Genomic DNA, 103,078 nt, shown 5'->3' on the forward strand with positions numbered 1-103,078 from the left:
GACCCGCGTGCCGCCCCGGCCGGGGTTCAGAACGCGTTGCGCCGGCGCAGCCGGAGCGGGCGGCCGTCCGGGTCCACCAGGAGCCGGTACACGGGCATGGCCAGCGTCCGCACCGGTGCGGACATCTCCGGCGGGTGGTACGCCCGCAGCCGCCCCGGCGGCCGCGGCCCGCGCCGGCCGCCCTCGTGCCAGGCGTCCAGCGCGGCCGCACACTGCGCGAACGCGTCGAACGCCGCCACCGGATCGCACAGGTCCTCCGGCGCGAACGGCGAACCCGGCAGCCCCGCGTCCAGGTGCTCGCAGGACAGCCCGAGCCGCAGTTCCCGGGCGAACCGGCGGGCACCGTCGCCCAGTCCGCCCGGATCGCGCGGCTCCCGCGCGTCGGCGGCTTCGTCCAGCACGGCGCAGTTCAGCTCCGAATCGTGCGTCCACGAGCGGAGGTTGATGTTGTCGGAGCCCACGGTCGCCCACACGTCGTCGATCACGCACACCTTGGCGTGCACGTAGACCGGCGTACCGGCACGGTTCTCCACCGCGTACACCGCCACCCGGTCCCCGCCCGCCCGGCGCAGCCGCTCCAGCGCCGTGACCCGCCCCACCAGGTTCATGGGCAGCATCAGTCGGCCGTCCTGGTCGGGGTGGAAGGGGATGACGGCGATCAGGCGGAGGTCCGCGTGCTCGTGCAGGGCCCGGGCGAAGGACTCCACCACGTTCGGGGACCACAGGTACTGGTCCTCCAGGTAGATCAGCGCCCGTGCCCGGCGCAGCGCCTTGAGGTAGCTGCGGGCGATGCTGCGCTCGCCGTCGGGCGCGAAGGGGTAGCCGCGCAGCAGCCGGTTGGGGTACGTGCGGAGCACCTGCACGGTGTGGGTGCCGCACGGCGGCGGATCGGGCAGCTGCGGCGGGATCGGGTCCGCCTCGGTGTCCTCGTGGTGCACGAGTTCGCGCAGCCGGACCAGCGGGCTGCGGCTCAGCGGCGACGGGTCCTCCCAGCGCTCCCGGAAGACCGCCTCGACGTCCCCCACGGCGGGACCGCGCACGGCCAGCTGCACGTCGTGCCACGCCGGCCGCGGCCCGTACGCGGACGCGAAGGGCAGCGTCTGCGGGTCGCCGCGGTGGGAGGCGTCGTCCCTGCGGCCGTGGCACAGGTCGATGCCGCCGACGTACGCGACGTCGCACTCGGGGCGCCCCGGGTGGCGCAGCACGACGAGCTTCTGGTGGTGCGATCCGCCGGGGCGCACCCGCATGTCGAGCAGGCACTCGGCACCGGCCTCCTCCAGCTGCTCCACGAGACGGCGGTTCTCCCGCTCGCTGAACCGGAAGCCATCGAGGTGGGAGCGCCAGAGGAGCCCTTTCACCACCACCCCGCGGCCGGCCGCCCCGCCGAAGACCCGGCCGACTTCGGTCCCCGGCCCGTCCAGCCGCTCGTCCGGATCCCCGCGCCAGTCGGTGAACATCAGCAGGTCCCCGGCGCGCTGCGCGCGCACCGCCCGCAGCAGCTCGGTGAAGTACGCCGCCCCGTGCACCAGCGGCCGGACGTCGTTGCCCCCGGTCCAAGCCGCACCGCCCGGGTGGCGCCGCCGGAGCCGGGTCGCGTCGTTCCCCCGTTCACCGGCAGTGAGCATCCAGTCGCTGTTCTCCACGGTGTTCTCCATGGTCCGGGCCTCCGTGCGGCGGCTACCCGCCGAGCCCGGCCCCGACACACACCTCCCGGACGAGCCGTGCCGGGGCGCGCCGGTGCGCCGCGTCGACGCCGCTGCCGTGCCGCCGTCACCCGTTGGGCGGCGCCTCCGGATCGCGGTCGGATGAGGGCCAGACGTACGGCAGGTCCCCGGGTACGCCGGGGAAGCGGGGCCGGTAGAAGTCCGGGTCCTTGCGCACCAGCGCCGACTGGTGGCTGCGGTGGAACTCCGGGAGGCCCAGCCACGGCGGCAACGCCTCCGCGCCGGCCAGTTCCTCCTGTGTGCGCACCGCCCCGGTGCCGTCCGCGCGCCAGGACCGGTAGTCCGCCACCAGGGAGGCGGCGCAGGTGTCCGCGCGTCCGGCGTCCGTCCACACCCGGCAGACCTCCAGCCCGTACCGCACGAGCGCCTCCTCGTACCCCGTCCACATGCGAACCGCCGGATGCCGGCGCCATCCGTAGCCCGGAACGGTCAGGCCGCGCAGCACCTGCAGGGCCTCCACCCGCTGCTTGCCCAGCCGCCGCCCGTCCAGCACGGCCGCCGACGCTTGGAACGACGGCAGCGGCAGGAACGTCTGCACCGTCCGGTCACCTCCGATCCGCCGCCCTGCGGTCGTCGTCGTGCTCAGGCCCCTCGGGTGTCATGGCCCGTCACCCGGCCGGCGGCCAGCCGGCCGAAGGCGCGGGCGTCGGCCACCGCCGCTCCTCCGGGGTCGTTGTTGAAGTACGCGTACACGTCCGCGTCCTCGGGCCAGGTGTCCGCGATACGGCCGGCCCAGCTGCGCAGCGCCGTGCGGCCGTACCGGGGCGCGTCGCGGGCCCGGCCCTCATGGAAGCGCACGTACGCCCAGTCGGCCGTACGCCACAGCGGTGTCACCGGACGGGAGCCCCGGTCGGCCCAGCACAGGGCCGCGCCCCGGTCTTCGAGCACCGAGCGGACGGCGGCCGTCCACCACGAGTCGTGGCGCGGTTCGACGGCCAAGCGCGTCCCGGCGGGGAAGCAGGCGAGGCAGGCGTCGAGTGCGGCCGGGTCGGCCCGCAGGGTCGGCGGCAGCTGGAGGAGGACCGGCCCGAGCCGGTCGCCCAGCCCGGCGGCGTGAGCCATCAGCCGCCGCACCGGCTCCGCCGGTTCGCGCAGCCGCTTCACGTGGGTCAGGAAGCGGCTCGCCTTGACCGCCATCACGAAGCCGGGCGGGGTGCGGGCGCGCCACTGGGCGAAGGTCCCGGGCGCGGGCAGCCGGTAGAAGGCGTTGTTCAGCTCCACGGTGGCGAAGTGGCGGGCGTACTCCTCCAGCCACAGCCGCTGCGGCCGGTCCGGCGGGTAGAAGACGCCGGACCAGTCGCGGTACTGCCATCCGGACGTGCCGACGAGGAGGGCCACGCCCTGCTCCTGCCCCGCCTCCTCGCCGGCATCCCCGCGGTCTGCGGCCTCCGGCCCGACCCTTCCCGCCGGGTCCCGGGCGAAGTCGGACAGGATCTAAGCCGCACCCCCGGCGCCCGGCAGGACCGGCGTGCCGGCCGCCCGCCAGGCCTCGGCGAACAGCTCGTGCGGGGGGACCGGAGGCAGCAGGCGCAGGAACGGCAGGTCCGGATCCGGGGTTTCCGCCGTGGCTCCGTGGAGGTGGAGTTTGGCGGTCTCCAGCGGCAGGTGCGGGGCCTTCAGCTCGGTCCACGGTCCCGGCACGAACGCCGTCCGGCCCGCGCGCGGGCGCCGTCCGGTCTCCACCGCACCCGCCTGCGCCAGTTCCTCCTGAGCCTTCTTGTGCCGGGCCGGGGACCAGCCGTTCCAGCGGCGCACGTTCCGGTCGGTGGGCCGGGCCAGGGCCAGCAGCTGCAGGTACAACCCGGCCGCGTCGGTGCCCACCCCCAGCGCGGCGGCGGCTTCGGCCACCAGTTCCGGGACGGCGAGGGCCGGGTTCAGTTCGTGGCCGCCGGGCGGAACCGGGGTGTCGGCGGCGCGGGCGAGCATCCGCGCGAGGCCCCCGCCGCAGGCCGTCTCGACCCGGCGGACCGCGGCCGCGAGCCCGGGCAGTCCCAGGGACGCGCCCAAGTGCTCGGCCCGGCCGGCCAGGGCCGGGTCGGCGAGGGCGGCCGGCCGCAGGAACACGTCGCCCGCGGGCACCGACACCACGAACAGGCCGTCGTCGTGGGCGGTCGAGACCACCGTGTCCTCCCGGTACAGGGGACGGGGACAGGGCAGCACGGCACCCCCGTACGGAGAGAACGACGAATCCCCGGGCACGGCCCGGCCCAGCACGGGATGGCGGCCGAGCGGGACCAGGGTCCGCGGGTCGTCCATCCGGGCCCGCAGCGCCGTGTGCACCGCGGCGGCCCCGGCCGCGGCCGGATCGCCGACCGGCAGCTCGGTCAGCGCCCACGCCACCACGGACGCCGGGGCCGCGTGCACGGGGTGGTGCACGAACACCGGCCGGCCGGGGCTCCCGTCGGCCTCGGCGTGGTGGAGGGCGAGCCCGCCGTTCGGGGCGCCGACCAGCACCCCGGCGGCGCCCGGCACGTACCGGCCGGCGGCCTCCGGACCGCCTGTGAGGGCGAGCGCCCAGCCGGAGGCCAGCCCCAGATCGGCCTCCAGAGCGGCCGCGAGGTCCTCGTCGACGTACTCCGTGGTGCCGAGGAGCCCCGCCCAGGCCTCCGCCATCCGCGCGGCGGCCGCGGTCATCCCGTCCGGCTCCCACAGCTCGGCGGGGTCCTCCGGTACGCCCGCGGCGAGCACCGCCCGGCAGCCGGTGTCGCCGAGCCGGTGGCGCAGCCCGTCGTACTCCCGGACCACCGCCTTGCCCGCCTTGTACGGGGCCGCGCGCAGCGCCTTGAGGTGCTCGTCGTGGTTGCCGCGCTGCGGCAGCCCGCCGAGGACCAGCGTGGCGATCGACCGCCGGACGCCGGTACGTCGGGCGAAGGCCGCCACCGCCTCGGGCGGCAGCGCGAGCGGCCCGCGGCGGGCGACCAGGTCCAGCAGCCGCGGCAGCCGCGACGCGTCGTCCCGCGCGATGCTGCGGACCTCCCCGTCGCCAGCGGTGTCCGCCGTCCGCGGGTCCGCCGCCCGTGCCTCCGCGGCAGCGGCGCCGCCCGTGGACCCGCTACCCGTGGGGCGAGCAGCCGTCGGCCCGCCGTCCCCGCACGCGCTGCCCGCAGGCCCGTTCCCGGCCGGCCCGGCGCCCGCAGCCTCCGCCGGCCGTACGGCGTACCCGCCCGCGGACCCGCCGCCCTGCAGCCCCGTACGCCACCGGCTGCCGCGCGCGGCGAACGGCTGGCCGGCCCACGTCTCCAGCAGGGCCCCGAGCGCCGCGCGGTCCGCCTCGGACGTCGTGCCCACGGCGGCCCGCCACGCCACCGCGTCGATCGACCCCAGCAGCGCCGTCCACGGCGCCGGGGCCGCCGGCAGGGCCAGGCGGCGGGTCTCGTCGTCGATCTCGCCGCGCAGGTGCCGCCCCTCGGCCGCGACGGCGGTCAGGGTCGCCGGGTGTCCGCCGGGCACGTAGGCGCCGTACGGGCGGAGCTGCGGCAGCAGTCCGCCCAGGGCGGGCGCGAGCGCGGAGTCCGGGACGGAGGAGGGGAGTTCGACCCCCGGGCCCGCACGCATCACGGCCACGCGGCGGGACAGCTCCTTGCGCCGCCGCAGGACGTCCGCGGCCAGCAGCGCCGCCCGCACGACACCGTCCGCCACCCGTGGTTCGGACACCCCGGGCAGCAGCCCGGCGATGCGGTCCCGGAGTGCCGCGCGGTCCCCTTCCGCCTCGGTGGCGGCGTCGAGGAGGGCGCGCACGGCGTCCGCCCCGAGGGCGCGCAGCGCCGCGGACGAGGCGGCGTCCCGCGGGGCCAGGAAGTGCCAGAACGCGGGCGGCGGGAACGTGCCCACCCCGTGGCCCGAGGGCCGGTTCCGCGCACCCTCCCCGCCGGGGAAGCCGCGGGCCTCCCACAGCAGCGAGTTGTCCTCGGCGGCGTGGCAGCGGATCACCGTCTCGCCCGCCAGCACGGCGTCCTCGCCGCCCGCCGGCATCCGGATGACGCCCCAGGGCCGGCGGCCCGGACGCCGGCTGCGGTAGCGGGCGCGGCGGCCGTCGATGCCCTCCAGCAGGAACTCGGTCGGCGAGGGGCCCGCGTACGGGGTGCGGTGGAGCACCCGGCAGCCGGTGAGGACGCCGTCCTGGCCCAGCGGGGAGGCGGGGGCGTCCGGGGGGAGCGCGGCGAGCGTCAGCTGGTCCCCGAACAGGGCCGTGCCCGGCGGCGGTTCGGCCTCGTGGAACGCGGGAACGGAGGGTTCGGCGGCACGCGCCCCGGTCACCGGATCCACGCGCGCCCAGCCCTTCAGTCCCCCGAAGACCCTGGAACTCCAGATGCCGGTGCCGTCACCCATCTGGAAGTCGTGGTGGTCGACGCCCTCCCGGCCGCCGGGGCGCAGGACGCGCTCCCCGTCGTGGCGGCCGCCGCCGTCCCCGGTCTCGAACTGGTAGCCCAGACCGCCCTGGATGCTGCCGCCGTAGGGCCGCAGGCCGAAGGTCCGGTCGGGTACGAAGACGTCTTCGGGCCGGTCCGACCAGAACGACGGTCCGGTGAAGGAGTCGTCCGGGTCGGTGGACCAGCTGACCAGGAACCGGCCGCCCGCGTAGTGGACGACGTGGTGGTCGGCGTCCTCGGGCAGGGTGAAGCCGGCGGTGGCACGGACGGAACCCGGCGCGACGGCGACCGCCTTCGCACGTCCGTAGACGGTCAGCACGGGCCAGGTGCACGTCACCCCGGCCACCTCCTCGGGCGCCAGCGCGGCGACGGCCTCCTCCAGGGCGGGCCAGCCCAGTTCCTCCGGCAGGCCGGCGCGCAGCGCGCGGGCGAGCGGGCCGGTCCCGTCGAGGGCGGCGAGGGCCTCGTCGATGCCGTCGAGGGCGGTGGCGGTGGGCCGGTCCAGCAGCCCCGTCAACTCCTCCACCGCCTCGTCGGCGGCGGCCGGTCCACCGCCCGCCAGAGCGGAGAGCAGGCCCTCGACCCGGGCCTGCACCTCGGCGGCGATGCCCGGGTTCTCCGGCAGCCGGGTGATCGCGGTGCCGCCGCTGCGCAGCCCGGCGTGCACGGTGCCCTCCAGCCGCGGCCCGAACGACGGGTCCGTGGCCAGGGCCAACAGATTCCGGCGGGACCGGTCGCCCCAGAAGGCCAGCCCGACCGTCGGGCCCGGGTCGACGACGGCGATGCCCTCGGCGAGGCAGAGGTCGAGCAGGTCCGCGTCGAGGCCGGGCCACTGCCGGCGGTCCTCGTGCAGGACGACCGGCGTGCCGGCGGCGCGCAGCCGTGGCGCGAACCGGGCGACCAGGTCGAACAGTTCCTCCGGCACGGGCTGCCGGATCACCCCGCCGTAGGCCACCGGGCGGTGCGAGTAGGCGAAGGTGTAGCGGCCGAGCCAGGCCGCGATCCCGCCCGCGGGCGCGATGCGGCCCGCGGCGACCGCGTCCGCGGCTCCGGAACGCAGCAGCACCCGGAGCCAGGCGGCCGCGTCGTTCCTCGACTCGGGGAAGACGTCGAGGAGCCCGGCCAGGACCTCGTCGTCCTGCGGGTGCTCGGCGAGCAGGGCGGCCACCCCGTCGAGCAGGGTGTCCGGCACGGCCTTCCCACGGGCCGCGCCGACCGTCCGGGCCAGCACGGCGGCGACCGCGGAGTCCCCGAGGCCGGCGGCGTGCGCCGAGACGCGCAGCCGGCGGGCCAGATCGGCCGGGAGCTCACCCGGCGAAGCCGTCCACGCGGCCAGCACCCGTACGTACTCCTCGTGCGCGTCGGCCGGCTCCGACACGGCGGCCAGCCACGCCTGATGCCCGCTCAGCTCCTTGACCGGCAGGGCCCCGGCGCCGGCCAGGAGCGCGACGTTGCGGCGCCGCCACTGCGGGTCCACCGGCAGGTCGTGCTCCCGCTCCGCCGCCCGCGCCAGCGTGTACGCCCGGCCGGCGGCCCGGGTGTCCCACGAGGCGAAGCGGTGCGCCACCGTGTCCCAGAACCAGGGCAGATGGGCCGCCGGAAGCGGGCGGGCGAGACGGGTCAGCTCGTCGAGGGCGCGGCCGGCCTTCGGATACGCCCGCGAGATCCGGTCGCCCACGGCAGCCAGCACGCTGCGCGCGGCCTCCTCCGCGTCCGGCCCGTGCGAACGGGCCCAGTCCGCATAGGAATCGGAGCGGCGGGGATCGGACGGCAGCGGCACGGAGACGTTCATGAACCGATCCTGGCACGCCCCACCGACACCGCCGGCGCCCGCTCCCCTCGGAGCCGGGCCGAAACGCGGAGGTTTCAGGAGGCGCACCCGGGCGAGACGCGCCTTCGACAGGAGTTCCGGCCGACCGAGTTGAGAGGAGTCCGCCGTGTCGACCACATCGCGGCTGCCGGGAAGTGCGGCGCACCAGTGGACGTGGCAGGAGCGTGCCGCCTGCCGGGAACTGGGCCCGGACAGGTTCTTCCACCCTGCGGGGGAGCGGAGCGAGGACCGCGATGCCCGCGACCGGGCCGCCAAGGAAGTCTGCGCGGGGTGCCCCGTCAGGCGTGCCTGCCTGCGCCACGCACTGCAGGTCCAGGAACCGTACGGCGTGTGGGGCGGCCTGACCGAGGAGGAGCGGCGCCCCCTCTACGCCCACGCCGCACTCGCCGCCCGCCCGGCCGCGAGCGCGGCGGGACGCCCCGAGTGAAGACCGCCGGGCGCCCCCGGCGAAGAGGGCCGGATGGCCCCGTCACGTCGTGGGACCACCTGCACGCCGGCCGGCGTGAGGCGCGGGGGAGTCCGAGGCCCGCTCGAACGTGCCGCGCCATGCTGCCGTGAGCTCGGCCGCCCCGTGCGCGTCCACGAGATCCGGAGCGCCGAAGGCCATGGCGGCGTCGAGAAGAGCACCGAGGGCGGCGCGCCAGGCAGGAGCCGTCACCTCGTCACCGTCCTCGTCCACCGTGAACGCCTCGTCACCGCCCCGCAGCCGCGCGCTCTCGCGGACCACGCGGGACAGCACCGTGAACCCGTGTCCGATCGGTGACCGGGACCGTCCGGCGCCCGGCACGGCCAGCGTCCATGCGTGCGGCCGGCCCCGGTAGGGCGCCCCGTTCGGCTGGTCGGCGAGCCACCGTTCCCACGCCGCACCGTAGGCCTGGTCGGCCGTCGTGCTCCGGAGGGACGCGAGCCGGTGCGCCCCCTCGCCGTCCAGGGCGCGTCCCGCCTCGAGCACGCGGAGCACGGCCTTCCCGTGGCCTCCGAAGAGCAGCGCGGGGGACAGTTCCTCCACCAGGTCGACGGCGACGGCACGGGTGAAGGCGGCCCCGGAACGCAGGTTACCGGCAGCCAGAGCCGCCGCGGCCCGTTCCCTGTCCGTCGACGGAGGAACGACCTCGGCCCGGAACAGCCGCCCCGGCCAGCGGACGACCAGCACGCCCTCCAACTCCTCGTCCACGACCAGCCAGGGCGGCTCCAGCGACGGGACCCTGATCCGTGCCCCCACCGCGGCCCCCTGGAGATGCCCGGGAGCCTCGTGATCGACGTACATGTACCCGGCCATTGCTCTCCCCCGTGCCTGACTCCGATGTGGTGGGCCGGAATCTACGCGGGAGGCGGGGGCGGAGGTGCGGGTGGGTTCCCCGTTCGTCGGGCTGTACCCGGAGTGGGATTTCCGCTCCGGGGCCTGCAGGTCCTGGCGCCGTGCCGGTGTGTCCGGTGACAATGTGGCGGTGATCGACGCCTTGTACGAGGCGCTGGACTTCCTCGTCACCTACAAGAGGTCCAGCCGGAGTGCTCGCAAGCAGGAACTGCAAGCAGAGTTCATTCGCGCCTTCGGGCCAAGGCGCGTTCGGAGCGTGCTTGTCGGTGACGGCTATGCACTCCGGTTCGCAGAAGCGCAGGCGGGCTCCTTCTCAAACACGATCTTGTCCCTCTCGGCGTTGCAGCAACACGACCAGGCTCCGTTCGTCGTCGTCGTCGTTCGTCGGGACCGACTGGACTTCCTGCTTGCCAACTCGACGATGCTGAAGAAGGTGAGCCACAGCTCGAGGGACCTTCGGATCGGCCGCGTTCGCGGGAGCTTCAACGGCAGCGACATCCTCCGGGAGTACGGCGAACTGCCCAACATCCCGGCCAACTTCGGGGCACTGTTCGCACTCCACGCCGCTTTCACCTGGGATGACAACGTCGAGCGCCTCGTAGAGGCGACCAATGCCATCGTCCCGCGGGACGTCCGCTTCCACCCCGGCACCGACGATCAGGCACTGATTCTGGCGGCCCCGAGCCGTGCTGCAGCGGCTTTGGCCTCTCAGGACTTCGCTGCCATCGGCCACGACCTCGTCACCGCAGTGAAACACCATCGCCAGTCCATCCTCAGGCTCGCCGCGCTCGACAACGTCAACCTTCGCGGCAACGGGATCGAGCAGCTCATCACGGGAGACGGATCCGCGCACCGGCTCGACGATCTTGAGCGTCGGTACGGGAGCACTCTGCTCTCCATCGACATCAAGACCAAGCTGCTGGACCGCGCTTCCGCGCCGAAGGCGTACAACGTCGACAAGATGCTGCGGTTCCTCGCGAAACCCGACACCGTCGCCGCAGTTCTCGTCATCGGCATCGACGTGGGTGGCCAGGATGTCCGCGCCATGCTGGTTCCCGTCCTCGAAAGGTCCCTTCTCGCGGCGACGAGGATCCAGCACCACTGGGCGGGCCGAGGCTCACGTGGGGTCACCCAGCTCTCCGGCCCGTTCGGCCAGGTGTTCGAGAGTGGCTACGGCCCAACCGTTCCCCTCGACCAGGCTCGTGAATTCCTAATAGAGCTCATCGCCCTCTGAGCGCCACCGCGATCGTCCGGCCGCCGGCGCCCAGGGCCGCAGCCGACGCCGCAAGGACCACGGTGGGCCGGCTCTTCGCGGCGGCTCTGCAGCGGCGCAACGAGGTATGGCTCTCCCGGGTCGTGCGCCCGGCTCAGGCGATCAGACCGATTGGGGCGTTGCCCGCCTGTCTGCGGTCACCGGACCGCTCAGGTGTCGCGGCGGGTCTCGTCCACCACCGGGAGGGCGGCCGGCACACGGCGCCTGCGCAGGACGCTCGAGTACACCAGGAGCCCCAGCAGCCCGGCGGCCATCATGATCAGGCCCACGGCGTCCAAATTGACGCTCTCCAGCTTCCAGTCGCTCGCGAAGGTGAGGACGGCCCCCACCACGATCAGGGCGATGCAGCCGCCTATGCCAGCCATGAGTGTCCCTCCTCGTCGGGTCGGGCAGCGGACGGATACGCCGACCGCGCGGGCCGCAGTCCCGGCCCGCTGAACGACGTACGGCACGTGCCGCGCGCGAAGTGCGCAGTCCCGTCCGCTCCCCGAACAACCGTCATGCGCCGCTCCTGCCCGCCCGCGGCGGTCTGAAGCACGAGCAGGCCACGCAGGGGCCGACCGGCCGGAAGTCCCCCTCAGGGAAGGAAGGTCACCGCCGGGAAGGCCGGGGACGGCCCGTCCAGGAGGTGCCCGGGACGGTGGCGCAGGTGCTCGTCGAAGAACGCGCGCGGATACGCCTGCTGGATCTTCACCGCCTGGTCGGGATCGAGGGTGCCGATCACGCGTTGGAGCTGCTGCTCGCTCCATCCGAGCCGCTTCGCCACCTGGGGGAACAGCGCCTCGTTGTCGCCGTACGAGATGTGCGCGGCGCCCTCGGCCCGTATGTCCAGCCGCCAGCCCCGCAGTTGGGACCAGAACGCGGCGGCCGCGGGATGCGTGGCACGGGCGAACTCGGCGGACATCGTCATGAACGGCCGGTGCAGGTCACCGGCCAGCGGCGGTTGCATCTGCATCGGGGCGTCGAGGCTCAGCCCGGCACGGATGCGCCCGTCCGCGAGCATGGCGCAGGCGGTGGCCGTGCCGCCCTTCGACCAGCCGAGGGCGCCGACGCGCCGGGGGTCGAGGGAGCCGAGGAGCCCGGCCGGCAACCTGCTGCGGCCGACGTCCGGATTGCACCCGGCAGCGAGCTGCTCGACACAGTCGACGGCGAAGCGCAGATCGGCGGCGAAGTCCCCGGGGTACGTCGGCGCCTGGCTGTCGTCGAGGGGGACGGCGATCCGGCCGTCGGGGAACTCCGTGTACGTGTCGTACTGGTGGGCCAGGGTCACGACCGCGTACCCGTGACTGGCGAGCTCCTGGACCACGATGGTGTGGTCGCCCTCGTGGCTGTGCGCACCGTGCGAGAACACGACGACGGGCAGCCGCCGGCCCGTTCGCCGCACCGGAGCCCCCAGGCGGCCGGCCGTGAGCGGCCCCGCGGAGGCCAGCTCGCCCAACCCGGCATCGGTGACGAACGCCTTGAACGCGCCGTCCGGCATCCAGGGCGCCAACGGGTGGCGCCCGACGTCCCGGGCGGGGTACCAGACGGTGGCCATCAGCTCGCGGAAACGCCCGGGGCCCGCGATGACGTCCGGACGCGAGCGGTCGACCAGGTGCAACCGGACCGTACCCACCGGGTGCGGCCCGGTCGGCGCGGGCAGCGTGAGCCGCGCCCCGGCGGAGGCGGGAACCTTCCGGGCCACGGGCGTGCCGGCCCAGGCCGGCCCGGCAACGGCGGCGAGTGGCACGGCGGCCAGCGCCGCGCCCACAATGCTGCGGCGCGTCACGCCCTGCCGACCGGCTAACTGCGTGGTGTTCATGAGAGCTCTCCCCCGTGGTGACGGATCGTCAACCATGCCGCAACGGCCGTTCCGTGGGCACAGGGGAACCCTGCCAGACCACCCTCCCCTTCAGCATCAGCCCACGGTTCTACACCCTGGGTCTGAGCCCGGGCACCGGCCGCCGCAGCCACCCGCCCGCCCTGCCGCCGGGGGCAGGTCAGTCGCCGCCGTCGCTGCCGGACCCGCCGCTGAACCCACTGCTGCGGCTGCCGCCGCCCCACATGCCGCCGCGGCGCTTCCGCTGCGTCCCCCCGCCCGCGATGTGGAGCAGGAATGCGATCACGATCACCGCAGGGGTGATCAGGGATTCGAGCACGGGATCCTCCCGGAACCGCCGGCCACGCATGCGGTCGCACCGTGTGTGACGACGATGCCCGCCGAAGGCCCCGGGCCGAAACCGAGTTGAGGAACTCCAGAGCTTCACCTCCGGTGCGCAGAGGCGGCCACCGCCGTGCGGAACCCGACCGCTTCGGCGACGGTGCGGATCACTCCGGAGCGAAGGCGCCGGGAGCAGAACCGCCCGGCCGCCCTCACAGAGCGCACGGACGGCGAACTTGGTGGCGCAGTAGACGGCGGCGGTGGGCACCACCTCGTACGCCCCGACGGAGGCGACGTTCACGATGTGCCCGCCGCCCTGGGCGCGCATCACCGGAAGGGCTGCGGCGATCCCGTACAGGACTCCCCGCAGGTTCACGTCGATCACCCGGTCCCGGTCCCGGACCCTGACTTCCTCCAGCGGCGACAGCGGCATGATGCCGGCGTTGTCGACCATCACGTCCACCCGCCCGTAGAGGTCGCGTGCCGCCCGGACGAACGCCTGCACGTCGGCCGCGTCGGTGACGTCCAGCCGCCGGGCCGCAGCCGTGCCGCCCGAGTCGGCGATCTCCGCGGCGAGCGCGTCGAGACGCCCGGTGCGGCGTGCTCCCAGGAGCACGCCGTGGCCGTCGGCGGCGAGCCGGCGGGCGGTGGCCTCACCGCCCGGATCCGGCTGCCGCGCGCCGGGTGACTCCCGACCTGCGCACGCTGATCGACGGCTACCGCGCCACCCCCTGCGCTCGTCATCGGCCCGGCCCTCGACACCCCGACCGCCGAAGCCCTCCGCCTCCTCCGCTCCGCACACGCCACGTCCCAACAGGCCGCCCGGAGCCGGTGAGCCGGCCGGTCACGGTGGGCGCCGCGGTCTCCCTGTCACTCCGGGCGGGTGAACTCGCCGACGGTTCCGTTGGCACAGGCGGCCCGGGCGCTGCCGATCAGGTCCGATGGCAGTCGCAACCCGCTGACCGTCCGGCCATCCGACAGGAGCAGGTGTGAGGAGACGCGTGCGTTCCGCGCTGCTGGGCCCTTCCGTGCTCGCCCTGCTCGCGGCGGTCGCCGCCGCCCCGACGGCTGCGGGCGTGCAGGGGCAGCGGGATCCAGCAGAGGCGTACATCGTGGTGCTCCAGGACGAGGCAGGGGACCCGGCCGCCGTCTCGAACCGGCACGCCCGGCGCTACGGGGCGGCGGCAACAGCCGTGTTCCGGCACGCCCTGAAGGGCTACGCGGTGCGGCTGACGGAGACGGAGGCCGCCGGCCTGCGGACCGAACCCGGCGTGCGGTTCGTCAGCAAGCAGCGCCACTACCGGCTCGGCCCGCCCCGGAGCAGGACCCCGGCCGGCTGCCGGGCCGCCACGGGCGAGGAGCAGTGCCTGCCCGAGTGGGCCGACCGCGTCGAGGCCGACCGCTCCTCCGCCCGTTCGGGCGACGGCAGGGGCACCGTGACGGGTGTCGGCGTCGCGGTCATCGACAGCGGTATCCAGGGCACCCACCCCGACCTCGACGTCCGCGGCGGGGTGGACTGCCTCACCGGCAGTCCGGAGATTCCCGGGACCAGCCTGAACGCCCCCGACCCGCACGGGACGGAGGTCGGTGGGGTCATCGGCGCGAAGGACAACGGATTCGGCGTGGTCGGGATCGCTCCCGGAGTGCCCTTGTGGGCGGTCAAGGCGTTTCCCGACGACCCCACGCAGCTCGGTACGGACGAGGCCGTCCTGTGCGCGATCGACTGGGTCACCTCCACCCGCACCGACACCGACCCGGCCAACGACATCCACGTCGCCAACATGAGCTTCACCGCTGAGCCGGGCGCACAGGAGCAGGACGACGAGGCGTGCGGCACCCGGAACGCCGACCCCTTGCACCTGGCGGTGTGCCATGCGGTCCGGGCCGGAGTCACCTTGGTGGGCGCGGCGGGCAACGTGGGCCAGGACCTGGCCCGGCGCGGCCCGGCCGCCTACCAGGAGGTCATCACCGCGACCGCGATGGCCGACTTCGACGGCAGGCCGGGGGAGCGTGGGCGGTCCGACTGCCACGGCGTCGACCTGGGCGCGTTCGGGGAAGAGGACGACCAGGCCGCCCTGGAGTTCAGCAACTTCGCCCGGTCCGCGCGCGACCGCCGGCACACGGTGGCTGCCCCGGGGGTGTGCATCTTCACCACCAGCTCCGCCCCCGAAGCCCCGTACACGGCCGTGGACGGCACCAGCTTCGCCTCGCCGGTGATCGCCGGCACCACGGCCCTGTGCATCGCACACGGCCCGTGCGGGCGGTCCACCCCCGCCCGCAATCTGCGCACGATCGTCGACGACTCCGCCCGCCACAGCCGCCACCACACCGCGTATGGCTACGAAGGCGACCCCCACACCCCCTTCCCGGGCCGGTACTACGGGCCGCTCGTCCACGCCGGCGGCTACTAGGGGTGTTGCGAACGTCCCGCACGGCACCCACGGCGCCCGGCACGCACTCTCGCCGCACCGGCCGAAGCCCCGAGTACGCCCGGTACGAGGACCTTCGCCCGGCACGCCGAGAGCACGCACCGGACACCGCGGGCACCGCGGGCACCGCACAGGACCTTCGCAACACCCCCTAGACCTCCGTCGGCCCCAGAACCGGCCGCGGGCGCAGGACAGGAGCAAGCATGACCCTTCCCCGGCGTTCGACCGCGCTGACCACCACCACACTCGCGCTCGCCCTGGCCCTGGGCACCGGCGGCCTCCAAGCGAACGCGACGGGCGACGGGCCTCCGGCCCGGGCCGATGCGGGCGACCCGACCGCTCGGTACATCGTCGTCCTCCCGGACGACGCCGACCCCACCGCACTCTCCGACCGGCAGACCCGCAGGCTGCGCACCACCCGGACGGCGATCTTCCGACACGCCCTCAAGGGCTACGCCGCCGAACTCACCGTCTCCCAGGCCGCCGAACTGCGCCGCGACCCGGCCGTCCGCTTCGTGGCGGCCGAACGCTCCTACCAGCGCACCGAATCCGGTGCCCCGGCGGTACCCGCGACGGGCACGCCCCGCACCGCCGGACGTTGCACGACGGCCACCGACCTCACCCGCCGGCAGTGCTTGCCGATGTGGGCCGATCGCATCGACGCCGAGAAGTCCTCGGTGCGCTCCGGTGACGGCCGGGGTCCCGCACCGGACGTGAACGTCGCGATCGTCGACAGCGGCGTCGCCGGGGACCATCCCGACCTCGACGTCCGCGGCGGTGCCGACTGCCTCACCGGAACTGCGGAACTGCCCGGGACCGCCCTGTCGGACCCCCTGCAGGTCGGGACCGCCAAGGCCGCGATCATCGGCGCCCGGGACAACGACCGGGGCATCGTCGGCGTGGCGCCGGGAACCCCGCTGTGGCCGGTGAAGGTCTTCGCCGACGACGGCCGGCCCGCCTCCGACAGCCAACTGCTGTGCGCCCTCGACTGGCTCGCCTCGACCCGGGCGGACACCACCCCCGCCAACGACATCGCCGTGGCCCACCTCGGCTTCACCCGCACACACTTCTTTCAGCAGCCGGACGACGGCCGGTGCGGAACCCTCAACCAGGACGCCCTCCACCTCGCCGTCTGCAACACGGTCCGGGCAGGCGTGACCCTCGTCGCCTCCGCCGCCAACTTCAACGTAGGCTTCGCCATGACGACCCCGGCCGCGTACGACGAGGTCGTCACCACCACCGCGATGACCGACTTCGACGGCAAACCGGGTGGCAAGACCTCCCCCACCTGTCAGGGGGAGGACCTGGCCACCTTCGGATACCTCGACGACCAGGCCGCGATCCCCTTCAGCAACTTCGCGCGGTCCGCAGCCGACCGACGCCACACCGTCGCCGCCCCCGGGATCTGTCTGGAAACGGCGCCCGACCCTGCCGACCCCGCCCCCGCCCTCTACGCCGGCGCGGGCCTGGCCGCCGCGATCGCCACCGGGGTCGCCGCGCTGTGCGTGGAGGCCGGCCGGTGCGGACGAGCCACCCCGGCCAAGAACGTACGCACCCTCGTGGACGACGCCGCCGCCCACGGCCGGCACCACCCCGGATACGGCTTCTACGGAGACCCCCGCCACCCCATCAGAGGCCGCTTCTACGGCCCCCTGCTCTCCGCAAGGCTCTACTGATCCCGTTGTCATCCGGCGCACGGTCACGTGGACACACGCGCCGGAGCCGCGGCCACCCACGCCCCCGCTGTCGGCAGCGTCCGACACACTGGCCGCATGGAGAACCACGAGGAACACGACGGCTCGGTCGACCCGCGCGCGCTGCTGGAGCGGACGGACTGGGACGCCGTGTACCACTGCTGCTGGGACATGGCTCCGCCGACCGAGGACATCCTGCTGCGCCTCTTCGCCGACGACGCGGCCGAACAGGGCCACGCCCTGCGGGAGTTGAGGGAGGCGGTCTGGCGGGGAAACGTCGTGTCCAGTGCCACCGCACCGGCCGTGTCGTTCGTCGCTGCGGTCCTCGGTGATCCCAGGACCCTGGTCCCGGTCACCGACCGGACACCCGACGAGGAGCGCGAGCAGGGCACCCGGATCCGCTTCCCGCTGCGCGCCGGCCTGCTCGACTGGCTCGGCGACGTGCTGGAGGACGCCGCCCGCCAGCAGGGCTGCGCGTACGGCGACGAGGAGGACGTCGAGGCCGTGCTCGCCCAGGCCCCCGCCCTCCACGACGCCGTCCGGCCCTTCCTCGACGACACGTCCCCCGACGTCCGCGAGGCGGCCCTCGGTGCGTTCCTGCCCCTGCTCTCCCTCCCCGCCCTGACGGGCCGGATACCGGAACACCGGGACCGCGTACGCCGGCTCTCCCGCAGCGGCGGGCGGCACCGGGCGCGGGCCGTGGACACCCTCGCCTTCTGGGGCGAGGACCTCTCCACCGTTCTGTGACCGGGACGGCCGGGCTCAGGTGTTGGCGGCGCCGTAGTGCAGGGCGCCGCCCTGTGGGAGCAGGTATCCGATGTCGCGCCTCTGCGGCAGCCTTCCCTCCAGCGCCGATGCGTCGGTGCAGCCGGAGACCTCGAAACCGATGACCCCGAGACTGAAGGGGGCGTTCTTGGTGGCGTCCCGCAGCGGGTTCTCGGCCACGCGGCGCGCACCACCGCCGGCAACGCCTGGTCCGCCCCGGCCGTCCTGCCCGGCTCGGCCCGCGCCCCCGAGCGGCGGTACATGGCCGGGGTGAACGCCGCCGTCGCGGCCGGCTCCGGCGGCTCGGCCGCGGCGGTCTGGCGGCGGGACGCGCGGACCCTCCACACCTCGGACACCCTGGAATCCCTGTCCGTGACGGGCTCCGCCGTCCCCGCGAGGGCCGTGCTCAACGCGAAGGCCACCGGCACCGCCTGGGCCCCGGCCTGGGCCCTGAACCGGCCCGCGGCCTCGTGGTCGGTCACCCTGACCCGACGCCGAGAGGGGCACGGAAGTCCGCACCTTCGGCGGCAGCGTGCAGGGCCGGAAGATCACGGCGGCCTGGAACGGACGGACGAACAAGAAGGCCATCACCCCGAACGGGCCGCTCACGTGGACGCTGAAGGCCACCCCGGCCGGCGGCACGGTCCCGGTCTTCCTCGCGTCGGGCCCGGTCACCGTGTCCGGCGGCGCGGCCGTGTTCCGCGACCACGGCGCGAAGACCGGCGCCCCCGACGGCACCGGCGACGTCATGTCCGTGAACGGCACCACCCTGCGCACCGCGTACGGGAACTCCGGCACCGACGACTTCAGCGGCAGCGTGACCACCACCGGCTGGCCGAAGGGCTTCCGCCCCGTCCCCATGGGCGACATGGACGGCGACCGCTGCAACGACACCCTGGTCCGCTTCCCCGACGGCGAGATGCGCCGCTACACCCCCGCCTGCGGGGCCGCCCTCAAGCCGGCGACCATCCACAAGGTCCTGGGCAAGGGCTGGAACGCGTACGACCTCATGACCTCGCCCGGGGACGTCAACAAGGACGGACGCCCCGACCTGGTCACCCGCGATCCCAAGACCGGCGTCCTGTACCTGTACCTGTACACCACCACCGCTTCCGGGATCCTGGCTCCCCGGGTCTCCCTCGGCGCCGGCTGGCAGGTTTACACCGGCGGCATCCACTAGGCGTATCCACCACGGGTGTTGTCGGCGCGGGCCCGGCCCTGCGCACGGCGCAGCCCCGGCAGGCCGGTCCCCGATCAGGACCGGCCACGTCTGCCGGGGGCTGCGCCTAAGACCACTGCCGCGCTGCCGAAACCGCTACCTCACCGACCTGCAGTTCACCACGCTGCCGTTGTCCACGTCGCAGATCCGGAACCGCAGGTCCTTGACGGGGCCGGCGTCCTCGAGGGACACGGTCCCCGGTGAGCTCTTGACGGTCTCCCAGTTCAGGTCGAGCCAGTACCCGGCCACCGGTGAGGTCCACACCCACCGCAGTCCCTTGTACTGGAGGGCGAGACCGTACGCGCAGGTCTTCTCCAGGGTCAGGTGGCCCTCCGTCCGGTAACCCGTCTGACTGTCGTACGTGCCGGTCTTGAACCACCGGTAGTCGCCCCGCGCCGAAGCGCACGAGGTGTTCCCGCTGATCGGCGCGGCGTACGCGGACGTGGGCAGCGCCAGGGTGATGACCGCCGCACCCGCGGCGGCGATCGAACTCGCCGCGAGGGACTTCCTGTACCGCTTCACGCGTTCCTCCTCGTCTCGGCACCCCTGCACTCCGGGGTGGTGGTGGGGCGCTCGGTGTGAGGAAGCGCCCTGACGAACAGGGTTCATTCGGGGCGGCAGCGAAATCGACTCGTTTCGGTCTGCCCCGAAACGAGGCCGGGGGGAAGCCTTTCGAAAGGGGCAGGGGCAGGGGCAGGGGCAGGGGGAGATGGGAGTGCTGCGACTGCACTTCACCGCGGAGGACCTGTCGCGGGTGAAGATCAACGTTCTGGGCCCGCTCGCGGAGACCGCCCTCGGCTTGTGGAACCTCCAACGGCGTGACGCCAAAGTGCTGTTCGGCGGCTGGCGGGCGCGCACGGGCCGGCTCGTCACCGGGGACGGGCCGTACGTCGCCACGTTCCTCGGCTCGCCGGCCGGGGGACTGGTGGACCTGTTCACCCTGCTGGGGGCCGCAGGCAGCATGGCCGAGGGGCTGGACCGGCTCCTCGGTGCACCGCAGGGGCGTCTGCGCGAGGAGTTCGCCGTCTGCTCGACCGCCGGCAGGCGACGGGCACCGTGGCTCTCCGGGCTGGTGGCCGCCGAGCGCCGGTCCGTGGAACGGCTCGCCGCCGCGCTGCAGGACTGCCACGAGGCGGCAGTCGCCTCGTACTGGGGACGCATCCACAGCCACCTGGACGGCGAGGTGGCGCTCCGGGGACGGCTGATGGTGCAGGGCGGGGTGACGGCACTGCTGGAGAGCCTGTGCCCGATGGCCCTCTGGAAGCCGCCCGTACTGGAGGTCCCCGACTACCGGCCGCTCTTCCACCCGGTCGCCGACTTCCACCTGGCGGGCCGCCCGCTGGTCCTGGCCCCGTCGGTGTTCTGCGGGCCGGTTCCGCAGCTGTTCGCCGGCCCGTACGCCGATGCCGTGGTCATGGTGTATCCGGCGCTGCACAATCCGGTCGACGCAGCCGGTCTGTGGGCTCCTCCCGGTGTAGCACGCCGGGCCGATGCCCCGGTGCCCCCTGCCCTGTCCGCGCTGCTCGGCCGCACCCGGGCGGTGGTGCTGTGCGTGATAGCCGACCATCCCGCGTGCACGACGACGCAGCTGGCCCGCAGGGCGGGGATATCACCGGCCAGCGCCAGCGAGCACGCCACCACCCTGCGCGGCGCCGGACTGACCGCCCTCACCAGGGAACGGAAGGCCGCCCTCCACACGCTGACCCATCTCGGACTCGCCCTCCTCAACACCGGCTCGCAGGGCGCCCCCGGAAGCGGCTGAGCGTGGACCTCGGGGACCAGGACCGGAAGGTGCTCGTCGTCGTCCTCAGCCACACCCCCGGCGCCCCGGCGGACGCGGTGCCGAACGACGTGGCCGCCCTCGAGACCGTGGACGCCGCCGGCACGGACTGCGGCCCCGACGGGCGCCGCGTACGATCCTCCGAAGACCGGCCGGGTTCCGGATGCCGAGCCTTCGGAGGGGCAGGCGCGGGTCATGGCGGTCACCCGGCTGGCAAGGAGGCGCTGTGACGGATCTCGACCCCTTCACCGATGATCTCGACGGCCCGGTGCACGTGGTCACCGCCGCGTCCGGCGGCGAGCGGGCGGGCTGCCTGGTGGGCTTCGCCTCGCAGTGCTCCATCGACCCGCCGAGGTTCACCGTATGGCTGTCGACGGCCAACCGCACCTACCGCGTCGCGTGCCGGGCCGAGTACCTCACCGTGCACCTCCTCCGCCGGCAGGACCGTGCGCTCGCCGAGCTCTTCGGAGGGGAAACGGGCGACCGGACGGACAAGTTCGCGCAGGTCGCCTGGCGGGCGGGCACGTCGGGCAGTCCGGTCCTGGAGGTTCCCACCTGGTTCACCGGCCGGATCGAGGGGCGCATCGACGGCGGCGACCACGTGGGCTTCCTCCTCGCACCCGTGGACGTGTGCCCGCCGTCCGAGGGCCCGCCGCCGCCCCTGCTCCGGTACCGCGAGCTGGCGGACCTGGAGGCCGGCCACCCGGCCTGACGCGGCGGACACTCCGGTACGTTTCATCGGGGCCGCAGCGGTAAGGCGCCCCCCATGGTGCGATTCGGGTACACGATGATGACCGAGCAGGCCGGGCCCAGGGAACTGGTCGGCCACGTGGTGGGCGCCGAGCGGGCGGGATTCGACTTCTCCGTCATCTCCGACCACTCCTTCCCCTGGCTGGAAGCCCAGGGACACGCGCCGTACGCATGGAGCGTCCTGGGCGCCGCCGCGCAGGCCACCACCCGTATCCCCCTCATGACGTACGTGACCTGCCCGACCTTCCGCTACCACCCCGCGGTGATCGCCCAGAAGGCCGCCACGATGCAGCTCCTGTCCCAGGGGCGCTTCCGGCTGGGCCTGGGCTCGGGCGAGAACCTCAACGAGCACATCGTCGGCGCGGGCTGGCCCGCGGCCCACGTCCGCCTGGACCTGCTCGAAGAGGCCGTGGAGATCATCCGCTCCCTGTTCGGCGGCGGGACCGTCAGCCACCACGGCGCTCACTTCGACGTCGAGAACGCCCGCCTCTGGGACCTCCCCGACGTTCCGCCCCCGATCGGGATCGCCGTGTCCGGAGACCGCTCCTGCGAGCTGGCGGGCCGCCACGGCGACCTGCTCATCGCCACCGAACCGAAGCAGGAGCTGCTGGCCGCCTTCGACGCCCACGGAGGCTCCGGCAAGCCGCGCGTGGGCCAGGTCCCCGTCTGCTACGACCCCGACCGCGACGCGGCCGTGGCCAGGGCGCACGACCAGTTCCGCTGGGCACTGGGCGGCTGGAAGGTCAACGCGGAACTCCCCGGTCCGGCCTCCTTCACCCAGGCCGCCCGGCACACCAGGCCGGAGGACGTCGCGGACGCCATCCCCTGCGGCGACGACGTGGACGCGTTCGTCGACGCGGTACGCCCCTACGCCGAAGCCGGCTTCACCGAGATCGCCCTGGTACAGATCGGCGGCGACCGGCAGGAACCCTTCCTGGACTGGGCCGCCACCAAGCTGCTCCCGGCCCTGGGCGAGCTGTGAGGGCGTCCGCCGCCGTGAGCGGCACCGAGAGCCGAGGACCACGGGAGGCGGACATGAACCGTGCCGCTCTGTTCGACGTCGACGGCACCCTCGCCGACACCAACCACCTGCACGTCGTCTGCTGGTGGGAGGCCCTGCGGCAGGCCGGGCACGACGTCGCGATGCACGACATCCACCGCGCGATCGGACTCCCCGGCGAGGACCTCCTCGCACACCTCCTCGGCGAGGACCGGGACCGGAGCGAGGACGACGGGCTCGGCGCCGCCCACACCACCCTCTACGGGACGTACTTCGACCGCCTGCCCCCGCTGGACTCGGCGGGCGACCTCCTGCGCGAACTCGACGGACGGGGCTGGCGGGTCGTGCTCGTGACCTCCGCCGGGGACGACGAACTCGGCGCCCTCAGACGGGCCGTCGACGCCGACGACGCCATCACCGCGACGGCGAGCTCCGACGACGTCGAGGAGGGCAAGCCCGCACCGGACCCGGTGCACCACGCCCTCGACCTCGCCGACGCACCCGCGCACAGTGCCGTGTTCGTCGGCGACACCGTCTGGGACATGCAGGCCGCCTCCCGCGCCGGCGTCACGTGTGTGGGGCTGCTCAGCGGCGGCATCCCGCAGCGCGACCTCGAAGCGGCCGGCGCCCGGGCCGTCTACCGGCACCCCGCCGACCTGCTCGCCCACCTCGACACCAGCCCGTTCAACGCGGGCCGCACGGCGGCCTGAGTGTCACCGCGCTGCCCGGGTGGCGTCGGGGGATCCGGGACGTGCCCAACGTGCCCAACGTGCCCAGGGAATTGACTGTTCGTCATTTTGTTAGGCTCGGCGCTCTTTGATCATTCTTTGTGAGGGAGCACCCATGCGCGTGACGAAGACGACGGCCGCTCTGGCCGCCGTGCTGACGGCCGCCCTGCTGGCCGGCTGCAGCGACGCGCCGAGCACGGACGACACCCGCCGTCCCGGCGGCACGGCGAGCGGGGACGCGAAGCCACCGGCCAGACTGGCCGTGCCGCCGGCCTACGACGGTGCCGAGGGGTGGGACGAGTCCCTGCCCTGGGTCCCGGAGCACGCGGAGCCGCCCGTGGCGGTCCTGCCGGGTGCCGCGGCGGTGGCCGTGCTGACGGTGGGTGACGCCGGCGGCTTCGCCGTGCGGACCAGGGCCGCCGGCACCGGAAAGGTCCTCTGGACCTCGGCGGTCTGGACCCCGCCGCTGCCGCTGGAGTACGCGGACAAGGACGACATCCCCACCGTGCTCGGCGTCGAGCAGGACGGCCGGAGGTTCGTCGTCGTGTCCGCGCACGGCACGGTCGGCAAGGACGACCTGCACGAGGGCACCGAGGTGATCCGCCTCGCCGTCTTCGACGCCGCCGACGGCCCCGCCACCGGCCGCAAGCCGCTGCGGGAGATCGACGTGCCCGTGCAGGTGAAGGCGGACAACGACGGCTGGCGGGTGAGCGCGGACGGCGGCCGGGTCCTGGTCGCCCACGGCGGCCACGGCCGCTACCCGAGGTGGGGGTCCGCCGTCGACCTGGCCAGCGGCAAGGTCACCTCGTACGGGCACCCCGCCGGGCTGCTGAAGCAGTGCGAAGGGAAGTCCCTGGAATGCGGCTGGAGCCGCGTGGTCGCAGCCGGCCCGAAGGGCCCGCTGGTCGGCCTCGGCCACGGTTTCGGCGTCCCGGGCGTCTGGTTCAGCGACGCCGTTCTGCCGCCGGGTGCCGCGCGCACGGGCTCCTTCGGCTTCTCCGAGGCCTGGAACGGTGACGTCTACGGCGTGGCCGGCGGCCGGTTCGTCGCCCAGTGGCACGGCACCGAGAAGAACGGTTCGGACGGGCCGACCGTGTGGTCCGTGCACGAGGTCGGCTCCGGCAGCCTGCTCGCCCGGACCGAGTGCGCCTACGAGGAGTTCCCCACCGGCACCTCCCAGGGCAACTCCCGCGACTACCCGGTCGTCGCCTCGCCCTCGGGCCGCTTCCTCGCCGCCGGCCCCGTCGCCTTCGACCTGGAGCGCAAGCAGGGCGTCTGCCTGCAGGGCGACGGCAACCGCAAGACGATCGCGGTGGGCGCCATCGCCGATGACGGCACCGCCTACGGCACGGTCGAGGGCGACGCCTCCGACCGGGTGACCGTGCGGCTCGACCTGAGGACGGCGACCGGTGACGCCAAGGTGCTGGGCGCCGGGGTCGAGATCCCGCAGCACACCTCGGCGGCCGGCTCGGGCCTCTTCGTCACCCGTGACGAGAACGAGAACCTGCTCGTCGCAGGGCGTCCGCTCCGCTGACCCCGGCCGGCACCGGACCGGGCCGGGTGGAGTTGCGGGGCGGGGACGCGGGCAGGCGCAGGGTCGGGGTCGGGGTGCGTTGTCCGGCGAGTGCGAGAGGAGGTGGGGATGGAATCCGCGGTACGACGACACTGTGAGTGCGGTGGTGCGGGTGCACCCGCACGGGCGCGGGACGAGGTGCACGGCCTCGTGGAGGACGTGCTGCTGTCCGGCCACCGGGTCCCGGCCGAGGCGGAGGCCGCCGCCCTGCTGGTGGTGAGTGAGCTGGTCACCAACGCGGTCCGCCACACCCGCGGCCCCTGCGCCCTGGACGTCACCTGGGCGCCGGACGGCATCGACATCGACGTCACCGACACCAGCTCCACCCCGCCCCGTCTGCGTCCGCTGGACCCGTCCGGGGCCGAGGGCGGCTACGGCTGGCGCATCGTCCGGACCCTGGCCTCCGAGGTGGCCGTGCGCCCGGTGCGCGGGAACGGCAAGACGGTCCACGCCCATGTGCCGCTGTCGGCATGAGGCCCGCCGGACCACCGGCCCGCACCGCCTGGCGTGCGGGTCCGGATTCGGGGAAGACGCGTGTCCGAGCGGAGTCCGTCCGGGCGCCGGACGGTCCGCGGCAGGACTTCGTACGGTCCGCCCCGACGCGCGAACGGCGGCCGGAGAGCTTCGGAAGGGAGGCGCAGCCCATGAGCGAGAGCGAAGCCCGGGGCGACGACGTGTACCAGCCGGCGGAGGAAGCCGAGCCCGGCGAGTTGCAGCCGGACATGGCGAACGCCCTCGGCGAACCGGACCTGGACCAGACCCTGGACACCGGCTACGCGCCGCCTTCGCGTCCCCGTGCGGTCGCCCGGCACGGCACCACCGCCGGGGAGCAGTACGCCGGGGAAACCCTCGACCAGCGGCTCGCGCAGGAGGAGCCGGAACCGGCCGGTGGCGATGCGTACCGCGGTTCGGAAGCCGTTCCGGGAGAGGACCTGCCCGCCGCCGACGGGCACGGCGGCGACGGCCGGGAGGAGGACATGAGCGGCGATCCGCACGGCGACGCGTCCACGGCGGGCCGGGAACGGTCCGGCCGGATGACCTCGGCCGGGGAAGGCCCGCCGGATCGGCACATCGCCGTCCTGGCCCGCGACGCCGGGGTCGACGGCGGAGCCGCCTCCGCGGAGGAGGCGGCCGTGCACGTGATCGAGGAAGCACCGGGCGAGCGACCGTAGCCGTACGGCCCTCCTGCGGATCGCCGTCACCGGCACCGCCCTTCCCGGCCCTCCGCCCGAACCCGAACGGCTTGAGCAGCCCCGCCGGACCCCCGGCCCCCTGAACCGGGGGCCGGGGCACCCCGTCAGACGGGCTGGGCGGCGAAGACGAAGAGGCCCCCGGCGCTGCGCACGGTGGCGTACCCGTTCGTCGTGAACTGCGGCATCTCCTGGATTCCGGAGGTCAGCAGCTTCTTGTCGCGGGCGTCGAGCGCGGCCCCGACGCCGTCCAGGTACGCGTAGAGGACGCCGTTGCCCGGGAGGGCGCGCGGCGTGATGCTCACCTCGTCCGCGGCCTGGCGCCACAGCTCCTTGCCGGTCTCCGTGTTCCAGGCGACCGCGCCCTTGCCGTACTGCACCACGGCGGTCTTGCCGTCCGGGGAGACGGCGAGGCCGTCGTCGTCGCCGGTGCCGTTGGTGTCGATGCCCGGCCCCTCGGCGAGCCGCCGGCCGCTCTTGACGTCGATCAGCGTCATGACCGCGTTGGAATCGCCGTACGAGGACCATTCGAGGAGGGCCTTGTCGCCCTGGAACGGCATCAGCCGCGCGCTGGTCGCCGTGGTCGAGGTGACCAGCTTGGCGATGGCGGCCGGCGGCGCGAGGTCCTTGGTGTTCCACGCCTTCTTGCCCGTGCGGATGTCCGTGGCGGTCAGCCAACGGGCGTAGGGCTGGAAGGAGATGTCCTGCTCCGAGGAGTAGCCGAGCCCGGGACCGACCGCATCCTTGAGATCGAGGTGCGAGGCCTTGGTGGTCAGGGTCTCCCCGTCGCCGATCGGGATGAACTTTGCGCCGTCGAAGTCGCTGGTGTCCACGACGAAGCCGTGCCGGACCTGTGTGGACATGTGGGTGTCGCCGTCGAAGGAGGAGCTGCCCAGCTTCTCGCCGGACGGCGCGTACATGGTCAGCACGGTCTGGGTCGAGGCCTTCTTCAGGCCGCCCGCCGGGGTGTCGACACGATGGCGGACCAGCAGGGCCGGTGAACCGTCCCGCCACTCGCCCACCTGCACGAGCGCCGTCGCGTGGGAGGACGTGGAGCCGCTGCCCTCCGCGGGGAGCGGGAACTCGAACTTCTTGCGCAACTGGCCGCTCTTGGCGTCGAAGAGCCGGGCGGTGAGGGTGCTCGTGCCCTCCTGCCCGTTGCGGTAGCCGGTGACGATGACGGCGTCCCCGACCGTGCAGACACTGCGGTCCGACGAGTCCCCGTCGGACGCCTTGCCCGCGCAGTTCCCCGCCTCACGGTCCGTCAGGCTCCACACCGGCTGAGCGGCCAGTCCGGGCACCGGCTTGCCCTGGTAGGCGGGGCGCTTCGGCGTCGCGGGCGCGGACTCCGTGGCCTTCCCCTTCTCCCCGCCGCCGGCCTTGGCATCGGCGTCCGCTCCTCCGGAGCACCCGGTCACCAGCCCCGTGGTGAGCACCAGACCGAGCGCCACGGTCGTGCGTATGCGATTCAACTTTCTTGCCCGTCTTCCCTCTTGAGTGATCACGCCCAGCGGACCACCTTACTTCGATCAAGATCCGCTGAGCTCCGCGGCTGAATCCACGGAGGGGTGGCCCGGGGTGGTGGGCGTGGCGTGCGGATTTGTGCGGGCCGTGCGGTCATGATGGCGCAGTGCGACTTGATCACGTGTCCTATGCGGTGGCCCGCGACAGCTTCGTCTCGACCGTCCAGTGGATCGGATCGGCCCTCGGCGCCGGGTTCGTCGACGGGGGCGTGCACCCGCGGTTCGGCACCCGCAATTTCATTCTCCCGCTGAGCGGCGGCACCTTCGTCGAGGTCGTCACCACACTCGACCACCCCGCCGCCGACCGGGCACCCTTCGGCCAGGCGGTCGCGCGCCGCGCCGCCGAGGGCGGCGGCTGGCTCGGCTGGGTGGTCTCCGTCGACGACATGGCTCCGGTCGAGGCCCGGCTCGGCCGCACTTCGTCCGAGGGCCACCGGGTCCGCCCCGACGGGTTCGACCTGAGGTGGAGGCAGATCGGCCTGCTGGAGCTGATGGAGGACCCGCAGCTGCCCTACTTCCTGCAGTGGCTGGTGCCCGACGAGCAGCGCCCGTGCGCCGACCCGCGCACCTCCACCACCATCCACGGTGTCTCCATCGCCGGCGACGCCGCCTCCATCGCCGAATTCCTCGGTGAGCCGGCCGACCATCCCCTCGACCAGATCGACGTCACCTGGGTCGAGGACGAGGAGCCGGGCCTGGTCTCGGTCGAGTTCGCCACCGCCCGCGGGCCGGTCACGATCTGACGGACCGGTCCCGCGGGCGGACCCGGTGCGACGTCTCTCGGCAGGCACTCCCCGGAGGGGAACCATTTAGGATGTCGGCCGCGTGTTGATGTCACGTGCGGTTGACGTCGTGCCGCGCGGCTCGTGTGCGGTCCTGCGCCCGTGATCCGTCCGGCCGGGCGCGTCCGGGTGGCTGTTCCTGTGGGGGAGAAGTTCGGTGTTCGGAATCATCAGGCCATGCCGTCATCGCCTGGGCGAGGGCTTGCGTACCGAGTGGATGGCGCATCTGTGCGGTCTGTGCCTCGCTCTGCGCAGCGAGTACGGACAGTTCGCGAGGGTGGCCACGAACTACGACGGTCTGATCGTTTCGGTGCTGACCGAGGCGCAGTCGGAGCGTACGGGTGACTGGCGGCGGGGTGCCGGTCCGTGCCCGCTGCGCGGGATGCGGTCGGCGGACGTGGCGCAGGGTGAGGGTGCGCGGCTGGCGGCGACGGTGTCGCTGGTGCTGGCCGCGGCGAAGATACGTGACCACGTGGCCGACGGCGACGGCCTGGTGGCGCGCCGTCCGGTGGCGCTGGCGGCCCGCCGGATCGCCCACGGCTGGGACCGTGCGGGTGCCGCAGGCGGCGAACGGCTCGGCTTCGACACCGCCGTGCTGATCGGGGCGGTCGAGCGCCAGCCGGAGGTTGAGCGGTCGACCGGCCCCGGTGGCTCGCTGCTGACGGTCACGGAGCCCACGGAGACGGCGACCGCAGCCGCCTTCGCGTACACCGCGGTGCTCACGGATCGGCCGGAGAACGCCGGACCGCTGGCGGAGGCCGGCCGCCTGTTCGGGCGGCTAGCGCATCTGCTGGACGCCGTGGAGGACCGGGCCGCGGACGAGGCGTCGGGTGCGTGGAACCCGATCGCCGTGACCGGTGCGGACCTCGGCGAGGTGCGCCGGCTCTGCGACGACGCCGTCCACGGCATCCGGCTCGCCCTGTCCGATGCCGTGTTCGTCGACGGGCGGCTGGTGCAGGCGCTGCTGGGCGGCGAGTTGGAGCGTGCCGTCGACCGTGTCTTCGATCCCCGGCACCGTCACCACCAGCACCGCCCGCAGGCTCGGGGCCTGCGCATGGTGCCCTGGCTGGGACGCCGGACGGGGACGGAAGCGCCCTCGTCGGGGACCGGTACCGGCGCCGGTGAGGCCTGCGGCGTCGGGGCGCTCGCGGGCGCGGCCCCCGAGGGCCGGCCGATGGCGTCGGGCCGCCCGCCGGAGGGGCAGTGCCGGCGGTGCCACGAGTGGCGCCCGCTGTGCGCCGATTGCAGGCTGTGCTTCAGCTGCTGCCGCTGCTCCGCCGATGAGGGCGAGCCCTGGGACTTCGGCGGCGGAGGCGGCAACAGCGGCGGCGGTTCGGACCGGGGCGGTTCCGGGGGCGACGGCTGGTACGGCGGCCGGGGCGGCGGCAACTCGGGCGGTTCCTACGGTGGTTCCGGCGGCGGCCACGGCTCCGGCGGTTCGGGTGGCTCCGGTGGCGGTCACGGCTCCGGTGGTTCCGGCGGTGGCTCGGGCGACGGCTGCGGGGGTGGCGGCGGTGGCTGCTGCAACCCGTGCAAGTGCTGCTGCGACTGCTGCGACTGAACGCGGACGAGCCGCACCCGGCACCCCCGGCGGGGCACCGGGTGCGGCAGCCTCTGCCCGCCGTCGCCGTCGCCGGCGGTCCGGCCCGGTACGGGGCGCGGTCAGGCGGGCCGGGGCAGCAGTGGCGGGTTGAGGCGGGCGAAGCCCTCCTGGCGCTCGTACGGGAAGTGCGGGTACGGGGCCGGGCGGTGGCTGACCGAGTCCAGGCGAGCGGTCTGCTCCGGAGTCAGTGACCAGCCCACCGTGCCGAGGTTCTGGCGCAGCTGCTCCTCGTCCCGGGCCCCGATGATCACGGAGGCGACGGTGGGCCGCCCCAGGAGCCAGTTCAGGGCCACCTGCGGGACGGTCCGGCCGGTCTCGGCCGCGACCTGGTCGAGCACGTCCACCACGTCGTACAGGAGTTCCGGGTCCACCGGCGGCCCGTAGTCGGCGGTGGCGTGCAGGCGGCTGCCGGCGGGCAGCGGGCGGCCGCGGCGGACCTTCCCCGTCAGCCGGCCCCAGCCGAGCGGGCTCCACACCAGGGCGCCCACCCCCTGGTCCCGGGCCAGCGGCATCAGGTCCCACTCGTAGTCCCGGCCGATCAGGGAGTAGTACACCTGGTGGGCGGTGTAGCGGGGGCGGCCGTCGCGGTCGGCGGCGGCCAGGGACTTCATGAGCTGCCACCCGGCGAAGTTGGAGACGCCGACGTGGCGCACCTTGCCCGCGCGGACCAGCCCGTCGAGGGCCTCCAGCACCTCCTCCACGGGCACGGCCGCGTCGAACGCGTGCAGCTGGAACAGGTCGATGCGGTCGGTGCCCAGCCGGGTCAGGGCCTCCTCGACGGCCCGTACCAGCCGGGGCCCGGAGGTGCCGGCCTCCCCGGGGCCGTCCCCGGTGGGCAGCCCCGCCTTGGTGGAGAGCAGCAGCCGGTCCCGGCGGCCGCGGACCGCCTCGCCGAGGACGGACTCCGAGGCGCCGGCCGAGTAGACGTCGGCGGTGTCGAAGAGGGTGATGCCCGCGTCGAGGGCGATGTCGACCATGCGCCGGGCTTCCCGTACTCCGGTGTCGCCCCAGGCTCCGAAGAGCGGGCCCGAGCCGCCGAAGGTGCCCGCTCCGAAGCTCAGCGCGGAGACCTCCGGGCCGGACGTACCGAGTTTCCTGTAGTCCATGACAACCCCCAGCTCTCTAATGGGACCACAGCCCCCTTAAGATGACTCCAAGGTAGCAGCCGTACGGCATTAATGGAACTGGAGACCCGTTATGGTGGATCGAGTGGCACCTGGGGAGCAGCCCGACGGACGGGGCGCGGAGGCCCGGGCCGAGCAGCCCGCGGACCCCGGCACCCTGCGGCCCGGAGGCCGGACCGCCCGGGTCCGCGCGGCCGTCCTGGAGGCGGCGGGCGACCTCATCGTCGAGGCCGGGCTCACCGGCCTCGACCTGGCCGAGGTGGCCCGCCGGGCCGGGGTCGGCAAGACCACCGTCTACCGGCGCTGGGCCACCACCACGGGCCTGGTCGCGGACCTGCTCGCCCACATGGCCGAGGAGTCCGTGCCCCGCACCGAGACCGGCAGCCTCGACGGGGACCTCCTGGCCAATGCCGAACTGGTCCGGGCCACCCTGTCCGACCCCCGGCAGGGCGCGCTGTTCAAGGCGGTCATCGCGGCGGCCGCCACCGACCCGCGAACCGCAGACGCCCTGCACCGCTTCTACCGGATCCGGGTCGCCGAATGGGCCCCGTGCGTCACCACGGCGGTGGCCCGCGGCGAACTGCCCGCCGGCACCGACCCCGCCGAGGTGATCAGGGCCGTCTCCGCCCCGCTCTACTACCGCCTGCTGACCACCCCCGAACCCCTGACCCCGGACCTCGCCGCCACCGCCGCCCGCGCCACCGCGGCCGCGGCCCGCGCGGGCGCCTACGCCAGGACCGCACCCGCCACGGAAACCGGCGGCACGGGCGCGCCAGACGGGGGAGCGGCGGACTGAACGCGCCCGCCGACCCGCTCCGGGACACCCCCGGCCGGCGTAGGCCGTCCGGGCGACACGGCGTCAGACGGCTGCGGCACCGGGGAGAGATCAGTGCATCCGAACCAGCGCCACCAGCGGAACCACAGGCGTGCCAGCAACCGAGCGGGAGAAGGTATGCATGTCGCACCCGTGGACGCCCCCGGCCGGGCGAGCCGGCCCCAGGCCCGCCGCATCACGCACCGACCGCACGCTGACCAGCGCGGAGGAAGCCGTCACGGACGGAGAGGACTTCCTCCACCAACGGCTCTGCGCGGCACTCCACGACGCCCGCCGGACCGACCGGGTGTTCGCCGACGAACTGGCGGGCCGCGTCGCCGCCCTCGTGCGCAGGGGCGGCAAACGGCTGCGCACCGCGTTCGTGTGGTGCGGGTGGCAGGCCGCGGGCGGGCACGGAGACCCCGCGGACGTCCTGCGCCTGGGCGCCGCCCTCGAACTGCTCCAGGCGTGCGCCCTGGTACACGACGACGTCATGGACGGCTCCCCGGTCCGGCGCGGCGCACCCGCCGTGCACGTCGACTTCGCCCGCCTGCACCGGGCAGGCCGGACACACGGCTCGCCGGACGCCTTCGCGACCGGCGCCGCCATCCTCGCCGGCGACCTCGCTCTGGCCTGGGCCGACGACCTCCTGACCGAAACCGCCCTCGGCTCCCCCCACGGCCGCCGCCTCCACCACGAATGGCAGGCGATGCGGACGGAGATGGCCGCAGGCCAGTACCGCGACATCCGCGCCCAGGCCCGCGGCTCCTCCGACGTCACCGAAGCGGTGACCGTCGCCACCCTCAAGAGCGCCTGCTACACCGTGATACGGCCCCTCGGTCTCGGCGCCGCCCTGGCAGGCGCCGACGCACACACCCTCGGCGCGCTGCGGTCGGCGGGACGCTGCGCGGGCCTCGCCTTCCAGCTGAGGGACGACCTGCTGGGGACGTTCGGTGACCCCGCCCACACCGGCAAGCCGGCCGACGACGACCTGCGCGGGCGCAAGCTCACCTACCTCCTGGCCACCGCGGCCCGCCTCGCCGAAGCCTCGGGCGACGAGCAGGCCGGTGCCGTCCTCGCGCCCGGTGCGGAGCCCCGCTCGGACGCCGGCATCGCGCAGATGCGATCCGCCATGGAACGCACGGGGGCACGGACCGCGGTGAGCGGAGAGATCGCCAGACTCGCCGCGGCGAGTGTGGACCACTTCGCGGCGACCGCCGCACCCGCCGACGTCGTCCGCGAGTTCGACGCCCTGGTGCGGCGCGCCGCCGGCGGGGCACCGCAACCGGCCGGCCGGGAGGTCCTGTGAAGACCGTGCCCGGCCCGACCGGGCACGTCGTCGTCGTCGGCGCGGGGCTCGCCGGGCTGGCCTGCGCCCTGCACCTGCTGGGTGCCGGGCGCACCGTCACCGTCGTCGAGCGCGACAGCGGGCCCGGCGGCAGGGCCGGCCGGACGGAAACGGGCGGGTACCTGCTCGACACCGGACCCACGGTTCTGACGATGCCGCACCTGGCCGACGAAGCCTTCGCCGCGGTCGGCGACAGCCTGGCCGCCCACGTCGAACTCCTGCCGCTCCACCCCGCCTACCGGGCCGTGTTCGCCGACTCCTCCCGCCTCGACGTCCACACCGACGGCGAAGCCATGGAAGCCGAAATCAGCCGCTTCGCAGGCCCCGCCGAAGCAGCCGGCTACCGGAGGCTGCGCACCTGGCTCGAGCAGCTGTACCGGGTGCAGATGCGCCGCTTCATCGACACCAACTTCGACTCGCCGTTCCAACTCCTGCACCCCGACCTGGCCCGCCTCGCAGCGCTCGGCGGCTTCGGCCGCCTCGACCGCAGGATCGGCAGCTTCCTGGCCGACGAGCGCCTGCGCCGGGTGTTCTCCTTCCAGTCCCTGTACGCCGGGGTCGCGCCAGCCCGCGCCCTCGCCGCCTACGCCGTCATCGCCTACATGGACACCGTCGCCGGGGTGTGGTTCCCCCGCGGCGGCATGCACGCCCTGCCCGCCGCCATGGCCGTCGCCGCCCGCCGGGCCGGCGCGCAGTTCCACTGGTCCTCCGAGGTCACCCGCCTCGAACACACCGCAGGACGGGTCCGCGCCGTACACGTGGCACCCGACGTACGGATCGCCTGCGACGCAGTCGTCCTGACGCCCGACCTGCCCACCGTCCACCGACTGCTCGGAAGGGCCCCACGCCGCCCGGTGCGCCTGCGCCACTCGCCGTCCGCGGTGGTCCTGCACGCCGGCACGGACCGAACCTGGCCGGAGCTGGCCCACCACACGATCTCCTTCGGCTCCGCATGGGAGCGCACCTTCGAGGAACTGACCAGCACCGGGTCCCTGATGAGCGACCCCTCCCTGCTGATCACCCGGCCCACCACCACCGACCCGGGCCTGGCGCCGCCCGGCAGACACCTCCACTACGTGCTGGCACCCTGCCCGAACACCGACACGGGACCCTCGGCGGCCGCCTGGCGGACCCTCGGCCCGCGCTACCGCGACTCCCTGGCCGCGGAGCTCGAACGCAGGGGCCTGCACGGATTCGCCGACAGCATCGAGCACGAAGTGCTGGTCACCCCTGCCCACTGGGCCGCTCAGGGCCACGGCGCCGGGAGCCCGTTCTCCGTCTCCCACACCTTCGCCCAGACCGGACCGTTCCGACCCCGCAACCTGGTGCGCCACCTCGACAACGTGGTCCTCGCCGGCTGCGGCACCACCCCGGGCGTCGGCGTCCCCACCGTCCTCATCAGCGGAAAGCTCGCCGCCGCCCGCATCACCGGCGGCCGCCCCGCCGCCCGCCGACCCGCACCGGGAAGGACCCCCGCGCCATGACCAGCCGCGAACTCGACGCCGCGGGCGTCACCGACCCGCACCTCAGATCCGCGTACGCGCTGTGCCGCAGCCTCCACGCCGCCCACGGACGCACCTACTTCCTCGCCACCCGACTCCTCCCCGTCGAGCGCCGCCCCGCCGTCCACGCGCTGTACGGCTTCGCCCGCTGGGCCGACGACATCGTCGACGACCTCGACCGCCGCCGGCCGGCCGCCGAACGCGACCGACAACTCCTCCGCCTGGAGGAGGCCCTCACCCGCGGCCTCGACACCGGAACCAGCACGGAACCCGTCGTCCGTGCCCTCGCCGACACCGCCGCCCGCTACCGCATCCCGCACGCCCACTTCACCGACTTCATGGCCTCGATGCGCGACGACCTCATCGTCACCGACTACCCGACGTACCAGGACCTGCGCGCCTACATGCACGGCTCCGCCGCGGTCATCGGACTCCAGATGCTGCCCGTCCTCGGCACCGTCACCGACCCCCGGGAGGCGGCACCCCACGCGGCCGCGCTCGGCGTGGCCTTCCAGCTCACCAACTTCCTCCGCGACGTGGGAGAGGACCTCGACCGGGGCCGCGTCTACCTGCCCGCCGACCTGCTGGCCGCACACGGCGTCGACCGCCCGCTCCTCGAACACAGCCGCCGCACCGGCCGCGGCGACCCGCGCATCCGTGCCGCGCTCGTCGCGGCAGAAGCCATGACCCGTACGGTGTACCGGGAGGCAGAGCCGGGCATCGACATGCTCGATCCGCGGGTGAGACCCTGCATCCGCACGGCGTTCGTCCTCTACGGCGCCATCCTCGACGCCATCGCCCGCGACGACTACACCGTCCTGCACCGGCGCTCCGCCGTCAGCCGCCGGCGCCGGGCCGCCGCGGCCGCCGCCGGCACCGCCCGCGTCCTGGCCGCCCGCCTCCGCCACCGGAACCCGCGCCCCGGTCCCCTCCCGGTGCCCGACGACCACCTCGCCTCGCGGCAGGGGACCGCCGAATGAGCGGGCCCGCACGCCGGCAGCGCCGGTGGACGCCCCTGCGGCTGCGGACCGGCCCCGACTGGGCCGCGCAGACACCGACCTGGCAGCAGGCCAGACCGGCGCTCATCGCCGCCGCGCTGAAGCGGGCCCAGGCCCGCCCCTCCGGCAACTGGTTCGTCGTCGGCGCCTCACGGACCACGGCCACCGACGGCCGCCCGAGCGGCCGGACGGTCGCCGGCGCCGAGGTCGTGCTGTGGCGCACGGCATCGGGAGACCTGCGCGCGGGACCGGGCGCCTGCCCCCACCTGGGGGCGCCCCTGCGCGACAGCCGCGTGGTGTGCGGCACCCTGGTGTGCCACTGGCACGGCATGGCGCTGGACGGCACCCCGCTCGCCGGCTGGCACCCCTACCCCGTCCACGACGACGGAGTCCTCGTGTGGGTGCGCCTCGACCGGACCGGCGGCGAGCAGCCGACCGACCGCCCGCCGCCGGCTCTGCGGCCGGACCCCGGGCGGGCCGTGGACGCGGTGGTCACGGTCGTCGGGCGGTGCGAACCCGAGGACGTGGTGGCCAACCGCCTCGACCCGTGGCACGGTTCGTGGTTCCACCCCTACTCCTTCACCGACCTGCGCGTCGTCAGCGCTCCCGAGGGGGAGCAGGACGACCCCTTCGTCGTGGACGTCTCGTTCAGGGTGGCGGGCCGGCTCGTGGTCCCCGTACGGGCCGAATTCACCGCCCCGGGGCCCCGCACGGTCCTCATGCGGATCACCGGAGGCGAAGGGAGGACCTCCGTCGTCGAGACCCACGCGACCCCCCTGACAGCACCCGGCGCCGCCACGCCCAGGACCGCCGTCGTCGAGGCGGTGGTGGCCGCCTCGGACCGGAACGGATTCCGGTTGGCGAGGGCCCTCGCCCCGGCCCTGAGGCCGCTGATGTCCCGGGCCGCGGGGCGGCTGTGGCGCGACGACCTCGCCTACGCCGAACGCCGGTGGGCGATGCGCAGCGCCGGCACGTTCCCCGGCTGACGGGTGGGGCGGCGGCCGGGCCCGCGCCCGGCCGCCCCCCGATGCTCAGGACCGCCCCGCCACGGCGGCCAGCGCCCTCAGCGCGCGCGAGCGGCCCGCCCGGGGCACGGTCCACAGCACCTGGCCCCGTACCCCCCAGCCGGCGAGGAGCGCGTTGGCGGCGAGGAAGCCGGTCGTGGCGGCCCGCTCCATCAACGCCACCGGAAGGCCGCAGCGCACCGCGTCGCCGGCCAGCACCACCCCCGGGTCCGGTGAGCGCACCGCCGGACGCCGCCCGTAGCCGCCGACCGGGAACAACGGGCAGTCGGAGCGCCATTCGTGGCGGGAGTCGACGACGCGCGCCCCGCGGGTCTCCGGGTAGACCTCCCGCAGCTGCGCGACCAGCCGCTCCTGGACCGCCTCTCGGGGGGCCGGGCCGTCGACCGCGTAGGCGTGCAGTTCGACGACCGAACCGCCCGTGCGCCCGGCCCAGCGGGCCGCCTCGCCTTCCCAGCGGTCGAGGACGCTGATGTTGTCCAGGCCGCCGAAGCCGCTGGTCCCCAGAAAGCCCGGCCGCCGCGGGTGTACCGGCCGGTCCAGCCACAGCCGGGTGACCAGGAACGGGGGAGCCGTGCGCAGGCCCGCGACCCCCTCGCGCCACGCGGCCGTGCCGAGGCCCGGCGAGCCCGCCACCACGTGCCGCAGGCCGGGCACGTCCAGAGCCAGCACGACGGCATCGTGCCGGGAGGCCCCGCCGTCGGTGCGCACGTCGAGGGAGCCGCCGGGGAGCGGGCGTACCCCGTGCACGGCGGTGCCGCACCGCACCTCGACGCCCAGTCGCTCCAGATAGGTCCCGAGGGGCTGCCACAGCGCCTGCGGGAAGGGCTCGGTGGGCACGTCGAAGAGCAGCCCCTCGGAAGATCCGAGGAAGTAGATGTGGAACATCAGCAGCAGCTCTGCCGCCGACAGTTCGCGCGGGTCGGAGAAGAAGCTCCGGGAGAACACCTCGAAGGCCAGATGGCGTGCGGCGGCGGGGAAGCGGATGCGGTCGAGGAACTCGGCGGCACCGACCCCGTCGAAGCGCTCGTACACCTCGGGCACCCGCACGTCGAGCAGCGGCAGGGCGGCCCGCGGATCCATTGCCGCCAGGTCCCGCCAGCCGAACGTCGGGCTCAGCGCGACGAACCCCAGGGCACTCCACGGCGGGGTGCGCGGCACCCGCGCGAAGCCGTCCCGCGCCCCGCCGCTGTGCTGCAGCGGGTAGTCGGGAAGCGGCACGAGCCGGGCCAGTGCCGGGTCGGTCCGCCGCAACAGCCCCCGGAGGTTGTAGTACTGGCGGAAGAACGCGTGGAAGCCCCGGCTCATCGTCACGGCCGAACCGTCCGCCAGCACGGTGGGCCATCCCGCGAGCCGGCCGCCCAGCGAGGCCTCGCGCTCGTACAAGGTGACCCGCACTCCGCGTTCCGCCAGCGCAGTGGCCGCCGCCAACCCGGCGATGCCCCCGCCCACCACCGCCGTGCTCGGGGCGTTCCGGGGCTCGAAGCCGGCGCGGCCCGGAGCGGGCATCACGACCTCCGCCCGCCGGTCACGGCCCCGCCGCGGCCCTCCGGTGCCCGTACCCGGTGGGCGCCCCGCGTCCTGGAGCAGGGCGTTCACCGTGCGGCCTGCGGCAGGCCGGACCCGTTGCGGGCCGTGAAGGTGTGGACGATGCCGGTCTGCCAGCCGGCCACGGGAGCCGTGCGCACCGCCGTGAAACCCGCCCGGCGCATCCGGTCCGCGAAGACGGTCGCGGTGTCGAAGGCCTGCACGCTGTCGCACAGGTGCCGGTACAGGCCGCGGTCGCCGGTCAGGGTGCCCGCCGGCACGATGACGCACCGGCTGACCGCCTGCCACACGGCCCGGTGCACGGCACGCCCGCTGAGGCTGTACTCGTGCGCCGAGAGCCGCCCGCCGGGGCGCAGGACCCTGCGGACCGCGGCGAGCACGGCGTCAGGGTCCCTGACGTTGCGGAACAGATAGGCGGCGAACACGGCGTCGTAGGGGCCGGTACCGGAGACCGACAGGTCCTCTGCGGCGAGCTGGACGAACCGGACCCGGTCGGGCCACTGCTTGGCGCGCGCCCGCTCCAGCATGCCCGCGGAGGCGTCCACCGCCGTGACGCGGGCGAGCGGGGCCGCCTGCAGCAGCGCCCGGGTGGACGCGCCGGTGCCGCAGCCGAGGTCCAGGACGTGCAGGCCCGCACCTCCGTCGGGAAGCTGCAGGCGGCGGGCCGAGCGGTGCAGCTCGGCGCGGTGGCCGGGGTTGAGCGCGGTCAGCCGGTCGTAGGAGCGGGCGGCGTGGTCGAAGGCGTGGGACAGGTCGTGGTCGCGTAGCAGCGTCACCGCGGGTTCTCCTCGGGTCGTGGCGCACCGCCGCCGGGCTGGGGCCGGCGGCGCAGGAAGGGCAGTTCGGCGGCGGTGCGCAGCATCGGGGCGGCGGGCGAGCGCAGCCCGATTCCGAACTCCTCCCATGCAGTGGTCCGCCCGTCGAGGAAACGCAGCAGCCGTTCACCGGGGACGGTGCGGAAGAGGTGGGTGAAGAAGGAAGGCCCGTCGATGCGGCCGGCATCGATGCACCGGAGGAGCACCGCGTCCATGGCGAGCGCGCGGCGGCCGTGCGGGGGCGGCACGATCTCGCCCCTGCCGGACTGCAGGGCGGCTGCGATGTCCCTGCTCTGCCGCTGTACGGCGGCGAAGGTGTAACCGGTGGCGGGGCGGGTGGCACCTGAGGCGGCGCCGATCCGGTACACGGACGAGCCCACGCGGCGCGGGAACCGTGCGTCGGTCATGGGGATCACGCCCTGCTCCGCGGAGACGACGCTGTACGACCCCAGCCGCAGCACCCGGTCCGCGTAGTGGCGCAGCGCTGCCTCGTACCCGGCCGTGGTCAGCGGTGTGCGCGAGAACTCGGTGTACTCGACCAGTGCGTGATCGGGGGCGAGCGGCAGGACGTAGCCGAACGCCAGCCCGTGCCGGGGCTGCGGTACCCGGAAGTCCATCAGATCGGCGATGCCCGGGTCGAACCGGTGGGCGGCGGTGCGCACGAACCAGCCCCGGAAATGCTGGAGGAGCACGGTCCGGGCGGGCGGAAGCACGGGCAGGGGCCGGGAGTCGAAGACGTACCGGCCGCGCAGCAGCAGCCGGCCGCCGTCCGCGAGGGTGCAGGCGACCTCGGCCGCGCCCCGGCCCTGGCGGACCGCGTGCACCGTGCCCCGCACCAGCCGGGCCTTCGGGCGACCGGCCAGAAGGCCGTGCACCAGCTCCTCGAACGCACCGGACCGGATCATCCGGTAGCTCATCGGGGAGGGGTCGGTGACCACGGTGCTGCCGTCAGGACCGCGGACCCGCAGCCGCTCCCAGGAGGCGGAGACCGCGCCGTCGAAGTCGCCGGGTCCTGCGGCCCAGTGGCACCAGGTCCGCTCGGGGGGCCGGAGCGGCCCGTCGGGGGGCTCCACCACGGTCACATCGCCGATGCCGGTCGACGTCAGCCGGTGAGCCAGGCTCAGCCCCGCCGCACCGCCTCCCACGATGACGACCTCCGCGTCGGCGCGACGGGCCCGCGCCGCGCCGGGACCGTCCGCTGCGGGGCTCACCGTGCCGGAACTCACCGTGCCGCCGGCCGTCCGGTCGACCGGAGCCGAACCCGGTCCGGATCCGTTGGTGCACACGTCGTGGAGCCTCCCTGTTCCTGCCGGAGCGCGGGTGACGCTCCGTCTGCCGGGAGCGAGTCTGCGCCGACTGCTGTTCGCACCCCGACTTCCGGCCGAGGGTCCGTGACGGATGCAGCGAGCGGCAGGTCCCGCGCATCGCCGTCCGGTGCGAAGCACCGCCCCGACCCGGAGGGCCGGCTCGGCGCGCGGCGGGTCTTCGGGGCCGGGAGGAGCCGGGCGGGGCTACTTGTAGGTGGGGCCGTTGGTTCCTGCGGGGGTGCGGTAGTTGCCCGGCGGGGTGGTGCGGATGGTTCCGTCGTTGCCCTTGCCGCCGGTGCCGCCGGGGTGTCCGCCGCCTCCGTTGCCGCCCGCTGCTCTGACGACGTCGGTGCCGGGGTTTCCGGAGGCCGTGATGTCGCCGTCGTTGCCGTGACCGCCGTTTCCGCCGTCGCCCTTGGCCGAGCCGCGGCCGCCGTCCCCTCCGGTCGTGATGACGTGGTTGCCCGCGGTGCCCGAGCCGATGATCCGGGCGTTGTTGCCGTCGCCGCCATGGCCGCCCTCGCAGTCGGACGTCCCTGCCGGGTGGGGCCTTCCGCCGGGGCCGCCGTCGCCTCCGATGGCTGTGATCTGGCCGTGTGCGCTGATGAGTCCGTCGTTGCCGATGCCGCCGTTGTGACCGTTGCGGCAGTTGCTCCGAACGGTCGCGTCCAGGCCTGCCGCGCCGGCCGTGGCGATGACGGTGATGTTGTCGTTCCCTCCTCCGCCGTAGATCGTTCCGTTGTTGCCGTGCCGGCCCGCGCTGTTGTGCGCGGCGTGTCCGGCACGCACCTCGATGGTGTCGTCGCCGGTGCCGCCGTTGATCTCTCCGGCGTTGCCGTGCAGCCCCACGTTGGCGCTGACCGTGATGGTGTCGTTGCCCGCGCGTCCGTGGACGAGGACACCGCCGGGGATCGAGGGGCACTGGATGGTGTCGTTGCCGGCCGTGCCGTTGATGGTCGTTCCGGAGACTTCCGAGTGGTTGACGGTGCAGGTGATGGATGCGGCGGCCGCAGGGGTGGCGCACGTGACGGTGGTGGGCACGGCGAGGAGCATCGCCACGGTGAGGACTCGCGCGCCGCTGTGCCGGGCTGGACGGCTGGGGACGTTGCCGATCACGACGGGGATCCTTTCGCGAAGGGAGACGGTGGAGTGCACCGCTGGTGTGTCTTCCCGATCCCCCTCGCGCTCAGGGCACGCGCGCCGGAAGTGCACACGTTTGCCGTGCCGCCGGGTGCGGGCCGGTCCCGGCCACGGCCGGAGGCACGGGCCGGGCTTGACTCCCGGGTAACGCGCGACGGCACAGCCTGTGCCGTGGACAGGAAAGACCTGCTGCCGACAGGACAGTTCTCGCAGGCAAGCGGCCTCTCGGTCACGGCTCTCCGGCACTACGACGCCAGTGGGGTGCTGGTGCCGACGTTCGTCGATCCGGTCAGCGGCTACCGGTACTTCCGGCGTGATCAGGTGCGTACGGCGCAGTCGATCAGGGCTGCGGCAGCTGGACATCCCGGTCGAGGAGGGGCGCCGCCTGCTCGACGGCGGCGAGGAGCAACTGGTCGCGGCACTGCAGGCACATCTGCGGGCGGCCGAGCGGCGGCTGGAGGTGCAGCGTTCCACGGTCCACAGCCAAGGTGCCTACCAGGAGATGTACGCAGTCGCTGGCCGCGGCCCGCTCACCTTCACCGGGCCTGCTTTCGTCCGCTTCCACGGAGTGTGCGACGACGAGAACGCGACGCTCGTCGAGGCGTGCCTGCCGTTCTGGGAGGGCGGTGCGCAGCCCGCGGACCTGCCCGCGGCCACGGCCCGCCCCGGCACCCCCACGGCCGGGGCACGGCCGTGGCCGCTCACCCCCTGCCCGCCCGCGCAGCCCACCGCGCCGTACCGAGGGCGCGGCTCCCGCGTCAGAGCATGACCGCCCCCACCACGGCCGCCGCCGCCACGATCAGGACGCCCACGACGTTGACCGCCTTGTCCCACTGCCAGGAGCGGCGCATGGACCCGACGTCCAGGGTGAAGACGGCCGGGTCCTCGGGGGCGTAGTGGACCGGGACGTCCAGGCCGCGCGATCCGGCGGGGTCGGGCAGCCCCGACTCGCAGTAGGCCGTGACGGCCCTGCCGTCGAGGGTCGTGAAGGTGACGACCGGCACCAGACGGGTCGAGGTGTGGCCGTCGTCGTCCGTGCTGACGCTCTTGAGCACGGCGACGACACGGCCGGGTACGCAGGCCATCCCGGCCAGCTCGTCGAGACGGCGGTTCCTGTCGCGCATGTTCCCGGGCAGGTGGTACAGCCCGGACAGGGCCCACGGGCCGCAGAAGCCGACCAGCGCCCACGGCCAGCCCCGCTCGATCGCGGCGACGGCGACCGGACCCGCGTAGACGAGGAAGAGCGCGAACGTCGGCCAGGCGAGTCCGCGCCCGCCCTCGGCGCGGTGGCCGGCGAACCGGAACGCGTGGGGCCGGCCGGGCGGGTAGTGGACCCCGATCTCCCGGCCCGTCCAGGCCACGTCGATCAGGTCGCCGCACTCCCCGTCGTTGGTGACGGTGAACTCCTGCCCGGTGGCCGGGTCCTGGAAGGAGACGACCACGGATATGCCCTCCCGTGGGGAGCTCCCGTGCCGGGGCACGTCCACGCGCTCGATCCGCCCCTTCGCCCGGACCGTCCGCTGCGCCCGGGTCATCCCCGCCAGTGACCTCCCGTATCCGACGAGCGCCAGTGCGCCGAACACGCCGCACCACAGCACCAGATACCCGTGCAGGCCCATCCGTCCCCCCTCCTGCCAGTTCGCGGACGCCCACCGGCGTACGCCCTTGCCGCCCGGCACCGTCCGGTGCCACGGCACCTCACCGTGGGGGCTCGCGCCGCACCACGTTGCCCCGGCCGTCCGCTTCCAGCGATGCCGTGCCCTCGGCCCCGGTCACGACGATCCTGATGACGAGGGAGCCGGTGAGACCCTCGGCGGTCAGCTGCCAGGTCCGCGGGGAGCGGACCGCCAGGCCGGTCGCTGCCTCCTCGACCAGGGCGGGGAACCGGTCGTAGGGCAGCGCCCGGGGGTCGAACCCCGGGGCCTGCGTGCCGGCGGGTGCGAACACGACCGACAGCGTGCGTTCCTGTACGACGACGGTTAGCGCCCGGAGCGCGCCCCCGCCCTGGGCGAGCGTGTCGAGGGCCCGGTCCGGTTCGCCCTCGTCGAGGTACGACCGCCCCGGACCCAGGGCAACCGTGCCGGACACGGACGACACCACCGTGGTCGACGACGTGGAGGAGACGGACGGCCGCGAGGCGGAAGGCGGCTTCGCGGCGTCGTCGCGGCCGGAGAGGTCTGAGGAGAAGAGCAGGACCACCGCGGCCGCGCCGATCAGCAGGCCGAGGAGCCCGACGAAGCCGACGCCGCGCACCTCCGCGGGCGCGACCGCCCTGGCCGCCTCCGGAGCCGGGTCGAGGCGGGCCGAGGCCGCCCGCTCCTCCCACTCCGGCGTCGGCCGCTTGACGATGCGCACCTGCCACGGCCGGTCCGGCGGGTACCGGACCACCACGACACCGCGCGGCCGGTAGTCGGGCAGGTCCACGACGTTGACGTCCTGCGTGACCTCGACCCGGTACGCCGGCCCGGCGTCCGGCGCGACGGTGAGCTCGAACCGCACCGGTACGTCGCTCGACTCGCCGCCGACAACCGTCCGGCTCTCGATCACCGCGAGCGCCGTGCGGGGCACGACCGCCGCCTCCCGGGCCCGCCGCGGCGAACCGGCGAGGACGAACAGCAGGCCGTACACCGCGGGCAGGACCAGCCCCGCCACGAACAGCGGCACGCTCTCCACGACACCGCCCACGACGAGCGCGGCGAGCGACGTGCCGACGACACTGCCGGTCAGGAACCCGCGTGCGAGCGCGACGGGCGTTCGGTGCGTGGGCGGTAACGGGCCCGTGCTGATCGTCATACCGGCGATTGTGCGGGGCGCAGGCGGTGTCCGGTAGCCCCCGTGATCGTCCGGGAGCGCGGGAGGCGGGGAGCCGCACCGGCGGGGGACGGTGCTCCGTCAGAGCCAGTACGAGAAGCGCAGCGCGCCCCCTTCCTCCCGGTACCGGCCGCGTCCTTCCTTGCCGAAGGGGTTGGGCAGCATCCGGACGGCCATCCGCTCCGGATCACGGACGGGCGTCACCACCAGCAGCCGCCACCGGTCGTTCCCGGTGCGCGTCGTACCCGTTCTGGAGCAACTCGAGGAGGAAACGGCCTGCGATGCCGGCTGCGGGGACGGCGGCCGAAGGGCGTCAGTCCCGGCGGCCCCGGCCGTCGCCGGTCCCGGCGCGGATCAGGGCGTTGGCCAGTTCCACGGGGTGGCCCAGGGCGACGCAGTGGCCCGCGGCGATCTCGTCGGGTTCGATCCCGAGACGCTGCCGGACGAGGCGGCGCAGGAAGCCGGGCGGGAGGAAGCGGTCCTCGGTGCACAACACGAACCGGGTCGGCACGGGAGGCCAGGCGTCGAGCGGCCAGGGCTGGGCCGACGCGGCCGGTGACGGGTGCGCCCGCTCCCGGCTGATCGCCTCGGCAGCCAGTGCGCGGGGCACGTCGTGGTAGAAGGCGACGTAGGGGTCGGCGCTCCCGGTTCGGCCGCCGTCCCGGAGCGCCTGCTGTCGTACGGCGTCGGCATGGCCCGTGGCGCCCCACCACTGGTCGGCCGACTCGCCGGGCACGGGGAGCATCCCGGCCACCAGCACCAGCCCCTCGACCGGGCGGCGGGCCGCAACCAGCGGTGCGGTGAACGCGCCGAACGACTGCCCCACGACCACCAGGCCGTCCCGGTCCCCGACCGCTTCCAGTACGGCGTCGGCATAGTCGTCCAACATCAGCGAGTCGTCGTCCCCCGGGAGATCGGGAGCCACCGTGTCATGCCCGCGCGCCCGCAGCTCCGCCTCGACCGCATGCCAGTACCAGCCGACGTCGCCGGCCCCGTGAATCAGGACGAACGTGCTCACCGGGTCACTCCCGGGGCCGGCCGGCAGGGGAACAAAGCCGAAGCAGGAGGACGGGGGCAACCGCCGCCTGGCCGCCGACGTCGCCGGCGGCGACCTCGACCGTTCGGTCGCCCGCGAGCTCCTGAGCCCCGGCCACGGCTGCCTTGATGCCGACGACGAAGTGGAACGGCGCCTTGGGGTCCCAGACCTTGGTCTCCGGCCGGTGCGTCACGACGACCGGGTGGTCGATCCCGCCCGGCGGCTTCCCGCCCCAGCCGTCCGTCAGGTCGAAGACGCGGTGGCCCGCGACCGTGACCACGATCCCGCCCCAGTACGGCCGCGTGTGGTCGTAGGACACCTGCGACACCTTCAGCACGCCGCTGTCGTCCAACGGGACGTCACCGCCGGTCAACCAGCCGAACAGAGGTCCGGTCCGGTCATCCTCGTCCGCGATGAACCCGTCCACCGACACCGAGCCGTACATGACCACCGCGCCCACGGGTCTCTCCTCTGCTTCGGGATGCCTCAAATTAGCGCGCTGCGAGCCGCCGCTCTCGCTGGAACGACCCCCGTTCGCCCCCGTTCCCCGAACCGCTGTGACGACCGCCGGCGATCGGGGCCGGCAGCCCGGGGGAGGCCGGGTCAGGGCCTGCGATCTTGATTTCGGCCTTTGTCGAGGAAATTCCGAGAGGTGGTATGGCTGGTTCCGGCGTGGCTCGCGGTGATCTTGGGTTCTAGGTTGATCACGCCTTGTCAGAGAACGATCACGGAGGACGACAGCTATGCGTAAGAGCCTTGTCGGGCTGGCTGCGGCAGCGAGCCTGGTTTTCATGGGCAGCGCCGTTCCCACCGCTTCCGCGGGAGAGCTGGGCCCCTGCGGCACCCAGTCCACCGGGTTCCTCGTCCTGGAGAACTCGCTGAAGCCGACCCACCGGCTGTACCGGGTGATGAACTGCTACAAGGGCAGCGTGCGCGCCAAGCCCTCGGGCCTGGCCCAATGGCAGGACACCCGGTGCGAGACGATCCCGGGCTGGTCCTCCTTCAGCTGGTACCTCGACCGCGGCTCCTACCCCACCGGCGTCAAATACTGCTGACCGGGTCCGCTCGGTTGCACCACGAGGCGGGACGTGACCTCACCTCGCTCCGGCCTGCTCAGCGCGTGGCGCTACTGAGCGTCACGCGCTGAGGACGGGGCGGCGGAGGACCTGGACGCCGGGGAGGCCGCGGCCTCGGAGGCGGATCCGGCTTGCCGGGCCTACCGTGGTCGAAGGAGGAGGAGGCCGCGGCGGAGCAGCGCTTCGTCCGGGGCCGACGACGGCCAAGAGGTAAGTCCCATGGGATACGCCCTGTTCAAGAAGGCCGAGCGCTGGCCGGGAGGCCGTGTTCCGTACGAAATCGACGGACTGTCGTTCCCGACCCCCTCGGTGAACCGGTCGGCGATCGATGCCGCGCTCGCCGACTGGAACCGCGACACGATCGTCGACTTCGTGCCCCGCAACGGGGAGCCGGACTTCATCCGCATCGTGCCGGACGAGGCGAAGGTCGCGTCGCCCGTGGGCCGGAGCGGCGGCGGCCAGAAGGTGGTACTGGCCGCCTATCCGAGGATCCCGGCCGGCGCGCCGATCTCGACGATCCACCAGCACGGGGACCAGGTCGACTGCCTGTACGCGGATGACAGCGGCGCCATCCGGGTCATCTGGGTCAACGGGGAGGGGGAGTGGGACGGCCTGGTCGCCCTGACCCCGCCCAACACCGTGGCCCCCGGCGCACCACTGGCCACGGGCCGTCAGACGGATGACCAGATCGACCTGTTCTTCGTCGACAGGGACCAAGCCGTCAACGTCATGTGGGTGGTCGGCAACGGAACCTGGAACGGGCCCATCAGGCTGACGGACCCGGGAAGGAAGAGGATCCCCAGGACCGCGTCACTGGTAACGGCCCGGCAGGGCGATGAGCAGCTCGATCTGTTCTTCATCGACGCCGACGGCGCGGTGAACGTCATGTGGGTCGTGGGCACCGGACAGTGGAACGGCCCCGTCGAGCTGGCGCCCGACAGCTCGGCTTCGCCGGGTGCGTCGCTGGCCGTCGCCCAGCAGACGGAGGGGCAGCTCGACCTGTTCTACGTCGGCGCAGGCATGGACAACGGCGGGATGATCACCGTCGTGTTCGTCGCCGGCAACGGCGCCTGGAGCGCGCCCATCGGGCTCACCGGACGTGGTGCGGCGTCGATCGTCGCACCGCTGGCCACCGCCCGTCAGACGGACGACCAGATCGACCTCTTCTACGTCGGCCACGACGGCTCGGTCAACGTCATGTGGGTCGTCGGCAACGGGGCGTGGCAGGGCCCCGTCGGCATCACCGCCCCCGGGGCGGCGAAGTCGGGAGACGCGCTCGCGACCACCCGTCAGACGGATGACCAGATCGACCTGTTCTTCGTCGACGGGGCAGGCGTGGTCCACGTCATGTGGGTGGAGGGCACCGGCCCATGGCACCCACCCGTGGGCCTGACACCCCCCGGCACCGCCCTCAGCGGTGGTGCGCTCGCCACCGCCCGGCTGACCGAGAAGCAGATCGACCTCTTCTACATCGGCACGAACAACGCCCTCACCGTGATGTGGGTGGTCGACAAGGGCAACTGGAACGGTCCCGTCGCCTTCGAACCCAAGGCGGTGAGAGCCGGCAACGTCATGCACGAGCTCGGCCATGCGATCGGTCTGCATCACGAGCACGGGCGGCCCGACTCCGTCAACTTCGTGGCCATCGAAGGCGGCACGCCACCGAACTACGGCCCGGCGGCGGACTCCGCGCCCGTCGGGCCGTACGACTGCGCCTCGATCATGCACTACGGGCCGAGCGCCACCCTCCCGATACTGAGGGTCCTCCCCTCGGCCGCCTGCGCGGACGCGAAGGTCGGGCAGCGCGACGGGCTGAGCCCAGGAGACATCGCCACCGCCGACTACCTCTACGGCCGCGTGACCGTCCCCGGGGCGGCGCTGGCCACCGAGAGCCAGACCGACAGTCAGCTCGACGTCGTGTTCGCCGACCGTTTCGGGGCGATCGCCGTGACGTTCGTCGAAGGCGTCGGAGCCTGGGAAGGCCCCATCGAGCTGACCGCTGCCGGAGTCGTCGAGCCCGGCATACGGATCGCCTGCGCCCGGCAGACGACAGACCAGATCGACACCTTCTTCGTGGACCGTGACGGCGCCGTGAACGTGATGTGGGTCGTCGGCAAAGGCGCCTGGAACGGCCCCGTCGCCCTGACAGGCCCCAAGGCCGCCCCCAGGAACGCGGCGTTGGCGACGGCCCGGCAGACCGGCGACCAGATCGACTTGTTCTTCGTCGGCGAGGACGGTGCCGTCCACGTCATGTGGGTGGTCGGTACGGGGGCTTGGAACAAACCCGTCGCCCTGACGCCGCCCGGCACCGTGCGCAAGGACGCGACGCTGGCCACCGCCCGGCAGGTCGACGACGACGATCAGGTCGACGTCTTCTTCGTGGACGAGTTCGGTGCCGTCCATGTCGCCTGGGTGGTCGGTACGGGAGCCTGGAACAAGGCCGTCGCGCTCACGCCCCCGGGCACCGCTCCCGCGAACGCGGCGTTGGCGACGGCTCGGCAGACCGCCGATCAGATCGACTTGTTCTTCGTCGGCGAGGACGGTGCCGTCCACGTCATGTGGGTGGTCGGTACGGGCGGATGGAACGGGCCCCTCGCCCTCACCCCGCCCGGCACCGTGCGGAAGGACGCGGCACTGGCCACGGCCGGGCAGACCGGCGATCAGGTCGACGTCTTCTTCGTGGACGAGTTCGGTGCCGTCCATGTCGCCTGGGTGGTCGGTACGGGAGCCTGGAACAAGGCCGTCGCGCTCACGCCCCCGGGCGCGGCCCCCGCGAACGCGGCGTTGGCGACGGCCCGGCAGACCGCCGATCAGATCGACCTGTTCTTCGCCGACGAACACGGCGCCATCCAGGTCATGTGGGTGGTCGGCACCGGCAGCTGGCACGGACCGATGGGTCTGTGACAGCTGCCGTCACGCATACCGCGGGGCCGGTCAGGCGGTGCCGGAGACCGTGCCGAGGTCGGTCCAGCCGCCGTTGCCGTCCCCGCCGTTCCAGAGCCGGACGCGGGTCGAGCCGTCGGCGTCCGTCAGGACGTGGTCGCTGTGCCCGTCGCCGTCGAAGTCGGCGAACGACACCTGACGGTGATCACTCGTCACTCCGGCAGTCACCGGTCCTGCCGGGACGGACCAGCCGCCGTGGCCGTCGCCGCCCCGGTTCAGGTAGGTGTGCACCGAGCCCTCGCCCTGCACGACGGTGTAGTCGGCGTACCCGTCCCCGTCGAAGTCCGTCCACCGCACGCGGGACGGCTCCTTGGTCACTCCCGTGGCGACGGTCCCGCGGTCCTGCCAGCCGCCCCGGCCGTCGCCGCCCTTGTTGAGGAAGACGGAGACGGGGCCGTCGGGACGGACCCAGGTGTAGTCGGTGCGGCCGTCGCCGTCGAAGTCCACGAAGCGGACCTGGTCGGCGTCCCGGGTGAGGCCGGTCGCCACGTTGCCCGCAAGCGACCAGCCGCCGTGGCCGTCGCCGCCCCGGTTGAGGTAGACGGACACCGAACCCGTCTCCGAGAGCCAGATGTAGTCGGCCCGGCCGTCGCCGTCCCAGTCGGCGAAGCGCACCCGCTTGCGGTCCGCCGTCAGGCCCGTGGCGGTCTGCCCGAGGTCTTCCCAGCCGCCCCGCCCGTCGCCGCCACGGTTCAGCAGGACCCGGACCGCTCCGCTGTCGGCGACCACGATGCGGTCGGCGCGGCCGTCGCCGTCCCAGTCCGCCCAGCGCAGCCGGTCGGAGCCGCCGGACTCGGTGCCCGCCCGCCCGGAGTGGGTACGGACCGCCGTGCCGTCCGTAACGGCCTTGTCGATGCCGTCGAAGAAGGCGTCGCCCATCCGGCGGTGGCCGGCGTCGTTGGGGTGCAGGCCGTCGGCCATCTCGCCCCGGACCAGGGCGGGCGCGTCGACGTAGCGGACCTTGGCGCCGGCCTGGGACTTCGAGACGACCCAGTCCTTCACCGCCGAGTTGAAGGCCGGCACTCCGGCCGGGGCGGAGGACGGGATGAGGCCCATCACCACGACGGTGACACCGGGGCGCGCTGCGAGGATCTCATCGGTCACCGCCGCCAGCCGGGCCGGGGCGTTGGCCTTGTCGGTCCCGCGGTCCAGGTCGTTGATGCCGTGGTGGAGGAGGACGACGTCCGGCGCGGCGCCGCGCACCCATGCGGCGGCCTTGCCCCGGAAGTCGTTGATCATGGTGGCGGTGTGGGCCTCGTTGTCCGAGTCCGGTGCCGAGCCCGACTGCCGGGATCCGACGAAGTCGACGCGGAAGCGCGTGTGGGTCTGGGACTTCTGCCACAGCGGCAGCCGGTATCCGGCGTTGGAGGAGGTGAGGTACCCGTCGGTGATGGAGTCGCCCAGGGGCATGACGCGCAGCACCGGCGGTGCGGGCGTCGTGGCGGCGGCCGCGGGGGCCGCTGCCGCTGCGAAGGCGGTGCCGGCGCCGAGTACGGCGGTGGCCGCGAAGGTGGTCAGCTTGTGCAGCATGTGTGGTCGTGCCTTCTGGTCGTGCGGGCCTGCGTCCGGCCGGGCCGGATGCGCGGGTGTGTTCACGAGGTGTGGGGGACGGGGCCGAGGCGGGTCCAGCCGGCCGGGTTGGGGTCGCCGCCGTTGAAGGCGTAGACGGTGGTGCCGCCGTCGGCCTCCTGGAGGAGGTAGTCGGCGTGGGCGTCGGCGGTCAGGTCCGCGAGCTGCACGCGGGTGTGGTCGGTGGTCACCCCGGTCGCGGTCTGGCCGGCGTGGCGCCAGCCGCCGTGTCCGTCGCCGCCGCGGTTGACGTACGTCGTCACGCTGCCGTTGGAGTTGACGGTCCAGTAGTCGGCGCGGCCGTCGCCGTCGAAGTCCGCCAGGCGGACCCGGGTGCGGTCGGCGGTGGTGCCGGTGGCGACCTGGCCGATGTTCACCCAGCCGCCCGGGCCGGCGGGGTCGCCGCCGCGGTTGAGGTGGACGTTCACGGCCCCGCTGTCGGCGATGGTGGTGTAGTCGGCGCGGCCGTCGCCGTCGAAGTCTGCGAAGCGGACCTGCTGGTGGGCGCGGGTGGTGCCCCACGCGACCTTGCCGAGGTGCTGCCAGCCGTTGGGGCCGCTGACGTCGCCGCCGCGGTTCAGGTACGCCGTGACACCGCCGTCGGGGGCGATGTGGAGGTAGTCGGCGCGGCCGTCGCCGTCGAAATCGGCAAGGCGGACGCGGGTGCGGTCGGTGGTGACGCCGGTGGCGATGCGGCCGATGTCCTGCCACGTACCGGCGCCCTCCCCGCCACGGTTGAGGCGGGCCCGTACCTCGCCGGAATCGGCGATGGTCAGCTGGTCCGTACGTCCGTCGCCGTCGAAGTCGGCCCAGCGGACCCGGTCCGTACCGCCCGACTCGGTGCCGGCCCGCGCGGCGCGGACGGGCTTCACCCAGCCGTCGGCCAGCGCGGCCTGCAGGCCCTCGTGGTAGGCGGCGGCCATCTTGCGGTACCCCGCCTCGTTGGGGTGCAGGCCGTCGGGCAGCTCGGTCGCCACGTCCAGGCGCGGCGACTCGACGTACCGTACGTGCCGGCCTGAAGCGGCGCGCGTGGCCACCGCGGCGCGGAGTTCCCTGTTGAAGGTGTTCGTACGCTCGAACTGCCCGCGGGTGTCGACCAGCAGGCCCTGGACGATGACGGTCACGCCCGGCTTGTCGGCCTGGATGCGGTCGATGAGCGCGGACAGTTCGGCCGCGGCGGTGGCCGGGTCGGCGTTGTGGGAGTTGAGGTCGTTGATGCCGAGGTGGAGCAGGACGACGTCGGGTGCGGCGGCGTTCTGCCAGCGGTCGATGCCGTCGCGGATGCCCTTGACGGTGTACCCGCTGTGGCCTTCGTTGTCCGGGTCCGGCGCGCTGCCGAAGGAGCCGGACCCGACGAAATCGGGGGTGTATCCGCTCTGAGCGGTGATCCGCTCCCACAGCGGGGCGCGGTAGCCGGTCAGGCCCGCGCTGCCCTCACCGGCGGTGATGGAGTCGCCGAGCGGCATGATCCGCAGCAGCGGAGGGGCGGGCTGCGGGGCCGACGCGGCGGAGGGGGCGCCGGCCAGACCGAGCGCGGTGGTGGCCCCGACGAGCAGGGCGGTGGTCAGAGAGGTGCGGTGCTTCATCACCGGGGTGGGCCTTTCGGGTTCGTCGGCCGCCGGGTCCTGCGCGAGGAGAGCCCGGCGGGGAGGAGGCGGCATGGGACGGCCGCCCCCCGTCCCGCCGCATGGCAGAACGGGGGGCGGCCGGTCGGGCGTGCCCCGTCAGGGGCTCGGCCTGGGAGGGAACGGGACGGCTCAGGTGCCGCTGGCGACGACGCCGATGCCGTTCCAGCCGTTGCCGCCGGCCGGGTCGCCGCCGTTCCACAGCCAGACGGAGGCGCTGTTGCCGTTGCCGGCGACGACGTAGTCCGCGTGGGTGTCGGCGTTGAAGTCGACGAACTGGACCTTGGTGTGGTCGGTGGTGGTACCGGTCGCGATCTGGCCCACGACCTTCCAGCCGGTGTTCGGGACGACGTCGCCGCCGCGGTTGACGTACAGGTCGACCTTGCCGTCGGGCTTGATGAACAGGTAGTCGGCCTTGCCGTCACCGTCGTTGTCGGCGAAGCGGATGCGGGCGCGGTCGCTGGTCACGCCGGACGCGACCTTGCCGACTGCGGGCCAGCCGTTGCCGGACTGGTCGCCGCCGCGGTTGAGGTACACGGAGACCGCACCGTTGTCGGCGAAGGCCAGGTAGTCGGAGCGGCCGTCGCCGTCCCAGTCCGCGAACCGGACCTTGCTCGCGTCGTTGGTGACGCCGTGCGCGACCTTGCCGATGTGCTTCCAGCCGTTGCCGCCGGCCGGGTCGCCGCCCTGGTTGAGGTACACCTCGACGGAGCCGTCGGTGTTGATGAGGAAGTAGTCGGCCTTGCCGTCACCGTCGAAGTCCGCGAACCGAACCCGGTTGCGGTCGTTGGTCAGACCGGTGGCCACCTGGCCGATGCCCTGCCAGCCGTTGGAACCGGCCGGGTTGCCGCCGCGGTTCAGCCAGACCGAGACCGACCCGTTGTCGGCGATGTTGAAGTAGTCGGGCTTGCGGTCGCCGTCGAAGTCGGCCCAGCGGATACGGCCGTTGGCGCCGGCCTCGTTGACGGCGGCGGAACGGCGCGAGGTCAGGGAGCCGATCCAGGAGGCCAGGCCGTCGACGCGGGTGTCGTGGGAAGCGAGCTTGGGTTCGGTCTCGGCGATGCAGCCGCCCTGCCATGCGCGGCTGGTGATGCCGGCGATGAGGGTCTTGCCGTCCACGGTCTGCAGCGCAGGGGATCCTGCGTCGCCCTTGCACACGGGGGCGTCCGCCGGAGAGTGGGGCGTGAGGTCGAACCCGGTCTCCGCGACGGCGCCAACGGTGAAGTCGGCCTTGTGAGCCTGTGCGGGAGCCCAGTGCTGCAGGGTGCGACCGTAGCCGGGAACCGTAACCTTGGCGCCCGCCGCGGGAGCGGTGTCGGAGACACCGACGGGAGCAATGGTGAACACCGGCTGCGCCAGCCGGGCCATGACCAGGTCACGGTCGGTACGCGGCACCAGCTCGGTGATCTCGGTGGTGTGCCCGCCGGACGCGTTCAGGTCCTTGCGCCCGATGGTGAGGACGGTCTTCGCCTTCGGCGCCCCGGCGGCCACGTCGATGCTCTCGGCGGGCTTGTCGGCGAAGCAGCTCTTCGCCGTCATCACCCAGCGGGGGTCGACGAGCACGGCCGTGCAGGCGCGCGTCTCGCCGATCCGGAGCTTGCCCAGGTAGGCGTACGGATTCTCCCCGGCCGGCTGCTGCGGCGTCGCGCTGCCGGAACCGGTGACCCGCATCTCCAGGAGGACGGCCCGCTTGGGGTCGGTCGGATGGGCTTCGCCGAAGCCCTTGGTGGTGTCCTTGGGGACGTCGAGGTTCTGCGTGCTGCCCTCGATGGAGACGGATGCCTTGATGTCCCGGTCGTTGGTCTCGATCCGGTAGGCGCGCGGGATGTTCACCGAGAGGTAGCCGGTGTTCGCGGCAGCGAAGCAGATCCTCGACTCATCAGTGAGGAGGTTCCGCGCCCACACCGTGATCTGGTGGCTGCTGGTGCAAGGCGTCTGTGTGATGTTTCCATCACCGGCGATCAAGTCCGCGCCGGTCGCTGCCAAGGCGGCAGCGCGGTCCGGGTAGGCACCGTCCTCGACAGCGTAAGGCGCGCCGACAGGGCTGTCGCCGTCTGCCGACATGGCCGGAACGGGTGTCCCCAGGACTACGGCAGTGGCCATGACGGCTACGGGGAGCCGCTTGGGTATGCGCATGAGTGTTGTTTTCGCCTTCGGAAAACTCCCACGGCTGCCTGGTCAGGGCGGGTGGGATGACGTAAGTCGGCCCACGTCTGCGTGGGCCGGGCAAGATCGCCTGGGGAGGTCGCCGAGCAGGATAACCCGACCGCCGGGAGTGCCTTCCACCGCCCGCAGTTTCAAGCCATAAGTAAAGGGGGAGTAAAGCACTCCGGCAGGCTATTAGCCTTTGATGAAGCCGCGGGATCGCCCCGGCTGAAACAGCAGTTCCGTACCGGGTCCGACCAACCCGGGAAAGGAGCCGGCTGCCCTTAGGCCTGGGGAGGCCGAATCGTGGAGGGCAGCCGGCGCCGACGGCGTACATCAGGGGGCAATGAAGCCCGCATCCCGGTCAACGACCGGGATGCCGTTCTGTCGTGCCCGGGATCTGCGCAAGAAGATTACCGAGGGGAACATTCCGTGCTTCGCATCAGAAGCCGGCGTGCCACCGTGTGGGGGCGCGGATACGCGATGGCTGCAAAAGCCAGCCGCGGTCTGCTGCCGCTCGCCCTGGCCGCCGGACTGGTGTCGGCGACACCTGCCGTCGCCGAGGAACCAGGCACTCCACAGCTGTCCAACCGCGAACGCGCCTTGGCCAGCTGGAAAACGGGCGGCCCGGCCGTCAAGGCTGCCGCCGGCGCCGCCCTCGTCGGCGACGACGAGAAACTCCGCCTCTTCATCCAAGAGGGCCAGAAGGTCGCCGAGGACCTCGACCTCCGCGAGGCCGCACTCAAGCTCGTCACCGAAGCCGGCCCCGGCCTGAGCGAGGCCGCCCGCACGGCACTTGACGGTACGCCCGACCAGCTGGCCGCCTTCATGAAGGACGGCTGGAAGGCTCCGCTCGCCGACGACCAGCGGGTCGAAGCAGCCCGGATCACCGAAGGCGGTGGTCCCGGACTGCGCGAGGCCGGCGACAAGGCCATGAAGGGCTCCCTCGACGACATCAAGGTGTTCCTGACCGAGGGCCAGTACCGCCAGCGCGATGACGACGCGCGCGTCCGCGTCTCCCAGATCGAGACATCCGGTGGTCCCGCCACCAAGCGTGCTGCCGCGGCAGCGCTCAAGGGTTCGATCGAGGACGTCCGCGAGTTCCTCACCTATGGTCAGCACATCGCTCGGGCCCAGGACCAGGAACACGCCACCATCACGGACCTGGCGCAGCAGACCAAGGACGCGCAGGCGGCGGCTGAAAAGGCCCGCAAGAGCGCGCAGGAACAGGCCGAAAAGGCCAAGACTGCTGCCGCCCTGGCAAAGCAGGAGACGGCAAAGGCGGCCGCCGAGACCAAGGCCGCCAAGGGTGACGCCCTCCGGGCCGCGGACGCAGCCCGGAGAGCAGCCGAGTCCGCCCGCCGGGCCGCCTCGGCCGCCCGTACTGCCATCTCCGCCGCCCGCGCGGCAAATGCTGCCGCCGAGACGGCTGCCGTGGCCGCCCACAACGCCGCCACCGCCGCGCTGTACGCCTCCCAGGCCGCCAGCCGTGCGTGGGACGCAGCAGCCTCCGGCAAGGTGCACGAGAACATCGCCGCCAACGCCCAGCGCGCTGCGGACGAAGCAAGCAGGATCGCGGACTCGGCCGACGCGGTCCGGAAGACCCTCGCGCACTCCACCGACGCGCTGGACGCCGCGCTCTCGGCCATCGACGACATGAACGCGTCCGCCGACCTGGCGGGCGAGGCCGGCGACTGGGCCAAGCAGTCCGGCGTCCACTCCGGCCAGGCCGCGGCTGCCGCAGCTTCCGCTCGGCGCCACGCCGCAGAGGCCAAGCGGGCCGCTGCCGCAGCTCGTTCGCACGCCAATGCTGCAGCAGGTGCTGCCCAGGAGGCGGCCACCGCCGCCCGCTCGGCTGCCGACCACGCTCGCAGGGCCGCCACCGCAGCCCGCAACGCGGCCCAGCACGCAGGCAACGCCCAAGCCGCCGCCAACGCGGCCAAGGTCAATGCCGGCGAAGCCATGGCAGCCGCAGACAAGGCCGGCGCCGCGGTCAAGCAGGCCCAGGAGGTCCAGCAGAAGGCCCGCCAGCGTGAGGCGGAAGAAGTCGCCGCCCGCACCAACACCCAGGTCAACGAAGCCCGCGACGCCAAGGACCTCTACGACCAGGCCAAGTCCGAGGCGAAGCGCCTCTTGGATGCGCGGACCAAGCTGGAAAGCGACTTCGTCCAGCTCGCCATCCAGGCTGAACAGCCCGGTGCGAAGCCGGCAGACATCGCCGCCGCCGGCCGCAAGATGGCCCTCACGGCTCTGGAGGTCCGGGGCCCCTGGTCCCGCGCGGCTGCCGAAGCCGCTCTCGTAGGCGCCGACGCGGCCGTCATCGCCTACGCCACCGACGGCTGGAAGAAGGCCAACGAGCAGGACGAGCGTCAGCAGGTCAACCAGATCGCCCAATCCGGGGATTACGACGACGTGCGCAAGGCCGCCGTCGCCGCCCTCGCAGGCACCGCTGCCGATGTGCGTGCTTTCCTGGCCACTGGCCAGTATCAGGCCGCGGCCCCCGACCGCCGTATCGAGGTCGCCCGCATTGCCGAAGCGGGGGGACCGGGGGTGAAGGATGCGGCCTCGGTTGCACTGAAGGACGCCAACCCCAAGGCGCTCGAGCTGTTCCTGGCGACAGGTCAGCACCGGGCACGGCTGGAAGACGACCGTGTCGAGGCGGCCCGCCTCGCCGAAGGCGGCACCCCCGAACTCAAGGCCGCTGCCGAAACGGCGCTGGCCAGCCCCGACACGCTCTTGCGGACCTTCATCGAGTCCGGCCAGCACCGCGCCAAGCGACGAGACCAGCTCAACGCGGCCCACGTCGCCGAGGTGAAGGCGATCATCGCCGCCGCCAGCCAGGTCTCCGCGCTCGCCTACCAGGATGCCTACAAGGCGGCGAAGTCGGCGGCTGATGCTCAGGGCTACGCCGACGAAGCCTCCGGTCACGCGAAGAAGGCCGACGAGTACGCCGCCAAGGCGAACGGCTACGCCACCCAGGCGCGGCAGTCGGCCGACGAAGCTCGCAGGTCCTCCGACGCCGCAGCGGGATCCGCAGCCACGGCGACCAAGGCCGAGCGTCAGGCCGCCGACAGCGCTGAGCGCGCGGAGTCTTCCGCCACCGCGGCATACGCGAGCTCCCTGGCAGCCGCTGACTACGCCGAGAGTGCGTACACGGCCGCCGAGCAGGCGCGTGTCTCCGCTGCGAACGCCGGTATGAGCGCTCAGGAAGCGCAGGTCAAGCACCAGCAGACCGTTCAGCGCTACATGATCGATGAGTACAACAAGGAGGTCCAGCGACAGCAGGCCGAAGCAGCCGAAGCGAAGAAGCGCAGCCTGATCAAGATCGGTGTGGGCATCCTCACCTTCGCCGTGACAGGCCAGCTGCCGCCGGACACACCGCTCGGCGTCCGACTCGACGTCCTGCACGGCTTGCTCGACGTCATCGGACTGATCCCAGGAATCGGCGAAGTCGCCGATGGGGCCAACTGCGCCATCTACGCCATCGAAGGCACGGTCCAGTACTTCCACCCCATCGGCCGCGAAGGCGCCTGGATCGACGCCGGCCTGGCCTGCGCCTCGATGATCCCCGTGGCCGGCTGGGCGACGACACCCGCCAAATGGGCTCGCTACGCCGAGAAGTACGGCCCCGACGTCAAGAAGGCCTTCGACGACCTCTCCGACCTGGCCCGGAAGACGCCCGGCGTCTGTCCCGTACGTGGGAACAGCTTCCCGGCGGGCACCCGTGTGCTCATGGGGGACCGGTCTGCCAAGCCCATCCAGGACGTGCAGGAGGGCGACTTCGTACTCGCGACCGACCCCGTGTCCGGGCTGACCGGACCGCGGCGTGTGGTGGCGACCATCTACACCCCCGACGACCGGGACTTCACCGATGTCACCCTGGAAGGGGACAGGGCGGCGTCCGTCACCGCCACGGACCACCACCCGTTCTGGACGGAGAACACGCGGACGTGGACCGACGCGGCAGAGGTAGAGGTCGGCGACACGCTGCGTACGGCCTCTGGTGCCATGGCACGGGTCGGTTCGGTGCGGCACTGGAAGACCCTGCAGCCTGCCTACAACCTGACTGTCGACGACCTGCACACGTACTACGTGCTCGCCGGTCGGACTCCCGTTCTGGTCCACAACACCAACGGTCCGGTTCCCTGTCCGCGTGTTCCCTGGCTGTCAGGCAGGTTGCCCGCGGCTGAGGAAGCAGCGCTCAACGACACGCTGGCTCACATCGCTGCCGGCACGGTGCCCACCGGACCGACCAGCATCAAGTGGGGGACCAAGTTCAACAACCGGGCCGTTGACCTTCCCGGCGGCGTGGGTGAGCACTCCCCCTACCTGGAATACCGTGTCGCACCGCCCCCGGGCACTTCGGGTGCTGGTCCGCTGCGTGTGGTTCGCCACCAGTACACTGGTGAAACCTATTACACGTGGACCCATTACGGCGATAACAACGTCAAGCCAGCCTTCGTGCGAGTTCGGTGAGGAATGGAATTCAAAGCAGGCATCACGTTCATTGGCGCGGAAGATGTCGGTCGTGCTGTAGATGAAGCATTGCTCGCCGATCTCTGCGTGCTACCTCTCAGGACCGGAGGATCGGAAGACCGGGATGCGATCTTCGAGGCTCTTCGGAGAGATCTCCCCATGGATCCGCCATCCCATAGTTCGCGTAGCTGGGATGCGATCAGCGATTCTCTCTTCGGCGGTCTTTTCAATGTGCAGTCCGCCGGTGTCGTCATCGTCTGGGAAGACGCCGGACAGCATCAGTCGCTTCGAACGGGTCCTGCTTCTGTTGTGCTGTCCGTGCTGGCCGAGGTAGCCGACCTTCTGGGCAGCGAGGAAGTGACCAGAGCGAATTCGAAGGTTGTTTCGGTGCTGGTTCCGGCCGATACGGAGGAATAGTTCCCAAAGCATGCTGAAGTCCCCCTTTCCGGCTGTGCGGAAAGGGGGACTTCGTGCTCGAATCGAGCGCGTCGCCGAGATCCGCTTCCGTCATGTGGTCATGTGTCGGCATCGGCATGCCCGGAAGGGGTCACTTGACCTCGATCTTGACGCCGAGTTCTCCCTACCGAACTCGCCCGCCAGTCGTCCCCCTCGGCATAGTCCCTTGGCCAATCTCCCCGGGCTCGGGTGGTGGCCGACTCCCGACCCGGGGGTTCTCCGTGCCGGGCGGCACACTGTGGGTCCCTTGATCCGAAAGCCCGGGGGAATCGAAATCCGTACGCCCGGGTGGCTTGTTCGAATCCTCCCGTGAGGAGTGGTTTCCGGACGAGAAGTGGAGTACCGATTGCCCTGGTCCGTACCTCACCACCACGCTGAGCCCGGCACGTCATCGGGACCACCCACATCGAAACAGGGGGCTATGTCATGCAGGACGTCGCGGTCATCGGTGCAGGGCACATGGGGACGGCCATGATCGCGGGCATCCGGAAGCAGCTGCCGGACGTACGGATCGAAGTCGCGGAGCAGTCGGCGGAGCGGGTCCGGCTCCTGCGTGACCAGTTCGGCATCGAGGCCCGCGGCGCGTACACGCCCCGCCCCGGCACCGTGGTCCTGCTCGCCATCCCGCCCCAGGCGTTCGAGGAATTCGCCGCCCGGGCGGTTCCGGGCTCCTACCGGGACTGCCTCGTCATCTCGGTGATGGGCGGGGTGACCGTCGCCGCGATCACCAAGCTCCTCGACACGCAGCGCGTCGTCCGGTCGATACCCAACACCCCGTCCGAGGTGGGGCAGGGCATGACCGTCTTCTGTGCCGACCCGTCGATCGGCGAGGCCGACGTGGAGACCGCCAGGCGCGTGCTCTCGGTGATCGGCGGTACCGTCCGCGTCGAGGACGAGACCTTGCTGGACGACGCCTCCGCGCTGTGCGGCGGCGGGCCCGCCTTCGTCGCGCACATCGCGGGCGCCTTCGCCGACTTCGCCCTGGCGGCGGGCTTCGACGCGTCCCAGGCCCGCGCCGTCACCTGCCAGGTGCTGCGCGGCACGGCCGATCTCCTGGAGCTCACCCGGCGCGACCCGGAAGAGGTGGCACGCCAGGTCATGACCCCGGGAGGGACCACGGAGCGCGGCATGTCCGTCCTCCGGCAGCGGAATCTGCACGACGTGATCGTCGAGGCGCTGGACAGCGCCGCCGCCCGTTCGCGTGAACTCGGCGCGATCGGCCAGTGAGACCCGTCCGGCACGCGGGAGTGCAGGCGGAGCCGGGCAGTGATGTCCGGCAGGGGCAGCCGGCCGCGGAGCCCGGCGCCGAACCGCAGAACGATTTGGGGGGCACGTGCTCGGCCTGACCAATGAGAGTCGGACGTCCGACTCCGCGATGGTGTCATCACAAGACTCGTACGAGACCTACTTCGGGCTCGGCCACTCACTCCGCCTCCTCGACCGGTCCGGGGTCTTCCGGGTCAGCCCGGCCGGACTGCGCCTCGGCGACCTGCTGGTGCGGCATGTGGAAGCGCCGGCCGACGACGGCTGGGCACTCGACATGGGAACCGGCAGCGGGGTCCAGGCGCTCCTGCTGCGCAGCATCGGCGCCCGGAACGTCGTGGCCACGGACATCTCGGAAACCTCCGTGAAGATCGCGGGCGAGAACGAGATCCTGAACTTCGGGGACCAGACCGTCACCTTCGAGGTCGGCAGCCTGTTCGACGCGCCCTCGGCCGACCGGGCCTTCGACCTCATCGTCTTCAACCCCCCTGGCTGGCGCACTCCTTCAGCCGGCTGCCAGGAGGGGCTGGAGCGGCTCGGCCTGACCGGACTCGGTCTGGAGGCGATGTTCTCGGGGGACCGCGTGCTCACGGAGTTCCTCTGCCGCCTGCCCGACCACCTGACCGAATCCGGGCGGGCCATCGTCGGCTTCAACTCCATCGTCGGAATCCAGAAGGTGCTCACCGACGTCAGGAAGCAGTCCGGTGCCCGCCACTCCCTGCGGCTCCGGCTCCTGGAGCGGCACACGTTCCCCCTCTTCGTCTACACGGAGAAGTGGCGCGCCTCCCTGGACATGCTGATGGCGGAGTTCGGGCTCTGGAAGGAGCACTACGGCTCCGCGTTCACCGTCCACGCCGACGGCACGCTCTACTTTTCCTACGAACTCGTCGAATGCCGCGTCGCCCGCTCCGCGAGGGCCACCAGGTGACCCGTCCGGCCCCTGCAGCAGGGGCGGCCGCAGGGACAGCCACCGGGGCAGCCACCGGGGTGGCGTCCATGGTGGCCGCGAACCTGATCCTGGGTTCCTCGGTCGTCTACTGGCACGCGCTCGGCCACATCCCGGCCACCACCCTGCTGGGGTACCGGATCCTCGTCTCCCTCGCCACCCTCGCCCTCACCGTCGCCGCCCTGCGCCGCACCGGGGTGCTGCGCGCGGCCCTCGGCGACCGGCCGCTGCTCGCCACCCACCTGCTCGCCGCCGTCCTGATCTGCGTCAACTGGCTCACCTTCATCTGGGCGTCCATCCACGGCCGGGTCATCGAGGCCAGCCTCGGCTACCTGATCGCACCCGCCGTCACCATCGCCGTCGGAATGCTCCTCGTGCGCGAGCCGGTCAGCCGGCTGCGGCGGGCCGCGCTGGCGCTCTGCCTGCTCGGCATCGCCCTGCTCATCACCAGGAGCGGTGAGCTGGACTGGTGGGTGTTCGTCACCATCGGCGCCACCTGGGGGCTGTACGGTGCCGTCAAGAAGCAGTCCCCGGCGGACCCGGTCACCGGGCTCACCCTGGAGACGGCCTTCCTCGCCGTAGGCGTCGTGGCGGTCGCCGCGTTCTCCCCCTACTCGCTCGCGCTGCAACCGCCCGCCGACACCTCCGACCACGTACTGCTCGCGCTCTGCGGGCTGATCTCCGTCGTCCCGCTCTGGCTCTTCTCGTTCGGGGCGAAGGCCATCACCCTGACCGTGTCCGGCTTCGTCCAGTACCTGAACCCGACCGCCCAGCTCGTCATCGCCCTCGGCGTCTACGGACAGGTGCCGTCCGCCAACACCTTCGTCTGCTTCGCGCTGGTCTGGCTCTCGCTCGTGGCCCTCGTCATGGAGACCGTCCTCGGCGAGCGACGGCGGCGGCCGAGGGATCCGCAGCCGTCCACGGAACTGTTGAAGGGAAACCACCGCTCGTGACCAGCACCTATGACGCCGTGGTCGTCGGCCTCGGGGTATTCGGAGCCGCCGCCTCCGCAGCGCTGGCGACGCGGGGAGCCTCCGTCCTCGCCGTCGATGCGCACGGTCCGACCCACTCGTACGGCTCTTCGCACGGCGAGAGCCGCATCTTCCGGCGCGCGTACTGGGAGGGGACGTCGTACCTGCCGCTCCTGGACCGGGCCGACCGGATGTGGAGCGAACTGGAGAGCGCGCACGGCGACGTCCTGGCCGTGCGTACCGGCGGCCTGTTCATGGGCGACACCGCCGAGGGCCTGGTCGAGCTCAGCCGGGCCACCGCCCGGGCCGGCGGCATCGCGCACGAGATCTGGGACGCGGCGGAGGCCAACGCCCGCTTCGACTGGCTCGGTCTGGCCCCGGACTTCTCCGTCCTGCACGAACCCGGCGCCTACACCCTCCTCGCCGACCGTGCCCGGCTGGCGCTGATCGACGCGGCCGTGCGCGCCGGCGCCGCAGTGCGCTTCGGCGAGCGGGCACTGGCCGTGTCCTCCACCGCCGAAGGCGCGACCGTACGCCTCGGCTCCGGTGAGACGGTGTCGTGCGGGGCGGTGGTCCTGGCCGCCGGCCCCTGGTCGAACGACTTCCTCGCCGACGAGCTGCCCGGCCTGCTCCGCCCGCACCGGGTGCCCGTGTACTGGTTCCGCACCAGGTCCGCCGACGGGAACGAGGGGATGCCCGCGTTCGTGTACGAGTCGGCCTCCGGAGACGTCCTCTACTCCTGCCCGGAGTGGGGCCGCGGCGGCCGGGAGATCAAGATCGGCTTCCACAACCGGCAGCAGGACCCGGGAGATCCGTCCGACCTTGCTCCCCACCCGGTCGGGCCGGCCGACCGGGCCGAGATCACCGAGGTGGTGTCGCGGTTCCTGCCCGGGATCGACCCCGAGCCCGTACGGTCCGCGACGTGCTTCTACACGATGACGCCGGACGGCGGCTTCGTCATCGACCGGGTACGGTCCGCGCCGCGGCTCGTGTACTCCGCCTCCTGCTCCGGACACGGCTTCAAGTTCGCCCCGGCCGTCGGGGAGTGCCTGGCGCAGCTGGCCCTGGGCGAGAAGCCCGACACCGACCTCACCGCCTTCGCCCGGGCGCGGTTCGACGTCTGACACCACGGGCCTGACGCCCGCCCCGGCAGGTCTTGCCGCCCCGGCCCGGCCGGGGCGGCCTCCGCCGTGACGCGTGCGTGTTGCGGAATCCTGTGCCCGCCGTGTCGGCACGTATCGGCACCTTGTCCTTCCTGTAAAGAGGCGGGCGGCAAATCCGGCAACGGCGCCCGAACCACCATTTGTGCCACGTGACATGTGCGCGACGGCTTGAGAGTGTCCCTGCCCATCAAGGCAGTCACCTTGTGCGAGGGGCGGCGATCCCGCCCAACTCCCCATGACACTCTGGAGATTCCCCATGTCCTCGCTTTCCCCCACAGGTGGCCGGGCGCGCCGTCTCGCGCTCACGACCGGCGCTGCCGTCCTCACCGGCACCCTGCTCGCAGCCGGCACGGCCACCGCAACGGCGGGCCCCACTCCGGAGCGCCACGACGCCAACTCCCCTGCGGCCACCGCCCGGTCGCTCGGCCTCGGCGCCAAGGAGAAACTGGTCGTCAAGGACGTCGTCAAGGATGCCGACGGCACGGTCCACACCCGCTACGAGCGCACGTACGCGGGCCTTCCGGTCCTCGGCGGCGACCTCATCGTCCACCGGACCGCCGACGGCACCGTCAAGGAAGTCACCAAGGCAGTCGAGACCGCCATCAAGGTCGCCTCGCTCACCCCGAAGCTGAGCCCGGCCGCGGCCGAGTCCGCCGCGGCCAAGGCCGCCAAGGCAGCGAAGACGAAGGACACCGGCACCGCCGAGGCACCCCGCAAGGTCATCTGGGCCGCCGACGGCAAGCCCGTGCTCGCCTACGAGACCGTGGTCGACGGCACCCGGCACGACGGCGTCACCCCGAGCCGGCTGCGCGTCGTCACCGACGCCAACACCGGCCGGAAGCTCCACGAGAAGCAGCTGATCGACGGCATAGCCACCGGCATCACCGCCGAAGGCGCAGCCGGGGCCGCCAAGCCGGGCGGCGTCCAGGCCGCCGCCGTCGGCACCGGCGCCAGCCAGTACAGCGGCACCGTCAGTCTCAACACCACCAAGTCGTCGAAGGGTTACACCCTCGTCGACAGCGCGCGCGGCGGATCCAGCACCATCGACCTCCAGCACCGTACCGGCGGCAAGGGCGTCGCCTTCACCGACGCGGACAACGCGTGGGGTGACGGCACCCCCGCCCACAACCAGACCGCCGGTGTGGACGCCGCCTACGGCGCCGCCCAGACCTGGGACTTCTACAAGAACGTCCTGAACCGCAACGGCATCAAGAACGACGGCCGGGCACCGGTCTCCCGGGTCCACTACGGCAACGCCTACCAGAACGCCTTCTGGGACGACCGCGCCTTCACCATCACCTACGGCGACGGCGCGAACAACCGGCACCCGCTGACCCAACTCGACGTGGCGGGGCACGAGTTCAGCCACGGCGTCACGTCCGCCACCGCGAACCTGCAGTACTCGGGCGAGTCCGGCGGTCTGAACGAAGCCACCTCGGACATCTTCGGGACCGCGGTGGAGTGGAACGCCGGCAACGCCCAGGACCCGGGCGACTACCTGCTCGGCGAGAAGATCGACATCTTCGGCAACGGCAAGCCGCTGCGCCACCAGGACCAGCCGAGCAAGGACGGCCGCGGCTCCGCCGACTACTGGAGCGCCGATGTCGGCGACCTCGACGTGCACCACTCCTCGGGTGTCGCCAACCACTTCTTCTACCTGCTGTCCGAGGGCAGCGGCGCGAAGGACATCAACGGCGTCCACTACGACAGCCCGACCGTGGACGGCTCCACGGTCACCGGCATCGGCCGCGGCAAGGCGGTGCAGATCTGGTACAAGGCCCTGACCGCCTACTTCACCTCCACCACCGACTACCACGGCGCCCGTGAAGGCACCCTGAAGGCGGCCACCGACCTCTACGGCGCGGGCAGCGCCGAGGTCAGGGCGGTGGACGCAGCCTGGGCGGCGGTGAACGTCAAGGCCTGACCCCTGCCGGGGTGACGGAGGACGCGCACAGGGGGGCGGTGGCCGGATCGCCGGCCATCGTTCTCCGTTCACTCTCCTCGTTCTTCCTTTCCCCCGCGCACTGCTCCTTTCAGCACCACCCATCAGAAAGGCGTGGTCCGACGTGCCCGAACTCCACCTCGCCGTCGCGCTCGACGGCGCCGGCGCCCACCCGGCGGCCTGGCGCGAGCCGGGCGCGCGCCCGGACGAGCTCTTCACCGCCCGCTACTGGGCCGACGTCGTCGCCGAGGCCGAAACCGGGCTGCTCGACTTCGTCACCTTCGACGACGGCCTGGCCCTCCAGTCCGCCTCGGCCGCGGAACCCGACACCCGGACGGACCACGTACGCGGCCGCCTGGACGCGGTGCTCACCGCGGCCCGGATCGCGCCGCTGACCCGGCACATCGGGCTGGTCCCGGGCGTGACTGTCACCCACACCGAGCCGTTCCACCTCTCCAAGGCGCTCGCCACGCTCGACCACGTCAGCCGCGGGCGGGCCGGCGTGCACATCCAGACCTCCGGACTCCCGCACGAGGCACGGCACTTCGGCCGCCGCGAGTTCCCGGTCCCGGTGGGTGAGCTCGCCGGGGAGGCCGCCGACCACATCGAGGTGATCCGGCGGCTGTGGGACAGCTGGGAGGACGATGCCGAGATCAGGGACACCGCCACCGGCCGGTTCATCGACCGCGACAAGCTCCACTACGTCGACTTCAAGGGACCGTACTTCAGCGTCCGGGGACCGTCCATCACCCCGCGCCCACCACAGGGACAGCCCCTGGTCACCGCCCGGGCCGGCACCGCCGCACCCCGGCACGCCCTGGTCGACCTGGTGTACATCACCCCGCGCGACGCGGACGAAGTGCGGGCCGTGACCACCCTCCTGACCCCTCCGCCCGGCACCCGCCACGTCTTCGCCGACCTCACCGTCTTCCTGGACGAGGACCAACGGGCCGCGGACGCACGCCGCGCCCGGCTCGACGCGCAGGCGGGAGCCCCGTACGGCACGGATTCCGCGGTGTTCACCGGCACGCCCGGCCGGCTCGCGGACCTGCTGCAGGAGTGGCAGCAGGCGGGCCTGTCGGGCTTCCGACTGAGGCCCGGCGTGATCGCCCACGACCTGCCCGCGATCACCCGCGGCCTGGTCCCGGAGCTCCAGCGGCGCAGCGCGTTCCGCCGCGGCTACCGGGCGGACACCCTGCGCGGGCTGCTGGGGCTGCCACGGCCGGCCAACCGGTACGCCACCGGACCCGCGGCCTGACCCGCCACCCGCCCCCCCCGCCATCCGCCCCACGCCCCTCGCCCCCGCCAATGGCCCGACCTCGGACCCGGAAGGACTCCATGAGCACGAAGCCGCTCAAGCAGATCCACCTCGCGGCCCACTTCCCCGGCGTCAACAACACCACCGTGTGGAGCGACCCGGCGGCCGGCAGCCACATCGACTTCGACTCCTTCGTGCACTTCGCGCAGACCGCCGAACGCGCGAAATTCGACTTCCTGTTCCTCGCCGAAGGACTCCGACTGCGCGAACAGGGCGGTAAAATATACGACTTGGACGTGGTCGGCCGGCCCGACACCTTCACCGTGCTCGCCGCCCTGGCCGCCGTCACCGAGCACCTCGGCCTGACCGGCACCATCAACTCCACCTTCAACGAGCCCTACGAGGTGGCCCGTCAGTTCGCCAGCCTCGACCACCTCACCGGCGGACGGGCCGCCTGGAACGTGGTGACGTCCTGGGACGCCTTCACCGGCGAGAACTTCCGCCGCGGGGGCTTCCTGCCCCGGAACGAGCGCTACACGCGCGCCCGGGAGTTCCTGGAGACCGCCACCGAACTGTTCGACTCCTGGGACGGCACCGAGATCGCCGCCGACCCGGTGACCGGGGTGTTCCTGCGTGACGCCCGCGCGGGCGCGTTCGCCCACCACGGGCGGCACTTCGACATCGAGGGCCGGTTCAACGTGCCGCGCAGTCCGCAGGGCCGGCCGGTGGTCTTCCAGGCAGGCGACTCGGACGAGGGCCGCGAGTTCGCCGCAGCCCGTGCCGACGCCGTCTTCGGCCGGCACGCGACGCTGCAGGAAGGTCGTGCGTTCTACGCCGACGTCAAGGGCCGGCTGGCCCGGCACGGGCGACGCCACGAGGATCTCAAGATCCTACCGGCCGCCACCTTCGTCCTCGGGGACACCGACGCCGAGGCCCGGGAACTCGCCCACGAGGTGCGCCGGCTCCAGGTCAGCGGACAGACCGCGATCAAGTACCTGGAGCACGTCTGGAACCGCGACCTGTCCGGCCACGACCCGGACGGCCCGCTGCCCGCGACCGACCCCGTGCCCGGCGAGAACACCGTCGCCCTCGGCCGCGCGAGCGTACGGCAGTTCCGGGACCCCCTCGCCACCGCCCGGGAGTGGCGGGCGCTCGCCGAGGCCAAGAACCTGTCCATCCGCGAGCTGGTCATCGCCGTCACCGCCCGGCAGACCTTCGTCGGCTCCGCCGCCACGGTCGCCGGCGCGATCGACACCCTCGTGCAGGCGGACGCCGCCGACGGCTTCATCCTGGTCCCGCACCTCACCCCCGGCGGCCTGGACGTCTTCGCCGACACCGTGGTCCCGCTCCTGCAGGAGCGCGGCGTCTTCCGCACCGAATACACCGGCAGCACGCTCCGCGAGCACCTCGGACTCGCCGTACCGCAGCCCGTACGTCCGGCCGGTGACCGGCAGCCCGCCGCCCGGTGACCTCAGGCCGACGGCCCGCAGCAGAACTCCCGTCGGAGATCGCACCGGTCTGCTCCGGGAGACCCCCGCCCCCGCCTCTCCGAACCGTGAAGGAGACCTGGCCATGTCCGGCATTCCGCTCGGGGTCCTCGATCTCGTGCCCGTACCCTCCGGATCCACCGCCGCCGACGCCCTGCACCACAGCATCGACCTGGCACGGCAGACCGAGCGGTTCGGCTACGCCCGCTACTGGTTCGCCGAGCACCACCTCAACCCCGGGGTGGCCGGAACCTCCCCGGCGGTGGTGCTGGCGCTGACCGCGTCCGCCGCGTCCACGATCCGGATCGGCTCCGGCGCCGTCCAGCTCGGCCACCGCACGGCACTGTCCACGGTCGAGGAGTTCGGCCTCATCGACGCGCTGCACCCGGGCCGGCTGGACCTGGGACTGGGCCGGTCGGCGGGCGGCCCACCGCAAAGGACCGCAGAAGGCGAGCCCTTCGAGGGCCACACCCCCAACGGACTGCGCATCCCCGCCCGCTTCTCGTTCGCCCACCTGGCGGGGCACCCGCGGACCCTGCTCCAGCAGCGGCTGCTGAACCTGCCCGGAGCCGTCCCCCCGGACTACGGAGAACAGGTCGACGACGTCCTGGCACTCCTGCGGGGCGAGTACCGGTCCCCGGAGGGAGTCGCGGCCCACGCCGTGCCCGGCGAAGGAGCCGACGTACAGGTGTGGATCCTGGGCAGCAGCGCCGGACAGAGCGCCGAGACAGCCGGCCGCAACGGTCTGCGGTTCGCCGGGAACTACCACGTCAGCCCGGCCACCGTCCTGGAGGCGGTGGAGGCCTACCGGGCCGCCTTCAAGCCCTCCGCCGAGCTGGACCGGCCGTACGTGACGGTGTCGGCGGACGTGGTGGTGGCCGAGGACGACGCCACCGCCCGGGAACTGGCCGCCGGATACGCCCCCTGGGTGCGCAGCATCCGCACCGGCGAGGGCGCCATCCCCTTCCCCTCGCCCGCCGAGGCGCGGGCCCTGCCGTGGACGGACGCCGACACGAAGCTGGTCGCTGACCGGCTGGAGACACGGTTCGTGGGCTCCCCGGCAACGGTCGCCAACCATCTGGAACGGCTCCGGGAAGCCACCGGCGCGGACGAACTGCTGATCACCACGATCACCCACGACCACGCCGACCGAGTGCACTCGTACCGCCTGCTGGCCGAGGAATGGCAACACCGCTGAACGTCCGGCCCGCTCCGAACACGCCCCCGGGGCGAGCTACGCGCGCCGCTCCGGGTCATACAGGCTTTCCGTGACGTACTCCAATGCGGGTCCGGAGTCCGGGTGGCGCTCCGTCCCCGGGTGTAGGACCTGCGCCCCATGCGGACCGTGAACCCGCTGGCTAAGGTCGGCTTCCATGCAAGGTACGGAGATCATTCGGCGCGGCACGGCGGAGCGCAGGCGGGACACCCTGGAACGGCTCGGCTCGGAGCGTGACATCTGGGTGTCGACGTCCCACCCGGACCACGGCCCGCACCAGGTGCCGCTGTGGTTTCTGTGGGACGGGCAGGCGGTGTGGATGTGCACCGGCGCGGACTCCGCCACCGCGCGCAACGCACGCACGGAACCGCGCGTACGGCTGGCCCTGCCGGACACCGTCGACGTGGTGCTGCTGCAAGGAGAAGCGACGTGCCATCCCGCCGGGAACGTGCCGACGGAGGCCGCGGACGCGTTCGCGCGCAAGTTCCACTGGGATCCGCGGAGCGAAGGGGCTCCCTACCTGTACCTGCGGGTGGCGCCGCGGACAGTACGCGCCTGGCGCTCGGTGGCGGAACAACGCGGCCGGGTCGTGATGCGCGACGGAGCGTGGCTCGCGTAGCACGATACGACGGCGGCACGCGGCGGCTCCGGCGCGTGCGGGACCCGGTGGTGCGCGGCGGGTGAGGGCGCGGAAGGTCAGCTGGGGGCGGGCACGGGACCGTCGTGGTGCAGGAGGTCCACCGCGCTGCCCCCACTGCCGCCGTCCGCGGCCACGCGGAACCCGATGTTGCCGGTCGAGCTGTCGGGCGTGTTGGAGCTGCGGGCCGCGACGCGGTAGCGGTTGCAGTACGAGTCGTGGCAGAGGTAGGAGCCGCCGCGCATCACGCGGCTGCTTCCCGGTGCGAACCAGTCGGCACACCACTCCCACACGTTGCCGACGGTGTTGTAGAGGCCGAATCCGTTGGGGCGGAAGGACTTCGCCGGGGCCGTGCCCTCGTAGCCGTCCTCGGCGGTGTTGAGGACGGGGAAGTCGCCCTGCCAGATGTTGCACATGTGCCGGCCGCCGGGGGTGAGGTCGTCGCCCCACGGGTAGCGCCGCTGTTCCAGGCCGCCGCGGGCCGCGTACTCCCACTCGGCCTCGGTGGGCAGGCGGGTGCCGGACCAGGCGCAGTACGCCTGGGCGTCGTTCCAGGAGACGTGGACCACGGGATGGTCCTGGCGCGCGGTGACGGACGAGCCTGCGCCCTCGGGGCGGCGCCAGCTCGCACCGGGAACCGCCCGCCACCAGGGGACGGCCGCCACGTGGCGGGACACGGCGGCGACCTCCTCGGACAGGAAGCCGCCGAAAGTGAACGAGAAGCCCAAGCGCTCGGCTTCGGTGACGTGGCCGGTGGCCTTCGCGAAGGTGGCGAACTGGGCGTTGGTCACCGTCGTCGGCGCGATGCGGAACGGGCCGACGCCCACTTCGCGCACGGGCCCTTCCCCGTCGCCGGGGAAGCCGTCGGGGTCGTCGGTGCCCATGAGGAAACGACCGCCCGGCAGGTCGATCAGCCGGCGGGCGGCCCGCTGGGATGCGGCGGAACGTGGTCGCGGTGCAGGGGAGAGCGTGACGGTGGTGACGTCACCGTGTCCCGGGGTGCAGCAGGAACGCATGGCGGCTCCGAAGGTGTGGGGTGAGGACCGGGTGCCCCGCGGCCGACGCCGCGGGGCACCCGGCCGGACGGGCTACGCGGTCCGGTCCGCCGCGAGTTGGGTCGCCAGCGCGGGAATGCCCAGGCTCTGCTCCTCCGCCGGGGTGGCCTGGTACAGCCGGTTCGTCAGCTGGTACGGGTCGCCCGCCAGGTCGTAGTACTCGCGGAACCTGACCTGCCCGGTGCCGGACACGGTGCCGTCGCCGTCGGTGGTGAGGTCGTAGTACTCCGTGTACTGCTTGTCCTTCGCGACGTACGACGCCCAGGTGGGCGGGCCGCCCGCGGTCGCGCCCTGCTGCCACCACTCGACGAGCAGGTGGTCGCGGCTGTACGAGGAGAGCAGTGACCTGCCGTCCACCGAGTGGGCGGGGGTGATCCCGGCCGCGTCGAGGACGGTGGGGGCGATGTCGATGTTGGCGGTGATGCGGTTGTCGGTGGTCCCGGCACCCAGGCCGCCGGCCGGCCAGGAGAGGTAGAACGGCACCTCGTGCGCCGGGCGGTAGGGCACCGACTTCTTGGTCCAGCCGTGGTCGGCCCAGCCGAAGCCGTTGTCGGCGATGTAGATGACCAGGGTGTTGTCGAGCTGTCCGAGCGCCTGGAGCTTGTCCTTGAACGCCTGGACCGCGTCGTCGACGGTCCGCAGGGTGCGGAGCTGCTCCGCGCGGATCTGCTTTCCGTCGGCGAGCGTGCCGGTGGCGTTGCGGATGTAGGCGGGCTTGTCGCTGCGGTCGTTCTCCGGGACGGAGGGCCTGCCGTTCCAGTCCGGGACGGCCGTGCCGGCGTACTTCGGCTCGGGGGTGCGCGGGCCGTGCGAGGCGTACGGGGTGACGTACGCGAACCAGGGCCGGGTGTCGGTCGCCGCCTTGTCGAGGAAGTTCAGGGTGCGGCTCTTGACGATGTTCGTCGTGTAGCCGTTGATCGTCTGGACCGTGCCGTTGACGTTCCACTGCGCGTCGACGTAGCCCGGCTGGAGCAGGGCGAACTCCTCGAAGTGCGGGGGGTTGTGCGACAGGGTCCAGGCGTTGAGCCACTTGCCGAACAGGCCGGTGCGGTAGCCGGCCTGCTTGAGGTACCGGGGCAGCGTGGTGCTGTGGTCGAGCCGGTACGAGGCCTGGTTGTTCCGGACGCCGTGGTTGTGGGCGTAGCGGCCGGTGAGGACCGACGACCGGGACGGCGAGCAGAGCGGGGTGGTGACGTGCCCGTTGGTGAACTTCACTCCCTGGTCGGCCAGCCAGGCCGTGGTCTTCGGCAGGGCCCATTCGGTGTGCTTGGGCTGGTCGTCGGTGACGATGAGCAGGATGTTGGGGCGGGTGGCGGCAGCGGCGGGACTGCCGGCCGCGAGCTGGGCGATCGTCGGCACTGCCGCGGTGGCCGCGGCTGCCGCTGTACCGGCGAGGAAGCCGCGGCGGCTCACCCGCGGTCTGCTGTTGTCGCTCATGGACGTCTTCTCCTGGTTCCGCAGCTGGTACGGGGCACGGCAGACCGACTGCCGTGCAGAGGGTGCAGAGGGACGAGAACCGGGCATCGGCCGACCAGGCCTCTCGGGGCGGGCCGGTGCGCGATGCCGGGCGCGAATCCCGTGCGAGGGGGCGTGGTTACCGTCGCGCCGGGGCGACCGGACACAGGGCGCTCGCCAGCCTGCCCAGGTCGAGGTGGCGGCGCGCAGTGAGAAGGCTTCCTGCTGCCATGCCGATGAGGTTAGGGGCGGGGCCGGGACCGGTCCATGTACGGCGTGTGAAGAGTGGAACTCCGCCTGCGTCGCTTCGGGTTGTCCCAGCGGCCTTCGAACGCACGGGTGGGCAGGGGCGCCGTCACACGTTCTTCATGCCGTGTGCATGGCCGTGGGAGCCGAACCCCACGCATGATCGAACTCCCGTCCGCGAGAGCCGAGGAGCATCCGATGTCCACCCGCCGCCACTTCCTCGTCGGTTCGACCGCTGCCCTCGGCCTCGCTGCGCAGCCCGCCGCTCCGGAGGCCCACGCGGCGCCGCCGGCAGCCCGGACCGCCACGACCTCGGACACGGCGACCCCGAACTTCGTCGTGATCCTCGCCGACGACCTCGGCTACGGCGACCTCGGCGCGTACGGCCAGAAACTGATCACCACCCCGCGGATCGACCGGCTCGCCGCCGAGGGCCTGAGGTTCACCGACGCCTACTCGACCGCAGCGGTCTGCGCGCCGTCCCGCTGCTCGCTGCTGACCGGCCTGCACACCGGCCACTCCGCCGTCCGGGCCAATCCGGGCAGTACGCCCGGCGCGCTGAAGGCCGGTGACACCACCTTCGCCGAAGTGCTGCGGGCCCGCGGCTACCGGACCGCGCTGATCGGGAAGTGGGGCTTCGGGCCGGAGGAGGCCGACCAGCCCAGCCACCCCAACTCCCGCGGTTTCGAGGAGTTCTACGGATACATCGACCACGGTCACGCCCACGAGTACTACCCGCAGTACCTGTGGCACAACGGCGTGAAGGAGACGATCGCCGCCAACGCGGGCGGGGCGAAGGGCGCCTACGCCCCTCATCTGATCGAGCAGCGCGCGCTGGACTTCGTCGCAGAGCACGCCGCCGAGCCCTTCCTGCTCTTCCTCGCCCCGACCGTGCCGCACGCACCGAGCGACATCCCTGACGTCGGCGCGTACGCGTCCCGCAGCTGGACCGCGCAGAACAAGGGCCACGCCGCCCAGATCACCTCCTTCGACACGCTCGTCGGGAACCTCACCGACCGGCTGCGCGCGCTCGGCATCGACGGCAGCACCGTCGTACTCGTCACCAGCGACAACGGTCCGCACGAGGAAGGCGGCGTCAACCCCGACCTGTTCGACGCGAACGGCCCGCTGCGCGGCTACAAGCGCAACCTCTACGAGGGCGGCATCCGCGTCCCGCTGATCGCCTGGTCCCCGGGCCGGATCGGCGCCGGCACCACCGACCGTCCCACCTCGCTCACCGATGTGCTCCCCACGTTGGCGGAACTCGGTGGCGCTCCCGCCCCCACGGACATCGACGGACTCTCGGCCGCTGCGCTGCTCGCCGGGAGCCCGGACGCCGCACGCCACGACCACCTGTACTGGTATCGGGACGAACGAGGAGTCACCAGCCGTGCGAACACGCAGGACGGCGGCCGCGCCACCTGGCTCGCCGAGGCCGTGCGCAAGGACGACTGGAAGGCCGTGCGGTTCGCGCCGGTCAGGGACCACGCCCTGCCCGACGCACAGTGGCAGCTCGAACTGTACGACCTCGCCTCCGACCTCGGTGAGCAGCGCAACGTCGCCGACGCCAACCCGTCCGTGGTGGCCGGCCTGGTAGCCCTCATGCGTTCGTCGTGGGTGGAAACGTACGTCCGCAGGCCCTTCGGGGCCATGGCGCATGTCCAGGGGCCTGCCGTGCCCGGCCGTGCCTTCACGGTGACCGGAACGCTCGGTAACGGCTCGGGCAGGCCGTGGACCCGGGCCCTCCTCACACTGCGCGCTCCGGCGGGCTGGCAGGTCCAGGCCACCACCCCGGCCGGTCAGGACCTGCTGGCCGCCGGTGCCGCGCTGACCACGACCTGGCGGGTCACCCCGCCCGCGACGGCGGCCCCGGGCACCCGGTGGCCGCTGACCGTCGACGGCACCGCGGAGTCGCAGACGGGCCCGCTGCGGTTCTCCGCCACGGAGCCGGTCTCCACCGTGCCGCCGGCGCCCGTCGCGGACGCCTACCTGAGCGATCTCCCGTGGGTTTCGGCCACCAACGGCTGGGGTCCCGTGGAGATCGACCGGTCCAACGGGCGGAAAGCGGCCGGGGACGGTACGCCGATCTCGTTCGGCGGAGTGACCTACGCGAAGGGCCTCGGCGTCCACGCACCCTCCGAGATCGTCTACCACCTGGGCGGGACGGCGAACCGCTTCACCGCACGCGTCGGCATCGACGACTTCTCGACGAACCAGGCCGCCACCGGAGCGACGCGGGCCTCGGTGCGGGGCGATGGCAAGGTCCTGTTCACCAGCGGCAAGCTGACCGGAGCGAGCGGCCCCGTACAAGTGGACGTCGACGTGCGCGGGGTGCGGATGCTCCACCTGGTCGTCGAGGACGCCAACGCCAATTCGGCCCTCGACCACACCTCGTGGGCCCTCGCCCGGGTGACCGTGCTCTGAGCCGGAGCGCCGGTGGCGCAGCCGACGCGGCCGGCGGTTCCGCATCGAGTACGAGCGGATCCGCCGGCCGTGTGCTCGACGCGCGGACCCGGCTCACGCGCCTGCGATCCGTGCCGCGAAGAACGCGGCGATCATGGCCGCACCGATGGCGATCAGGACCAGAAAGGCCCGGGGGTGTTCCCAGACGCCCCCGTCGGGACGTTCCGGATGCGCCGACGAGATGGAGCCCTCGGCCGGCGGAGTCTCTTCCGGCGTCGGCCCTGCCGGTGGAGTGCGGGGGGTGGGAGGTGTGCCCGGAGTGTTCATGATTCCTCCTCGTACGGGCTGACTATGCCTTCGGCAGCACGGCACCGCCGGCGGGCGCGGCCACGGCGGATCCCGCCGTGGTGATCGCCGGGCGGGCCTGCGCGCTCGCGTCCCGGCCCGCCTGCTCGGGGTGGCGCCGCTGCCAGTACGGGTTGTCATGGGGGAGGCCGCCGCTGACGCGTCCGTACATCCCGAACGTCATGATCAGCAGGCCCATCAGGAAACTGAAGAAGACGTTGGACAGGGCGAAGTCGAGCACGTTCCCGCGGCGCCCGATGAGGAAGAGGTGCACGAAGCCGCTCAGGACGAACAGGACGCCGACGGCGATGTTCACCGTCGAGGCCACGTTCCCGCCGATCACGGCGGCCACGATCAGGAGCAGCCCGACGGCGACGGAGACACTGCTGAGCAGTCCGTTCGTGGACAGGCCCGCAATCTCCCGCCCGTCGGTGTCGAACGCGGAGAGGCTGTCGGCGAAGCCGAGGCAGCCGAACACGAGGAGCAGCAGCCCGCACAGGGCGGCCCCGTACCGGTAGACGCGGTTCAGAGGGTGGTCCACGGGCAGCTCGTCACGAAGTCGCACGGTTCCTCCTGGAGGATACGGTGTCCGATGCCCCGAGAGCTCCACCATGGACCGCGGCTGCGCGGAGCGAAACTTGCGCTGTTTGTGCATCGAATGACGCGTCACCCGCGAGCCTCCGCCGCCGGTCTGCGGCGAGCCCGCGGGCAGGACGTGACCCCGGGCGCTCGCTCCACCGCGGGTCAGCGGGGTGTCGTCGGCTCTGCCCCGCCCATCGACATCAGGCCGCGCAGCCCGTCCCTGAGCATGCCGGGGTCGACCCCGCCGAACAGGGCCTGCTGGGCGACGTAGCCCTGGGCCGACGCGATCAGGGTCCGTGCGACGTGTTCGGCGGGGACGTCGGCGGGGAGCATGCCCGCCTCTCGGTAGGCAGCCACGAGCCCCACCCACAGCCCGCTGATCTCTTCGTAGCCCCGGCGCAGCAGTGCGGCGAGCTCCTCGTTGCGGAGGGTCTCGGTCCAGACCTGGAGCATGAGGCGGGGGAAGTCGCGCGGCCCGGCGGCCGGGTCCCCGGCGCGCGTCTCCAGGATCGTGCCGAGGACCTCGGCGAGCAGGAGGTCGGGGGTCGGCAGCGGACTCTGCTGCGCCGCCGTCTCGAACGCGCCGCGGATCGAGGTGAACGTCTCCTCGGCGATGGCGGCGATCAGCTCTTCCTTGCTGCGGAAGTAGCGGTAGACGGCCCCGGCGGACAGGTCCGCTTCCTTCAGCACGTCCTGCATGGAGGTGGCGTGGAAGCCGTTGCGCGTGAAGCAGCGGGTGGCGCCGTCGAGGATCTGGCGGCGGCGGGCGTCGAGGTGTGCCTGGGATACACGAGCCATGGGCCCACCGTAAAACGAACATTCATTCTTGACAAGGTGGCAGGGGCGGCGCACAGTGGGTCCACGTCGTAAAACGAACGATCCTTCTCTTTAGGGGAGCCTGCCATGACACCCGGACCGACCCCGGCGCCGACGCCTCCGCCCGCACCGGCGCCCGCAGCGCCGTCCGTGCCGACCCCCTCCGCCCCCCACTCCCCGGTCTCCGAGCGCCGCCGCATGCTCGCCGTGACGGTGATGGTCCCGCTCCTCGCCGCGCTGGCCCTGTGGGCCTTCGCCTGGCCCGCCGCCCGGATGGCGCCCCGCGACCTTCCCCTCGGCATCGCGGGACCGGCTGCCGCGGCCGCTCCGCTGGAGCAGCGGCTTGCCTCCCACCCGGGGGCGTTCGAGATCCACCGCTACGCCGACGAGGCCGCCGCCCGCAGCGCCGTCGAGCATCGCGAGGTCTACGGGGCGGTCGTCGTCACCCCGCAGGGCCCTCGTCTCCTGACCGCCTCCGCGGCGAGCCCCGTTGTCGCGCAGTTGCTCGCCCAGGCCGTCACCGCACAGGCGCCCGCAGGGGCGGTCGTGCCCGTCACGGACGTGGTCCCCGCGCCCGCCGCCGACGCCCGGGGGACCGGGTTCGGCGCGAGCGTCCTGCCCCTCGCCCTGGCCGGGGTCGCCGCCGGCGCCCTCGTCTCCCTCGCGGGACTGCGTGGCCGCCGCGCCGTCACGGCCGTACTCGGCGCCTCCGCCCTCGTCGGCCTGACCGGGGCCGCGCTCGCCCACAGCTGGCTCGGCGTGCTCACCGGCAACTGGTGGGCCGAGGCCGGCGTCCTCGCCCTGACCGTCGCCGCCATCGCCGGCGGCATCGCCGGGCTCCACGCGCTCCTCGGCAAGCCCGGCATCGGGCTCGGCGCGTTCCTCGTCGTCCTCCTCGGCAACCCGTTCTCCGGTGCCGGGGGCGCGCCGCAGCTGCTGCCCGAGCCGGCCGGACTGCTGGGCCAGTGGCTGCCGCCCGGCGCGGGCAGCGCCCTTCTCCGCTCGGTCGCCTACTTCGACGGCGCGGGCGCGGCCGGATCGGCTCTGGTGCTGTCCCTCTGGGCCGTACTCGGCCTCGCGGCCGTCGCGCTGGCCGCCCGCGGGGACGGCGTACGGGCGGCGCGAGCGGACCGGTCGGCGAAGGCGCTCTGAGGACGCTCGCACCACCCCGGACGTGGGCGGAGCCCTGGCGAAGGGCCATGTCGCTCACGTCCGGGCCCTCATCCGGCGCCGGTCCGGGGCTCGCGCTCCGGCCGTCGCCGCCCTGCCGCGCGGCGGACGGCTGCACCCCACCGGTGCCACCAGTGGCGGCGGCGGGGATGGACGGCCCGGCTCATGCGGCGCCCGAGGAAGAGGTAGCCCAGCAGCGCGCCGGCCGTGTTGAGGAGGGCGTCGTCGACGTCGAAGGCGCGCCCGGTGACCAGGGCGCCCTGGATCAGCTCGACGAGGACCATCACCACGGCGGTGGGCACGGCGACCCGCAGCACGCCCCGGGTCTGGGGTACGAGGACGGGCAGCAGGATCCCGAACGGGACGCCCAGCAGCAGGTTCCCGCCGAGCTGTTTCGCCGCGGAGCCGGCGGACGCGTCCTCCAGGTAGGCCCTGATCGAGTTGCCCGGATGTACGTTGCTGCGCACCAGGTCTGCCGAGGCCTGGGACGGCTCCAGCGTGAGGCGTGCCAGGACGACGCTGAACAGGACGAGCCCCACCAGGCTCGCCAGCATCGCGAGCGCGCGCACCGCGGGGTGTGCGCGGTGGTCGGGCGGCCCGGGGGAAGCGGGTGCGGCGGGTGCGGCGGGCGCATCGGGAGGAGCGGTGGGAATCGGGGGAGCTGCGGGAACCGGCGGAGCCGGCGGAATCGGGGGAACTGATGATCCTGGGGTGGTGTGCCTCTTCTTTCTCCTCTTGAACAAGGGTCTCTCCTCGGGGTCTGCCGGCACGGCACGATGCGCTACTCCGCTCCTCCCGCGACCGCGACGACGGCCGCGAGGGTGAAGGAGTGTCCGGCGGGGTCGGTGAAGAGGCGCGCCGTGTGTGCGCCCGGTTCGCTGTCGGAGGCGACCGGACGGGCCCCCAGTGACACCGCCTCCCGCTCTGCTTCGTCGAGGTCGTCGGGGGCGACGAAGATCCGCAGGTGGGCCTGCTGTGAGTCTTCGGGGCGCGGCCAGCTCGGCGGTGCGTGGCCGTGGTCGCGGCGGACGGCGAGCTGCACGCCGTCGGCCGTCACGACCTCGACCAGGTCGGGTTCCCGTCCGGCGCACGTCTCGGCGCCGAGCAGGCGGGCGTAGAACCGGGCCAGGGCCTCGGGTTCTGCGCAGTCCAGTACGAGCACGCTCGTCTTCCTGACGGTCATGGGCCGCGCATGCCCTGGCGTGCGGACCTCATGCGCCTTGTCGGGCAAGCCAGTTGAACCCATCGCATCTTTGGTCCAGACCTATTGACCGGCTCTCCGGTCCGCTCCTACGATCCGGACCGGCACAGCCCCGCATGTCCCCACTCGTGCAGAGCCGGGCGTCACGCCTCCCACAGGCCTGTCATGGCCATGGCGTTCGGCGGGAAGGGAGCTCCGCATGTTCCGTCGAAGGCCACGTCCCCCGGTTCCGCCCTCCGGGGGCCCCGGACCCACCGCGAGCGCGCCGGCCACCCTGAGGCGTGCGCTCGCGGGCATGAGTGCCGTCGCGGTCGTCGCCGCCGGCATGGCCGTGGCCGGTTCGGTCACGGCCGGAGCCGCCACCACGGCGGACGCGGATGCCAACCTGGTCGCCAACCCCGGGTTCGAGAACGGCCTGTCCGGCTGGACCTGCGCCGCGGGCTCCGGCACGGCCGTCGGCAGCCCGGTCCGTTCCGGCAGTGCCGCGCTCAAGGCCACGCCGACCGGCCAGGACAACGCCCGGTGCTCCCAGACGATCAGCGTCCGGCCGGACTCCGCGTACACCCTGAGCGCCCATGTCCAGGGCAGCTACGTCCACCTCGGGGCCACCGGGACCGGACTCACCGGCACCACGTCCACGTGGACACCGAGCAGCCCGTCGTACGGCCCGCTCACCATCGGCTTCACCACCGGGCCGAGCACCACGTCCGTCACCGTCTACCTGCACGGCTGGTACGGCCAGCCCGCGTACCACGCCGACGACGTGTCGCTCACGGGACCCGGCACGCCGCCGCCCACGAGCCCGCCGCCCACGAGCCCGCCCCCGACCACAGCGCCTCCGACGTCGCCGCCGCCCACCACCGCGCCCCCGACGAGCCAGCCCCCGACCACCACGCCGCCGACCACCACGCCGCCGACCACCGCGCCCCCGACCACCACGCCGCCGGGCGAGACCTGCCCCACCAAGCCGAAGCCGTCGGGCAAGGTCCTGCAGGGGTACTGGGAGAACTGGGACGGCGCAGCGAACGGCGTCCACCCCGGCATGGGATGGATCCCCATCACGGACAGCCGGATCGCCGCCCACGGCTACAACGTCATCAACGCGGCCTTCCCGGTGATCCTCTCCGACGGCACCGTCCTGTGGCAGGACGGCATGGACGCCACCGTCAAGGTGGCCACCCCCGCCGAGATGTGCCGGGCCAAGGCGGCCGGAGCGACGATCCTGATGTCGATCGGCGGCGCCACCGCCGGCATCGACCTCAGCTCCAGCGCCGTGGCCGACCGGTTCGTGGCCACCGTCGTCCCGATCCTCAAGAAGTACAACTTCGACGGGATCGACATCGACATCGAGACCGGCCTCACCGGCAGCGGCAACATCAACACGCTGTCCCCCTCCCAGGCCAACCTCATCCGCATCATCGACGGGGTGCTGGCCCAGATGCCCGCGGGCTTCGGCCTGACCATGGCCCCCGAGACCGCGTACGTCACCGGAGGAAGCGTCACCTACGGTTCGATCTGGGGCTCCTACCTGCCGATCATCAAGAAGTACGCCGACAACGGCCGCCTGTGGTGGCTGAACATGCAGTACTACAACGGCAGCATGTACGGCTGCTCCGGCGACTCGTACCAGGCCGGTACCGTGCAGGGCTTCACCGCCCAGACCACCTGCCTCAACAACGGCCTCGTCATCCAGGGCACCACCGTCAAGGTGCCGTACGACAAGCAGGTCCCCGGCCTCCCGGCCCAGCCCGGCGCCGGCGGCGGCCACATGACGCCCGGCCTGGTCGGCCAGTCGTGGAACGCCTTCGGCGGCTCCCTCAAGGGCCTCATGACCTGGTCGATCAACTGGGACGGCTCGAAGGGCTGGAGCTTCGGCGACAACGTCAGGTCCCTCCAGGGCCGCTGACCGGGTCGCACAGCCGCGACAGCCGGCGCCCCGCACGTCCCGGCCGCGGCCCGCTCAGCGGATAGCGGCCAGGACGTGGCTGTGGCCGACCTGCCAGACGGCACCCACGTCCTCGAACCCCGCCGCGCGCAGCAGCTCGACGTGCCCGGACAGGGTCAGGTCGTTCCCCTCGCACGGCGGGCGCCGACCGGCGCCGCGGGCGGCGAGCAGGGGCCCCAGTTCCGGATCCGCTGCCGCGCCCGACCACCAGGACTCCCAGTCCTCGGCGGCGAGCTCCGCGTTGCGTTCGGCGTAGCGGCGCCCGATGTCCCCGGCGAGTTCCGAGACGCGCGTCGAATCCGGGCTGATGTGGTCCCCGTTGACGAGGATGCCGCCGGGACGGAGCCGGCCGGCGAGCTCCGTGTAGACCGCTCGCAGCGTGTCCTTGCCGAGGTAGTGCAGTGCGGTGGTCGACACTGCGGCGTCGACCGGCCGGTCCAGGGCGAGCGCGTCGAGCCAGCCGGGCGCGCCGATCATCGCCTCGACGCAGCGGATCGAGGGACCGTAGTGCGTGCTGCCCAGTTTCAGCAGGAGCGGGTCGGTGTCGACGGCCAGCACCTCCGCCGCGGGGAGGCGGGCGGCGATGCGTGCCGCCAGGCATCCGGGTCCGCTCCCGAGGTCGAGCACCAGCGGGTCCGGCCGGCCGAAGGTCACGTGCTCGACCAGGTCTGCGATGACCTCGAATCTTTCCTCGCGGTCGACTGCGTAGTGCTGCTGCTGGCTCTCCCAGCGCTCGACCCAGCGTGCCGCCGTCGCGGTGCTCATCGTGCCCATGGTTCGAGTTGCCTCCGTTGGCCATCACCCCATACCTGTTAATGGAAATCATTGCAGATTGGTGAGGGTGGTGAGCAACTCTTCGATCTCTTCAGGGGTGTTGTACACGTGGAGGCTCACGCGCACCGAGCCCTCCTTCGGGTCCGTGCCGGCCTGGCAGTGCCCGTCGGAACGCACCATGAAACCGTGGCTGAAGAGGATGAAGCCCAGGTCGCCGGAGTTGACGGTGCGGTGCCGGAAGGTCACCAGGCTCCGGCGCCGCTGCACCGGCGAGCCGGCGTCCAGGCTGGCCCGGCAGCCGAGCACTTCGTACGCGTCCATCGCGCCGAGGGCGTCGGTCAGCCGGGAGGTGAGCGCGACGGTCCAGCGCTCGATCCGGTCGGTGCCCGCTTCGTCCAGCCAGTCCAGCGCCGCCGACAGGCCGACGATGCCGGCCGTGTTCGGGGTGCCCTGCCAGCCGCCGGGACGGAAGGCGGGCCCCCGCACCCCGCGCGACCACACGGCACCGGTCCCGGGCAGGGCCAGTGCCTTGTGGCCGGAGAAGACCACGAAGTCCACGTCGAGTCCGGCGACGGACACCGGGAGGTGACCGATGCTCTGCGCGGCGTCGAGGCAGATGGGCACGTCCGGACCCACCACCCGGCGCAGCCGGTCGACGTTCATGTCGGCGCCGTACACGTGGTGGACGTGGGTGGCGGCCACGAACCGGGTCCGGGGGCCGACGATGCGGCTCAGCGCCTGCGGATCGTAGTCGCCGGAGCCCGCCTGGTACGGCAGCTCCCGCACCCGGATCCGGACGCCCTGCCGGGCGAGCAGGTCCCTCGCCTCCAGCCAGGGCGACAGATTGGCCTGATGGTCGGCGAACGGGACGACGATCTCGTCACCGTCGGAGAGGAACCCGGGCAGCCAGTCCAGCGCGACCGCGCGCAGCCCCTCCGTGGCCCCGCTCGTGAAGTGCACGTACGACCGGTCCGGCTCGGGGTCGCCCAGGAACTCCCCGACCCGCTGCCGGGCTCGCTCCACCAGCGCCGTCGTGGTGTTCGCCCAGGGGTACGAGCCCCGGCCGGCGTTGGCGTTCGAGGTGGTGAGGTAGTGCTGTACGGAGTCGAGGACGGTCTGCGGCTTCTGCGAGGTGGCGGCGCTGTCCAGGTACGTCAGTTCCGGGTGACCGGCCACGATCGGGAACTGGTCGCGCAGGCGGCGCTGCCACGATGCCAGCTCCGCGATCTCGTCGGCGGGACCGGCCGCCGCCACGTCAGTCACGCACCAGCGGTGCACCGGCGTCCCGCCAGGCGATGATGCCGCCGGCGAGGCTGCGGACGTCGGGATGCCCCATCCGGGTCAGCAGCGCCGCGTACCGGACGGACTTCTCGCCGACCGGGCAGGCCAGCAGCACGGGCTGCCGCCTGCCGAAGGGAAGACCGCCCTTCAGCAGCTCCTCGAACAGCTCGTCGACGATGTTCACCGAGCCGTCGATGTGAAGCGCCGCGTACGCGAACGGGCCCCGCAGGTCGATCACCAGTGGCCGCTGGGCCTCGATCCACTTCTGCGCGTCGGCGACGTCGATGACGGCCGCCGCGCGGAGCTCGGCGTCGGTCAGAGTCGCCACCGAATTGCGCACCGGGGGCCTGCCGAGGAGGTCCGGACGGCGCTGCCGCACGTACCCGAGATAACTCTCCGCCCGGTCGCACACGATGAAGACGGCCGTCCTGCGCTCGGTCAGCTCGGCGTCGAACGCCCGGAGGTGGCGCACCGCACCGAAGTACGCGGCCCCGCCCGTGGGTCCGGCGAGCATCCCGCAGCGGCGCAGCAGCGTCAGCATGCCGTCGAGGGCGTCGTCGGCACCGACCGACTCGATCGTGTCGTACGTCGCCGGATTGAAGATGCCGACTTCCTGGACCTCGTCGAGGGTGCGGATGCCGGGGATGAAGTCGGACTTCTCGCCGACCAGGCCCACGACGCGCACCGCCGGGTCGTGGGCGCGCAGCGCCCTGGCCACCCCGGTGGAGGATCCTGCCGTGCCCACGCAGGCGATGAACCAGTCGGGCGCGCGCCCGTCCAGGTCGGCGATGATCTCCGGGCCGGTGCCCGAGGCGTGCGCGTCGGTGTTGAGGGCGTTGAAGTACTGGTCCGTGTGCAGGTGGGCGCTGCCGGGCCGGCTCAGCTCCTGGTGGAAGCGGGTCAGCGGATCGTCGGTGTCCGTCGGGTCGAGGCACTCGCTCTGCCCGGGCAGTTCCCGGATCTCGGCACCCAGCAGCAGGAGCAGGTCCTTGACCTCCGGTATGCGCATCCTGTTGGTGACGCTCTTGAAGGACAGGCCGTGCATCCCCGCGATCAGGGCGAGGGCCTTCGCGGTGTTCCCGCTGGACAGCTCGACGATCGTCTCGCCGCGCTCGCGGGCCTCCGGCAGCCCCGCGCGGACCATGTTCCAGGCAGCGCGGTCCTTCAGCGAGCCGAAGGGGTTGAGCATCTCCAGCTTGGCGTAGAGGTCGATGTTGCGCAGGCCGTGGACGGCCGGGTCGATGCGTACCAGCGGGGTGTTGCCGATGGCCTCGGTGATGCTGTCGTACCTCATGATGCGTCATCCCCCGTACGTGTGGTCGGCCAGTACTGCTCGTCGAGGCACCAGCGCCAGGCCCCGCCGCCGGCGTGCGGAGCACTCTGGTGGACGGCGACTTTCCGTGCGACGGGCTGCTGCTGCGCATGGGTTGCGGTGAAGTCCATGCAGTACCCGGCGGTGTTGGCGAAGGCGAGCAGATCGCCGGGACGCGGCAGCCGCGGAAGGTACACCGTACGGCGGGTGATCAGGTCCGCCTCCAGGCAGAGGTTGCCCAGCAGGTGCACGGCCACCGGCCCGCCACCGTCCGGACGGCACGCGCCCGCCGACGAACCGTCGCGCGGCAGGAGCACCGGATCCATGAGGACGCCGTGGTCCTCCAGGCCGACGTCGCTCGCGTTCATCGCGAGACGCACGAGGTGCGCGCCGGTGTCCGACGGCCGTACCTCCAGCACCTTGGCCAGGGACGCCCCGCACTGGTCGGTCAGGGCGCGGCCGGGCTCGACGTAGAGGTCGTAGAGGCCTTCCAGGAGCAGCGTGCCCAGCGGGCGCCCCAGGCCCGGCGCGGGTCGGGAGAGCAGCTCCTCCAGATAGGCGGGGCCGGTCAGCGGGCGGTGCGCCGGGTAGAGCGAGAGGGTCCCCTTGAGCGTGCCGTTCTCCACGCGGAGACCGTAGCCGTGACCACCCCAGGTGAGGGGCGGACGCCTGCCCATCACCGCCTGGGTCAGCTCGGACGTGTAGCGCTCCCACTGCTCGGCACGGGCGAGGTAGCTGACACCGTAGCCACCGCCTGCGTCGATGGCGCGCGGCTCGAAGCCGCGGCTCCGTAATTCCTCCATGGCGCGCAGGCATCCTTCGAGGGCGGCCGCCTTCTCGTCCAGACTGGTGGTGTCGAGGTGGTAGCCGACGCCCACCGGATCCAGCGCGTCGCGGTGGCGTTCGAGGACGTCGAGCAGCCGGTCCAGGTCCCTCATGGCGGTACCGAACCGGCTCCTGCGGGCCAGCGTCTTCGCCCCGGACGTCTCGAACCCGGACAGCCGCACCATCACCCGCAGGCGAGGCAGGCCGTACCTGCGGACGAGGCCGGCCGCCTGCTCCAGTTCCGCCGCCCCGTCGGCATGGACGGTCGCCCCGCAGCGCGCTGCGAGCCACAGGAACTCGGGGTCCTTGGGCCCGGTCGCCATGATCCGGTCACCGGTGAACCCGGCCGCGAGGGCGTGCTGCAACTCGCTCAGCGAGGCGGTGTCGACGCCGGCACGGGTCGCCGTCAGCCGCCGGACGAGCGCGCTGGACCGGTTGGCCTTGTGGGCGAAGTAGACCCGGCCGCCGAGTCTGCTGCCGTCGAGGACGGAGCGGAAGCGCTCCGCGTTCTCCGCGAACTGCTCGGGCAGCACGAGGTTCAGGGGCGAGCCCAGGGCCTCGACGAGCGTGTGCAGGAACGCTGCGGATCCCAGGAGGGAGGCCATCCGCGGTTCCATCCGTGGTTCCAGGTACAGAGGAGCGACGCTCATCCCAGCTGTTCCTCCCCGACGAGGAATGTGCACCGGTACCGCCGAACGGTCCTACCACCGTAACCTCCCGTCGGTGCGGTTGTGCCCGGTCTGACAGGACAAGGGCCGCTTCATGCCCGGGAGACGACCGGATCCGGGCGGTCAGAGGGGGAGCGTCATCAGGATCTCGTCCCGGTCGTCACCAGGAGCCACACGCAGCACACCGGGCCAGCGGCCGATCTCCACCCAGCCCAGCTTGCGGTAGAAGTCCTCGAGCCCGAGCCCTCCCCGCGCGGAGAGCCGCAGCCGCTCCAGCCCCATCTCGTCCCGGGCCACGTCCCGGACCCGGTGCATCAGGGCGGCCCCGATCCCGCGTCCCCGGAAGCGCGGGTGGGTCTGCACGTGGTTGACCACGCCGCAGTGCGCGACCAGCGGATGCCGGTCCCGGCGGACGACCAGCCATCCGGCGAGCGTGCCCTCGACGGTGGCGATGAGCATCCGCTCGTGTCCCGGGTCGAGCCCGTCGACGAGGTCGTCCACCGCGGGACCGACGTCGTCGGCGCTCACCGGCGGCATCGGGAAGCGGGCGGCGATGACCGCGCCTCCGGAGTTGGTCACCGTCTCCCAGCAGGTGACGAGTTCGCGTCTGAGGCCGGGGGTGAGCTCCCGGGGGCGCGTGACCTGAAGGAGCCGGAGGGTCTCGGGTACTGCCATGCGCGCCAGCATCCCAGAGGTGTGGCCGTACGCGTCACCAGCGCGCGGCGGCGGCCGCCGACGCGGGGGAGCAGGGGCTGTTCACGGGCGCCGCTTCAAGGGTGTTCCCCGTCGCCGCTGCGGGCTGTCGCCGGGAGCAGGGCGAGGTCGGCCCAGACGGTCTTGCCGCGGTGGTGCGGCCGGCATCCCCAGTCGTGGGCGAGGCGGTCGACGAGGAAGATGCCGTGCCCGCCTATGGAGTCGGGGCGGTGCTCGCGAAGCCGGGGCGGGACCGGGCTGGGGTCGGTGACGCTGATCCGCAGGCGCTCGTCGTGACGGGTCAGACCGAGGGTGTGAATGCCGCCGCCGTGTCTGACGGCGTTGGAGAGGAGCTCGGCGGCGATCAGGAGGGCGTCTTGGCTGTGGTCGAGGAGCTGCCATTCGGTGAGGGTCTCGCGGACCCAGGCGATGCCCGTATGGCAGGCCCGTGGATCCGCGGTGTCGGCGAGGGCGAGTTCGCGGTGGCGCTCTTCGGCAGGCGGTGGACGCATGGACTGTCCCGGCGGCAGAAAACTCCGTTGCCTCTCGCGGCTGCCCGCCATCCGCCCTCCTACACCCCCCGCTCCTGTGCTCCGACCGTTGCCGGAGAGTCACGGCCGGTCGCCGTGGGTGGTGGCTTCCGCGAGGGAGACGTGGATGGTGAACGTCCCGACGGCGCCGGTCAGGTCGAGGACGGTGCGGACCGCCCGGCTGGGGGAGAGCAGGATCAGGGGCACGGTCCGGCTGCGGGCGGTGTCACGGAGGGTGAGGAGGAGGTTGAGGCCGTCGGCGGTGAACAGCTCCACCGCGTCGAGGTCGACCGCCAGCAGCCCCGGCCCGCTGTCCAGGGCGTCGCGCAGGGCTTGGTCGGCGACGTCCCGGGTGCCGGTGTGGAGGTCGCCGGACAGGACGCAGACGAGTGCTTCGCCGGTGCGCACGATGTCGGTCTTGAGCCCGGGGGCGGGCATGGGCAAGCCGGATGACGTGATGTTCACGACCTCCTCCCGGGCCCGCCTGCGTCCTTGTGCCCGCGTGAGCGGGTGGGCGCCGCTGAGGGGAGGCCGGCATTCCGATGGGCCGTGGCCCTGGGGCCGACACGGGAAGTGACGTCGATATGGAGGGCGGGATGCATGAGCGTCCGCCGTTCTGGGGGAGCCTGTCACGGTCGGCTCCCCGGGAGGGGGCGGAGAAGGCCGTCACTTGCGCGGCGTCGGGCCGCGACGCAACCGGATGACAAACCCTGTCCTCCGGTCACAGGGGGTGACCGGAGGGAGCGCGGTCTGCTACCAGACCAGGCTGGTTACCCTGCACCTGCCCCGAACCAACGCCCGCACACGCCCGGCGTCGGACCGTCCGGGGGCGGACGCCGCCTCCGGCCGGGGCCGAGGGGCTGGTGGCCGGCCGGCAGGTCACGAGCACCGGCTTCGGCTCGTCACCGACGCGGTCGACGCCCGACCACCCCGGGCGCACCGGAGCGGCGCAGCACGTGTACGGCAGCCGGCGCCGGGCACCTGCCACCTCAAGAAGGAGAGTCCGTTTTCGAAAGGTGTGTTTCCCATGGCGGAGAAGGCCAAGGGCAAGATGCAGCAGGCCAAGGGCAAGGCGAAGGAGGTCGCCGGCAAGGCGACCGGCAACGAGCGCATGAAGGCCGCGGGCAAGACGGACCAGGTCAAGGGCAAGGTCCGGGAGGTCGCGGGCAAGGCCGACGAGCAGGTCCGCGGCGTCGGGGACTCCCTGCGCGACCGCCGTGAGCACTGATCAGACCAGTCCCCTGCGTACGGCAGGCCGCGGCGTGCGATGCGCCGCGGCCTGCCGTACGCAGGGGCTCGTCAGCCGGGCCAGGTGCCGGTCAGCCGTCGGATCGTGGCGGCTCCGGCACGGTCGACGGCAGCCTTGACCACGGCGAAGATCGCCCCTTGCAGGGCTGCCGCGACCAGCACCTCCTGCCAGGTGCGGTCCTCGTCCATGGCACTGGGGGCGTCGCCCTTGTGGCCCGCCATCTTCCACGCCTGCTTGAAAGCCACGCCGGCGAGCAGGCCGCTGACGGCACCGAGGGTGAGCCCGACGGGCCGGTACGCGATCTTCGATGCCTTCACGTGTGCCTCCGCCCGCGACGCAGGAACAGGTAGACCACCAGGACCGCGGCGCCGGCCACGAGCCGCGTGCGGTTCGCCCGAGCCGTCTTCGCCACCGCCCCGGCCTTCTCGCGGACGGGGTCCGGGGCCTTCACGGCTGCGAGGTGGCCGGCATGGGTCACGCCGTCGCGGGCCTTGGCGGCGAGGGCTTCCACGGTCCGGCCGAGTTCGTCACGGGTGTGCTCGACCTGGTCGCGCAGCCGCTCCGTTGCCGGTGCGGATTCTTCTTCCTGCCGATGGTGGTCCATTGGTGGGTCTGCTCCTTGATCCCGGCCATGTCGCCTGACACTGCCGATCGTCATCTCCGGTGCGGGGCTTCCGGGCCGCGCCTACCCCGCAACCCGCCGGTCATCCCCGCCGACGTCAACCAGTCGGCCTCCGCTACGTGAGCGCCGTGACGGGCCAGGTGTATTCGAATTCGGGCAGTTCGAAGCCTTGGTCGAACCGGCAGGTGCGCTCATCGGTGCGTAGGGCTCCGTGCCGCTCGTAGAAGGCGATGGCGCGGGTGTTGGCACGGAGTACTTCCAGGTACACCGCCCGGTCCGGGTGCTCGTCCGCTGCCCAGGCCCGGGCACGGGCCAAGAGCCGGCTGCCGATTCCCGACCCGGTGCGGCCCGGTCTGGCGTGCAGGTTGTCCAGCAGGATCCGGCCGTCGGGCCGGGGTATCAGATAGGTGAACCCGTCGATTCCGGCTGCCCCCTCCAGCACGAACAGAACGGCCCCCGGGGTGGGATTCCACAGCCGGGCAGGTGAGACACCCAACACTGCGTCATGGCGATGGCGCACTGGCGTCACGGTGGAGGAATCAGAGGCCGCCCCCGCAGCCGCCTCCGCACCCGCCGCCGCCGAAATCGGCCCCGCCCAGCCCGACACCGCCGCCGGACACCCAGTGGGAAGCGGTGGACGGAGTGCGGGGAGAGGGCGACGGCGTCACGTACGGTCTGGTGAGCGCCTTCTGGAGCGCGGGCAGCGCATGGGTACCGCGGCGGGCCACGGCGGTGAGTGTCGCGGCGGTCTTGCGGTCGAGGCGGTCTTGGCCGGGCAGCCGGGTCCACCGGCCGCGCCTACTCAGCCGGACGGACAGCTTCCGCGCCGCCAGGGGGCGCAGGTCCGGCTTCGACCCCTCGTACCAGAGGGCGACGAACCCGCAGACCCACAGCAGGGCGTACGCCGCCGTCCACTCCAGCGGGACCCGATCGCGGACGGCCCAGTCGGCCGCGCACACCCCTGCGTTCACCACGGCACAGGCGAGACAGGCGCGGATCGCGCGTGCGCGCGCGGCCCGGGTGCGTCTACCGGCCTCGGGGTCGTCCAGCAGTCCGCCCGCCGCCAGTTCCCGCAGGACGTCCGCCACTGCCGCCGACTGCCGTACGGCGGCCAGGAGTCCGGGCCCGTCCTGGGCGTCGCCCCCGGCCGCACGGAACTCGACGGCGGCCTGTTGCACGGCGTCCGGCCCCGGCGCGTCCGCGAGCAGGACACGACCTCCGGCGGGGCTCGTCAGCCGGCCGTCCAGGAACATGGCGGCGAGCGCCGTGTCGGCCACGCGCGACCCCCCGCCCGACAGGGCGGCCAGGACGTACAGGTCGGGATCGGCGGGTTCGCGAACGGGCGGGTCGATCCGCCGCTGATTCTCCTGCGCGTAGGAGCGCAACTGCCGCACCAGTACCACGCCCAGCACGATGTAGACCGTTCCCCACGCGACCTGCCACATGACCGCCCCCTTGGCCCCGCCGTTGATACCCGCCGAACACGACCCGAAAACCGGCCAAGCCGCACGCGGACGGCGGGGCGTGTAGGGCCTCTGGCCGGTCCGGTCCGCGTCCTGCCGCCTTCGGGCCGACGCAGTGCCCGCTTCCCGCGGCAGCGGGGCCTTCAGCGTTTCCGGGCCGGCTACTGCCCCAGGTACTTGTTCCGCCACTCCAGCGGCGACATGTTCAGCGCCGCATCGGCCAATTCGCGGGCGGATGCGGTCTTGAGGCTGTTCAACGAGGTGTCGATCCAGTCCTGCACCAGAGTGTTGCCCTGCGAGCGATACTCCACCGCCTGCACCAGGCACTCCAGCTTGTCCGCGTCTTTGGCCACGATCGCCTCGGGAGTGTTGCCGGCTTCGTACTCCTCGACCACCCGCAGCACACCGGCCCGGACGGCAGGGTGGGCACGGGCCACCTGGTCCGCGGTGACGTCCACGTTCGCGGTGACGTCGATGTAGCGCCGGCCGATGTGCGGGATGTCCCCGATTCGCGTCTCCTGTGTGTCGTGGAAGAGGCACATCAGCGCGACCTTCGCCGGGTCGGCGCCCTCCATCATGGCCAGCACGGCACCGATGATGCCCACGCGGAACGAGTGGTCGGCGATCGACTCGGGGTTGTTGTTGCCGGTGAACCACCATCCGGTCCGCTTGGCGTTCTTCATCACACCCATCTCGAAGAGGAACGCGGCCGTGTCCTTCGCCGTCTCGTCTGCCATCTGCCGACCTCCGGTATCAGTCTCGATCACGAAGAACGTAATGCACGCTGGCCAGTTCGCGCCGGGATCTCTCGGAGGTACCGCCTCCGTCCAGCAGCCGCGCCGTACGCTCCGCCAGGTCCCGCACCAGCAGGCCGGACGCCTGCGGCAGCCAAGGGTGTGCGATCAACAGGGCCCACATCGTGTGCACGTACAGGTCGACGTACCCGGGGGCATGGTGCAGGCCGTATGTCAGTCCCCGCAGCAGCGTAACGGGATCCCAGCCGGTGAGTTGCCGGTCCCGCATGAACATGTCGTCGGACTGGGGTAACGGGGTACCACCCAGCCAGTAGGCCCAGTAGTTCAGGTTCGCTGCTTCACCCGCGTCGTCGTCCACCATCGCCCGCTCGATGAAGTCGAGCAGCGGGACCGGATCTCCGAGCCTTGCGAGCGCGGTGGCCGTCGATCGCGCCTCCGCCCAGTGCGGAGTCCACCCCCGCCGGGCCAGCAGACCTCGCCGAGCGTGCAGGGCCTGCGCCGTCCAGGCCACCGCCTCGGGGCTCTTGTCGTACGAGGTCAGATACAGGGCCTGGCGGTGCAGGAGGACCCCCTGCGCGTCGGTCCGCGGGGCTGCCTCCGCCGTGGTCCGCAGCCGCTCGAAGAAGGCCAACCGGTCCGGGGCGGGGAGGAGCGGAGAAGTAGCTGCCGGCCCTCGTCGGCGAGGGGACGGGGTACCGGCAAGGGAGGGTGGGCGCGTCCCGGTGAGGGCCCAGGCGAGCATGTGGGCGGTGTCCCGAGTGTGCACCCACTCCGCGAGCGGATGGGGTCCGTCGGTATCGACAAGGGTGGCGCTGATGATCCGGTCCGCGTCCATCGCCGCGTCCAGCAGGGCGATGACCGCCGCGTCCGCACCGAGCGCGGCCAGCCTCCGCCGCAGCCCCAGCAGGTCCACCGCGCGCATGTTCGCGACCGGCCGTCGTCCCGACTCCCAGCCCTGCACCGTGGCCAGGTCCACGCCGAGGGCCTCGGCCATCCCTGCCTGCGTGAGCGGCACCGACTCCCGCGCCGTGCGCAGCACAAAGCCCGCGATCGTTCCGGTGGTTGGTCTCGTGGCCATCGCGCGCTCCCCGGTGTGGCCCTCCACGTCACACGTACCCGCAGTCAGTCCCGGTGCACGCAGAGCGACCGTACGTTCATCTTGCGGGTTCGACCAGCCCCAGCGCCTGGGAACGAAGTTGACGCCGCACCCCCGGCAGCGGGGCGCAGCCGTACCTCCCCGGTCCTTGCGTCCCGTTGCAACCCCTCGGAGAGGAGGGCTCGATGCCCGGTCCCGAACTCCCCCGTCGCCCCAAGGCCCGACAGCGCGAAGACTGGTCCAAGCCCCTCCCCGGGGATGCGTTCGCCGTCAAGGCTGACGTCCCCTCCGCCTACGGGCGCCGCTCCCCGGCCCTGAGCGAGCGGGCCCGCCGCGGCTGGCAGAAGCTCGGTGACTTCCACATCCGAATCCGGGAGTCGCGCGAGGAGGTGCCGACGTGACGGATCACGAGTACGCCGTCGACCACGCCGGCTACGAGCAACATCCCCTCCTGGGCATCCGCGTCCGGGACATCGCCAGCCGCACCGAAGGCGAGCTGACCGCCGTCACCCACCAGTTGCACGACGACGGTCGCACGGTGCGGATCGCGCACATCCGCCCGGCCTCGGGGATCGAGTGCACCACGGCCGCGGACAACATCCAGCGGGCCTGACCCCACCACAGACCCCCGCCCCGTACCTCCTCACGGCACATGCCGGGGCGGACGCACCATCACCAGCACCATCCGTGAACACCGAAGGGAGCACCACCATGGCCGACACCAACCAGGTCGACAACCTCACCCGGCGGCTGGACCACTCCGTTACGGACGGCTTCACCCCGGCTGCCCCGCTCACCTCGCTGACGCGCCGGCTGGACCACATGGTTCCGGACGACGCCGCCCCCGAGGTCACCGAGGTCTGACCAGAGTCTGACACCGACCCGACTGACTGACGGCATCGCGGGGCGCTTCGCAGCGTCACCACCGAGGCGCCCCGTCCCACGTCGCCACCACTCCGCGATCCACCACCCGGCGCAACGCGACCGAGGAGACACGACCATGCCGACCACCATCGCCGCCTGCGTAGAGAGCGGCTCGTTCTTCGACCTCAACCGCGACGACCCGGTGCTGACCCAGCTTCGCGAGAACGGCTCCGAACACGCCCTCCCGTTCGCCCTGATGGAGCACCTCGTGAAGTCGGGCACCCCCTACGCCGAGCACGCCCGCACTCTCGCCGCCGACCCCGTGCCCGTCGACGGGGCCGTCTTCGACTGGTTCGACGGCGCCCTCCACGAGCAGCTCGCCAAGGAGGTCAACCTGGAGACGTACGGGATCCTCGAACACACCGTCGCGCGCCGCACAGACCTGACCCGCGCGCTGGAGCGGATCGCTTCGATCCACCCTGAGGGCTTCGCCCGCGTTCGCGAGTTCGTTCGGGGCCTGCTGTGGGTGGGTCTCAAGCCCGGTACTGGCGGCTCCTCGCTGACCAGCTCCAGCGACCCTGCCCTCCCGTACGTCGTCATGTTCTCCGAGAAGGCGCTGCTGCACATCCCGCCCAACACCGTCAGCACGGAGCCGTCACCCCGTTTCCTCGCGGAGAACATCCTGCACGAGGCCGTCCATCAGTCGGTCAGCTTCCACATCCTCCAGCGGTCGGTCTTTGCCAACGGCTACTCCGCCAAGGCCTCCCCGAAGATCGAGATCGCGTGGCGAGCGGCGAGCGAGGAGCGGAACCAGTTCTGGGAGATCGACCGAACCTTCCACGCGACGTGCGTCTACAACCAGCTCCTGCGGTTCAGGCGCACCGAGCTGGACCGCGAAGACCTGAACGAGAACGAGCGGGCGTGCTTCCAGGCCGCCTACGGTGAAGGCATGCCGGCGGTCCGCTACCTCATGGACCAGCTTGAACGGAACGCCGAGCACTTCACGCCCCACGGCCAGGCGTTGCTCGCCGATCTGCGTCACCAGACCGACGGACTGTAGTACCGTCCGGCCCGATCAGGACCCACCCAGGGAGAGATCAGTGCTCCAGCACCTCATCACGCACGGCGAGGATCTGCGTATGGCCCCCGTCGACCGTGAGCAGTTGACCACCGCCGTCGCGGAACTCCGGGAGGAGCTGCAGGCGCTGCCCGAGGGCACGGACGCTTCCAGGGCGCGGGTCCTGGCCCGGTGGAGCGGCATCGGCCTGGTGAGCCTCGGTGACTACGACGACGCCCGTACATTCCTGCGGCAGGCGCTCGACCTGGCTGACGCTTCAGGCGACACACGAGGGGTAATCGCCACTGAGCTGAACCTGGGCGACGCCTACCGCTACGCCGGTGAGGCAGAGACCGCCGGCGCCATCTACCGCAGCGCCTTGGACGCCGCCCGGACCAAGCACCCGGACCTCGTGGACTTCGCCCTCCAGCACCTCGGCAAGCACTGCCTGGAGCAGGGCGAACACGAAGCGGCTCGCGCCCACCTTCAGGAGTGCCTGCGCCTGCGGATCGCCAAGGGCGACGCCGGGCTGATCGAGTCCACGCAGGCCGCGCTCGACCGCCTCGGCGCGGACACCCGCGACGTCACCAGGCCGTCCGCTGCGGCCTCGTCGTGCACCGTGAGGGTGAGCGTGTGACGTGGTCCCGGCCTGCTGGGCCGTCGGGTGTGATGGTGAGCCCATGCGGTCGGGGCTCACGCGGATCAGGCTGAAGGCCGGCTCAGGCGCAAGCTCGCGGTGCCGGCGGCCGCGTTCGATCCCCGCCACCTCTCGCACGGTGTCAGCCGAGTCCGCGGCAGCAGCCACGGCGTTGCAGGTCGTCCAGAGACCAGGTGCACCGTGGGGAGCCGGCGGCCCGGACGGCTGGCGGGATGCGCAGGGCGGGCGACGGAAGGGGGTCCGGGCTCAGGCCGGCCAGTGCTTGGTGCGTCTGGCCAGGGTGGGGTCCGCTGATGTGCGGGCGGCGCGGATCAGGCGGGCTCGGAGGGGTGCGGGGAGGGCTGCCACGTCTTGTTTCTGGCACGGCCGGGTGTTCCAGCCGGCCAGGTGCCGGACGGCGCCGGCGTCGTGGCGGGGGCCCGCCGTCGGGTGTCCGAGTGCGGCGGCGATCTCGGCGAGGGGAACGTCGGCGAGCAGCCGGCCCGGGACGGCTTCGTGGGGCGGGAAGCCGGAATAGCGGCCGCTGCCCGCGCCGCACCAGGCCAGCAGCAGGAGCGCCCGGTCCACCGGGTCCGGGTCCGCCTGCTGCAGCCGGGCGTGTGCGTCGGCCAGGAACTCGGGCGCCGGGTGCGAGCCCGTGCGGGACAGGGCCAGCATGGATCCGGTGAGAGAGGCCAGGGCCGGCGGAACGGCTGCGATCCAGTCCGCCTCTTCGGCGTCCTGCCGCCTGCGGACCGACGCAGCGTCCTCTTCCCGTGTCAGCGGGCCGGCGAGGCCGTGTTCGGCCAGCCACCGGAGCAGCGATGCACCGTCCTTCAGGACGGCCAGACCCTCCCAGCCGTCCCAGCGCAGTGCCTCGCTGTGGTGCAGGACCACGTCGGCCACGCGCTCGCCGTGCGGGCCGAGGAACTCGAACCGCACGTCCCCCGCGCACGCGCAGGCGTGGCCAGGGAGCTTCCCGACGGCCATGGCCGTGCGCAGGCGGTCAAGGTCGGACGCCTGCGACAGGTCGACAGAGGCCCGTCCGCCAGGGTCGGCCTCGGTCAGCCGGAGCCGTACGGCGTCGCGCAGAACGTCGTCCAAGGCGCGCAGTGCGGACCTCGTCGGCTCCATTCGACCTCCTGACCCTCCTGGCGTCGTGCCGTGTCGCTGCATCGTAATAGGCGGCCGGTCCTCGACCGCCTACGCCTGCCCACGGCCGCTACGCGGTGACGGTGAAGCCGTGGGCCTTCCCCAGGGCGGTCAGCGAGGTCGGGCCGGGAACGCCGTTGCAGTCGTCCGGGCCCCAGCCGAGTCCGTTGCGGTCGGAGTGCCTGCGCTGGAACCGTGCGTACGCGGTCACGGTGAGGCTCCCGTACGAGCCGTCGTGGGCGTACGCGTCCTGCAGCAGCCCCTCGGCGGCCAGGGCCACCTCCACGACGTTCACTTCGGCCGGGTGGGTGGTCGTGCCCTGCCGGCCCTGGGGGTCGCGGCGGGCGGCGTCGACGAGGTGGGTGAGCGAGACCCGGGGCTGCTGCGGCCGTGAGGCCGGGACGGATGCTTTCGGCGTGCCGCCGAGCGCGGGATCGGCGCAGGTGGTGCCTTCGGCGAACGCCGGGACGCCGTACCCGTACGGGCTGCCGCGCCCGCGGCGCGGCCGCACCCGCAGGTACACGCCGTCGCCCTGCGGGCTGCCGTTCGCGTTGGTGTTGCCCTCGACGGTCCAGATCGAGTCGGCGTCGTAGGCGTAGACGACACCGACGTGGTCCTGTCCGGTGGTGCCGAGGTAGAACGGGCCGCCGAGGACGGGGTGGTCGGTCCACCGGCCGGCGCGCTTCCACCAGTGCACGGCGGTGCTGCAACTGGCCGTGATCGGCCACGAGCTGCGCTCGCCGAGTTCGTCGGCACCCCACGCGGTGAAGACGGCGCACCAGGCCATGCCCTGCGACCACTCCAGGCCGGCGGTGGCGGGCGAGAACTTCTGGACGTTGTTCCAGTTGCCGTTCGCGTCCCGGCCCTCGTGGTATCCGGCCTGGCTGCGGAGGAGGTTGACGTACTCGGTTCGGGACAGGGCCATGGTGCCTCCTGGGCGTGCCGAGGACCCGCGCGTGGCGGGTCCGGGGAGGTGGGGGACCTGGGTCGGGTCCGGATCCACGGATGTCGGGTGGTGCCGGGGGGGTAGTGGGGATGGCCGCAGGGCGACGGTGCCGGAGTCGGCGGGCATGCCCGTCGGGGATGCGGTGACGTCGATCGTGCCGTTCTGCCGGACGAGGAGGGTCTACCCGTTCGCGCCCGCGGCCCCACCTGGATGCCCGAACCAGGGGCGTCGGACGGCTACCGGTCGAGGAACGGCAGCAGTACCCGGTGCAGGGGCAGGTAGGCCGGCCGGTCGTGCCGGCCGATCTGGTATCCGAACATCCCTGCCGTGGCGGCTGCGGTGATCTCGTCGGGGTTCTCGCCTTGGAACACGGCCCGGCAGCCGCCGGAGTTCGCGAGCGCCCGCTGGAACAGGGCCGGTGCCGGCTTGGACTCCTCGATGCTGCGCGGGGTGAGGATCCGGTCGCCGAAGTACTCCCACACGAACGGCTTCGCCTCCGACCAGCTCGCCGCGATGTGCTTCTTCGTCGCCTCCGCCCGCTCGGCATCGGTCGCACCCCAACTCGGCGGCACGTTCGTGATGATGCCGAGCGGCACCCCGGTGTGGTGCAGCTGCCGCAGATATCGCAGTGCCCCCGGCATGTAGGTGAGGTGGGCCCGGTCGGAGGTGTCGACCAGGGTGTCGCCCAGGTCGAACCAGACCACCGAGCAGGCCGGGACCGGCAGCTCCGGTGCAGGTCCGGCTGCCGACACCGGTCCGGCTGCCGACACCGGTCCAGCGGCGGGTACGAGCACGGTCGCCGCGGTGAGGGCCACCGCGGCCAGGCGCATGAACAGCTTCATCAGACTCCTCGATTCCCTTGTGCCGACTACTTGCAGGGCCCCGATGATCGCGGTCCGCCCCGGCCGACGGCTCCACCGGATCTCCATGGACCTGAAGCGACGTCTGGCCTAGCCTGACCGTCGTTCGAAGATCAACGATTTCGGGCCGGGCCGCGGGCCGGCCCACGGGGGGATGCACCATGCACGGTACGGGGGACGCGTGATGTCGGGGAGAGGGCTGGCGGGATGCCTCACGGCGGTCGTGGTCGTGCTGGGAGTGATCGGGTCCATCGTGACCTTCTTCCTGTCGACCGAGGGCTATCTGCCGGGCGACGCCATGGTGCGGACCTGGGCCACCGCGAAGGAGCGTTCCGGCGACGGAGAGGAGAACGGCCGGTGGGTCGTCGGGGACGTCGCGGTGCGCAGCCGGTTCGACGCGGTGACCGGCTTCGGCATGGCCGACGGTCATGACGGCGAGAAGCTCTGGGAGTTCGTACCGCCCGGCCGCACTCAGATCTGCGGGAGCGCTCGCCGCGCCGACGCGTCGGTCCTCCTCGTCGCCTACGGCACGGAGCGGCGCGAGACGGCGTACAGCAACGGGAAGCCCGTCGTCCCGGGCAGGAACGAGGGCTGTTCGACCGTCCTGGCCCTCGACGTGAAGGACGGGCGGGAGCTGTGGACCGCCCCGCGGACCGTCTCGGACGGCCTGTTCCCCGGCGGCGGATTCCTCGACGCGGGCGGGGGCCTGGCCCTGGTCCTCCACGAGCGGACCAGGCAGGAGCTGCGCGCCCCGGGCGGCAACCGCTCCCTGCGCGCAGTCGACCTCCGCACGGGCAAGGCCCGTTGGACGGCGGCCGTGCCCGGCGCATGCGGCGTGTGGCAGGCCGCGGTCGGCGAGGAGCAGGTCCACGCCCTCCTCGCCTGCGGCGGCGACGACGCCGACGGCACCGGCACCGGCACCGGCGGCACGGGCACGGGCACAGGCACAGGCACCGGCACCGGCAGCACCGGCGGCGGGGACGCCGAGCTGATGGCGGCGGCGTTCGACCGGGCCACCGGGGCCCTGAAGTGGAACGTCCCCATCGATGCCCGCCGCCCCGTGGCGCTGGATTCCACCGTGGTCATCGAGTCGGCCGACCCCTTGGTGCTCCGGGTCAAGCGGACCTCGACCGAAGGCGCGGGCGTGTACGTCCCCTTCGGTCCGGACGGGAAGGCCCGGCCGGTCATCGAGTTCACCGGTGACGACGACAAGATCGAGCCGGCCGACCGGACGCAGACGGCGTTCGCCGGCGACCGGATGTACGCGCTGGTGTGGCATTGGTACAAGGGCCGCAACTCCCGCCTCGTCGCCTTCGACCTGAAGACCGGCGAACAGGAGTGGAGCAGGAAGCTGGACGAGCCGGCGGCCGGTCTGGACGTACGGGGCGACCGGATCACCGTCCTGTGCGAGTGGTCCACCCAGTCCAGTGACATCACGGACTTGTACGTGTACGACGCGGACGACGGCGAGGAACTCGACGAGCGCCATTTCCGGGACCCGGCGCCCGGACCGTACTTCTTCGAGCACGACGGGCGGATCATCGTCGCAGGCGCGGACGGCGACCGGGCCTTCACCGCCTTCGAGCGCTGGTGAGGACGTCGTCGTAGAGGCGGAAGAGGCGCAGCCGGTCGGCTTCCTGGTCGGCTTCCCGGCCGGCTTCGTCGGCGAGTGCTTGCCAGCACTGTGCGGCGAGGGTGCGTGCGCGGGTGCCGGGCCAGGGCTGGGGGAGCAGTTCGGGAGGGAGCAGGGGGTCGGGTTCCATGGCGGTGGTGAAGGCCGCTGCGAGCTCGATGGCGTACGTCAGCCGTTCGGTGCCGGTGGGACGGTCGGTGGCGGCGAGCCGGTCCAGGCGGGCCGCGGCGAGGGCCGCGAGTGCTTCGTGGCGCTCGGCGATCGCGTCGAGCGGCCACAGGAGGGCGGCGAGCCGGGCCGGGTCCTCCTCGTCGCCGACTCTCAGGTCGCGGCTGGTGAGGAGGGTGAGGAGGGGTAGGACGCCCAGGTGGCGGGCGTGGGACTCGACGATGTCGCCGATGGGGTTCGCGGCGACGTACAGGCCCCCCTGGAGGGGTGCGGCGCCGAGGTGGAGCAGGGTGTCGCGGAGGGAGTCGCGGGCCTGGCGGGCGGTCTCGGGGATGCCGAAGGCGAACAGGTGCCAGGTTCCGTCCCAGGGCGCGAGCCCCCGGTCCTGCCGGTAGGCGTGGCGGACGTACTCCGCGTCCGGGGCGACGGCGCCTGTGGGGTCGGCGGTGGCGACCAGGCGGGCTTTGCGGCCGCGGCCCTCCTGGGTGAACCGGCCATCGGCGACGAGCCGTTTGATGCACAACCGGACCTGCTGGTCGGTCATGCCGAGGGCGGTGGCGACGGCGTACAGCTCGCCCGCGTCGACGGTGCCGTCCTCGCGGACGAGGGCGAACACCAGCGTCCGGGTCCCGATGTCGGGGGCGGCGGGCTCCGCCGCGGGTCGGCTGGTCACTGCTGCTCCTCCGGGGTGTTGCCGGGCCGTGCCGGGGTGGCTCGGTGCATCGTGGTCACCGCGCCGAAGCCCATGAGCCGCTTGAGGTACGGGGTCTGCTCGGTCCGTACGGCGGTGAAGCCGTGCCGCTCGTACAGTGCGCGGGCCCGGGGGTTGACGTCGATGACGTCCAGGCGGACCCGGGAGCAGCCGTGTTCGGCCGCGATGGCCGCGATCTCCGTCAGCAGGAGGCCGCCGATGCCCGTGCCGCGCTGTGCGGGGTCGACTGCGATGCCGTCCATGACCAGTTCGCCGGGCTCCGGGGTGCGTTCGAGCAGGGCCAGTACGGCGAGCCGGGGCAGGCCGCGGAACAACCCGTAGGCGGAGAGGACGTCCCGCCCGCCGCCGCCGGTCAGTGCGCGTCCGTCGACCTGGTAGCCGGCCACGCCCACGACGCGGTCGCCGCCGGGGGTGAGGGCGACGGCGGCGCGGTCGTGGTGGAGGTGGCGGGCGATGAAGGCGCGGCCGCGCTCGGGCGGGTCGAGGGCGGCACCGAGCTTCCGGCCGAAGGCCTCCCAGTACAGCTCGGCGACCTGTTCCTCGGCCCCCAGCGGCACGCCGCGCCGGATGACGACTCGTGTGTCCATGACTCCTCCTCGCGTTCTGCGTACGAACATAGTACGTTCGAATTGAGAACGGGCGTTACTACTTCGATAGTTTCTGTTGGGGGTCGTCGGATGGAACGCATGCGCGCACCGCGCACGCCGCGTCGTCGCCGGGCGGTGCGGGCCGTGCTCGCGACGCTGGCCGCGCTGGTGGTCGTGGCGGCGGGGCTGGGCGGACTGGTGGTGTGGCAGAACACCTACGAGCTGCGCGAGGAAGCGGTGACGGTACGTCAGGCAGGACGCACCCTGGACGGAGTGCTGGCCCTGCCCCGGCGAGGGAAGGGGCCGTTCCCGCTCGTGGTGTTCGTGCACGGCGACGGTCCGGTGGACGCCACGCACGACACCTTCTACCGTCCGATGTGGGAGGCCTTCGCCCGGGCCGGGTACGCCTCGCTGTCCTGGAACAAACCGGGCGTGCACGGCTCGCCGGGCGACTGGCTCGACCAGAGCATGGACGACCGGGCGGACGAAGCCGTCGACGCCATCGCCTGGGCCCGGAAACGCACCGACATCGACGGCGGCAGGATCGGCCTGTGGGGCGCCAGCCAGGCCGGCTGGGTCCTCCCCAAGATCGCTGCCAAGGACCCCGGCATCCGGTTCGCCATCGCCGTCTCACCCGCCGTCAACTGGCACCGGCAGGGCCGCTACAACCTCCTCGCCGAGCTCCGCCGCGACGGCGCCTCCGACGCCGAGGTCGCGACCGCCCTCCGCCGCCGCGACACCGGCCTCGCCCTTCTCGGGCGCGGCGCCTCCTACGAGGAGTACGTCCGTGCCGTCGGCGACCCGAAGGGCATGACCGCCGCCCGCTGGCGGTTCGTCTCCAAGAACCACACCGCCGACGCCACGGCAGACCTGCCCGCCCTGCGCGGCACACCCGTCCTCCTGGTGCTCGCCGGACACGACGTCAACGTGGACACCGCCGACACCGAGGCCGCGTACCGCCGCCTGCTGCCCGGGCGGGCACTGCACGTCGCCCACTACCCCGACGCCACCCACGGCCTGGTCAAACACGCCGTCGAGGACTCCCCCCTGCGCCTGACCCTGACCGCGCTCTGCGCGCCCCGGTCCCTGTTCGCAGCCGGTTTCCTGGCCGACCAACGGCATTTCCTGGCCTCCGTCGCCACCGAAGGAGCCGAACGACGACCACCACACCCACCCCGGCACCGGCCGAGCCCACCGTCGGAACCCGACCGGCCCCGCCCCCTCGCCGCAGCAGGCCCGCACCTAGACTCCCCGACGTGAGCAACAACCTCCGCTGCACCCACTGCGGCACCGTCGGCCTGGAAGCCGGCTTCGTCGAAGACGCAGGTCAGCACTCCCGCGGATACGCCCGCTGGATCCAGGGCGCCCTGGAACGCGGCATCTTCGGCGGGGCCAAGCGCATTGGCAGGCCCGCCTGGCGCATCGACGCCTTCCGCTGCCCCGCCTGTGCCCACCTCGAACTCTTCGCCGGCGAGCGGGCCTGAGCCCGCAGAGGCCTGCCCCGTGTGACCGTTCCGGTGGACCCCAACGGCCTGGTACCTGCGGGCGGGTGCTCTTGTGGGGGAAGCTGGGGCGGCCGTGTGCTGGAGAGGGGAGAGCCGGATGGCCTGGCTGTTCAACGTCGTCGGGGTGGTCATGGTGGTCTC

Annotated in this window: 95 protein-coding genes and 2 pseudogenes; 48 read left to right on the top strand and 49 right to left on the bottom strand. The window is 72.8% G+C overall.

Going from position 1 to position 103,078, the window contains the following annotated elements; all coding sequences use genetic code 11:
* Positions 1-26 precede the first annotated feature (26 nt).
* The 4 genes from LG634_RS06465 to LG634_RS06480 all read right to left on the bottom strand — a co-directional run bounded on the left by LG634_RS06465 (position 27) and on the right by LG634_RS06480 (position 7,886).
* On the bottom strand, positions 27-1,655 hold the full coding sequence (locus LG634_RS06465) for a phospholipase D family protein (RefSeq protein WP_226732656.1): 1,629 nt from the start codon (positions 1,653-1,655) through the stop codon (positions 27-29).
* 115 nt (positions 1,656-1,770) lie between these two features.
* Complete coding sequence (locus tag LG634_RS06470) at positions 1,771-2,262, bottom strand: MSMEG_6728 family protein (RefSeq protein ID WP_226732657.1); 492 nt, start codon at positions 2,260-2,262, stop codon at positions 1,771-1,773.
* 44 nt (positions 2,263-2,306) lie between these two features.
* Positions 2,307-3,062, bottom strand: a complete 756-nt coding sequence (locus LG634_RS06475; protein ID WP_226732658.1) for a DUF72 domain-containing protein — start codon at positions 3,060-3,062, stop codon at positions 2,307-2,309.
* A gap of 96 nt (positions 3,063-3,158) precedes the next feature.
* The gene (locus LG634_RS06480) at positions 3,159-7,886 is read right to left on the bottom strand and encodes a hypothetical protein (protein WP_226732659.1); all 4,728 of its coding nucleotides are present in this window, start codon (positions 7,884-7,886) and stop codon (positions 3,159-3,161) included.
* Between the two features lie 145 nt (positions 7,887-8,031).
* Between LG634_RS06480 and LG634_RS06485 the strand changes: the two genes are divergently transcribed.
* On the top strand, positions 8,032-8,352 hold the full coding sequence (locus LG634_RS06485) for a WhiB family transcriptional regulator (protein ID WP_226732660.1): 321 nt from the start codon (positions 8,032-8,034) through the stop codon (positions 8,350-8,352).
* Between the two features lie 42 nt (positions 8,353-8,394).
* Here LG634_RS06485 and LG634_RS06490 read toward each other — a convergent pair whose 3' ends face one another.
* Positions 8,395-9,204, bottom strand: coding sequence for a hypothetical protein (locus tag LG634_RS06490; RefSeq protein WP_226732661.1), 810 nt, complete (start codon positions 9,202-9,204; stop codon positions 8,395-8,397).
* Between the two features lie 169 nt (positions 9,205-9,373).
* On the opposite strand from LG634_RS06490, the gene LG634_RS06495 reads away from it, so the two are divergent.
* Positions 9,374-10,477, top strand: a complete 1,104-nt coding sequence (locus LG634_RS06495) for a hypothetical protein (protein WP_226732662.1) — start codon at positions 9,374-9,376, stop codon at positions 10,475-10,477.
* Positions 10,478-10,665: 188 nt separating this feature from the next.
* Here the strand turns inward: LG634_RS06495 and LG634_RS06500 are convergent, their stop codons facing one another.
* The 3 genes and pseudogenes from LG634_RS06500 to LG634_RS06510 all read right to left on the bottom strand — a co-directional run.
* The gene (locus tag LG634_RS06500) at positions 10,666-10,881 is read right to left on the bottom strand and encodes a hypothetical protein (RefSeq protein WP_226732663.1); all 216 of its coding nucleotides are present in this window, start codon (positions 10,879-10,881) and stop codon (positions 10,666-10,668) included.
* Between the two features lie 212 nt (positions 10,882-11,093).
* Positions 11,094-12,317: an alpha/beta hydrolase family protein gene (locus LG634_RS06505; protein WP_226732664.1), complete on the bottom strand. Its 1,224-nt coding sequence runs from the start codon at positions 12,315-12,317 to the stop codon at positions 11,094-11,096.
* A gap of 178 nt (positions 12,318-12,495) precedes the next feature.
* A pseudogene (locus LG634_RS06510) lies at positions 12,496-13,314 on the bottom strand (SDR family oxidoreductase); the annotation flags it as partial.
* A gap of 331 nt (positions 13,315-13,645) precedes the next feature.
* Here LG634_RS06510 and LG634_RS06515 point away from each other — a divergent pair.
* From LG634_RS06515 to LG634_RS06525, 3 genes are all read left to right on the top strand, one after another.
* Entirely contained in the window at positions 13,646-15,067 is a 1,422-nt protein-coding gene (locus tag LG634_RS06515; RefSeq protein ID WP_226732666.1) for a S8 family serine peptidase, read from the top strand.
* A gap of 221 nt (positions 15,068-15,288) precedes the next feature.
* Positions 15,289-16,761, top strand: a complete 1,473-nt coding sequence (locus LG634_RS06520) for a S8 family serine peptidase (RefSeq protein ID WP_226732667.1) — start codon at positions 15,289-15,291, stop codon at positions 16,759-16,761.
* 96 nt (positions 16,762-16,857) lie between these two features.
* Positions 16,858-17,526 carry a hypothetical protein gene (locus LG634_RS06525; RefSeq protein ID WP_226732668.1) on the top strand — a complete coding sequence of 223 codons (669 nt, stop codon included), beginning with the start codon at positions 16,858-16,860 and terminating at the stop codon, positions 17,524-17,526.
* Positions 17,527-17,541: 15 nt separating this feature from the next.
* On the opposite strand, the gene LG634_RS06530 is transcribed toward LG634_RS06525, so the two are convergent.
* Positions 17,542-17,724 (bottom strand): hypothetical protein, encoded by a 183-nt coding sequence (locus LG634_RS06530; protein ID WP_226732669.1) that lies wholly within the window; start codon positions 17,722-17,724, stop codon positions 17,542-17,544.
* Positions 17,725-18,076: 352 nt separating this feature from the next.
* Between LG634_RS06530 and LG634_RS06535 the strand changes: the two genes are divergently transcribed.
* Positions 18,077-18,724, top strand: a complete 648-nt coding sequence (locus LG634_RS06535; RefSeq protein WP_226732670.1) for a hypothetical protein — start codon at positions 18,077-18,079, stop codon at positions 18,722-18,724.
* 135 nt (positions 18,725-18,859) lie between these two features.
* Here the strand turns inward: LG634_RS06535 and LG634_RS06540 are convergent, their stop codons facing one another.
* Positions 18,860-19,285: a hypothetical protein gene (locus LG634_RS06540; RefSeq protein WP_226732671.1), complete on the bottom strand. Its 426-nt coding sequence runs from the start codon at positions 19,283-19,285 to the stop codon at positions 18,860-18,862.
* 187 nt (positions 19,286-19,472) lie between these two features.
* Between LG634_RS06540 and LG634_RS06545 the strand changes: the two genes are divergently transcribed.
* The 8 genes from LG634_RS06545 (at position 19,473) to LG634_RS06580 (ending at position 25,766) form a co-directional block, all read left to right on the top strand.
* Entirely contained in the window at positions 19,473-20,525 is a 1,053-nt protein-coding gene (locus LG634_RS06545; protein WP_226732672.1) for a winged helix-turn-helix domain-containing protein, read from the top strand.
* A 2-nt stretch (positions 20,526-20,527) separates the two neighbouring features.
* The gene (locus tag LG634_RS06550) at positions 20,528-20,773 is read left to right on the top strand and encodes a hypothetical protein (protein ID WP_226732673.1); all 246 of its coding nucleotides are present in this window, start codon (positions 20,528-20,530) and stop codon (positions 20,771-20,773) included.
* On the top strand, positions 20,770-21,255 hold the full coding sequence (locus LG634_RS06555; protein WP_226732674.1) for a flavin reductase family protein: 486 nt from the start codon (positions 20,770-20,772) through the stop codon (positions 21,253-21,255). The genes LG634_RS06550 and LG634_RS06555 overlap by 4 nt, the downstream gene beginning before the upstream one ends.
* Before the next feature lie 54 nt (positions 21,256-21,309).
* A complete protein-coding gene (locus LG634_RS06560; RefSeq protein ID WP_226732675.1) occupies positions 21,310-22,275 on the top strand; it encodes an LLM class F420-dependent oxidoreductase in 966 nt (321 codons plus the stop codon).
* A gap of 53 nt (positions 22,276-22,328) precedes the next feature.
* Entirely contained in the window at positions 22,329-23,003 is a 675-nt protein-coding gene (locus LG634_RS06565; protein ID WP_226732676.1) for an HAD family hydrolase, read from the top strand.
* 133 nt (positions 23,004-23,136) lie between these two features.
* The gene (locus LG634_RS06570; RefSeq protein ID WP_226732677.1) at positions 23,137-24,555 is read left to right on the top strand and encodes a hypothetical protein; all 1,419 of its coding nucleotides are present in this window, start codon (positions 23,137-23,139) and stop codon (positions 24,553-24,555) included.
* Between the two features lie 189 nt (positions 24,556-24,744).
* Complete coding sequence (locus LG634_RS06575) at positions 24,745-25,068, top strand: ATP-binding protein (protein ID WP_308072319.1); 324 nt, start codon at positions 24,745-24,747, stop codon at positions 25,066-25,068.
* Positions 25,069-25,238: 170 nt separating this feature from the next.
* The gene (locus LG634_RS06580) at positions 25,239-25,766 is read left to right on the top strand and encodes a DUF5709 domain-containing protein (protein ID WP_226732679.1); all 528 of its coding nucleotides are present in this window, start codon (positions 25,239-25,241) and stop codon (positions 25,764-25,766) included.
* 125 nt (positions 25,767-25,891) lie between these two features.
* On the opposite strand, the gene LG634_RS06585 is transcribed toward LG634_RS06580, so the two are convergent.
* Positions 25,892-27,256 (bottom strand): outer membrane protein assembly factor BamB family protein, encoded by a 1,365-nt coding sequence (locus tag LG634_RS06585; protein ID WP_226732680.1) that lies wholly within the window; start codon positions 27,254-27,256, stop codon positions 25,892-25,894.
* A gap of 158 nt (positions 27,257-27,414) precedes the next feature.
* Here LG634_RS06585 and LG634_RS06590 point away from each other — a divergent pair, with 158 nt between their 5' ends.
* Together LG634_RS06590 and LG634_RS06595 are read left to right on the top strand one after the other, a co-directional pair.
* Positions 27,415-28,050 carry a VOC family protein gene (locus LG634_RS06590; RefSeq protein ID WP_226732681.1) on the top strand — a complete coding sequence of 212 codons (636 nt, stop codon included), beginning with the start codon at positions 27,415-27,417 and terminating at the stop codon, positions 28,048-28,050.
* A 196-nt stretch (positions 28,051-28,246) separates the two neighbouring features.
* On the top strand, positions 28,247-29,650 hold the full coding sequence (locus tag LG634_RS06595; protein ID WP_226732682.1) for a DUF5685 family protein: 1,404 nt from the start codon (positions 28,247-28,249) through the stop codon (positions 29,648-29,650).
* Between the two features lie 101 nt (positions 29,651-29,751).
* On the opposite strand, the gene LG634_RS06600 is transcribed toward LG634_RS06595, so the two are convergent.
* The gene (locus tag LG634_RS06600) at positions 29,752-30,798 is read right to left on the bottom strand and encodes an aldo/keto reductase (protein WP_226732683.1); all 1,047 of its coding nucleotides are present in this window, start codon (positions 30,796-30,798) and stop codon (positions 29,752-29,754) included.
* Between the two features lie 103 nt (positions 30,799-30,901).
* Between LG634_RS06600 and LG634_RS06605 the strand changes: the two genes are divergently transcribed.
* From LG634_RS06605 to LG634_RS06625, 5 genes are all read left to right on the top strand, one after another.
* The gene (locus LG634_RS06605) at positions 30,902-31,612 is read left to right on the top strand and encodes a TetR/AcrR family transcriptional regulator (RefSeq protein ID WP_226732684.1); all 711 of its coding nucleotides are present in this window, start codon (positions 30,902-30,904) and stop codon (positions 31,610-31,612) included.
* Between the two features lie 160 nt (positions 31,613-31,772).
* Positions 31,773-32,939, top strand: a complete 1,167-nt coding sequence (locus LG634_RS06610) for a polyprenyl synthetase family protein (RefSeq protein WP_226732685.1) — start codon at positions 31,773-31,775, stop codon at positions 32,937-32,939.
* Positions 32,936-34,462: a phytoene desaturase family protein gene (gene crtI, locus LG634_RS06615; protein WP_226732686.1), complete on the top strand. Its 1,527-nt coding sequence runs from the start codon at positions 32,936-32,938 to the stop codon at positions 34,460-34,462. The genes LG634_RS06610 and crtI overlap by 4 nt, the downstream gene beginning before the upstream one ends.
* A complete protein-coding gene (locus tag LG634_RS06620) occupies positions 34,459-35,460 on the top strand; it encodes a phytoene/squalene synthase family protein (RefSeq protein WP_226732687.1) in 1,002 nt (333 codons plus the stop codon). Before crtI ends, LG634_RS06620 begins: the two co-directional genes overlap by 4 nt.
* Positions 35,457-36,464, top strand: a complete 1,008-nt coding sequence (locus LG634_RS06625) for a DUF5914 domain-containing protein (RefSeq protein ID WP_226732688.1) — start codon at positions 35,457-35,459, stop codon at positions 36,462-36,464. The genes LG634_RS06620 and LG634_RS06625 overlap by 4 nt, the downstream gene beginning before the upstream one ends.
* 45 nt (positions 36,465-36,509) lie before the next feature.
* On the opposite strand, the gene LG634_RS06630 is transcribed toward LG634_RS06625, so the two are convergent.
* The 4 genes from LG634_RS06630 to LG634_RS38180 form a co-directional block, all read right to left on the bottom strand.
* The gene (locus tag LG634_RS06630) at positions 36,510-38,009 is read right to left on the bottom strand and encodes an FAD-dependent oxidoreductase (protein ID WP_226732689.1); all 1,500 of its coding nucleotides are present in this window, start codon (positions 38,007-38,009) and stop codon (positions 36,510-36,512) included.
* 86 nt (positions 38,010-38,095) lie between these two features.
* A complete protein-coding gene (locus tag LG634_RS06635; RefSeq protein WP_226732690.1) occupies positions 38,096-38,824 on the bottom strand; it encodes a class I SAM-dependent methyltransferase in 729 nt (242 codons plus the stop codon).
* On the bottom strand, positions 38,821-40,074 hold the full coding sequence (locus LG634_RS06640; protein WP_372482380.1) for a lycopene cyclase family protein: 1,254 nt from the start codon (positions 40,072-40,074) through the stop codon (positions 38,821-38,823). The genes LG634_RS06635 and LG634_RS06640 overlap by 4 nt, the downstream gene beginning before the upstream one ends.
* A gap of 300 nt (positions 40,075-40,374) precedes the next feature.
* Positions 40,375-41,286 carry a hypothetical protein gene (locus LG634_RS38180; protein ID WP_226732691.1) on the bottom strand — a complete coding sequence of 304 codons (912 nt, stop codon included), beginning with the start codon at positions 41,284-41,286 and terminating at the stop codon, positions 40,375-40,377.
* Positions 41,287-41,481: 195 nt separating this feature from the next.
* On the opposite strand from LG634_RS38180, the pseudogene LG634_RS38185 reads away from it, so the two are divergent.
* Positions 41,482-41,598, top strand: a pseudogene (locus LG634_RS38185) (MerR family transcriptional regulator); the annotation flags it as partial.
* Between the two features lie 25 nt (positions 41,599-41,623).
* The gene (locus LG634_RS06655) at positions 41,624-42,079 is read left to right on the top strand and encodes a hypothetical protein (RefSeq protein ID WP_226732753.1); all 456 of its coding nucleotides are present in this window, start codon (positions 41,624-41,626) and stop codon (positions 42,077-42,079) included.
* Here the strand turns inward: LG634_RS06655 and LG634_RS06660 are convergent.
* The 5 genes from LG634_RS06660 to LG634_RS06675 form a co-directional block, all read right to left on the bottom strand.
* A complete protein-coding gene (locus LG634_RS06660) occupies positions 42,069-42,929 on the bottom strand; it encodes a DUF3592 domain-containing protein (RefSeq protein ID WP_226732692.1) in 861 nt (286 codons plus the stop codon). The two genes, LG634_RS06655 and LG634_RS06660, sit on opposite strands and share 11 nt — an antisense overlap.
* Before the next feature lie 79 nt (positions 42,930-43,008).
* A complete protein-coding gene (locus LG634_RS06665) occupies positions 43,009-44,103 on the bottom strand; it encodes a hypothetical protein (protein ID WP_226732693.1) in 1,095 nt (364 codons plus the stop codon).
* Between the two features lie 99 nt (positions 44,104-44,202).
* Positions 44,203-44,328, bottom strand: a complete 126-nt coding sequence (locus tag LG634_RS37765) for a hypothetical protein (protein WP_264202786.1) — start codon at positions 44,326-44,328, stop codon at positions 44,203-44,205.
* Positions 44,329-44,434: 106 nt separating this feature from the next.
* Complete coding sequence (locus LG634_RS06670; RefSeq protein WP_226732694.1) at positions 44,435-45,139, bottom strand: alpha/beta fold hydrolase; 705 nt, start codon at positions 45,137-45,139, stop codon at positions 44,435-44,437.
* A 4-nt stretch (positions 45,140-45,143) separates the two neighbouring features.
* Positions 45,144-45,617, bottom strand: a complete 474-nt coding sequence (locus LG634_RS06675) for a dihydrofolate reductase family protein (protein WP_226732695.1) — start codon at positions 45,615-45,617, stop codon at positions 45,144-45,146.
* Between the two features lie 331 nt (positions 45,618-45,948).
* Between LG634_RS06675 and LG634_RS06680 the strand changes: the two genes are divergently transcribed.
* The gene (locus tag LG634_RS06680; RefSeq protein WP_226732696.1) at positions 45,949-46,212 is read left to right on the top strand and encodes a hypothetical protein; all 264 of its coding nucleotides are present in this window, start codon (positions 45,949-45,951) and stop codon (positions 46,210-46,212) included.
* 240 nt (positions 46,213-46,452) lie between these two features.
* Positions 46,453-49,137, top strand: a complete 2,685-nt coding sequence (locus tag LG634_RS06685; RefSeq protein WP_226732697.1) for a beta propeller lectin — start codon at positions 46,453-46,455, stop codon at positions 49,135-49,137.
* A gap of 30 nt (positions 49,138-49,167) precedes the next feature.
* On the opposite strand, the gene LG634_RS06690 is transcribed toward LG634_RS06685, so the two are convergent.
* From LG634_RS06690 to LG634_RS06700, 3 genes are all read right to left on the bottom strand, one after another.
* Entirely contained in the window at positions 49,168-50,706 is a 1,539-nt protein-coding gene (locus LG634_RS06690) for an FG-GAP-like repeat-containing protein (protein ID WP_226732698.1), read from the bottom strand.
* Positions 50,707-50,768: 62 nt separating this feature from the next.
* Positions 50,769-52,406 (bottom strand): GDSL-type esterase/lipase family protein, encoded by a 1,638-nt coding sequence (locus LG634_RS06695; RefSeq protein ID WP_226732699.1) that lies wholly within the window; start codon positions 52,404-52,406, stop codon positions 50,769-50,771.
* Between the two features lie 96 nt (positions 52,407-52,502).
* Entirely contained in the window at positions 52,503-54,356 is a 1,854-nt protein-coding gene (locus tag LG634_RS06700) for an FG-GAP-like repeat-containing protein (protein ID WP_226732700.1), read from the bottom strand.
* Between the two features lie 642 nt (positions 54,357-54,998).
* On the opposite strand from LG634_RS06700, the gene LG634_RS37770 reads away from it, so the two are divergent.
* The 11 genes from LG634_RS37770 to LG634_RS06760 all read left to right on the top strand — a co-directional run bounded on the left by LG634_RS37770 (position 54,999) and on the right by LG634_RS06760 (position 70,312).
* The gene (locus LG634_RS37770; protein ID WP_264202787.1) at positions 54,999-58,991 is read left to right on the top strand and encodes a polymorphic toxin-type HINT domain-containing protein; all 3,993 of its coding nucleotides are present in this window, start codon (positions 54,999-55,001) and stop codon (positions 58,989-58,991) included.
* Positions 58,992-58,994: 3 nt separating this feature from the next.
* A complete protein-coding gene (locus LG634_RS06715) occupies positions 58,995-59,408 on the top strand; it encodes a barstar family protein (protein WP_226732701.1) in 414 nt (137 codons plus the stop codon).
* 465 nt (positions 59,409-59,873) lie between these two features.
* Positions 59,874-60,674 (top strand): pyrroline-5-carboxylate reductase, encoded by an 801-nt coding sequence (gene proC, locus LG634_RS06720; RefSeq protein ID WP_226732702.1) that lies wholly within the window; start codon positions 59,874-59,876, stop codon positions 60,672-60,674.
* Positions 60,675-60,822: 148 nt separating this feature from the next.
* Complete coding sequence (locus tag LG634_RS06725) at positions 60,823-61,638, top strand: methyltransferase (RefSeq protein WP_226732703.1); 816 nt, start codon at positions 60,823-60,825, stop codon at positions 61,636-61,638.
* A 68-nt stretch (positions 61,639-61,706) separates the two neighbouring features.
* A complete protein-coding gene (rarD, locus tag LG634_RS06730) occupies positions 61,707-62,609 on the top strand; it encodes an EamA family transporter RarD (RefSeq protein WP_226732704.1) in 903 nt (300 codons plus the stop codon).
* Entirely contained in the window at positions 62,606-63,751 is a 1,146-nt protein-coding gene (gene solA, locus LG634_RS06735) for an N-methyl-L-tryptophan oxidase (RefSeq protein WP_226732705.1), read from the top strand. The genes rarD and solA overlap by 4 nt, the downstream gene beginning before the upstream one ends.
* Before the next feature lie 295 nt (positions 63,752-64,046).
* Positions 64,047-65,714: a M4 family metallopeptidase gene (locus LG634_RS06740; RefSeq protein ID WP_226732706.1), complete on the top strand. Its 1,668-nt coding sequence runs from the start codon at positions 64,047-64,049 to the stop codon at positions 65,712-65,714.
* Positions 65,715-65,856: 142 nt separating this feature from the next.
* The gene (locus LG634_RS06745; RefSeq protein WP_226732707.1) at positions 65,857-66,990 is read left to right on the top strand and encodes an LLM class flavin-dependent oxidoreductase; all 1,134 of its coding nucleotides are present in this window, start codon (positions 65,857-65,859) and stop codon (positions 66,988-66,990) included.
* A gap of 80 nt (positions 66,991-67,070) precedes the next feature.
* The gene (locus LG634_RS06750) at positions 67,071-68,459 is read left to right on the top strand and encodes an NtaA/DmoA family FMN-dependent monooxygenase (protein ID WP_226732708.1); all 1,389 of its coding nucleotides are present in this window, start codon (positions 67,071-67,073) and stop codon (positions 68,457-68,459) included.
* 103 nt (positions 68,460-68,562) lie between these two features.
* A complete protein-coding gene (locus LG634_RS06755; protein WP_226732709.1) occupies positions 68,563-69,675 on the top strand; it encodes an LLM class flavin-dependent oxidoreductase in 1,113 nt (370 codons plus the stop codon).
* A 175-nt stretch (positions 69,676-69,850) separates the two neighbouring features.
* Positions 69,851-70,312: a pyridoxamine 5'-phosphate oxidase family protein gene (locus tag LG634_RS06760; protein WP_226732710.1), complete on the top strand. Its 462-nt coding sequence runs from the start codon at positions 69,851-69,853 to the stop codon at positions 70,310-70,312.
* Positions 70,313-70,389: 77 nt separating this feature from the next.
* On the opposite strand, the gene LG634_RS06765 is transcribed toward LG634_RS06760, so the two are convergent.
* A complete protein-coding gene (locus LG634_RS06765) occupies positions 70,390-71,346 on the bottom strand; it encodes a formylglycine-generating enzyme family protein (protein WP_226732711.1) in 957 nt (318 codons plus the stop codon).
* Between the two features lie 72 nt (positions 71,347-71,418).
* Entirely contained in the window at positions 71,419-72,822 is a 1,404-nt protein-coding gene (locus LG634_RS06770; RefSeq protein WP_226732712.1) for a sulfatase family protein, read from the bottom strand.
* 462 nt (positions 72,823-73,284) lie between these two features.
* On the opposite strand from LG634_RS06770, the gene LG634_RS06775 reads away from it, so the two are divergent.
* A complete protein-coding gene (locus tag LG634_RS06775) occupies positions 73,285-75,510 on the top strand; it encodes a sulfatase family protein (RefSeq protein WP_226732713.1) in 2,226 nt (741 codons plus the stop codon).
* Between the two features lie 93 nt (positions 75,511-75,603).
* On the opposite strand, the gene LG634_RS06780 is transcribed toward LG634_RS06775, so the two are convergent.
* From LG634_RS06780 to LG634_RS06790, 3 genes are all read right to left on the bottom strand, one after another.
* Positions 75,604-75,816, bottom strand: a complete 213-nt coding sequence (locus tag LG634_RS06780; protein ID WP_226732714.1) for a DUF6480 family protein — start codon at positions 75,814-75,816, stop codon at positions 75,604-75,606.
* Between the two features lie 22 nt (positions 75,817-75,838).
* The gene (locus LG634_RS06785; protein ID WP_226732715.1) at positions 75,839-76,399 is read right to left on the bottom strand and encodes a DUF4383 domain-containing protein; all 561 of its coding nucleotides are present in this window, start codon (positions 76,397-76,399) and stop codon (positions 75,839-75,841) included.
* A gap of 179 nt (positions 76,400-76,578) precedes the next feature.
* Positions 76,579-77,214 (bottom strand): TetR/AcrR family transcriptional regulator, encoded by a 636-nt coding sequence (locus LG634_RS06790; protein WP_226732716.1) that lies wholly within the window; start codon positions 77,212-77,214, stop codon positions 76,579-76,581.
* 216 nt (positions 77,215-77,430) lie between these two features.
* Between LG634_RS06790 and LG634_RS06795 the strand changes: the two genes are divergently transcribed.
* Positions 77,431-78,384 carry an ABC transporter permease gene (locus LG634_RS06795; RefSeq protein ID WP_226732752.1) on the top strand — a complete coding sequence of 318 codons (954 nt, stop codon included), beginning with the start codon at positions 77,431-77,433 and terminating at the stop codon, positions 78,382-78,384.
* A gap of 68 nt (positions 78,385-78,452) precedes the next feature.
* Here the strand turns inward: LG634_RS06795 and LG634_RS06800 are convergent, their stop codons facing one another.
* Both LG634_RS06800 and LG634_RS06805 read right to left on the bottom strand, forming a co-directional pair.
* Positions 78,453-78,971, bottom strand: a complete 519-nt coding sequence (locus LG634_RS06800) for a VanZ family protein (RefSeq protein WP_372482377.1) — start codon at positions 78,969-78,971, stop codon at positions 78,453-78,455.
* Positions 78,972-79,183: 212 nt separating this feature from the next.
* Positions 79,184-79,585, bottom strand: coding sequence for a VOC family protein (locus tag LG634_RS06805; protein WP_226732718.1), 402 nt, complete (start codon positions 79,583-79,585; stop codon positions 79,184-79,186).
* 313 nt (positions 79,586-79,898) lie between these two features.
* On the opposite strand from LG634_RS06805, the gene LG634_RS38545 reads away from it, so the two are divergent.
* On the top strand, positions 79,899-81,509 hold the full coding sequence (locus LG634_RS38545) for a glycosyl hydrolase family 18 protein (protein WP_443729004.1): 1,611 nt from the start codon (positions 79,899-79,901) through the stop codon (positions 81,507-81,509).
* A gap of 54 nt (positions 81,510-81,563) precedes the next feature.
* Here LG634_RS38545 and LG634_RS06820 read toward each other — a convergent pair whose 3' ends face one another.
* The 7 genes from LG634_RS06820 to LG634_RS06850 form a co-directional block, all read right to left on the bottom strand.
* A complete protein-coding gene (locus LG634_RS06820) occupies positions 81,564-82,313 on the bottom strand; it encodes a class I SAM-dependent methyltransferase (RefSeq protein ID WP_372482378.1) in 750 nt (249 codons plus the stop codon).
* 57 nt (positions 82,314-82,370) lie between these two features.
* Positions 82,371-83,585 carry an aminotransferase class V-fold PLP-dependent enzyme gene (locus LG634_RS06825; RefSeq protein ID WP_226732720.1) on the bottom strand — a complete coding sequence of 405 codons (1,215 nt, stop codon included), beginning with the start codon at positions 83,583-83,585 and terminating at the stop codon, positions 82,371-82,373.
* Positions 83,578-84,897, bottom strand: coding sequence for a pyridoxal-phosphate dependent enzyme (locus LG634_RS06830; RefSeq protein WP_226732721.1), 1,320 nt, complete (start codon positions 84,895-84,897; stop codon positions 83,578-83,580). The genes LG634_RS06825 and LG634_RS06830 overlap by 8 nt, the downstream gene beginning before the upstream one ends.
* The gene (locus tag LG634_RS06835) at positions 84,894-86,390 is read right to left on the bottom strand and encodes a Y4yA family PLP-dependent enzyme (RefSeq protein ID WP_226732722.1); all 1,497 of its coding nucleotides are present in this window, start codon (positions 86,388-86,390) and stop codon (positions 84,894-84,896) included. The genes LG634_RS06830 and LG634_RS06835 overlap by 4 nt, the downstream gene beginning before the upstream one ends.
* 141 nt (positions 86,391-86,531) lie before the next feature.
* Positions 86,532-87,083 (bottom strand): GNAT family N-acetyltransferase, encoded by a 552-nt coding sequence (locus LG634_RS06840; protein WP_226732723.1) that lies wholly within the window; start codon positions 87,081-87,083, stop codon positions 86,532-86,534.
* A 95-nt stretch (positions 87,084-87,178) separates the two neighbouring features.
* Entirely contained in the window at positions 87,179-87,613 is a 435-nt protein-coding gene (locus tag LG634_RS06845; protein ID WP_226732724.1) for an ATP-binding protein, read from the bottom strand.
* A gap of 99 nt (positions 87,614-87,712) precedes the next feature.
* Entirely contained in the window at positions 87,713-88,096 is a 384-nt protein-coding gene (locus LG634_RS06850) for an STAS domain-containing protein (protein ID WP_226732725.1), read from the bottom strand.
* A gap of 562 nt (positions 88,097-88,658) precedes the next feature.
* Here LG634_RS06850 and LG634_RS06855 point away from each other — a divergent pair.
* Positions 88,659-88,859: a CsbD family protein gene (locus tag LG634_RS06855; protein ID WP_226732726.1), complete on the top strand. Its 201-nt coding sequence runs from the start codon at positions 88,659-88,661 to the stop codon at positions 88,857-88,859.
* A gap of 71 nt (positions 88,860-88,930) precedes the next feature.
* On the opposite strand, the gene LG634_RS06860 is transcribed toward LG634_RS06855, so the two are convergent.
* The 6 genes from LG634_RS06860 to LG634_RS06885 all read right to left on the bottom strand — a co-directional run bounded on the left by LG634_RS06860 (position 88,931) and on the right by LG634_RS06885 (position 92,798).
* Positions 88,931-89,197 carry a DUF4235 domain-containing protein gene (locus LG634_RS06860; RefSeq protein ID WP_226732727.1) on the bottom strand — a complete coding sequence of 89 codons (267 nt, stop codon included), beginning with the start codon at positions 89,195-89,197 and terminating at the stop codon, positions 88,931-88,933.
* Complete coding sequence (locus tag LG634_RS06865; RefSeq protein WP_226732728.1) at positions 89,194-89,484, bottom strand: DUF3618 domain-containing protein; 291 nt, start codon at positions 89,482-89,484, stop codon at positions 89,194-89,196. Before LG634_RS06865 ends, LG634_RS06860 begins: the two co-directional genes overlap by 4 nt.
* A gap of 133 nt (positions 89,485-89,617) precedes the next feature.
* A complete protein-coding gene (locus tag LG634_RS06870; RefSeq protein ID WP_226732729.1) occupies positions 89,618-89,998 on the bottom strand; it encodes a GNAT family N-acetyltransferase in 381 nt (126 codons plus the stop codon).
* Between the two features lie 43 nt (positions 89,999-90,041).
* The gene (locus LG634_RS06875) at positions 90,042-90,947 is read right to left on the bottom strand and encodes a TIGR04222 domain-containing membrane protein (protein WP_226732730.1); all 906 of its coding nucleotides are present in this window, start codon (positions 90,945-90,947) and stop codon (positions 90,042-90,044) included.
* 179 nt (positions 90,948-91,126) lie between these two features.
* Positions 91,127-91,702: an HD domain-containing protein gene (locus tag LG634_RS06880; protein ID WP_226732731.1), complete on the bottom strand. Its 576-nt coding sequence runs from the start codon at positions 91,700-91,702 to the stop codon at positions 91,127-91,129.
* A 16-nt stretch (positions 91,703-91,718) separates the two neighbouring features.
* Positions 91,719-92,798: a helix-turn-helix domain-containing protein gene (locus LG634_RS06885; RefSeq protein ID WP_226732732.1), complete on the bottom strand. Its 1,080-nt coding sequence runs from the start codon at positions 92,796-92,798 to the stop codon at positions 91,719-91,721.
* Positions 92,799-93,001: 203 nt separating this feature from the next.
* Here LG634_RS06885 and LG634_RS06890 point away from each other — a divergent pair, with 203 nt between their 5' ends.
* From LG634_RS06890 to LG634_RS06910, 5 genes are all read left to right on the top strand, one after another.
* Positions 93,002-93,217, top strand: a complete 216-nt coding sequence (locus LG634_RS06890; protein ID WP_226732733.1) for a hypothetical protein — start codon at positions 93,002-93,004, stop codon at positions 93,215-93,217.
* The gene (locus LG634_RS06895) at positions 93,214-93,429 is read left to right on the top strand and encodes a hypothetical protein (RefSeq protein ID WP_226732734.1); all 216 of its coding nucleotides are present in this window, start codon (positions 93,214-93,216) and stop codon (positions 93,427-93,429) included. The genes LG634_RS06890 and LG634_RS06895 overlap by 4 nt, the downstream gene beginning before the upstream one ends.
* A gap of 74 nt (positions 93,430-93,503) precedes the next feature.
* On the top strand, positions 93,504-93,680 hold the full coding sequence (locus LG634_RS06900; RefSeq protein ID WP_226732735.1) for a hypothetical protein: 177 nt from the start codon (positions 93,504-93,506) through the stop codon (positions 93,678-93,680).
* A 136-nt stretch (positions 93,681-93,816) separates the two neighbouring features.
* Positions 93,817-94,740, top strand: a complete 924-nt coding sequence (locus tag LG634_RS06905) for a hypothetical protein (RefSeq protein WP_226732736.1) — start codon at positions 93,817-93,819, stop codon at positions 94,738-94,740.
* Between the two features lie 40 nt (positions 94,741-94,780).
* Complete coding sequence (locus LG634_RS06910) at positions 94,781-95,374, top strand: tetratricopeptide repeat protein (protein ID WP_226732737.1); 594 nt, start codon at positions 94,781-94,783, stop codon at positions 95,372-95,374.
* Between the two features lie 267 nt (positions 95,375-95,641).
* Here LG634_RS06910 and LG634_RS06915 read toward each other — a convergent pair whose 3' ends face one another.
* The 3 genes from LG634_RS06915 to LG634_RS06925 all read right to left on the bottom strand — a co-directional run bounded on the left by LG634_RS06915 (position 95,642) and on the right by LG634_RS06925 (position 98,314).
* On the bottom strand, positions 95,642-96,508 hold the full coding sequence (locus LG634_RS06915) for a hypothetical protein (RefSeq protein WP_226732738.1): 867 nt from the start codon (positions 96,506-96,508) through the stop codon (positions 95,642-95,644).
* An 88-nt stretch (positions 96,509-96,596) separates the two neighbouring features.
* On the bottom strand, positions 96,597-97,451 hold the full coding sequence (locus tag LG634_RS06920; RefSeq protein WP_226732739.1) for a L,D-transpeptidase family protein: 855 nt from the start codon (positions 97,449-97,451) through the stop codon (positions 96,597-96,599).
* A gap of 257 nt (positions 97,452-97,708) precedes the next feature.
* Complete coding sequence (locus tag LG634_RS06925) at positions 97,709-98,314, bottom strand: HAD family hydrolase (RefSeq protein ID WP_226732740.1); 606 nt, start codon at positions 98,312-98,314, stop codon at positions 97,709-97,711.
* A 202-nt stretch (positions 98,315-98,516) separates the two neighbouring features.
* Between LG634_RS06925 and LG634_RS06930 the strand changes: the two genes are divergently transcribed.
* Positions 98,517-99,926, top strand: a complete 1,410-nt coding sequence (locus tag LG634_RS06930; RefSeq protein ID WP_226732741.1) for an outer membrane protein assembly factor BamB family protein — start codon at positions 98,517-98,519, stop codon at positions 99,924-99,926.
* On the opposite strand, the gene LG634_RS06935 is transcribed toward LG634_RS06930, so the two are convergent.
* Positions 99,904-100,806 (bottom strand): PaaX family transcriptional regulator C-terminal domain-containing protein, encoded by a 903-nt coding sequence (locus LG634_RS06935; RefSeq protein WP_226732742.1) that lies wholly within the window; start codon positions 100,804-100,806, stop codon positions 99,904-99,906. The genes LG634_RS06930 and LG634_RS06935 overlap by 23 nt on opposite strands.
* Positions 100,803-101,432, bottom strand: coding sequence for a GNAT family N-acetyltransferase (locus LG634_RS06940; protein ID WP_226732743.1), 630 nt, complete (start codon positions 101,430-101,432; stop codon positions 100,803-100,805). The genes LG634_RS06935 and LG634_RS06940 overlap by 4 nt, the downstream gene beginning before the upstream one ends.
* A 99-nt stretch (positions 101,433-101,531) precedes the next feature.
* On the opposite strand from LG634_RS06940, the gene LG634_RS06945 reads away from it, so the two are divergent.
* Both LG634_RS06945 and LG634_RS06950 read left to right on the top strand, forming a co-directional pair.
* Complete coding sequence (locus LG634_RS06945) at positions 101,532-102,692, top strand: alpha/beta hydrolase family protein (protein ID WP_226732744.1); 1,161 nt, start codon at positions 101,532-101,534, stop codon at positions 102,690-102,692.
* The gene (locus LG634_RS06950; RefSeq protein WP_226732745.1) at positions 102,689-102,916 is read left to right on the top strand and encodes a hypothetical protein; all 228 of its coding nucleotides are present in this window, start codon (positions 102,689-102,691) and stop codon (positions 102,914-102,916) included. The genes LG634_RS06945 and LG634_RS06950 overlap by 4 nt, the downstream gene beginning before the upstream one ends.
* The last annotated feature ends 162 nt before the right edge of the window (positions 102,917-103,078 follow it).

It is taken from the genome of Streptomyces bambusae, assembly GCF_020532645.1.
Taxonomy (GTDB): Bacteria; Actinomycetota; Actinomycetes; order Streptomycetales; family Streptomycetaceae; genus Streptomyces; species Streptomyces bambusae.

Excerpts from the sequence above, each read along its gene's own strand:
- LG634_RS06465 (WP_226732656.1), bottom strand. The coding sequence starts at position 1,655 with ATGGAGAACACCGTGGAGAACAGCGACTGGATGCTCACTGCCGGTGAA.
- LG634_RS06480 (WP_226732659.1), bottom strand. The coding sequence starts at position 7,886 with ATGAACGTCTCCGTGCCGCTGCCGTCCGATCCCCGCCGCTCCGATTCC.
- LG634_RS06490 (WP_226732661.1), bottom strand. The coding sequence starts at position 9,204 with ATGGCCGGGTACATGTACGTCGATCACGAGGCTCCCGGGCATCTCCAG.
- LG634_RS06500 (WP_226732663.1), bottom strand. The coding sequence starts at position 10,881 with ATGGCTGGCATAGGCGGCTGCATCGCCCTGATCGTGGTGGGGGCCGTC.
- LG634_RS06505 (WP_226732664.1), bottom strand. The coding sequence starts at position 12,317 with ATGAACACCACGCAGTTAGCCGGTCGGCAGGGCGTGACGCGCCGCAGC.
- LG634_RS06520 (WP_226732667.1), top strand. The coding sequence starts at position 15,289 with ATGACCCTTCCCCGGCGTTCGACCGCGCTGACCACCACCACACTCGCG.
- LG634_RS06525 (WP_226732668.1), top strand. The coding sequence starts at position 16,858 with ATGGAGAACCACGAGGAACACGACGGCTCGGTCGACCCGCGCGCGCTG.
- LG634_RS06545 (WP_226732672.1), top strand. The coding sequence starts at position 19,473 with ATGGGAGTGCTGCGACTGCACTTCACCGCGGAGGACCTGTCGCGGGTG.
- LG634_RS06560 (WP_226732675.1), top strand. The coding sequence starts at position 21,310 with ATGGTGCGATTCGGGTACACGATGATGACCGAGCAGGCCGGGCCCAGG.
- LG634_RS06565 (WP_226732676.1), top strand. The coding sequence starts at position 22,329 with ATGAACCGTGCCGCTCTGTTCGACGTCGACGGCACCCTCGCCGACACC.
- LG634_RS06570 (WP_226732677.1), top strand. The coding sequence starts at position 23,137 with ATGCGCGTGACGAAGACGACGGCCGCTCTGGCCGCCGTGCTGACGGCC.
- LG634_RS06580 (WP_226732679.1), top strand. The coding sequence starts at position 25,239 with ATGAGCGAGAGCGAAGCCCGGGGCGACGACGTGTACCAGCCGGCGGAG.
- LG634_RS06600 (WP_226732683.1), bottom strand. The coding sequence starts at position 30,798 with ATGGACTACAGGAAACTCGGTACGTCCGGCCCGGAGGTCTCCGCGCTG.
- LG634_RS06610 (WP_226732685.1), top strand. The coding sequence starts at position 31,773 with ATGTCGCACCCGTGGACGCCCCCGGCCGGGCGAGCCGGCCCCAGGCCC.
- LG634_RS06620 (WP_226732687.1), top strand. The coding sequence starts at position 34,459 with ATGACCAGCCGCGAACTCGACGCCGCGGGCGTCACCGACCCGCACCTC.
- LG634_RS06625 (WP_226732688.1), top strand. The coding sequence starts at position 35,457 with ATGAGCGGGCCCGCACGCCGGCAGCGCCGGTGGACGCCCCTGCGGCTG.
- LG634_RS06630 (WP_226732689.1), bottom strand. The coding sequence starts at position 38,009 with ATGCCCGCTCCGGGCCGCGCCGGCTTCGAGCCCCGGAACGCCCCGAGC.
- LG634_RS06660 (WP_226732692.1), bottom strand. The coding sequence starts at position 42,929 with ATGGGCCTGCACGGGTATCTGGTGCTGTGGTGCGGCGTGTTCGGCGCA.
- LG634_RS06665 (WP_226732693.1), bottom strand. The coding sequence starts at position 44,103 with ATGACGATCAGCACGGGCCCGTTACCGCCCACGCACCGAACGCCCGTC.
- LG634_RS06680 (WP_226732696.1), top strand. The coding sequence starts at position 45,949 with ATGGGCAGCGCCGTTCCCACCGCTTCCGCGGGAGAGCTGGGCCCCTGC.
- LG634_RS06685 (WP_226732697.1), top strand. The coding sequence starts at position 46,453 with ATGGGATACGCCCTGTTCAAGAAGGCCGAGCGCTGGCCGGGAGGCCGT.
- LG634_RS06690 (WP_226732698.1), bottom strand. The coding sequence starts at position 50,706 with ATGCTGCACAAGCTGACCACCTTCGCGGCCACCGCCGTACTCGGCGCC.
- LG634_RS06695 (WP_226732699.1), bottom strand. The coding sequence starts at position 52,406 with ATGCCGCCTCCTCCCCGCCGGGCTCTCCTCGCGCAGGACCCGGCGGCC.
- LG634_RS37770 (WP_264202787.1), top strand. The coding sequence starts at position 54,999 with ATGGCTGCAAAAGCCAGCCGCGGTCTGCTGCCGCTCGCCCTGGCCGCC.
- LG634_RS06715 (WP_226732701.1), top strand. The coding sequence starts at position 58,995 with ATGGAATTCAAAGCAGGCATCACGTTCATTGGCGCGGAAGATGTCGGT.
- proC (WP_226732702.1), top strand. The coding sequence starts at position 59,874 with ATGCAGGACGTCGCGGTCATCGGTGCAGGGCACATGGGGACGGCCATG.
- LG634_RS06725 (WP_226732703.1), top strand. The coding sequence starts at position 60,823 with ATGGTGTCATCACAAGACTCGTACGAGACCTACTTCGGGCTCGGCCAC.
- rarD (WP_226732704.1), top strand. The coding sequence starts at position 61,707 with ATGGTGGCCGCGAACCTGATCCTGGGTTCCTCGGTCGTCTACTGGCAC.
- LG634_RS06740 (WP_226732706.1), top strand. The coding sequence starts at position 64,047 with ATGTCCTCGCTTTCCCCCACAGGTGGCCGGGCGCGCCGTCTCGCGCTC.
- LG634_RS06750 (WP_226732708.1), top strand. The coding sequence starts at position 67,071 with ATGAGCACGAAGCCGCTCAAGCAGATCCACCTCGCGGCCCACTTCCCC.
- LG634_RS06755 (WP_226732709.1), top strand. The coding sequence starts at position 68,563 with ATGTCCGGCATTCCGCTCGGGGTCCTCGATCTCGTGCCCGTACCCTCC.
- LG634_RS06760 (WP_226732710.1), top strand. The coding sequence starts at position 69,851 with ATGCAAGGTACGGAGATCATTCGGCGCGGCACGGCGGAGCGCAGGCGG.
- LG634_RS06765 (WP_226732711.1), bottom strand. The coding sequence starts at position 71,346 with ATGCGTTCCTGCTGCACCCCGGGACACGGTGACGTCACCACCGTCACG.
- LG634_RS06770 (WP_226732712.1), bottom strand. The coding sequence starts at position 72,822 with ATGAGCGACAACAGCAGACCGCGGGTGAGCCGCCGCGGCTTCCTCGCC.
- LG634_RS06775 (WP_226732713.1), top strand. The coding sequence starts at position 73,285 with ATGTCCACCCGCCGCCACTTCCTCGTCGGTTCGACCGCTGCCCTCGGC.
- LG634_RS06780 (WP_226732714.1), bottom strand. The coding sequence starts at position 75,816 with ATGAACACTCCGGGCACACCTCCCACCCCCCGCACTCCACCGGCAGGG.
- LG634_RS06790 (WP_226732716.1), bottom strand. The coding sequence starts at position 77,214 with ATGGCTCGTGTATCCCAGGCACACCTCGACGCCCGCCGCCGCCAGATC.
- LG634_RS06795 (WP_226732752.1), top strand. The coding sequence starts at position 77,431 with ATGCTCGCCGTGACGGTGATGGTCCCGCTCCTCGCCGCGCTGGCCCTG.
- LG634_RS06805 (WP_226732718.1), bottom strand. The coding sequence starts at position 79,585 with ATGACCGTCAGGAAGACGAGCGTGCTCGTACTGGACTGCGCAGAACCC.
- LG634_RS38545 (WP_443729004.1), top strand. The coding sequence starts at position 79,899 with ATGAGTGCCGTCGCGGTCGTCGCCGCCGGCATGGCCGTGGCCGGTTCG.
- LG634_RS06820 (WP_372482378.1), bottom strand. The coding sequence starts at position 82,313 with ATGAGCACCGCGACGGCGGCACGCTGGGTCGAGCGCTGGGAGAGCCAG.
- LG634_RS06830 (WP_226732721.1), bottom strand. The coding sequence starts at position 84,897 with ATGAGGTACGACAGCATCACCGAGGCCATCGGCAACACCCCGCTGGTA.
- LG634_RS06835 (WP_226732722.1), bottom strand. The coding sequence starts at position 86,390 with ATGAGCGTCGCTCCTCTGTACCTGGAACCACGGATGGAACCGCGGATG.
- LG634_RS06840 (WP_226732723.1), bottom strand. The coding sequence starts at position 87,083 with ATGGCAGTACCCGAGACCCTCCGGCTCCTTCAGGTCACGCGCCCCCGG.
- LG634_RS06845 (WP_226732724.1), bottom strand. The coding sequence starts at position 87,613 with ATGCGTCCACCGCCTGCCGAAGAGCGCCACCGCGAACTCGCCCTCGCC.
- LG634_RS06855 (WP_226732726.1), top strand. The coding sequence starts at position 88,659 with ATGGCGGAGAAGGCCAAGGGCAAGATGCAGCAGGCCAAGGGCAAGGCG.
- LG634_RS06865 (WP_226732728.1), bottom strand. The coding sequence starts at position 89,484 with ATGGACCACCATCGGCAGGAAGAAGAATCCGCACCGGCAACGGAGCGG.
- LG634_RS06875 (WP_226732730.1), bottom strand. The coding sequence starts at position 90,947 with ATGTGGCAGGTCGCGTGGGGAACGGTCTACATCGTGCTGGGCGTGGTA.
- LG634_RS06880 (WP_226732731.1), bottom strand. The coding sequence starts at position 91,702 with ATGGCAGACGAGACGGCGAAGGACACGGCCGCGTTCCTCTTCGAGATG.
- LG634_RS06885 (WP_226732732.1), bottom strand. The coding sequence starts at position 92,798 with ATGGCCACGAGACCAACCACCGGAACGATCGCGGGCTTTGTGCTGCGC.
- LG634_RS06890 (WP_226732733.1), top strand. The coding sequence starts at position 93,002 with ATGCCCGGTCCCGAACTCCCCCGTCGCCCCAAGGCCCGACAGCGCGAA.
- LG634_RS06905 (WP_226732736.1), top strand. The coding sequence starts at position 93,817 with ATGCCGACCACCATCGCCGCCTGCGTAGAGAGCGGCTCGTTCTTCGAC.
- LG634_RS06915 (WP_226732738.1), bottom strand. The coding sequence starts at position 96,508 with ATGGAGCCGACGAGGTCCGCACTGCGCGCCTTGGACGACGTTCTGCGC.
- LG634_RS06920 (WP_226732739.1), bottom strand. The coding sequence starts at position 97,451 with ATGGCCCTGTCCCGAACCGAGTACGTCAACCTCCTCCGCAGCCAGGCC.
- LG634_RS06925 (WP_226732740.1), bottom strand. The coding sequence starts at position 98,314 with ATGAAGCTGTTCATGCGCCTGGCCGCGGTGGCCCTCACCGCGGCGACC.
- LG634_RS06930 (WP_226732741.1), top strand. The coding sequence starts at position 98,517 with ATGTCGGGGAGAGGGCTGGCGGGATGCCTCACGGCGGTCGTGGTCGTG.
- LG634_RS06940 (WP_226732743.1), bottom strand. The coding sequence starts at position 101,432 with ATGGACACACGAGTCGTCATCCGGCGCGGCGTGCCGCTGGGGGCCGAG.
- LG634_RS06945 (WP_226732744.1), top strand. The coding sequence starts at position 101,532 with ATGCGCGCACCGCGCACGCCGCGTCGTCGCCGGGCGGTGCGGGCCGTG.